The sequence below is a fragment of the Nonomuraea pusilla genome, from assembly GCF_900109355.1.
GTDB classification, from domain to species: domain Bacteria; phylum Actinomycetota; class Actinomycetes; order Streptosporangiales; family Streptosporangiaceae; genus Nonomuraea; species Nonomuraea pusilla.
In genome coordinates this window covers 281,325-387,131 of record NZ_FOBF01000007.1, presented here as the reverse complement: position 1 = coordinate 387,131, position 105,807 = coordinate 281,325, and the positions used below count along the sequence as shown (strand labels likewise).

Here is a 105,807-nt window from a genome sequence, read left to right as displayed (position 1 = left end):
GTGGGCATGGCCGGGCACTCGATCGGCGGCGCGAGCACGTCGTGGACCATGGTGAAGGACCGGCGGGTGCGGGCGGGGGTCAACATGGACGGCACGTCCTTCGTGCCCGTCCCTGAGCAGGGACTGAAGCGGCCGTTCATGCTGATGGGCGCGGGCGACGAGCACGAGCCGGGCGGCAAGGACACCACCTGGGGCCGCGACTGGGCCCGCATGACCGGCTGGAAGCGCTGGATCACGCTGGAGGGCGGCGACCACGGCTCCTTCACCGACTACGCGATGATGACCAAGCAGTCGGCCAGGGAGCTGGAGGTCACCCGGGCCTACGTGGCCGCCTTCATGGACCGGCACCTGCGCGGGGACGACGAGCAGCTGCTGGACGGCCCCTCCGAGACCTACCCCGAGGTGAAGTTCTGGAAGTGACGCCCGCCGGACGCCGAGGCGGGCGGGACGGCTGCCCGCGCTGACGTCCGGGGGCCAGGGCCGCCACGCGCCACGCGGCCCTGGCGCCGCCACCGCACGCATGCCGCGCTTTTGTCCCTTTGTGTATGTTGTGGCGATTCACGGGTGATTGTCGCACCGCGAAGAGGCGGCCTCCGGTGGGCGGTGCATAAAGCCCTTTCGGGGCGCCTGGCGCGCGGTGAATATGGCGATATCGCCCTTTATTTTGTGATGAGCGGTAGAGGTCCGGCACCTGTGTCGCCCACTGGGCCTGAGCTCGGAAGCGGCGCAGAGTCGAGGCTGCGCCTAGCTGGCGGATCATCGTCAATGGCGAAATGTCGGAAATAGAATTTCATGTGTGGCGGTAGCCATCCTTTTACGATGTCTCATTTGTCATATGGGGTGGCTGCTCGCGGAGTTGGGTACCCATTAGCGTATGATCACGAAGGTCCGGCGAATTGTCGCTCTCGTTGCTGGAGCAGGCGCGCCACTTCTCACCGCCCTCCCCGCAGCCGCCAACGCCCCGATCGCCCCCTTGCATCCCGGTGATCGCGGCGAGACGGTGACACGCCTCCAACGATGGCTGAACCACGACGGCTACTACTGGGGGAAGATCAACGGCAGGTACGACGAGCAGACCAGGTTCGCGGTGTGGGCCCTGCAGAAACGGGCGCGCCTGCAGGTGAAGGGCGAGGTGGGGCGCGCCGAGTGGCGGGCGCTCGACCGGCGGCTGAGCGTGCGCCCGCTCGTGCCGGGAGGCCCGCCCGACCGGGTGGAGATCAGCCTCGGCCGCCAGCTCCTCACGCTCTACAGGGACAACCGGCCGGTGCTCGTCTCGCACATCTCGACCGGCGCGGGCGTGCGCTACTGCAAGGACGGCCGCTGCGGCACGGCGATCACGCCCGTGGGCGACTTCCGCGTGGCCAGCCGCGCGCCCGGCTGGACGACGGGCCGCCTCGGGTCGATGTACAACTCGCTGTACTTCGTGGGCGGCATCGCCATGCACGGCTCGACCAAGGTGCCACTGCATCCCGCCTCCCACGGCTGCGTACGGCTGCCGCTGTCGACGTCCGAGCGGCTCTTCCAGCTCGTGCAGGTCGGCGAGCCGGTGTACGTGCGCTCGAAGGGCTGACGGGCCACGAAGGGCCCAGAGCGATTGCTGTGCCAGAAGTGACGGATATTTCACGGAAAGTCGCCACCTCTGGGCGTATTCTGCCCATATGCGTGATTTGGGATGGATGGTGGGCATCCCCGTCCGGGACGAGGCGGTCTGAGCCGTGCCGGGAGAGGTCACTCCCCTGACCGGCGACGTGAACGGCTCGTACCGCCTGGACGAGCTGCTCCTCGAGGCCATCGAGACCACCGGCGCGCACGTCGGCGCCGTGTACCTGCTCGACGAGAGCGGGCAGGTCCTGCAGATGACCACCCAGACGGGGCTCCCCGAGCCCATCGCCAACGGCTGGGCCAGGCTCAGGGTGACCGGTCCCGTCCCCGTGGCGCTGGCCGTCCGCGAGCGGCGGCTGGTGTGGCTCGCCGACCAGGAGGACCTCGCCCGCAGGTTCCCCGCCACGGCGCTCGCCTTCCCGTACCGCTTCGCGGTCGGCGCGGCGCCCCTCCACGACGGCGGCGACTGGGGCGCGCTCATGCTCCTGTGGCCGCCCGGCCACGCGTCGCGCCTGACCGCGCGCAAACTCGACGCCATCCACGGCGTGTGCGGGCGCATGGCGGAGCTGCTGCGCGGCGCCGCCGAGCGCGGCCACCCCGTGCGCCCGGCGCCGCAGCCCCGCACGCTGACGCCCGTCCGGGCGAGGAAGACCGACCCGCGCACGGAGACGGCCGCGCTCGACTGCCTCAGCAGGCTCCCCGAGGGGTACGTCGCGCTGGACGTGGAGGGCCGCGTCACCCTCGTGACGCCGCCCGCGGCGCAGCTGCTCGGCACGACGGGGACGCACCTGCTCGGCACACGCCCGTGGGAGGCGCTGCCCTGGCTGGACGACCCCGCCTTCGAGGACCGCTACCGCGCGGCCGTGATCGGACACCAGGTCACCTTCTTCACGGCCAGGCGGCCCACCGGCCAGTGGCTGGCGTTCCAGCTCTACCCGGGCCTGGCCGGTCTCAGCGTGCGCATCACCCCGAGCACGATGGCCCGCGACCCCGGCCACCTCATGCCCGACCCGCCGGCCGCCGTGGTGCGGCCCGACCGCGTGATCGCGCTGCACGACATGCTGCACCTCGCCACCTCGCTCGCGCGGGCGGTCACCGAGCAGGAGGTCATCGACCTCGTCGCCGACCAGGTGATGCCCGTCTACAACGTGCAGGCCCTCGCGATCCTGACGACCCAGAACGGCCGCATGCGGGTGGCCGCGTCGCGCGGGTACAGCCGCCGGGCCCTGGATGAGTTCGACGGCCTGCCCTTCCAGGCGCCCTCGCCCGCCGGGCATCCGCTCACCGCCGGCAGGCCGGCCTTCTTCTCCACCTGGCACGAGCTGCGCGAGACCTACCCCAACGCCATCCGCTCCGACGGCATGTCGGCGTGGGCGTTCCTGCCGCTCGTCACGACCGGGCGGCCGCTCGGCATGTGCGTGCTCGCCTACGACCGCCCGCACTCCTTCAGCGTGGACGAGCGGGCCACGCTCACCTCGCTCGCCGGGCTGGTCGCCCAGGCGTTCGAACGCGCCCGGCTCTACGACGTCAAGCACCAGCTCGCCCAGTGCCTGCAGTCGAGCCTGCTGCCCCGTACGCTGCCGCGCGTCCCCGGCCTGGACGTGGCCGCGCGCTACCTGCCCGCCACGCCCGGCATGGACATCGGCGGCGACTTCTACGACCTCATCCGCCTCGGCGACAGCATGGCCGCCGCCGTGATCGGCGACGTGCAGGGCCACGACGTGACCGCCGCCGCCCTCATGGGCCAGGTGCGCACCGCCATCCACGCCCAGGCCACGGCGGGCGCGGCCCCCGGCGACGTGCTGGCCCACACCAACCGGCTGCTCATGGACCTGTCGCCCGACCGGTTCACGAGCTGCCTGTACATCAGCCTCGACCTGCGGGGGCGGCTGGCCTGCCTGGCGAGCGCGGGCCACCCGCCGCCGCTGCTGCACGTCCCTGACGCGCCGACGCAGGTCGTGGACACCGCCCCCGGGCTGCTGCTCGGCATCGACCGCGACGCGGAGTACTCGACGCTGGAGGTGCCGATGCCGCCGGGCTCGGTGCTCGCGCTGTACACCGACGGGCTCGTCGAGGCGCCCGGGAGGCCGATCGGTGAGGCGATCAGCGAGCTGGCCCGGCGTTTCTCCCCGTCGCCCGACCAGCCGCTGCACGACCTTGCCGACGCGCTGATCGACCCCGTCGCCGCCGTGGAGCACCGCAAGGACGACACGGCGATGCTCCTGCTGCGCGTCATGGAGGGCGCCGGCCGGCCGTAGCAGGTCACGGGTTCGGCGGCAGGCCGGGGAGGTCGCTCTGGGCGAAGGTGATGACGATGTCCCTGCCGTTGGCGTAGCTGACCACGGGACGCCGCAGCCTCTCGCCCGCCCGGCGGGCCGCCGCCTGGAACAGCTCCACCATCTCCGGCGTGTCGGCCGTCACCCTGAACCGGCCGCCGGTGGCGAGATGGTGGGTGACGAGCTCGGCGAAGCCCGCCTCGGCCCTGGCTCTCTCGTCGGGGTCGAGAGGCGTGCGCCGCACCGCGGGCCGGGTGCCGGAAGTCTGGTTCATCGCTGCTCTCCTCGTGATCGCCGTCGGTCCAGCATGCCACCGCTCGCCGGACCGACGGCGCCGGTACCGCCCGATGCGGGCCGATAACGGGTGGACGCGGAAGGGGCGGCTCGCTAGCCTGGCCGCGTGTCCAGTCCCGAGGCGTCAAGACGCTAGCCACCGGCCGTCCGGTGGCTTCCTCGCGCCGTCGCCTCCGTCCCCGCCGCCCGTCCAGGGCGCGGGCACGGTGTGCTGCCGCCGCTGCCGGATCGCCGTTCCGCGGGCTGTCTTCCGAGCCGCGCGTCGCCCTGCGCTGACGCCGGCGGCTCCCCGCGCGGTGGCCGACCCCGCACGCCTCCCGCCGCATCCGTTCCCGTGCGGTTGTCCTGGTGTGTCCGGGCTGGTGGGTCCTTCCTGGCGTACGCCGGGTCGCCGCCGCGCGTCCTGTTCACGACGCGGTTGCGGAGTTCGCTGTGCCTTTCGCTCTCTACCTCCTCGCCCTGGCGGTCTTCGCCCAGGGCACCTCTGAGTTCATGCTCGCCGGGCTCGGCCCGGACATCGCGTCCGACCTGGGCGTGTCCGTGCCCGCGGCGGGGTCGCTGACCTCGGCGTTCGCGCTCGGAATGATCGTTGGCGCGCCGCTCATGGCGGTGCTCGGCATGCGCTGGCCGGAACGCCGCGCGCTGCTCACGTTCCTGGCCGTCTTCATGGCCGTCCACGTGGCGGGGGCGGTCACCACGGACTTCGCGGTGCTGGTGGCCACCCGGGTCGCCGCCGCGCTGGCCAACGCCGGGTTCCTCGCGGTGGCCCTGACGGCCGCGGCCGGCATGGCGCCCGCCGGCGCCAAGGGGCGCGCCACCTCGGTCCTGCTCGGCGGGGTCACGGCCGCCTGCGTCGCCGGGGTGCCCGCCGGGGCGCAGCTCGGCCAGGTCCTCGGCTGGCGCTCGGCCTTCTGGGCGGTCGCGGCGCTGTGCGTCCCGGCCCTGGCGGCGATCGTCCGCTCCGTTCCGGCGGCGCCCCGGCCGGCCGGCGCGGGCGGCGGGGTCGCCGGCGAGCTGCGCGCGCTGCGTGACAGGCGGCTTCAGGTGACGCTGCTGCTGGGGGCGCTGGTCAACGCCGCCACGTTCTGCGCGTTCACCTACCTCGCGTCGGTCGTCACGCGGGTCGCCGGGATCGGCGCCGGCTGGGTGCCGGTCATGCTGGCGCTGTTCGGCGTGGGCTCGTTCCTCGGCGTGACCATCGGCGGGCGACTGGCCGACGCCGGTCCAGGGCCGCTGCGGGCCGCCGCGGGACTGGCCCTGCTCGGCGGGTGGCTGGCGTTCGCGCTCGCGGCGGGCGACCCGGTGGCGGCGACGGCGCTGGTCCTCGTGCAGGGGACGCTCTCGTTCGCCGTCGGCTCGGCGCTCATCGCGCAGGCCCTGTACGCCGCCACCGCCGCCCCGTCGCTCGGCGGAGCGTTCGCCACGGCCGCGTTCAACGTCGGCGCGGCGGCCGGGCCGTGGCTCGGCGGCCTGGCGATCGGCGCGGGACACGGCTTCCGCGCGCCGCTCTGGGTGAGCGCCGCGCTGGTCGCGCTCGCCCTCGCCACCGCCTGGACGGCGCGGGCGTACGACCGCCGCCGCGTCGGCTGACCCGGCCCGGGGCGCGGGCGCCGGAGCTCCTGGCCAGGTGGTTGGAGGGCACCGGCAGGGGTAGGCGGCGGGGCATGGTGTCCATGAGGAAACTGGTCCTGACGGGCGTCGCGGCGGGCGGCCTGGAGCTGGCCCGCCGCTTCCTGCGCGGGCGCATGAAGGCCCGCCGCGGCCCGTCCGAATGGTTCGCCGTCACCGTCGCCCTCGACTCGGGCGAGCTGAGCGGCCCCGACCGGCCGCCCGAGCTGGCCTGGCTGGCCGAACGGCACGAGGTGCGCGTGCGGCCCGCGCCGGGCGGACGCGGCAGCGAGATCGCCCTGCGCCGCCCCTCGGGGCGCGACCGCGAGCTGCTGCGCGGGCTGAAGCAGCGCCTGGAGACCGGCGAGGCGCTGCGCGGCGAAGGGCAGCCCGAGGGTCGCGCGAGCGGACGGCTGCGTGCGGGCGGTCTTCCGGGCTTGAGGCCGCTCGCCCGCCGGTCAGGGGCGGGGCCCGCCGGTCAGAGGTAGGGGCCGCCGCTCGGGGGCTTGGGGCGCTCCGACGGCGGCACCACCTCGTACCGCAGCCCGAGCTGCTGCTGCCTGGCGGCCGCCTGCTGGAGCTGCAGCCCCACCTGGATGCCCTGGAAGACGCCCTCCAGCCAGCCGACGAGCTGGCTCTGCAGGACGCGGATCTCCATCTCCGTGGGCAGGCCGTCGCCGGGGGCCGGGCGCAGCCGGTCCAGCTCGTCGCGCAGCTCGGGCGCGACGGACTGGGCGATCTCCGCGACCGCCCGCTCGTACATGCCGAGCAGCCGCTCCCTGGCCCCCAGGTCCAGGTGGATCTGCTTGGCCTCCTGGAGCAGGGCACGGGCCATGGAGCTGACCCGCATGAGCCGGGCGGGCTCCTCGACGCGGTCCATGTCCTTCTGCACGGACGCGCGCAGGTCGGCGTCCGAGGGGCGGGGGCGCCGGTCGCCGGGCATCGATGTCATGTCGCCGTCCCTTCCGCTCTCGCCACTGCCCTGCCCGGCCCCCGCGCGTTCACTCCTCACGACGCGGGGACCTGGCACCGGCGGCGCGGGCCGTCAGCGGGCGGGCGTGACGGGCAGCCCGGTGGCGGGATCGACGGTGGAGAGGAACACGTCGCCGCCGCCGAGCGCCTGCCCGCCCTCCGGCGTGCCGTACGTGACGCCGGTGACGGCGACGTGGCCTGACGGGGTGACGGCGGCGTACAGGTTCGGCTCGGAGAACGGGTCGACCGCGTCGTCCCTGGCGGTGCCGTACTGGGCGGCGGCCAGGCGCCTGCCCCTGGCGTCGAAGCGGGCCGTCAGCACGTCGGCGCCGCCGGCGGCCACGCCGACGCGGCCCCGCGTGTAGCCCGCGACCAGCACCTCGCCGCCGGGCAGCGGCGCCACCGCCGCGCCCTCGTCCGCGCCGGGGGTGGCGAGGGACGAGCTCCACCGCCGTGTCCCGGTGCCGGTGTACGCGACGGCCAGCAGGTCGCCCTCGCTCGCCCCCGCGGCGACCGCGAGCCCGGACGTCGTGATGGCGACCGCGTCGAGCCGGTCGTCGCCGGAGCCGCCGGTCATGGCCGCCCAGCCGCGCTCGCCGCCGGGGGAGTAGGCGGCGAGCCAGCCGTCGAGCCCGCCCGGCGAGTCGGTGCCGGGCAGGGCGGCGGGCAGGGCTGCCGTGGCGCTGCCTGCCAGGTAGACGTGCGTGTCGTCGGCGGCCACGCCGTACGCCTTGTCCTCGCCCGCGCCGCCGTACTGGCGGACCCAGGAGAGCGTCCCGTCGGGGGCGAGCCTGGCGAGCAGGGCGTCCTTGTCGCCCGCGTTCCGCCCGTCGAGCGAGCCCTTGGTGTAGCCCGCCACGTACGCGCCGCCGTCGGGAGCGGCGGCCAGCCCGTACACGCGGTCGGCCGTGCCCGGCGCGCCGAACTGGGTGATCCAGCGGATCGTCCCCGTGGCGTCCAGCCTGGCCACGAACGCGTCGTCGGTGGTGTTGCCCGCGTGCCGGCCGTCCAGGTCGCCCTTGGTGTACCCGGCGGCCAGGACGCCGCCGTCGGGCAGCGCGGCCACACCGTACAGCCGCTCGTCGGCCGCGGTGCCGAACTGCCTGGTCCAGCCGTTCTGCCCGGTGCGGGTGAGCACCGCGTCGAGCCGGCCCGCGTGCGGCTGCCCCGCGACGGGACCGCCCGCCGCGAAGCCCACCGTGGACGAGCCGTCGGCGTGCGCGGCGACGCCGCCCGCCCAGTCGGCGGCCTGCGTGCCGTGCAGCGGGGCGGGCAGCCCGGCGGGCGGGGTGACGCTCAGGCCCGGGCCGAGGTCGGCCATGGCCTGCTCGAACGCGGGCGTCCAGACCGACCAGTCGTGCCCGCCGTCGAGCACGCGCAGCTGCGCCGTGACCGCGGGGGAGCGCCTGGCGGCGTTGTACAGCGCGGCCGACTCGAAGTCCAGGTCGTGGCGGGCGTCGGCGGGGTCGGGGTTGGCGTACTCGTCGTCGCCGACGGCCACGAACAGCCGCACGGGCAGGTCGGGGTCGAGCGCGGGCAGCAGGGCGGGGTAGCTGAGCGCCCGGTAGACGTCGTCGGAGAACTTCTGCCCGCCCTCACCGAACGCCCCGTAGTCGCGGGAGGAGGAGTCCGAGGGCGGCAGCGGCGTGTACACGGCGGGGCTGAGCACCGCGGCGGCGCCGAAGAGGTCCTGGTGGGCGAGCGCGAAGCGCAGCGCGCCCGCGCCGCCCATCGAGTAGCCGCCGACGAGCCGCGCCTCGCGGATGGGCGCGGTGCGGTACGTGGCGTCGACGTGCCGCACCAGGTCGCGGGTGAGCGCCGTCTCCACCGGGCGTCCCGGCAGGTCGGAGCCGGTGTAGCGGGAGTCGGTGTACCAGCTTCCGCGGTCGCTCCACGGCGCGTCCGGCATGACGGCGATGACCGGCGGGATCTGCTTGGTCTGGATCATCCGGTCGAGGGAGTCCTTGACCCGCGTCCAGGCGTTCATCGTGTCGCCCCGGCCGTGCAGCAGGTACAGCACGGGGTGGCGGCCGGTGCCCGACGCGTACCCGTAGGGCAGGTAGACGGTGTAGGCGATCGCCTCGCCGAGCGCCGGTGAGGGCGCGGAGGCGGTGGCGAGCGTTCCCGTGCGCACCTTCCCGCCGCCCGCCTCGCCGGGCGCGGACACGAGGAGGAGCGCCGAGAGGACGGCGACCACGCCGGCCCAGCTCCTTCTGGGCATGGGCATGCGACCTCATTTCTGTAAACGTTTACGGAGCGCGCCGGGGGAGCGCGTTCGTTTCGGCAGAGTTTCACGGCGTACGGGACGCGATGTCAACGGCCCGCCGGCTCCGGGGGTGCCGACACCCGCCGTGGCCGTCTATCGTTCGTGTCATGGTCACCGACTGCCGCCCCCCTCGCCGACGGGACTCCTGATGCCGCTGCTCGACCTGTCCTTCGAGCAGCTGCCCGGCGTGACCGTGATCGCGATCACCGGCGAGATGGACGCGACGAACCGCGGCCAGCTGGAGTCGTACCTGGAGGAGCGGGGCCCCGACCTGCGCGAGCAGGTGGTGTTCGACCTGGCGGGCGTCCCGTTCATGGACAGCTCGGGGCTGCACGTCCTGCTGGCCTGCGCCGCCGCGTGCGACGAGCGCGGCGGAGCCGCCCGGCTGGCGGCCGTCCAGTCGCTGCCCGCGCGCCTGCTGGAGATCACCGAGGTGGTCGCGTACGTGCCGGTGCACCCCACGGTGGCCGACGCCGTCGCGGCGGCGTCGGCGGTCGCCAGGAACATGACCGCGCGCGCCCCCGATTGATCACCGGGGACCGGACGCCCGGCCCGCGGCAGGTGCCGTTCCGATCGCTCCGGCACCTTCCGGAAATGCTTGCCGTGTGGCAACTATAGGGTGAGGGCGCCGGAGCCGGGGCGTGGCCTTCCTCTCCGCGGGCGCTCGCCCGCGGGCTCGCCCCCGGACGCGGCGGCCCGGAAGGAGCGGCACCGTGCGCGAACGCCAGCAGCCGTGGCGGGAGGCCGACGCGCAGGCCGTCGTGCGGTCGCTGCTGGAGCACGCCCTGCCCGCGCTCGGCGCCACGGCGGTCGCCCTCTGGGCGACGGGACCTGGAGCCTCCCTCGCGCTGGCCGGGTACGCGGGGTTCAGCGGGGAGGAGGCGGACCGGTGGCGGCACGTCCCGCCCGGCGTCGCCACCCCGGCGGCCCGAGCCCTGGCCGAGCGCCGCCTGATCAGGTACGACACCGCCCCCAAGGCCCGCCTGCCGACCATCGGCGCCCGGCACGTCGGCGGCGGCAGGGTCGTCGCGCCCGCCCTGTGGGGCGGCCGGATCCTGGGCGTGCTGGAGATCGGCTGGCCCCACCGGCTGCCGTCCTGGCCGCCGCAGACGGAACGGCACACCGAGCGGCAGATCGAGGCGCTCGCCGAGCTGTGCGCCCGCACCCTCGACGCCGGGCACGGCGGCCGGGCGGGGCCCGCGCCCGAGGGGGTCGTCCCCGAGCCGGCGCGGGCCGAGCTGGCCGAACTGGCCGACACCCTGCCCGATCCCGCGCTGGTGCTCCTGCCGCGGCTCGGGCCCAGGGGCGGCCTGGAGGGGTTCGTGGTCGAGCACGCCAACCCGCCGTTCGCCGACGCCTCCGGACGTCACCGTGCGGGGCTCGAAGGCGTCTCGCTGGCGGAGGCGTACCCGATGGCGGCGGGGCTGGCGGGCGCGGCCGAGGAGGTGTACGCCACGGGCCGGCCGGCCCGGCTGTCGCACCCGCCGCCAGGCCCGCCCGCGGGGAGGGCCGAGCTGGCCGTCACCCGGCACGGGGTGCGGCTGCTGCTCGTCTGGCGGGCCCGCGACCACGCCGGGCGCCTGCCCGCGCTGCTCGCGCACGCCCAGCGCCTGGCCAGGATCGGCGCGTTCGAGGAGGACCTGCTCGCCGGCGAGGTCACCTGGAACGGCGAGATGTTCGACCTGTACGGCCTCGGCCCCCGCGACCGGCCGTTCCCCCTCGACCGGCTGTCCGACCACGCCCACCCCGACGACGCCCCGGCGGTGGGCGGGTTCCTGCGCACGCTGGTGGGCCGCCGCCGCCCCGCGGCCGTCGCGTTCCGGCTGCGCCGCCCCGACGGCGCCGTCCGTCAGGTGCGCGTCGTGGCCGAACCTGTGCCCGGCGCGGGCGGGGCGGTGGCGGGCGTGCGCGGGGTCTGCCAGGACGTCTCGTCGCAGCACTGGACGGAGGTCGCGCTCGCCGTCACCCGCGACCAGCTCGCCCACACCGAACGGCACGCCGCCGAGCGCGACCGCCTCGCCCTGCGGCTCCAGCGCGCGATCATGCCGCCCTCCGACGACGCCATGGACTCCTACGGACTGCACGTGGCCGTCCGCTACCGCCCGGCGCGGGAGGAGCACCTGGTCGGCGGCGACTGGTACGACGCGTTCGCGCTGCCGTCGCGGCGGATCCTCCTGGTCGTCGGCGACGTCGCGGGCCACGGCCTGCAGGCCGCCACCGGCATGGTGGTGCTGCGCAACGCGCTGCGCGGCCTGGCCGTGACGGGCGCGGGGCCGGCCCGGCTGCTCGCCTGGCTCAACCTCCTGGCCCGCCACCAGGCCGACCGGGTCACCGCCACCGTCGTCTGCGGCCTGTACGACCCGCGTACGAGGGAGCTGCGCTGGGCCAGGGCGGGGCACCTGCCGCCGCTGCTGCTGCGCGGCGGAGGCGGCAGGGAGCTGCCGCTGACGCGGGGCGCGGTGCTCGGCGCGTTCCGCGACCCCCGCTACGAGGAGGGCCGGCTGCGCCTGCGACCGGACGACACGCTGCTGCTCTACACGGACGGCCTGATCGAGCGCAGGAACGGCGACCTGGAGCGCGCGCGGGACCGGCTGCTGGCCACGGCCACGCAGCCGGCGGGCGGCCTCGACCACCGGCTCGACCATCTGCTCACGCACTGCGGCTCGTCGGAGGACGACGACACCTGCCTGGTGGGGGTCCATCTGCGTCCGGAGTGACGGGTGAGGCCGGTTGGCCCTACGATTTTTCCAGCATTGCGGGATAGATCGTTCCAAACCTGGCGAGGTCGTGTGTTCGGAATCATTCGCCCGTGCGGTGAGCACGGGTGCCCCACCCTGCGCGAGGCGTGGCGGGCGCACCTGTGCGGGCTCTGCCTCACCCTGCGCGACGGGCAGGGCCACGGCGCACGCCTGGCCACCAACTACGACACGCTCATCGTGTCGGTGCTGACCGAGGCGCAGAGCACGGCGTCCGCGCCGCGCCGCACCGCGGGGCCGTGCGCGCTGCGCGGCTTCCGCCCGGCCGGCGTCGTGGACGCTCGCTCCCGAGGCGCCAGGCTGGCCGCGGCCGTCTCGCTGGCGCTGGCCGCGGGCCGGCTGCGCGACCAGGTGGCCGACGGCGACACCGCCCCCGCCACCCGGCCCGCCAGGCAGCGGCTGGCCGCCCGGTGGGAGGCGGGCGGCGCCCGGCTCGGCGCCGGCGTCGGGTTCGACACGACCGTGCTCACCGGCGTCGTGGAGCGCCAGCTCGACCTGGAACGCGGGCCCGCCCGCGGCCTGCTCGACCTCACCGCCCCGGCCGAGGACGCGGTGGCGGCGGCGTTCGCGCACACCGCGGTGCTCGCGGGACGGCCGGGCAACGCCGCCGCGCTCGCCGAGGCGGGCCGCTTCTTCGGCAGGATCGCCCACCTCGTGGACGCCGTCGAGGACCTCGCCGAGGACCGCGTGCGCGGCGCGTACAACCCGCTCGACGCCACCGGCACCGGCCTGGACGAGGCGCGGCGGCTGTGCGGCGACGCGGCGCACGGGCTCGCCCTCGCCGTGGCGGACCTGGAGCTGGAGGAGCGGCACCTGGTGGAGCGGCTGCTCGTCACCGAGGTGGACAGGGCGGTGCGGCGCGCCTTCGAGCCGCACGGCGACGACATCGCCGCCTCGTACGAGCGGCCCGGGTGGATCCGCAAGTCGGCGGCGGGCGTGGGCACGTTCCTGACGTGCGGCGTGTGGCGGCCCCGCTGGAGCAAGCGGCGCGGCCGTGACTGCGAGGACCGCTGCTACCTGCGTGACGGCAGCTGCTGCGACTGCTGCAACTGCTGTGACTGCTGCAACGGCTGCAACTGATCACGCCCGCGAGGCCCGGCGGGGGCCGCGTTGCGGCGGCCCGCGCGGGGCGGTTAGGGTGATGATCGTGACTGCCGGGTCGGCCATGGGCCACACACGAGTGGGGCGCCCGGCGAGGGCGTGACCGCCCGGCGGGCCAGGAGCCCGCCTCCCCGTTTTCTCTCACAGTTCCCGGCACGCGTCCCCCGCGTGCCTCCCAGCGATGTCCAGGAGAGAAAACACCTTCATGCCCCATGACTTCCAGCAGCAGATCATCGACGAGTTCCGCGCCGGCAAGGGCAGGGTCGGCGGCCCCTTCGAAGGGGCGCGGCTGCTCCTGCTGACCACCACGGGCGCGCGTACGGGCAGGCCGCACACCACCCCGCTCGGCTACCTGCCCGACGGCGGGGGCCGGATGCTCGTCATCGCCTCGGCGGGCGGTTCCCCCAAGCACCCCGCCTGGTACCACAACCTGGTGGCCAACCCCCGCGTGACCGTGGAGACCGGCGCCTTCACCCTGGAGGCCGACGCCACGGTGCTGCAGGGGGAGGAACGCGACGCGATCTTCGCCCGCGCCGTGGAGTCCGACCCCGGCTGGGCCGAGTACGAGGTGAAGTCGGGCCGGGTCCTGCCGGTCGTCGCGCTCACCCCCGTGGCCTCGCCCGTCGCCGGCATGCGGGGCGGCGACGCGCTCACGGCGATCCACGACGCGTTCCGCAAGGAGCTCGCCCTGGTGCGGGCCGAGGTCGCGCGGTCGGGCCCGGCGATCGGCGCGCAGCTGCGCGTCAACTGCCTCACCCTCTGCGCGGGCCTGCACCACCACCACAGCGGGGAGAGCGGCGGCCTGTTCCCGCGGCTGCGTCTGGACCACCCGGAGCTCGCCCCGGCCCTCGACCGGCTGGAGGAGGAGCACCAGGAGGTCGCCCGCCTGCTCGACGACCTCCAGCGGGCCCTCGACTCCGGCTCGCCCGACCTGGCCGCCGAGGTGGACCGGCTCGCCACCGCGATCGAGGCCCACCTCGACTACGAGGAGCTGCACCTCGTGCCCGTGCTCAACGGCGACGCCGGCCCGCGCTAGAGCCCGTGCGAAGTCGAGGATCAGCGGGATCGCCTGCTGGTGCGGCAGGTGATCCCGGTGGGCCGCCGTGCACGGTGCGTGACGACCTTACGTGGCGACCTCGCCGGCGAGGAACGCGTCGGTCCCGGCTGACGGCGGCCGGGCCAGGGCCGACCCCGGCCCGTGGCGGGCGCTGCGCACGGACATCCGCTAAGCCCGGCTCGTCAAGCGCGCCCGCCGCAGTGGCGCCGTACGCGCGGACGTGTCGGTCGAGGACGTACGCGTGGGCCTGTCGGCGATCTCGTCCTTCCGCTCGCCGCCTCCCGAACGGGCGCTCACGTCGGTGGAAGGTCGAGCCACAGGCCTTTATCGGGGGAGTGCCCTCAGTGTCAACCTCATGTTGGCCTCGACCTCCCCTCCAGGTGGACGGGTGCTTCCTACATTCGTAGGAATGTCGAGATCATCTGCGGTGGGGAGTATCTGGGCCGCGATCCTCCCTAGCGTGGCCGTTATGAAATGCGCACTGCTCAGACGGGGTGCGGCCGCCGCCGTGGCGATCGGCCTTCTGCTCACCGGGCCCGCCGTACAGGCCGAGTCGAAGCCCGTCACCGTGGCCCTGCCCCGGCCGACGGGTCCGAGCGAGATCGGCACTGTCGCGCTGCACCTGCGTGACGGCTCCAGGGCCGACCCGTGGATCAAGGCACATGCCCGGCGTGAGCTGATGATCAGCCTGTGGTACCCCACGCGTCGTCCGGACGGCCACCCCGCTGCGCCCTGGCTGCCGCCTCGCGCCGCCGAGGCCTTCTACCGCAACAGCGGCCTCTCGCCTGCGGCTGTCAGCCTGCCTTCGACCCACGGCCGGGAAGGGGCCCGGGTGGCGGGCCGAGGGCTGCCCGTCGTCCTGTTCTCGCCCGGCAACGGCGCCGACCGTTCCATGAACACCACCACGGTCGAAGAGCTGGCCAGCTGGGGCTACATGGTGGTCACGATCGATCACCCGGGCGATGCCGGCGAGGTGGAGTTCCCCGACGGCACGGTCACCGGCCATGTCCTGAAACCGGTCCCGGTGAGCCGGCTGGACGAGAAGGCCGAAGAGATCAAGGTGCGGGTGGCTGACACGCGCTTCGTGCTGGACCGGCTCAAGGAGCTGAACAAGGGGCAGAACCCCGATGCCGAAGGCCGGAAGCTGCCGGAGGGGCTGCGTGGCGCGTTCGACCTGGGCAGGGTCGGCATGTTCGGCCATTCCGCGGGAGGGGCGACGGCCGCCGCGACGATGCTGCAGGATCGGCGGGTCAAGGCGGTTCTGAACCTGGACGGACCCGCCCTCGGCAAGGTGGCCGCCAAGGGATTGGCCAGGCCGTACATGCTCATGGAGGCCGAGATCTTCGACAAGCCCATCCGCGGGCAGAAGGCCTTCTGGTCCCGGCTGAAGGGCTGGCGGCTGCACGTGAAGACCAAGGGCGTCAAGCACAACTCCTACACCGACCTGCCGCTGGTGTACGAGCAGGCGGCTCCGGTGATCGGCCTGTCGAAGGAGCAGTTGCGAGCGGCGAACGGGACGCTGCCGGCGGCGCGTTCCGTGGCCGTCACCCGCGCCTACGCCATGGCCTTCTTCGATCTGCATCTGCGGCGCAGAGGCGACCTGCTCGACAGGCGTTCCCCGCGGTTTCCCGAGGTGCGGATGATCGCCCGTTAGAGCCGGTACGAGGCTCGGATCTGCAGGCGGCGCTCCGCCTCTTTCGCCTGCCCTCGCTCAGGATCCGGGCCTCACTCACCCAACGGCAAGCGAGGCCGCCGACCGCGCCGGAAGGCGATCCGCTCAGTGGAACGCCGCGATCCCGGTGAGCGCCCGGCCCAGCACCAGGGTGTGGATCTCCGAGGTGCCCTCGTAGGTCAGCACGGACTCCAGGTTCACCGCGTGCCTGATCACCGGGTACTCCAGGGTGATGCCGCTCGCGCCGAGCAGCGTGCGGCAGGTCCTGGCGATGTCGAGGGCCTCGCGCACGTTGTTCAGCTTGCCGGCGCTCACCTGCTCGGGAGTGAGCGTCCCGGCCTCCTTCAAGCGGCCGAGGTGCACGGCCAGCAGCAGGCCCTTGCCCAGCTCCAGCGCCATGTCGGCGAGCTTCTCCTGGGTGAGCTGGTACGACGACAGCGGCCTGGCGAACACCTGGCGCTCGGCCGCGTACGCGATGGCGGTCTCCAGGCAGTCGAGCGCCGCGCCCATCGCGCCGAACACGATGCCGAACCGCGCCTCGTTCAGGCAGCCCAGCGGCCCGGACAGGCCGCGCGCGCCGGGCAGCATGGCGTCGGCGGGCAGGCGCACGCCGTCGAGCACCAGTTCGCTCGTCACGCTGGCGCGCAGCGACACCTTGTGCTTGACGTCGTGCGCGCTGAAGCCCGGCGTGCCCGCGGGGACGAGGAAACCGCGCACGCCCTCGTCGGTGCGGGCCCAGACGACGGCGACGTCCGAGACCGAGCCGTTGGTGATCCACATCTTGGTGCCGTCGAGCACCCAGTCGGAGCCGTCGCGCCTGGCCGTGGTGCGCATGCCGCCCGGGTCGGAGCCGAAGTCGGGCTCGGTCAGGCCGAAGCAGCCGATGCGCTCGCCCGCCGCCATCGCGGGCAGCCACTCCTGCTTCTGCTCCTCGCTGCCGTACTTCCAGATGGCGTACATGGCGAGGGAGCCCTGCACCGAGACCAGGCTGCGCAGGCCGGAGTCGGCCGCCTCCAGCTCCAGGCAGGCGAGGCCGTACGCGACGGCGCCGAGCCCGGCGCAGCCGTAGCCGTCGAGGTGCATGCCGAGCACGCCGATCCCGCCGAGGGCCCTGGCCAGCTCGCGGGCGGGCAGCTCGCCGGACTCGAACCAGCCGGTGACGTGCGGCCTGATCTCCTTGTCGCAGACCCGCCTGACGGTCTGCCTGATCTCGCGTTCCTCGTCGGTGAGCAGGGTGTCGAGGGCGAACAGGGCGGTCGGTGCGATCATCACAGCCTCTTGCTAACTTTGGATGCTGAATATTGGATCCAATATTGCCTTGACTGAGGGTGCGATGTCCATGGACGCTTTCGACGCCGGCGCGCTGTCCGGCCTGCTCGTCGCCGACTTCAGCCGCGTGCTGGCCGGTCCGTACGCCACCATGCTGCTGGCCGACCTCGGCGCCGAGGTGGTGAAGGTCGAGCGGCCCGGCGCCGGCGACGACACCCGCGCCTGGGGCCCGCCGTACGCCGGGGGAGAGGCCACCTACTTCCTCGCCGTCAACAGGAACAAGCGCTCCATCGCCCTCGACCTGCGCGACCCCGCCGGCCTGGAGACCGCGAGGGCGCTCGCCGCCCGCGCCGACGTGCTCGTCGAGAACTTCAGGCCCGGCACCATGGACCGCCTCGGCCTCGGCCACGACGCACTGCGCCCGCTCAACCCCGGGCTCGTCTACTGCTCGATCACCGGGTTCGGCTCGGGCGAGGGCGCCGGGCTGCCCGGCTACGACCTCATCGCCCAGGCCGTCGGCGGGCTCATGAGCGTCACCGGCGAGCCCGGCGGGCCCGGCACGAAGGCGGGCGTCGCGCTCGTGGACGTCGTCACCGGGCTGCACGCGGCGCTCGGCGTGCTCGCCGCGCTGCGCCACCGCGACCGCACCGGCGAAGGGCAGAGGGTCGAGGTGTCACTGCTGTCCTCGCTGCTGTCGGCGCTGACCAACCACGCCTCCGCCTACGCCGCCGCCGGGGTCGTGCCCCGCGCGATGGGCAACAGGCACCCCAGCATCGTCCCGTACGAGGTGTTCGAGGCCGCGGACCGGCCCATCGTCATCGCCGCCGGCAACGACCGCCAGTTCCGCGCGCTGTGCGAGGCGCTGGAGCGGCCCGGCCTGGCCGCCGACCCCAGGTTCGCCACGAACGCCGGACGGGTCGCCGCCCGCGACGTCCTCGTCGCCGAGCTGAACGCCGCGCTCGCCGCCCGCACCGCCGACGAGTGGTTCGGGCTGCTGACCGCCGCGGGCGTGCCCTGCGGCCCGATCAACGACCTGGCCGGCGCGTTCTCCCTCGCCGAGCGGCTCGGCCTCGAACCGGCCGTCGAGGTGGACGGCGTCGGCCAGGTCGCCGACCCGATCCGCCTCGGCGCCACCCCGCCCTCCTACCGCCGCCGGCCGCCCCGCCTGGGCGAGGACGACGCGTGGGTCCGTGAGATATTGGGGCGGTGACTTCGGAGGAGGCGCGTCGCCGGCCGCCCACGGCCCAGCAGTTCGTGCTGGCCGAGCTGCGGCGCGCCATCACCACCGGCCGCCTGCGCCCCGGCGCCCCCATCCGGCAGGACGCCCTGGCCGAGGAGCTGCAGGTCAGCCGGGTCCCGCTGCGCGAGGCGCTGAAGACCCTCCAGGGAGAGGGGCTGGTGAGCTACCAGGCGCACCGCGGCTACTTCGTCGAGACCCTGTCGCTCGCCGACCTGCGCGAGGTCTACCGCATCCGCGAGCTGCTGGAGGAGGAGGCCGTGCGCAAGGCCGTCGCGCGGCTCACCGACGCCGACCTCGACCGGCTGGAGGAGACGCAGCGCGACGTCGAGGACGCCGCCGCCCGCGGCGACGTCCTCGCCATGGCCACGGCCAACCGGCTCTTCCACATGACGCTGTTCGAGTGCGCCGGCATGCCGCGCCTGACCCGGCTCATCAGGACGCTGTGGGACTCCACCGACGCGTACCGGTCGATGTACTACGGCGAGGGCGGCAACCGCGAGCGCGTGGTCAAGGAGCACCGCGCCACCCTGGAGGCGCTGCGCCGCCGCGCCGCCGACGAGGCCGTCGCCACCCTCGACGCGCACCGCGCCCACGCGGTCGCCGAACTGGAGAGCCTGCTCGCCGGAGACTGAGCACCCCGGGGCTCGTGGTGGGCGGGGGCTGGGGGCTCTAGGCTAAGGTGGCGATCGTCCGCTGACATCGTTGTCACCGGCGTCGTACCCGTCCCGCTGTCATCCGGTTAAGGGCCAGAAGTGACCGTCTACCTGCTGACGAACCCCGTCAAGGACTACGCCTGGGGATCCCGCGCCGACATCGCCGGCATCACCGGCAGGCCCGTGCCCGCCCCCGGCCCCGAGGCGGAGATGTGGCTCGGCGCGCACCCGGCGGGGCCGTCCCTGCTTCCCGGCGGCGGCTCGCTGGCCGACGCCATCGCCGCCGACCCCGACGGGCAGCTCGGCGCGGCCACGCTCGGCCGCTTCGGCGCCCGGCTGCCGTACCTGCTGAAGCTCATCGCGGTGGCGCAGCCGCTGTCGCTGCAGGTGCACCCGTCACCCGGGCAGGCGGCCGACGGGCACGCCAGGGGCGTCTACGGCGACCCGTGGGCGAAGCCGGAGCTGATCTGCGCGCTCACCCCGTTCACGGCGCTGGCCGGGTTCCGCGAGCCCGACCAGGCGGCGCTGCTCATCGAGCGGCTGAACCTGCGCGAGCTGAAGGACGTCGTCTCGGCGCTGGCCGCAGACCGCCCGCTGGAGGCGCTGGCCGCCCTGCTCGCCGCCCGCGACTTCACCGAGCAGGCCGTCTGGGCCGCCTCGTGCGTGCACCAGCCCGACTACGAGCTGGTCGTCAAGCTGGCCCGGCTCTACCCGGGCGACCCCGCCTGCCTGGCGCCGCTGCTGCTGCGCCGGCACGAGCTGGCCCCCGGCCAGGCGCTCTACCTCGACGCGGGCGTGCTCCACTGCTACCTCAAGGGCTTCGGCGTCGAGATCATGGGCAGCTCCGACAACGTCATGCGCGCGGGCCTCACGCCCAAGCCGCTGGACATCCCGGAGCTGCTGCGCATCACCGAGCCCGCCCGGGTGCCGTCGGCGCTGGAGGCGGGCCCCGGCGGCGCGTACGCGTCGCCGGCGCCGGAGTTCCGGCTGCGCCGCCTGGAGACGGGCGAGCACCCGCTGGAGGCGGGCCTGCCGCGCATCCTGCTGTGCGCCGAGGGCACGGCGACGGCCGGAGAGGTCACGCTCGGACGCGGCGCCTCGGCCTTCGCGTCCGCACGCGACGGCCTGACCGTCCGCGTGGACGGCGTGACCTTCTGCGCCGAACCGGGCATCCCCTCCTGAGAACCAACGAGCCGCCGGGCGCCCCGACGCCCGCGCCGCCCGTCAGCCCGGCCACCGCGGCTTGCCGCCGCCGTCACAGCGGGGTGGAGCAGGTGCTCCGGTCCACGTAGGCCAGGCCGTCGAACTCCTCGGCGAGCACCGTCGGCGTGAACGCGAGCTTGTAGGTGAGGCGCCTGACCGCCCCGCCGTGGCCGCGCAGGTGCGAGGGTCCGCGCAGCCAGGCCGCCACCGGCTCGGGACGCGGGCCGCCGCGCAGGTCGACGAGGAAGTCACCCGGGTGCGCGGCGGCCAGGCGGGCCTCGACCATGAGGTCGTTCCGCACCGGCGGCACCCGGAACGCCCTGGGCGGGCGGCGCCTGTCGACCCTGCCGAAGCGGATCCGGCGGGCGCGGAAGGCGCCCTGCCCGAACAGCAGGCCGAGCGCGTAGTACGCCTCGCCGTGGCGCTCGGCCAGGTACCGTCCCATCGCCGGGATGGAGCCGCCGCTGTGGGCGCCCTTCGTGACGTGCCCGTTGTGCGCCCACACGGCCACCCTGGCCCCTGGCTCGGACAGCAGCGCGTCCAGGTTGTCGGCCAGGTAGCGGTCGCGGGCCATGCCGATGGTCCTGCCGGGGTCGGCGTGACGGTAGTGGCGGGTCATCAGGTCGGCGTTCTGCCGGACGAGCCTTGCGTGCTCCAGCACGTCGCCGGGCGCGCGCAGGTCGGTGACGTGCTCCTCCAGGCGGCGGGCGGCCGCCTCGACGGCGGGGTCCAGCGGCTCGCCCTCGGCCATCCGGGTGTGCGCCAGGGGCGCCAGCGGCGCGAGGAGTTCCGGCCCCTGCCCCGCCTCCTCCAGGAAGGCGCGCAGCGCCGCCAGCGACGCCGCCGGGTACTGCGGGTCGATCCCGGCGAACCGTACCGGCCGTGCCGCGCCCGCGTTGCGCTCGCGCAGCCACTCCACCACGGCGAGCATCTCCGCCGTGTGCGTGATCCAGAACCCGAGGCCCGCCAGCGCCTCCACCGGGTCGCCCGGCCCGCCCCGCACGTAGGCGTCCACCGCCCGCGCGGCCGACGCGCTCACCTCGAACGCCAGGGTCGTGAACCCCAGCTCCTCCACCAGGAACTCCAGCAGCCGGTGCTTGAGCAGGAAGAACTCGCGGGTGCCGTGCGTGGCCTCGCCGAGGCCCACCACGCGGACGCCGCCGAGGACGCCGCGCAGGGGCTCCAGGTCCGCGGTTCCGGAGCCCGGTTCCAGCGTGGGCAGGGGGACGGCCCGCTCCGACAGCCACCGCGTCACGTCGTCCGTCACGGTTCTCCTCCGATCCGCCGGTCACCGGGAAGGCTACAATGATCTTGATCGGGACGGGCCAAGGTCTGTCTCGCCGTTCTCGCGGGCACCCCGCCACGCACCCGGCAGGAAGGAATCCGCATGCCGCAGGAGGACCAGGGCGGCCCCGGCGAGCGGCCGGACCTCGGCGGCATGGTCGTCGAGCTGCTGGCCTACTGGACGTTCGGCGGCGACCCGCACGCCGCGGGGGAGACGACGGGCCACGGCTACGGGCCGGTCAGGCTCGTCGTCTGGACGGTGGCCGCCATCGGCGTCGCCGCCGCCGTGTCGGCCGTACGGATCGCCCTGTTCGGCGAGCCCACGGCGGGCTGGGGCATCGCGCTGCTCCCGCTGCTGCTGCCGCTGACGGGCGCCGTCGCGCACAGGCCGCCCGGGTACGTCCCCGCGCTCGTCTCCGGCGTGGCGGCCGGGCTGGTCGCCGCGCTGCTGCTGGGCATCGACCTCGGCACGACGCTGAGCTCGTTCTGGGCGGGGTTCGGCGCGGTGTCCGCCGGGTTCCTCGTCTGTTCCGTCGTGTTCGCCGTGGTCACGAGGGCCGCACCCGTGCCGCCGCGATCATGACCGCGGCTCCCAGCGCGGCCAGGGAGAGGTTGGCGAAGACCTCCACGCCCTCGAAGGCGCTGACGCGCTCCACGACGAGGCGGTTGAAGGCGTTGAGCACGAAGCCGAAGAACGGCTGCACGGCGACGTGGTCGAGGGCTCCGCTGATCCCTTCCAGCAGCATCAGCAGTCCCAGGAGCTTCATGGCTTGGCGCATGTCTCGACGGTAGGCGCGGGGCGTCCTCGCCCGAATCGGCCGGAGGCGTCGTCCCGCGCGACCGAAGTCGGACCTCTGGCCGACTTTGGTATGAGCTGCGAAAAATCCAGTATTTGCCCAGGTCAGACCCCATGTAACGGGCTTGTCTGCCTCTATAGGCGGACATAACCTGGAACTGAGAAGTTCATGGCCATCCGAGGAGTAGTGAGGAGGTTGAGATGTTCCTGACGTCGATCGACCCGTTCGTCCAGGAGTTCGAGCGGCAGTTCAACCGCCTGGCCGGCCGGACGCCCGAGGGCACCGCGGTCATGCCGCTGGACGGTGTGCGCCGCGCCGACGACGTCGTCCTGCGCCTCGACCTGCCGGGCGTCGAGCCCGACTCCATCGAGGTCACCGTCGACCGCGGCGTGCTGAGCGTCAGCGCGCGCCGCGAGGAGGAGGTCGGCGAGGACGAGCGGCTGTTCGTCCGTGAGCGCCCGATGGGCACGTTCGTGCGGCGCGTCTACCTGTCCGAGCACCTCGACACCGAGCACATCGACGCCGCTTACCACAACGGCGTGCTGACGCTGCGCGTCCCGGTGCTCGAACGGGCCAAGCCACGCAAGGTGGAGATCCAGAAGGGCCAGACCAAGGCCATCCAGGGCTGACCGGCGGCGCGGGGGGCGCCCCGACGCCCGCCGCGCCGGTCGGAAAGTCGGGACCTTGGTCCCTACCAGGGAGGACCCGCGCTCGGGCAGCGTGAGGGCGTGACGTGCTACACCACTCCGCCCGTGCCCGCGAGCGCGGGCCTTTCCAGGGACGAAGGACTGCGCCTGCTCGGGACCGTCGGTCTCGGCAGGATCGTGTTCATCAGCAGGGCCAGGCCCGCGATCAGGCTCGTGGCCCACACCATGGACGGCGACCACCTGCTGGTCGGCGTCCGGCACGAGCCGGAGATCGCCTCCGCGCTGAGCTCGTCCGGCCTGTCGCTCGTGGTGTACGAGGCCGACGCCGTCGATCCCGCCACGCGGCAGGGCTGGAGCGTGGTGGCCAGCGGGCGGGCCGGGCTGGTGGAGGACGAGGACGAGCTGGCGGCCGCGCTGGAGCGGCTGCGCCCGTGGCCGGGGGAGCGGGTGGACCTGGTGCTGCGCATCAGGCCGGAGCTGATCAGCGGGTTCCACACCGGCGGATGAAGCCGGTCACGCGGAAGAGGGGGCGCCCGGAGGCGCCCCCTCTTCCGCGTGACCGCAGTCGTGCCCGGGTCATTCTCCCCGGACGCCCAGGATGAACCAGCAGTAGACGAACGCCCCGAACGCCATGGTCGCCAGCAGCATCAGCCCGATCGAGTACGAGCCGGTGGCCTGCAGGATCAGGCCCATGACGATGGGCGGGAGGAAGCCGCCCAAGCCGCCCGCCGCGCCGACGACGCCGGTCGCGCTGCCCACCATGGGCGCCGGGATGGCCCGTCCGAGCAGGGCGAACACCGCGCCGTTGCCGAGGCCGAGCGCCAGCGCCATGGTGAGGAACGCGACGGTCGCGACCGGCATGACCGGCGTGAACGACACGATGATCGCGCACGCGGTGACGACGGCCAGCCCGACGCCCAGCACTCGGCGCCCGTCGAGCCGGTCGGCGAGCGCGCCGCCGAGCGGGCGGGCGAGCGTGGCCAGCAGGACGAACCCGGCGGCCCTGGCGGCGGCGTCGGCCGTGCTGAGGTGGTAGCCGGCCTTGAGGTAGAGGGGCAGGTAGACGCCGAAGGCGACGAAGCCGCCGAACGTGAGGGCGTACATGCCGGCCAGTTCCTTGGTGTCGCGGCGGCGGGCGGCGGCGAGGAAGCGGGTCATGAACGGCTCCGACGCGGGCTGCGTGCCGGGCGCGTCGCGGCCCACGGCGAGGAAGGCCAGGCCGATGAGGACGAGCGCGCCCGCGACCACCAGGAACGGCACCGGGCGGCCGAACCGCTCGGCCAGCCACGGCGTGGCGAAACCGGACACCGCGGTGCCGATGTTGCCCATGCCGAAGACGCCCAGCGCGAGGCCGCGCCGCTGCGGGGGGAACCAGGCGTTGACGTACGGCACGCCGATCGCGAAGGTCGCGCCGGTCAGGCCCAGCACCAGGCCGCCCGCCAGCAGCGCCGGGTAGCTCTGCGCGAAGGCGAGGAAGAGCACGGGGAGCACGCCGGCGAGGCTCGCCAGGGCGAACATCAGGCGTCCGCCGTACCTGTCGGTCAGCGCGCCCAGCACGATCCGGCCGAGCGAGCCGACCACGACGGGCACCGCCACGAGCAGCGACACCTCGAAGGGGCTCAGCGCGAGCAGCTCTTTGTAGGTGGGTCCGAGGGGGCTGAGCAGCGCCCAGGCCCAGAAGTTCACCGCGAAGCCCGCGGTGGCGAGCACCAGCGCCGTCACCCGGGCGCGCGGCCCGGCGGCCGGGCCCGTCTCGGGAGCGGCGGGCAGCGCCGTCGTGGTCATGCAGAGCCTCCGTGGAGTGCGAGGAGTTCCGAGTGTCGTGGGACGGCTCCACCTTCACGTCGGGCCGCCGCCGGCCGTCAGGGACCTTGGTCCCGAAGCGCCCGGCTGAAGGACCCGGACCGCGCGGCGCCGCCGGACGCGGGACTTTGGTCCCCCGGACGGCGGACCTTGAGCACGTCACCGGGGACGGGACCCCGCCCTACGCTGCGACCAGGCCCGCGCGTGCCCGCGCCCGGGCCTTACCAGCGGGCGAGTCAGGAGGAAGCGGATATGCCGCCGGTCGAGGTCAAGATCGGGCAGAAGGGGACGGCCGAGCCGCCGCGGCAGTTCCGCGCGTCGTGGCACCTGCGGGCCAACGCGGTGGTCGTGGCCTGGCTGGCGCTGAGCGCCGTGGTCGTGCTGGCGCAACCGCAGCTCCCCGCGCCGCGCTGGCTGGTCGTCCACGTCTTCCTGCTCGGCGCGGTGAGCAGCGCCATCCTCATCTGGAGCGAGCACTTCGCGGCCGCGCTGCTGCGGGTCCCCACGCCCGACCAGCGCTGGAGCATGGCCAGGCTGGGCGGGCTGAACGCCGGGGCCGTGGCCGTGCTGGCCGGTCTCGCCGTCGGCCCCTGGCAGGCGGCCGCCGCCGGGGCCGCCGCCGTGGTGGCCGTGGTCGTCTGGCACGCCGTCGCGCTCGCCCGCATGGTGCGGCGCGCGCTGCCCGGCAGGTTCGGGCACGTCATCGGCTGGTACGCGGCGGCCGCCGGCGCCCTCGCCGTGGGCGGCACGCTCGGCGGCCTCATGGCGGCCGACGTCTGGCACGGCGCCGGGCACGAGCGGCTGCACGCCGCGCACGCCCAGGTCAACCTGCTCGGCTGGGTCGCGCTGACCGTGCTCGGCACCCTGTTCACGCTCTGGCCCACCGTGCTGCGCACCAGGATGTCCGACAGGACGAGACGCTGCTCGCGCCTGGCGCTGCGGCTGACCGTGCCCGGCCTGGCCGTGGCCGTCACCGGGCTGCTGCTGGGGCAGCGCTGGGTGGCCGTGGCCGGTCTGGCCGGGTACGCGGCGGGCGTCGCCGTGGCCGTGGTGCCGCTGGCCGACGCGGCCCGGCGGCGCAGGCCGCACACCGGCGCGGCGTGGACCGTCGCGGCGGGGGCCGCGTGGTTCGCGGTCGTCCTCGCCGCCGACGTCGCGCGGGTCGCCTCCGGCCCCGCCGCCGAGCCGTCCACGGCGCTGGACCCGCTGCTGCCGCTCCTGCTGGCCGGGTTCGCGGGGCAGGTGCTGCTCGGGTCGCTCATGCACCTGCTGCCCGCGGTGCTCGGCGGCGGGCCCGTCCGCTTCAAGGAGCACGCCGCCCTGCTGGAACGCGGGTGGCCGTACCGGCTGGCCGCGGCCAACCTCGGCGTGCCGCTGCTCGCGCTGCCCGTGCCCGAGCCGCTCGCGCTGCTCGGCTGGGCGCTCGTGCTGGGGGCGCTCGCGGCGTTCGTCGTGCTGGCGCTGGCCGCGCTGTGGCGCGCCCGCCACCCGGCGGGCGGGCGCGGCGCCCATCCGGGGCCGGCCGCCGCCGGCGCCGTGCTCGGCTGCCTGCTCACCGCCGCCGCCGTGGCCGTCGCCATGTCGGGGACGTCCGCGCCCGCCCAGGTGGACGTGCGCCCCGGCGCCCGGCAGACGGTGGAGGTGACCCTGTCCGGCATGCGGATCAGGCCCGCCGTGATCACGGCCGCGCGCCGCACCGTGCTGACGCTGCGCGTCACCAACGCCGACGCCCAGCGCCACGACCTGCGCCTGGCCACCGGCGAGCAGACGCCGCTCCTCGGACGCGGCCAGACCGCGGTGCTCACGCTCGCCCCGCTGGGGGAGGCGGTGGACGGCTGGTGCACGGTCGCCGGGCACCGCGCGGCGGGGATGACCATGCGGATCGAGCCGTCGGCGCCGGCCGCCGCCGCGCCGGCCGGTCAGGGCCACGCCGGGCACCAGACGGCCGCGGCGCCGTCGGCGCAGGGCCACGCGGGGCACCAGGCCGCCGCGACCCCGCCCGCGTCCGGCCAGGGCACGGCCCCGCTGGACGTCATGGCCCCCATGTCACCCGGGTGGAAGCCGTACGACCCCGTGCTGCCGCCCGCGCCCTCCGGCACCGAGCACCGGGTGGAGATCAGGGCGAAGGAGACGGACATGGAGGTCGCGCCGGGCGTGCGCCAGCGCGTCTGGACGTTCGGCGGCACCGTCCCCGGGCCCGTGCTGCGCGGCAAGGTGGGCGACGTGTTCGTCGTGACGTTCGTCAACGACGGCACCATGGGGCACGGCATCGACTTCCACGCCGGGGCGCTCGCCCCTGACCAGCCGATGCGCACCATCCAGCCGGGGGAGAGGCTGACGTACCGGTTCCGCGCGGAGCGCGCGGGGGCGTGGCTCTACCATTGCTCGACCATGCCCATGAGCCAGCACATCGCCAACGGCATGTACGGCGCCGTCGTCATCGACCCGCCCGGCCTGCCCGCGGTCGACCGCGAGTTCGTCCTCGTCCAGGGCGAGGTGTACCTCGGGCAGCCGGACGACCCGGCGCGGGCCGCGCGCATCCGCGAGAGCCGCCCCGACGGGTGGGCCTTCAACGGCACGGCCGCCGGCTACGACCACGCCCCGATCAAGGTGAAGACGGGGGAGCGGGCGCGCGTCTGGGTGGTGGCCGCGGGCCCCGGCACCGGCACGGCCTTCCACGTGGTGGGCGGGCAGTTCGACACCGTCTACAAGGAGGGCGCGTACCTGCTGCGCCGCGGCCACCCGGGCGGCGGGAAGGACGGCTCGGGCGGCGGCAAGGACGGCCCGGGAGGCTCGCAGGTGCTCGACCTGGCGCCCGCGCAGGGCGGCTTCGTGGAGCTGGTCTTCCCGGAGGCCGGGCACTACCCGTTCGTCGATCACGCGATGCCGCGCGCCGAGGCGGGCGCGCACGGAGTCTTCGAGGTGAGCGCGCCGTGACCTGGTGGTCGGTGGTCAGGTTCCTGCACGTCCTCGGCGCCGCCCTGTGGGTCGGCGGCCAGCTCACGGTCTCGCTCGTGGTGCTGCCGCTGGCCCGCCGCCTGCTCGACCCCGAGCGGCGGGCCGGCGTGCTGAGCGCCGTCGGGCGGCGGTTCGGCCTGTTCACGGTGGCGGCGTTCCTGCCGGTGCAGCTCGCCACGGGCTTCGCGATCGCCGTGCACAAGGGCGTCACCTGGGCGTCGCTGGCCGAGCCCGGTTACGGCCGCGTCCTCGCCGCGAAGCTGCTGCTGTTCTGCCTCGTCATGGCGGCGGCGGGGCTGCACGGCCTGGCGATCGGGCGCGGCCTGGCGAGGACGGCACGCGCGCTGGCGGTGGCCTCCCTGGTCGGCTCGGTCGGCATCATCCTGCTCGCCGCCGCCCTCCCCGCCACCTGACCCACGCCCCCTCGCCCGTCGAATGGTCCATCGGACGGCCCCGAAGGGACTTTCGTCCCTGCCGGGCGGGCACCGCCAGGCAGAACGCTATGGACATGACCGTCTTGTCCCCCTGGCGAGGAAATATCCCGTGACTGACATCGACAGGATCCCCGGAACGGGCCCGCTGCTCGCCGCAAGGAAGTTCTTCACCAAGGCCGAGATCTCGGCCGACGGCCGTACCCTGCACCAGATCGACCAGGGCGCCTGGGACCGCTTCTACCGCGATCGCTGGGCGCACGACAAGGTGGTCCGCTCCACCCACGGCGTGAACTGCACCGGTTCGTGCTCCTGGCAGGTGTTCGTCAAGGACGGCCTCATCACCTGGGAGCACCAGGCCACCGACTACCCCTCGGTCGGCCCCGACTCGCCCGAGTACGAGCCGCGCGGCTGCCCCCGCGGCGCGTCCTTCTCCTGGTACACCTACTCCCCGTCGCGGGTGCGCTACCCCTACGTGCGCGGCGTGCTGCTGGAGATGTGGCGTGAGGCCAAGGAGCGCCTGGGCGACCCCGTGCTGGCCTGGGCGGAGATCACCGGCGACCCGGAGCGGGCGCGGGCGTACAAGCGGGCCCGCGGCAAGGGCGGCCTGGTGCGGTCGAGCTGGGACGAGGTCCTGGAGCTGATGGCCGCCGCGCACGTCCACACGGTCAAGGAGCACGGCCCCGACCGGGTGGTCGGCTTCTCGCCCATCCCCGCGATGTCGATGGCCTCGTTCGCCGCGGGCACCCGGTTCCTGTCGCTCATCGGCGGCACCCTGCTGTCCTTCTACGACTGGTACGCCGACCTGCCCATCGCCTCGCCCCAGGTGTGGGGCGACCAGACGGACGTGCCCGAGTCGGCCGACTGGTGGAACTCCCGCTACCTCATCATGTGGGGCTCCAACATCCCGGTCACCCGCACGCCCGACGCCCACTTCATGACCGAGTCGCGCTACCGCGGCACCAAGGTGGTCGCGGTCAGCCCCGACTACGCCGACAACGTCAAGTTCGCCGACGACTGGCTGGCCCCCCACCCGGGCACCGACGGCGCGCTCGCCATGGCGATGGGCCACGTCATCCTGAGCGAGTTCTTCCGCGACAGGACGACGCCGTACTTCGCCGGGTACGTCCGCAAGTACACCGACCTGCCGTTCCTGGTGACGCTGGAGCGGCGCGGCGACGCGTACGTGCCCCGCCGCTTCCTCACCGCCGCCGACCTCGGCGACGAGAGCGAGAACGCCGCGTTCAAGACCGTGCTCCTCGACGAGGAGACCGGCCGCCCCGTGGTGCCGAACGGCTCGCTCGGCTTCCGCTGGGGCGCCGAGGGCGAGGGCCGCTGGAACCTCGACCTGGACGGCGCCGAGCCCGCCCTCACCCTGCTGGGCCGCGCCGAGGGCGCCGTCGCCGTGGACCTGCCCCGCTTCGACGAGGGCGAGACCGAGGGCGGCACCGCCGTGCGGCGCGGCGTGCCCGTCACCGAGGTGGGCGGCACGCTCGTCACCACCGTCTTCGACCTGCTCATGGCCCAGTACGGCGTGGGCAGGGACGGCCTGCCCGGCGAGTGGCCGCAGTCGTACGACGACGCGACGAGCCCGTACACGCCGGCCTGGGCGGAGGAGATCACCTCGGTGCCGGCGGCGACCACGGTCAGGATCGCCCGCGAGTTCGCCCGCAACGCCGAGCGCACGAACGGCCGCTCGATGATCGCGATGGGGGCGGGCACCAACCACTGGTTCCACTCCGACCAGATCTACCGCTCGTTCCTGACGCTGGTGCTGCTGACCGGCTGCCAGGGCGTCAACGGCGGGGGCTGGGCCCACTACGTCGGCCAGGAGAAGGTCCGGCCGGTCACCGGCTTCCAGCACCTGGCCTTCGCCTTCGACTGGCAGCGGCCCACCCGGCACATGGCCGGCACCGCCTTCTGGTACCTGGCCACCGACCAGTGGCGCTACGAGCGCTTCGGCGCGGACGAGCTGGCCAGCCCGCTCGGCGAAGGGCTGTTCCAGGGCCGCTCGTTCGCCGACTGCAACGCCCAGGCGGCGCGGCTCGGCTGGCTGCCGTCGCACCCGACGTTCAACCGCAACCCGCTCAAGCTCGCCGACGAGGCCGCCGCGAAGGGCGTGCCGGTCGCCGAGCACGTCGTGGAGGAGCTGACGTCCGGCAGGCTCGGCTTCGCCGCCGAGGACCCGGGCGACCCGGCCAACTACCCGCGCGTCCTGACGGTCTGGCGGGCCAACCTGCTCGGCTCGTCCGGCAAGGGCAACGAGTACTTCCTGCGCCACCTGCTCGGCACCGACGCCGAGACCCGCAACGAGGAGACGCCGGAGGGACAGCGGCCCGCCGAGGTGACCTGGCGGGAGGAGCCGGCCGAGGGCAAGCTCGACCTGCTCACCGCCATCGACTTCCGCATGACGTCCACGGCGCTGTTCGCCGACGTGGTGCTCCCGGCCGCCACCTGGTACGAGAAGCACGACCTGTCCTCGACGGACATGCACCCGTTCGTCCACGCGTTCAACCCGGCCATCGCGCCGCCGTGGCAGGCCCGCAGCGACTACGACGCCTTCCTCTCCCTGGCCGACCGCTTCTCGGAGCTGGCCGCGCTCCACCTCGGCAGGCGTACCGACGTGCTGGCCGTGCCGCTCACCCACGACACGCCCGACGAGCTGGCCCAGCCGGGCGGCCGGGTGCGCGACTGGAGGAAGGGCGAGTGCGCGCCCGTGCCGGGCAGGACGATGCCGAAGCTCGTCACCATCGAGCGCGACTACCCGTCGGTCGGCGAGCGGATGCGCGCCGTCGGGCCGCTCTTCGCCGAGCTGGGGCTGACCACCAAGGCCGTCACCTACCGGGTGGAGCCCGAGCTGGAGTACCTGCGCGGCAAGAACGGCGTCACCGCCGACGGCCGGATCTCGCTGTCGAGCGCCGACCGGATGTGCGAGGCGATCCTCGCCCTCTCGGGCACCACGAACGGCCGCCTGGCCACGCAGGGTTTCGAGACGCTCGAACGCCGCACCGGCACCCGGCTGGCCGACCTGGCGGCCGAGCACGAGGGCAAGCGCATCACGTTCGCCGACACGCAGTCGCGCCCGCAGCCCGTCATCACCTCGCCCGAGTGGTCGGGCTCGGAGACGGGCGGGCGACGCTACTCCGCCTTCGTCATCAACGTCGAACGGGACAAGCCCTGGCACACCCTCACCGGGCGCCAGCAGTTCTTCCTCGACCACGACTGGATGATCGAGCTGGGCGAGCAGCTGCCCGCCTACCGCCCGCCGCTCAACATGCACAGGCACTACGGCGAGCAGGGCGACGGCGAGGGCGCCGAGGTGACCGTGCGCTACCTCACCCCGCACTCGAAGTGGTCGATCCACTCGGAGTACCAGGACAACGCCTACATGCTGGCGCTGTCGCGCGGCGGCCCCGTCATCTGGATGAGCGTGGCCGACGCCGAGGCCATCGGGGTGAAGGACAACGACTGGATCGAGGCGTACAACCGCAACGGCGTGGTGGCGGCGCGGGCGGTCGTGTCGCACCGCATGCCGGCCGGCACCGTGTACATGTACCACGCGAAGGACCGCAACGTGAACGTGCCCCTGACGGAGAAGTCGGGGCGGCGCGGCGGGGTCCACAACTCGCTGACCCGCCTGCTGCTCAAGCCCAGCCACCTCATCGGCGGGTACGCGCAGTTCACATATGCCTTCAACTACTACGGGCCGACCGGCAACCAGCGGGACGAGGTCACCGTCATCCGCCGCCGCGGCCAGGAGGTGAGCTACTGATGCGCGTCCTCGCACAGGTCGCCATGGTGATGAACCTGGACAAGTGCATCGGCTGCCACACCTGCTCGGTCACCTGCAAGCAGACCTGGACCAACCGGGACGGCGTCGAGTACGTCTGGTTCAACAACGTCGAGACCAAGCCCGGCGTCGGCTACCCCAAGCGCTACGAGGACCAGGAGCGCTGGCACGGCGGCTGGGAGCTCGACAAGCGGGGCCGGCTCAGGCTCAGGGCCGGCGGCCGGGTCAAGCGGCTGCTCACCCTGTTCTCCAACCCCGACCTGCCCGACCTCGACGACTACTACGAGCCCGCCACCTACGACTACGACACCCTCATCTCCGCGCCCGCCGGGCCGCACACCCCGGTCATCCGCCCCAAGTCGGCCATCACCGGCGAGGACATGGCCATCACCTGGGGCGCGAACTGGGAGGACGACCTCGGCGGCGCCCCCGAGCACGCCCACGGCGACCCCAACCTGGCGGCGATGGCGGAGAAGGTGCGCATGGAGTTCGACAAGACCTTCATGTTCCACCTGCCGCGCATCTGCGAGCACTGCCTCAACCCCGCCTGCGTCGCCGCCTGCCCGTCCGGCGCGATGTACAAGCGGGAGGAGGACGGCATCGTCCTGGTCGACCAGGACCGCTGCCGCGGCTGGCGCATGTGCGTCTCCTCGTGCCCGTACAAGAAGGTGTACGTCAACCACAAGACCGGCAAGGCCGAGAAGTGCACCTTCTGCTTCCCCCGGATCGAGGCGGGCCAGCCGACCGTGTGCGCGGAGACCTGCGTGGGCCGCCTGCGCTACATCGGCCTCATCCTGTACGACGCCGACGCCGTGCTCGACGCGGCCGGCGTCGAGGACCCGCGCGACCTGCTGGAGGCGCAGCGCCGCGTCTTCCTCGACCCCGACGACCCGCAGGTCGCCGCCGCGGCCCGCGCCTCCGGCATCCCGGAGGACTGGATCGAGGCCGCGAGGAGGTCGCCCGTGTACCGGCTGGCCATGAAGTACCGGGTGGCGCTGCCGCTGCACCCGGAGTACCGCACGATGCCGATGGTCTGGTACATCCCGCCGCTGTCGCCGGTGCTGGACGCCGTCACCGGCGCGGGCGCCGACGCCGACGACCCCGACAACATCTTCCACGCCATCACCGACCTGCGGATCCCCCTGGAGTACCTGGCCGGGCTGTTCTCGGCCGGCGACACCGGGGTGGTGGCGGGGGTGCTGATGAAGCTGTCGGCCATGCGGGCGTACATGCGGGCCCGCACGATCGACGGCAAGGTCTCCCACGACCTGCTGGACTCCACCGGCATGACGGCCGACGAGATGGAGGAGATGTACCGGCTGCTCGCCGTCGCCAAGTACGACGAGCGCTACGTCATCCCCCCTGCCCACAAGGAGGACGCCGCGGCGCTGGCCGCGCAGGCCGACGGCTGCAGCCTCGACGGCGAGGGCGGGCCCGGCATGTCCGGCTTCCACCCGGAGGGCCTGACCGGCCGCCGGTCCGACGGCCGCACCGCGCTCAAGCTCTTCGTCAGCGGGGGAGGGACGGCGTGAAGCTCCTTCCCGCGCGCCCCGCCCTGCGCCCGGCGGGCCGCCCGAAGCGGCCCGCCGCCCCCCGGCCCCCGGGCTTCTCCGAGCGGCCCGAGGACCGGGCGGCGCTGCTGCGGCTCGTCTCGCTGCTGCTGCAGTACCCCGACCCCGAGCTGCTGGCCGCCCGCGACGAGCTGAGCCGCGCCGCCGCGGCGCTGCCCGGCTCGCCGTCGCGGGACGCGCTCGTCGCGTTCACCGCCTGGTACGCGGAGGCCGAGCCGATGCCGCTGGCCCGCGCCTACGTCGAGACGTTCGACCTGCGCCGCAGGTCCAGCCTCTACCTCACCTACTACCTGCACGGCGACACCCGCCGCCGCGGCATGGCGCTGCTGACGCTCAAGCAGCGCTACCGGGTCGCGGGGCTCACCCCGCCCGAGGGGGAGCTGCCCGACTACCTGCCCGTGGTGTGCGAGTTCGCCGCCCTGGCCGGCCCCGGCACCGGGGAGGCACCGCTGCGCCAGCACCGCGCAGGACTGGAGCTCATCAGGGCCGCGCTGCGCACCGCCGGCTCGTCGTACTCCCTCGTCCTGGACGCGCTGTGCGCGGCGCTGCCCGACCTGTCGGCGGCCGGCCAGGCCGAGGTCGCCGATCTGGCCCAGGCGGGCCCGCCCGCCGAGGACGTCGGCCTGGCCCCCTTCGGCCCGCCCCTCAACGGAATGGAGTTCCGCTCGTGAGCGTCGTGCTCTGGGTCGTCGTCCCCTACGTCGCGCTGACGGTGTTCGTCGTCGGCCACGTCTGGCGCTGGCGCACCGACCAGTTCGGCTGGACCACCCGCACCACGCAGGTGCTGGAGAGCCGGCTGCTGCGGCTCGGCTCGCCCCTGTTCCACCTCGGCGTGTTCGCCGCGATCGGCGGGCACGTGCTCGGCCTGCTGATCCCGAAGAGCTGGACCGAGGCCGTCGGGGTGTCCGACCACCTCTACCACGTCGTGTCCGTCACGGCGGGCACCGTCGCCGGGGTGATGGTGGTGGCCGGGCTCGGCCTGCTGCTGGCCCGCCGCTTCGTCACCGGCCGGGTGCGGCGGGCCACCACCCGCATGGACAAGGCCCTGTTCACGGTCATGGCGGTGGTGATCCTGCTCGGCATGGCCGAGACCGTGGCCATCAACCTGTTCGGCGGCGGCTACGACTACCGGGCGACCGTCTCGGTCTGGTTCCGGGGCGTGCTCACCTTCCGTCCCGAGCCGGAGCTCATGACCGGCGCGCCGCTGGTCTTCCAGCTGCACACGCTGGCGGCCTGGGTGTTCATCGCCATGTGGCCGTTCACCAGGCTCGTGCACGTCTGGTCGGCGCCGGTGGCGTACCTGTGGCGGCCGTACGTCGTCTACCGGCGCAGGACGGCCCGGCCCGCGGCTCCCGCCGCGCCGGCCGCCCGCGAGCCCGCCGGCCGCTGAGGCGGCGCGCGGCGCGGCGAGCGGGGCGCGGGGAAGCGCGTCAGGCGGGGACGAGCGGGGCGCGGGGAAGCCCGTCATCAGGCTCTCTCGGGGAAGCGCGTCAGGCCGGGGGGAGCGGCACCTGCCAGCGCAGGCGGGTGCCGGGCCGCTCGCCGCGTCCACCCTCCTGCCCACCCTCCTGCCCACGCTCCTGCCCGCCCGCCGGGCCGTCCCCCGCGGCGCGCAGCGGGGCCACCGAGAAGCGGCCGCCCAGGCGCTCGGCCCGCTCCTGCAGGTTGCGCAGCCCGCTGCGCCGGCCAGACGCGGGGACGCCCACGCCGTCGTCGCGCACCTCCACCACCAGCTCTCCGTCGGCGACGCCGACGAGGACGTCCACGACGGACGCCCTGGCGTGCCTGACCGCGTTCGACAGCGCCTCACGCAGCACCGCCAGCGCCTGCTCGGCCAGTTCGGGCGGCACCGCGTGGTCGAGCGGCCCCTCCATCCGCAGCCCGGGAGCGAAGCCCAGATGCGCCTTCGCCGACTCGGCCAGCTCGGCCACCTGGCCGCGCAGCCCCGGCTCGCCGCCGGAGCCCGGCAGCTGCAGGGCGAAGATGGTCGAGCGGATCTGCCTGATCGTCTCGTCCAGCTCGTCCACGGCGTGGCCCAGCCGCCGCGCCACCGTCGGGTCGTCCACCAGCCTGACCGTGCTCATCAGACCCATCGCGGTCGCGAACAGCCGCTGGATGACGACGTCGTGCAGGTCCTTCGCGATGCGGTCGCGGTCCTCCAGCAGCCCGAGCCGCTCGGCGTCGCGCCGCGCCTCGGCCAGCTCCAGCGCCACCGCGGCCTGGCCCACCAGCGCCTCCACCATGCGCAGGTCCGGCTCGCCGAACGGCAGCCGGGTGCCGCGCCTGGCCAGGCGCAGCACGGCCTGGACGCGTCCCTGCGCGCCCAGCGGCACCACGAGGGCGGGCCCCAGCGGCAGGCCGGCCACGACCCGCGCGTCCTCGGGGCGCGAGCGCAGGTCGAGGACGTTCTGCGGGGCGCCGGTGCGCACCGCGCGGCCCGCCAGCGTGCCCTCCACCGGCTCCACCCGGCCGAGCAGCTCCTTGCCGCCGAGGCCCTGCGCGATCTCCACGTGCAGGTCGCCGCCGTGCAGGAAGCTCACCGTCACCGTGTCGGCGCCCGCCATCTCGCACACCCGCCCGGCCAGCTCCTCCAGCACCTCGTGCGGGTCGGTGCCCGACAGCAGGCTCGTGGTGACATCGGACGAGGCCGCGAGCCACGTCTCGCGCCGCCGCGCCTCCTCGTACAGCCGGGCGTTCTCGATGGCGACGCCCGCGGCGGTGGCCAGCGCGGTGACGATCTCCTCGTCCTCCTCCTCGAACGGCCGCCCGCCGCTCTTCTCCGTCAGGTACAGGTTGCCGAACACGGCGTCGCGGACCCGGATCGGCACCCCGAGGAACGCCTTCATCGGCGGGTGCCCGTCGGGGAAGCCGTACGACTCCGGGTGGCCGGACAGGTCGGCCAGGCGCAGCGGCCTCGGGTCCTTCATGAGCAGCCCCAGCAGGCCCTTGCCGTGCGGCCAGTGCGCGATGCCCTCGATCTCCTCCTCGGTCACGCCGACCGGCACGAACCGCACCAGCACGCCCTCGTCGCCGATGACGCCGAGCGCGCCGTACCGGGCGTCCACCAGGGTCATCGCCGCCTCGACGATCCGGCGCAGCACGGTCTCCAGGTCGAGGTCGGCGCCGATCGAGACGACCGCCTCCAGCAGGGCGTGCACGCGGTCGCGGGTGGCCAGCACGGCCTCCAGCCGGGTCTGCAGTTCGGCCAGCAGCTCGTCCAGCCGCATCCCGGGCAGCAGGAGCCTGTTGTCGTCGTCCGCCATGTCCACTTCCGTCTAGGTGCGTCTACGAGCGTACGAGGTTCCCTGACCGGCTTCCCACCTGGGGGAACGTCACCCGCGCCGGGGACCTTCGCCGAGGCATCGAAGGACTTTGGTCCCTGTCGCCGGGGGAGGCGGACGCGGGACACTGCTCAGATGACTCCCACCACCACGACAGGGGACCTCATGGGGACGGGGCCCCGCAGGCTCGAGGAACTGACCGAGACGGAGGCGCTGCGCCTGCTCGGCGAGGTGCCGCTCGGCCGCGTCGTCTTCACCCGCCACGCGCTCCCCGCCATCCGGCCGGTCAACCACATCGTCGTGGACGGGCACGTCGTCATCCGCACCACCGTCGGCACGGTGCTGAGCACCGAGGTGTCGCCCGCGGGCGCGGTCGTCGCCTTCGAGGCCGACCAGCTCGACATGGACACGCGGCTCGGCTGGAGCGTCATCGTCACCGGCATGGCGAGGCCGGTGGACGACCCCGAGGAGGCGGAGCGGTACAAGGCCCGCCTCCTGCCGTGGGTGGCGGGCGGCATGGACCAGGTCATCCGCATCCGTCCAGAGATCGTCACCGGCTTCACGCTGGTGCCCGCCTAGCCCCCGCACCGCGCCCCCGCCTCCCTATCCTCCCAGGACGAGGTCCACGACGTCCGCCGCGGAATGGTCGGACGGCAGCCCCTCCAGGAAGCCCAGGTCCTGCCCGAGCGTGAGCAGCGGCGGCTCCTCGTAGCCGTCCTGGCGGCGCTGGCCGAGCCCCACGGCCGCCAGCAGGCCGTTGCACAGGCAGCGCCGCCCCTCCGCCTCCTCCGCGGGACGCCCCTTGCGGACGTACGCCTCCACCGGCTCCGCGGGGCACCGGTACCCGACCCGGCCGCCGGGCCGCTCGTACGGCGTGCGCAGGTAGCCGAGGTCGCACAGGCGGGGGCGGGCGTCGTACACGGCGGCGTCGGACAGCGTGCCCGGCACGGACGCCACCTTGAACGGGAACCCCGCGGGGGAGGCGTGCGGGTCGTTGCGCACCTCCAGCCCGCCCGCGGCGGCCTCCCGCAGCAGCCGGCGGCGCAGCCCCGGCTCCAGCCCCGACTCGCGGCACAGCGCGAACGCCGACCCGACCTGCACCCCGGCCGCGCCCGCCGCCCTGGCCCTGGCCAGCCCCTCGGGCGTGCCATAGCCGCCCGCCAGCCAGAACGGCAGGCCGAGCGCGGCCACCTTGGCGGTGTCCACCTCGTCGCGCGGGCCGTACACCGGGTCGCCCGCCTCGTCGAGCCGCATGCGCCCGCGCGGCGGCGCGCTGTGCCCGCCCGCGGACGGCGACTCGACGACGAACCCGTCCGGCCTGGTGGCGGGGGTGCGGGCCAGGTAGGCGGCCAGGACGTGCGAGGAGACGATCGCGAGCAGCCTGGGGCGCGGCAGCGGCCCCATGGCGGCCGGGTCGCCCCAGCCGGCGCCGCGCGGGTCGAACACGGCCTCGTGGCCGCCGTCGGCGCCCGCCACCGTCACCGACACCCGGCCGGGCCGGTGCGCGGCCAGGTCGTCGAGCAGCCGCGGGATCTCCGCGGGGATGCCCGCGCCCATCAGCACGTAGTCCACCCCGGCCAGCATCGCGCCGTACAGCGCGGCGGGCGTCGCCATCTGGATCTTCTCCAGGTAGTTGACGCCGATCGGCCGGTCGTGCCCCTCCTTGGCGAGGAACACCTCGGCGAAGTTGGCCACCACGGTCAGCTCGTCCCGGGCCTGGGCATGCCGCAGCCCGAGGCGCGGCACCGGACGGAACGGCTCGTCCTTCGCGGTGCCGCCGGGCACGAAGTAGCGGCCGAGCACTCTCCCGGCCACCTCGGGCACGGGGAAGCAGGCCAGCGCCCTGCGCAGGTGGCCGCCCGGGTCGCCGCGCTGCAGTCGCCTGGCCAGCACCGCGTCCAGCGCGGTGCCCGAGACCACGCCGAGCTGCCCGGTCCCGGCGACGGCCCGCGCCAGCCGCCAGCCGGACACGGCGACGCCCATGCCGCCCTGGATCAGCACGGGCGGCGCGTCCTCGTCAAGGGACGGGCCCTGGGGGAGAGGCGTCTCAGACATGCCGGCCCCGCACGGTCCCGGCCCAGGTGAGCAGGTCGAGGTTGCTCTCCCTGGCGACGTCCCGGGTGGCGAGTATGTGCACCACGTCGTCCTCCGGCAGCGTCTCCACCATCAGCGACAGGCCGTCGCAGTCGCTCACGTGCGGCAGGATCTCCCTGGTCAGCTCGATGCCCCACGCGGCCTGCGCCTCGTCGGGCTCGTCCGGCCAGTACAGGTCCGCCGGCCGGTACAGCTCCGCCAGTTCGGCCAGCTCGCGGACGTTCCTGATCGTGCCGTCGTGGTCGCTGAGCAGCTTGTCCACGTACTCGCGGCCGAAGACCGAGACGAGCACCGGGTACATGGCTTCCTCCTCGTAACGGAAGTGCGGCCCGGTCGCCGCCGACAGCGCCGACACCAGCGCGGAGATCCTCCTGGGGTCGCCCGCGCGGAACGCGGCGATCAGCGCGAGGAGCAGGTCGCGCACCTGGCGGTGCTCGGCTCTGAACGTCTCGGTGAAGTAGTCGGTGATGGTCAAGGGTGTTTCTCCAGAGATCCGGTTCCCTGGCCAAGCCCACCACCGAGGCGAGGGGCGGCTGTAGTGACGAAAGTCCCGAGCCGCGCGGGACGATCAGGTGACGAACGGCCCTACCGCGGGGAGCCGCTCGGCCCTGCCGCCCGCCCGCGGGCACCGGCATCCTGGCTCCATGTGCAACTACTGCGGGTGCCGCGAGTTCCCCCTGATCGGCCGGCTGACCGAGGAGCACGGCGCCATTGAGGAGGTGGCGGGCTCGCTGCGCCGCGCCGTCCACGAGGGCCGCCACGGCGACGCCCTGCCGCTGCTGGACGAGCTGCTCGCCCTGCTCGCGCCCCACACGGAGCTGGAGGAGACGGGCCTGTTCGCCGAACTGCGCGCCGAGGGCTCGCTGGCCGACGAGGTGGACCGCCTGTGCGCCGAGCACGACGACATCCACGGCGCGCTCGGCCGGGTGGACCGCGCAGCCCCCGACTGGCAGGCCGTGCTGGAGGCGCTGGGCCGGCTGCGCGCCCACATCGACAAGGAGGAGCACGGGCTCTTCCCCGCCGCCGTCATCATGCTGCCCATCACCGCGTTCGACCGCATCACCGTGTGACGGGCCGGGGGGCTCCCGCCAGGGCCGAAAGTCCCCGACGTGAGGGACCTGCGCCGCTGGCCCCCGCCGGCCCGCGGCCCCTAGCGTCTCGGACCGGCCCCGCCAGCAAAGCCCCCCTTCGAGGAGAGTCGCCGTGCCGCGCAAGAAGCTCCCGGCCCCGTACGACGGGATGCTCGCCGCCTACGCCTGCGCCCTGGCCGCCGCGCCGCTCGCGGAGTCCAGCAAGGCCACGTACCTGTCGCGGGTGCGCCGCTTCCTCGCCTGGACCGCGGAGGCGGCGGGCGGCGCGGACCGGCTGGCCGACACCGGCGCCGCCGTCTGCGCGGCCCGCGACTACCGCCGCCACCTGCAGGACGTCCGGTACGCCCCCGCCACCATCGACAACGTGCTCGCCGCGGTGGACGACTTCTGCGCCCGCCGCGGCCTCGGCGTCAGCGGCGCGGTGCGCGCCCGCGCTCAGTCGTCGGAGGCCAGCACCTCCAGGTAGTGCGCGTTGAACATGACGCCCAGCACGTTCCCGAACGGGTCGGCCACCGACGCGGTCACGAACCCGGGGCCGCGGTCCGTCGGCGGCTCGTGCTCCTCGGCCCCGAGCTCCAGCAGCCGCTCGTGGGCGGCCCGCACGTCGTCGACGTGCCAGTACACCACGGCGCCCCCCGGGCCCCGCGCGTGCCCGCCCGGCGCGAACGCGCCGCGCACGATGCCCAGCTCGTGCTGGTAGTCGCCGAGGCGGAACTCGATGTACGCGGGCCGCCCGTCGGGGGCGTCGCGGCGGAAGTACGGCGGCGTGCCGAGCACCTCGGTGTACCAGGCGGCCGCGGCCTCCACGTCGTCGGCCCACAGGTTCACGGTGGCCAGCCCTCGCAGCATGGACCTCTCCTTCGTTCGTCGTGCTTCGCTGGCGACGTTACGGCCCGTCGAGGAAGGGTTCTTTCCTCATTGCCCGGGTACGCGGAAAAGAAATTCGTACCCCATGAATTCATTCCGAGAATTCGCCGATGAATTGCGTCGTGCTAATTTCTGTGCGTACGGAGATCAATAAGCGAATGAATTCATTCTGTGGGAGAGAAACGTGGAGTCGCTGGTCGTCGAGCGGGTGGAGACCTTCGTCGTGGAACTGCCGGTCATCCGGTCGTTCAGCATCTCCGGAGGGAGTGTCACGACGACGGGCAGGCCGACCGAGCGGGTGCTCGTGAAGGTGACGGCCGGAGGCGTCACCGGCTGGGGCGAGGCGACCCCGACGCCCGCGTGGACGTACGAGACGGTGGAGTCGATCTCGACGACCATCCACGGCTACCTCGCGCCCGCCCTGGTCGGCCGGCCCGCCTGGGACCTCGACGGGGCCTGCGCGGCCTACGAGAAGGTGATCAACAGGGGGCTGACGATCGGCTCGCCCATCGCCAAGTCCGCCCTCGACATCGCCCTGCACGACCTGCTGGGACGGGCCGCCGGCGTGCCGCTCGGCGTGCTGTGGGGACAGCGCAGGCTCGACCGCGTCACGCTGGGCTGGATCGTCGCCGGGCAGACGGCCGACGAGGTGCGCAGGGCCGTCGAGGAGGGCCGCGAGCAGGGCTACGGCGCGTACAAGGTGAAGGTGGGCCTGCACGACGAGGCGACGGACCTCTCCGTCGTCGCCGCCGTCAGGGAGGCCGCGCCCGGCGCGCCCATCTGGGTCGACGCCAACCAGGCGTACACCGTGGACGGCGCGCTGCGCATGGCCCGCAGGCTGGTGGACCTGGACGTGACCGCGTTCGAGCAGCCGCTGCCCGCCAACGACGTCACCGGGCTGCGCCGGCTGCGCGACCTCAGCCCCCTGCCCGTGGCCCTGGACGAGAGCCTGCGCCACCCGTCCGACCTGGCCACGTTCGTCAAGCTCGACGCCGTGGACATCGCCATCGCCAAGGTGCAGCGCTCGGGCGGCCTGACCCTCTCCCGCCGGCTGTGCCAGCTCGCCGAGGACGCGGGGCTGCGCGTCATGGGGTCGGGCCTGACCGACACCGACCTCGGCTTCGCCGCCTCGCTGCACCTGTTCGCCGCGTTCGGCGTGGACACGCCGGTCGACCTGAACGGCCGGCAGTTCGTGCGCTCCGCCTACGTCGGGGGCCGCACCGTCGAGGTGAAGGACGGCGTGGCGCTCGTGCCCACGGGCCCCGGGCTGGGCGTCGAGGTGGACGAGGACGCCGTCCGCGCGCTCGCCACCACCCACTGGATCGTCTGACCAGGTCGCGGACGCGGGAAGGGGGCGGGGACCAGGTCCCCGCCCCCTTCCCCGTGTCGCGCGTCAGCGCAGCCAGTCGTCCAGACGAGCGGCGACGAAGTCGTCGTCCATCAGCCACGGGTAGGCGGCGCGGACCCTGGCGATCTCCTCGGCCTGCCCCGGCGACAGGCCCTCGTCCGGGTCGAGGCACCAGATGCCCTCCAGGAGCCCCTGGCCGCGCAGCACCTCGTGGATCCCCGCGACGCAGCCCCGGAAGCCGCCCGCGACGTCGAAGACGGCGGCGTTGGCGTCGGTGAGGTCGGAGGAGCGGGCCAGCAGCGAGCGCAGCGCGTCGTCGTCGCCCGCCCACGCCCGCCGCACCTCCTCCAGCATCAGGACGGCCGTACGCGTCCACACCGCCCACTGGCCGAGCAGCCCGCCGACGACGCGGCGCCCCGCGACCGGCGTGAGCAGGTCGTCCAGGATGTTGTCGTCGTTGCCCGTGTAGAGGGCGACGGCGTCGCCGCGCCCCGACTCGCCCACGGCCCTCGCGACGTCCACCGTGCGGTACCGGTCGAAGGGCGCCATCTTGATCGCCACGAGCGACTCCTGCTCGCTGAGCGACCTCCAGAAGGACGGGCTCAGCCGGCGGCCGCCCACCGCCTCCTGCAGGTAGAAGCCGATGACAGGCAGCACCTCGCCGACGGCTTTCGCCCGCTCCAGCAGCTCCTCCTCCCCGGCGCCGGGGACCTGCGGCGACAGCAGCACCGCGTGGTAGCCGAGCGAGGCGGCCAGCTCGGCCTCGGCGACCGCCTGGGCGGTGTCGCCGCAGGCCCCCGCGACCAGCACGAACGGCCGCCCGGCCTCCTTGGCCGCCACCTCGGCGGCGATCTCCAGCACCGGCTGGAGCAGCCCGGCCTCGCGGATCGCGAACTGCGTGGTGTGGACGCCGACCGCCACCCCGCCCGCGCCCGCGTCGAGGTAGTAGCGGGTCAGGGCGCGCTGGCGGCGCTCGTCGAGCGTGCGCCCCGAGGTCAGCGCCAGCGGGTGGGCGGGGATGACCGTCCCCTCCCTGAGCAGGTCGATCGACATCTCAGAACCTCCCGTCGCGCACGGAGAACTTGGTGGGCTTGCCGGACAGGGGCAGGCCCTCGGCCAGCCAGGCGGCCTGCCAGGCGATGAGGGTGTCCAGGGGGACGTCGGGGTAGCCGAACAGGCCGTGGCAGCGGGAGGCGTCGCTGAGCAGGGCGGTGCCGCTCTCGCCGCCGTCGCAGCGCGCCTCCGTGCCGAGCAGCGCCGCCAGCCGGGCCGCCACCCGCCGCACCGACGCCGTCTCCGGGCCCGTCAGGTTCAGCGTGAACGGCTCGGGGGCGCGCGCGTGCAGCAGCGACCGCAGCGCCACCTCGTTGGCGTAGCCCTGCCAGACCACGTTGACGTGCCCGGTGGTGACGTCCACCGGCTCGCCCGCCGCCACGGACGAGGCGATGTCGGCCAGGACGCCGTAGCGCAGGTCCACGGCGTAGTTGAGGCGCAGGATCGCCACCCGGGCGCCGTACACGGCCGCGGCGTGCTCGAACACGCGCTCCCTGCCCAGGCAGCTCATGGCGTACTCGCCGACTGGGCCCGGCGGGTCCTCCTCGGCGCTGCCGCCGGAGGCGACGTCCACCAGCGGGTAGACGTTGCCGGTGGAGAACGCCGCGATCACCGAGTCGCGGTAGCGCCGGGCGACGGCGGCCGGCAGCGCGGCGTTGACCGCCCACGCCTGGTACGGCGCGGAGGACGTGCCGAACTTGGCGCCCACCATGAAGACGACCGAGGCGGCGTCGGGCAGCCCGGCCAGGTCGGCGTCGCCCAGGTCGTGGCGCACCACGTCCACGCCCTCGTCGCGCAGCGCCTTCGCGGCGGCCTCGTCCGACCAGCGCGAGACGGCGTACACGCGGGCGTCGCCGCGTCCGGCGGCGTCGAGGGCGCGCCTGGCCAGGCGGACCAGGCTCGGCCCCATCTTGCCGCCCGCGCCGAGCACGACGAGGTCGCCGTCGAGGCGGGCCGCGTCCGCGACCAGCGCGGCCGACGGGGTGGCCAGCCGCTCCTCCAGCTCCTGCTCAGAGGTGAACATGGGACACTCCTTCGGGGTCCGGCCGCCGGTAGCCCACGCCGAGCCCGTCGAGCAGCGGCAGGTGGGCGGAGAGCCGGCGGGTGAAGTCGCCGAGGTCGCGCCCGCGGGACCACGCGGCCTCCGCGACGGCGCACAGCCGGGGGAAGGCGTTGTAGTCGAAACGCTCCCTGGTGGGCAGGTACTCGCCCCACAGCTGGGCCTGCATGCCGAGCACGCCGTCGCCGGCGTCGTACCCGTAGACGGTCTCCAGCGGGAGCGGCCCGGCGATGCTGACCGGCTCCCCGGGGCCGTCCGACTCGGCGTAGTCGAGGTAGGTGTGGGTGTGGGGGGCGGCGACCACGTCGTGGCCGGCCCGCAGCGCCGCCTCGACCCGGTCCACGCCGCGCCAGGCCATGATGACCATGTCCCGCGGCGGGTCGTGGTCGAGCATGTCGTCCCAGGCGACCGCGCGGCGGCCGAGCCCGCGCAGGTGGCCGGCGAGGACCCGGCCCCACCAGCCGTGCAGGGCGGCAGGCCCTGGCAGGCCCTCGGCCGCGACCCGCCGCGCCGCCTCCTCGCTGGAGGCCCACTCGTCGCCGCGCACCTCGTCGCCGCCGATGTGGACGTACGGGGAGGGGAACACCTCGCACAGTTCGTCCAGCACGTCCCGGGCGAAGGCCACGGCCCGGTCGCTCACGTTGAGCACGTTCGTCGAGATGCCCCACGAGGCGCGCACCTCGACCGGCGCCGGGCCGGGGTGGCCCAGCCACGGGCAGGCGGCGATCGCGGCCTGCGAGTGGCCGGGGAACTCGATCTCGGGCACCACGGTGACGCCCCGGCGGGCCGCGTACTCCACGAGGTCGCGCAGCTCCCGCTGCGTGTAGAAGCCGCCGTGCGGGGTGTCGTCGAACGCGCCGTCGCGCGCGTGCCCCCGGGGGGAGCGCGGCCGGTGGGCCCCGACCCCGGTGAGGCGCGGGTGGGCGCGCACCTCGAAGCGCCAGCCCTGGTCGTCGGTCAGGTGCAGGTGCAGGACGTTGAACTTGTGCAGCGACAGCAGGTCGACGTAGGCGCGCAGGAAGGACATCGGGCGCCACCAGCGGGCCACGTCGATCATGACGCCGCGCCAGGCGTACCTGGGCACGTCGCGGACGGTCCCGCACGGCACCCCGGCGGGGCCGCGGAGCTGCCGCAGCGTCTGCGCGCCCCACCGCAGCCCGGCCTCCGACGCGGCGGCGACCTCGGCACGGCCGGGCGCGACGGTGAGGACGTAGCCCTCCTCGCCGAGCGACGCGTCGTCCACGAGGCGCAGGACGACCTCGGCCGCACCGTCGCCGCGCGGGGGCAGGCCGAGCACCTCCCGCACCGCGTCCGCGTGCGGGCCGCTCACCCGCGTGCCGCCGTCCAGCGGGAACAGACCCTCGCCCGGCCGCCAGGAGGTGACCTGCGGGATCACCGGCCGAGCACCTCGCGGAACGCGGCCAGCGCGACCTCGACCGGCGGGGCGTCGGGGTACCAGACGCGCTCCCACTCCAGCGCCAGGTAGCCGGAGTAGCCGAGCCGGTCCAGCTCGGCGAGCACGGCGGGCACGCCCACCGCGCCCTCGCCGGGCAGCACGGGCGCGAGGTCCGACGGCGACGCGGCGTCCTTGATCTGGACGTGCCGCAGGTACGGCGCCAGCGCGTCCGCCGTCCCGGCGGGGGACTCCCCGGCGCGCCACGGGTTGACGACGTCCCACAGCGCGCCGACGCGGGGCGAGCCGACCGCGGCGAGGACCCCGGCGACCGCCTCGCCGGTGAGGAACACGTCGTGGGTCTCCAGCAGCACGTCCACGCCGTTGCCCGGCAGCCGGTCGGCGACCTCCGACAGCCTGCGGACGGCGGCCCCCGCCGGGTCGTCCTGGCCCTCGACGCCGCCGAAGACGCGGACGAACGGCGCGCCGAGCGTCTCGGCGATCTCGACGTGGCGCAGCACCTCGGCCACCGGGTCGCCGTCGGGCCTGGCCACCCGGGTGTAGGAGCAGACCGCCACGATCTCGACGCCGGCCGCGGCGAGCGCGCCGGCCACGGCACGCAGCTCCCCTTCGGGCGTGCCGGGCGCGATGAGGTCGCCGTCGGCGCAGCGCAGCTCCACGCCCGCGCAGCCGTACGCGGCGGCTGTCTCGATCACCTCGGCGACGGTGGCGCCCGGCGTGCCGAGCGTGCTGAAGGCTAGCGGGTTCACGACTGTCCCTTCACTGCGACGGTGGAGCCCAGGCGGGCGGACTCGTAGACGGCGAGCGCGACGTCCAGGACGGACAGCGCGTACTCGGGCGTGACCTCGGGGGAGGAGCGCTCCGCGCAGGCGCGGGCGAAGTCGGTGAGCTGCGCGGCGAACGCGGCGGCCATCTCGCCGGGCTCGGGGGCCGCCACCTGGGTGGCGACGCCGCCGCGGAAGGACCAGACGCCCTCGCCGCGGCTGATCCGCACCGCGCCCCCGCCGCAGACGATCTCGGCCTCGTCGGTGAACGGCAGCCCGGTGCCGGTGACGGAGATCGTCGAGCGGGTGCCGTCGGCGTGCCTGGCCAGGGCGACCGCCTCCGTCTCCACGGACAGGTGCTCCGGCACCGAGACGTGCGCGGTGACCTCGACGATCGGCGAGCCGACGAGCATCTGCAGCTTGTCGATGCTGTGGGTGCCGACGTTCAGCACGATGCCGCCGCCCGCCATGCCGGCGTCGAGGAACCAGCGCGGCCGCGCCGGGTCGGCGTAGTCGGCGGTGCGCCGCTCCGAGGCCACCACGACGCCGCCGAGCTCGCCCGAGGCGAGGAAGGAGGCGGCGGCGCGCAGCGTCGGGACGAAGCGCAGGACGTGCCCGACCGCGAGGACGACGCCCGCCGAGCGGCACGCCTCGATCATGCGCAGCGCGTCCTCGCGGGTGGTCGCGACGGGCTTCTCCACCAGGACGTGCAGCCCGGCGGCGGCGGCGTCCAGGGTGATCGGCGCGTGCAGGGCGTGGGGGACGGTGATGACGACGGCGTCGAGCCCGCCGGCGTCGAGCATCGCCCGGTGGTCGGTGTGGACGCGGGCGCCGACCTCGGCGGCCAGCTTCTCCGCCGCCTCGGCCCGCACGTCGCACACGGCCGCGACGGTGACCCGCCCTCCGCTCCGGCGGGCGGCCGCCACGTGGAACTCGGCGATGGTGCCCGCGCCGATGACGCCCAGGCGCAGCCCGGATGTAGGTGTCACGATGTCCTTCCTGAGTTGGGTCGGGCCTTCAGCCCTTGAGCCCCGCGGACATGGTTCCGCGGACGAAGTAGCGCTGGGCCAGGACGAACACGACCAGCATCGGCAGCAGGCTCATCATGGCCGCGGCCGTGACGAGCTGGTCGTTGCCGACGAACTGCCCCTTGAGGCTGAGCACGCCGACGGGCAGCGTGTAGTTCTCCGGCGAGGTGAGGTAGATGACCGGTTCGAGGACGGCCTTCCACGACGTGGTGAACGTGAAGACGGCGAGCGTCGCGAGCGCCGGCTTGGCCAGCGGCACGTGGACGCGCCAGAACACCTGCCACGGGTTGGCGCCGTCGAGGCTCGCGGCCTCCTCGAAGTCCTTCGGGATGGCGAGGAACGTCTGCCGCATGAGGAAGATGCCGATGGGGGTGGCCAGCCAGTACGGCACGATGAGCGGCAGCAGGGTGTCCAGCCAGCCCAGCGAGCGGAACAGCAGGAAGTTCGGGACGATCGTGATGACGGTCGGCAGCATCATCGTCCCGAGCGCCATGGTGAGCAGCGCCTGCTTGCCGGGCAGCCGCATCCTGGCCAGCGCGTGGCCGACCGTCGCGCTGGTGACGACGTTGCCGGCCACCGCCAGCACCGCGATCAGCAGGCTGTTGGCCAGGTAGAGCCCGAACGGGGTGCGCCGCCACACCTCGGCGTAGTTGTCCCACTGCACCGGGTCGGGGAGCCACACCGGCGGCACCTGGATGTACTGCGCGAAGCTCTTCAGCGAGTTGCCGAGCGCCGCCGCGAACGGCAGCAGCATGACCACGGCGCCCGCGAGCACCAGGACGTACGAGATGGACCTACGCATAGTGCACCCACCTGCGCTGGAGCCGGAACTGCACCAGGGTCAGCGCGAGCACCAGCACGAACAGCACCCACGCGACGGCCGAGGCGTAGCCCATCTGGAAGAACTGGAAGCCCTGCCGGTACAGGTAGAGCACGGTCAGCTCGCTCGCGCCGTGCGGGCCGCCGTCGGTCATCACGTAGACCTGCTCGAACGACTGGAGCGTCTCGATCGAGGTGAGGACGAGCACGAGGAACGTCGTGCCGGAGATCCCCGGCAGCGTGACGTAGCGGAACCGGCTCCACGCCGACGCGCCGTCGATCTTGGCCGCCTCGTAGCGCTCCTCCGGGATCGCCTGCAGGCCCGCGAGGAAGAGCACCATCATGTAGCCGACGCCTTTCCACACCGCCACGGCGGCCAGCGTCGGGATCACCAGCACCGGGTCCTGCAGCCAGTTCTCCGCGGGCAGGCCGGCCAGGCCGAGCACCTGGTTGGCGATGCCGGTCTGCGGGTTGAACACGGCGTCGGCGACGTACGCGACGACCACCCAGGACGACACGACCGGGACGAAGTAGGCCGCGCGGAACAGCGCCATGCCGCGCAGCCGCTGGTTGAGCGCGATCGCGAGGAGCAGCGCCAGGGCCGTCTGCGTGGGCACGAACAGCACCGCGAAGTAGGCGGTGTTGCCGAGCGTCCGCCAGAACGTCTCGTCGCCGAACAGCCGGGCGAAGTTGCCGAACCCGACGAACCTCGGCGGGGACATCAGGTCGTACTCGGTCATGCTGAAGAACAGGGAGGCCAGCACCGGCCAGGCGGTCAGCGCGACCAGGTGGAGCAGGTAGGGCGAGGCGAAGGCGACGGCCCAGGCCCGCTCCCTGGCGTTCCGCCGGCGGGCGGACGGCTGCTCCTGCGCGGCCGTCCGCTCCGTCCCCCGGGTGAGCACCGTCACTGGGTCTGCCCCGCGTAGAAGCGGTCGATCACCTGCTGCGCCTCCTGCTGCCCGGTCTTCAGCGCGGTGGCGACGGGCGTCGCGCCCGACAGCGCCTCGTTGACCCGCTTGGCCAGCGCCTCGGTGTACTCCGACCAGACGGCGTTCGTGCCCAGGTCGCCGGCGGCGTCCAGAGCCTCCAGGAAGACCTTCCCCCGGTCGGCGGGCAGCGCCGACGCGGCGGCCTTCTTGTTGATCGGGATGGCCTCGCCGAGCCGCGCCCACCTGCTCTGGGGGCCCTCGCCGGCGAAGTAGGTGATCCACTTCCACGCGGCGTCGGCCTGCGCGGGCGAGGCCGCCTTGCTGACCACCCACGAGTTGACGATCGCGACGTTGCCGCGGCCCTTCGGGCCCTTCGGCAGCGGGGCCACGCCGAAGTCGACCTTCGCGTTCACCGCGGGCAGGGTGCGGGCGTAGATGCCGTACGACATCGCGACGCGGCCGGTGGCGAACAGCGCGTGGACGGCGCCCTTGCCGAGCGCCTCCGTGGTGACGTAGTCGGGGGCGAAGCCGTCCTTGCCCATCGCGGCGAGCATCCAGTCGAGCGCCGCCTTGGCCTCGGGGCTGTCGACGACGACCTTGCGGTTGCCGTCGGTCACGATGTCGCCGCCGAACGCCTTGATGATCGGCCACCAGCTCTCGGTGAAGCCCGGCGAGTAGACGCGCATGCCGTACGTGTCGGGCTTGCCGTCGCCGTTGGTGTCCTTGGTGAGCTTCTTGGCGGCGGCGGCGAGGTCGTCGTACGTCCACTCGGCCGTCGGCTCGGCCACGCCGGCCTCGGCGAACAGCTTCTTGTTGTAGAACAGCACCGGCGTCTGCGCGCCCTGCGGGAAGCCGAAGACGCGGCCCTTCTGGTCGCGGTTCAGCTCGATGCCGGAGTAGTCGGCGGCGTTGACCGTCTTGACGCGGTCGGTGAGGTCGGCGAGGGCGCCCCTGGCGGCGAACTCCTGGACGAGCACGCCGTCCGACAGCCACACCTGCGGCGCCTGCCCGCCGGCGATCTGGGTCCGCAGCCGTTCGAAGAACTTGACGTACGGGGCCACCTCCAGCTGCACCTTGATCGACGGGTTGGCGGCGCTGAACTCCTTGACGAGCTCCCGCATCGTCGTGTCGGCGGGGTCTCCGGCGGCGGCGTAGAAGCCGAGCCGCAGCGTGACCGTTCCGTCGTCGCCGGCTGAGCCGCCGCCGCAGGCGGCCGTGGCGGCCAGGGCGAGCACGGCCGCGGCGGCGGCGAGCATGCGCACTCTCATGGGGGTCCTCCAGGGGGGAAGGGGGGTGGTGGTGACGGCGCGCCACGCATGCGGACGCTGCGGCATGGGGACAGGCGTGGGCGCGGGAAGCGCAACAAGGGTGCGCAATGTGACGTGGCACTACAGGGCGGGCGTCCGCGGTTCGCGCGCGACGCGTCGCCGGGCGCGTCAGGTCGGGACGCGGACCTCGACGAGGCTGCCGGACGCGGCGCCGCACGAGGCGCGCACGGCCAGCCGCGGCTGCAGCACCACCCGGCAGACCGGGGCGGCGGCCCCGAGCTCGATCCGGCGCAGCAGCAGCTCCGTCGCCATGCGGCCGACCTCCGCCTTGGGCGGCGAGACCGCGGTGAGCGGCACCTCCGACAGGTCGGCCACCTCGTCGTCGTAGGCGACCACGGCGATGTCGTCGGGGACGGTCAGGCCGACCCTGCGCAGGTACGGCAGGAGCGCGGTCGCCTCCCGGTCGCCGAGGCAGACCACCGCCCGCACCTTCTCGGTGACCAGCGCGTTGGCGTACGCCAGCATGTCGGGCCCGGTCCAGACCGGCTGCCTCGCCACGGCCTGCGGGATCTCCGGCAGCCCGAGGTCGGCGACCGCCTGGCGGTAGCCCGCGAAGACCTGCTCGGAGGTGGCGGTGCCGATGCGGCCCAGGTAGCCGATGCGGCTCCTGCCGAGCCCGTTCAGGTGCTGGACGGCCGCGTACCCGCCGCCGTGGACGTCGGTGCAGACGTACGAGGTGGGGTCGGCGGGCCTGGGGTCGGCCGGCCGACGCTCGACCAGCACGTACGGCACCGGCAGCTCGCGCAGCCCGGCCAGGTGCGCCTCCGGGTCGGCGGCGAGGTGCAGGTTGGGCACCAGCAGCAGGCCGGCGACGCCGACGTCCACGAGCTGCTGCGTCTGCGCCAGCTCGACGGCGGGGTCGTAGTTGGAGCAGGCGAGCACGAGCTGGACTCCGGCGGCGGTGGCCGCCCGCTCGATGCCCTGCACGACGCGGGGGAAGTAGTAGGTGTTGGACGGGACGAGCGCACCGATGAGCCGCGGCCTGGACCCGGGCGTGGCCGTGACCGAGCTGGTCACGAACGTGCCCGACCCCTGCCTGCGGCGTACGAGCCCCTCCTCGACCAGGAGGTCGACGGCGCGGCGCACGGTGTTGACGCCGACGGCGTAGGTCTGGGCGAGCTCGGACTCGGTCGGCAGCCTGCCGCCGACCGGCCAGCGGCCCTGCGCGATCTCCTGGCGCAGGCGGGCCGCGAGGGTGCGGAATCGCCTTCCCCTTGGGAGGGAATTCATTCCATCGGATGGCTCCATAACCAGATTTTTCTGGATTATTCGGGTGGATGTCAACCCTAAAACCTCCCCTCAACTGGGCATTTACCGGCGTGAATTCATTCCTATGAGGGAAAGCGGGAAGGCCGCCCCGCGCGGGGGACGGCCCCTCGGAAGGCCACACGGGGGACGGCCTTCAAGGCCGCGCGGGGGACGGCCCCCGGAAGGGAACGCCGCCGGGGGCCGGGCCACCGGGACCGCCCGCCGCCTCCGCGCCGCCTCCGCCCCGCGGCCTTGACGGGGGTCGCCCCGCGCCGCCTCCGCCCGCAGGTGAGGTCCATCGGGTCTCCGCCCGCAGGTGAGGCCCGCGCCGTGTCGGCCCGCCTGTGCGGCCCGTCCCGCCGTCTCCGGCGGGGCGGCGCGGGCCGTTTCCCCTCAAGGTCGGGAGGCGGGGGCGCCGGAGGGCCGGTCACCAGCGGGCGGTGGCGTCCCTGTCGTGGTCGTAGGCGCCCGCCCAGTAACGGCCGGGGGACGTCAGGCGGTGGACGGCGAAGCCCACCTCGCCCGTCGGCTGCTTCAGCGCCTCGGACGTCGCCGTGGCCCAGCCGTCAGCCCCGGCCGTCACCGTGACGTACCGGCCGGAGGAGAAGGTGAACCGCCCCCGCACGGTGGCCGCCACCGGCTCGCCGCTCTCCTTGTCCACCACGCGCAGCCGCACCCGCGCGGCGCCGTTCTCCAGCGTGACCGCCATCGATTCGACCACGACGGGACGCAGGTCCGTCGCGCCCGTCGTCACCGTCACCGGATCGGAGGCGGGCCCGCGGTGCCCCGCCACGTCCACCGGCACGACCCGGTAGTGGTAGGTGGTGCCGGGCAGCAGCCCCGCGTCCGTGTGCGTCAGCCCGCGCGCCCGGCCGGCCAGCGTGGCGGGCCCCGGCGTGAAGCCCGGCTCGGCCGACCGGTGCACCTCGTAGAAGGCGACCTCCGTGTCGTCGGACGCCCGCCCGTACGTCAGGTCCACCGTGGCGTGGTCGAACGCCGTCGCCCGCGGCGGGGAGTCCACGCCGGTGGGCGGCGCCGAGTCCGCGGGCGGCGCGGGCCACCGGGCCGACGGGCCCCAGACCGTGGGCAGGTCGCGGTAGGAGTCGTAGTGGTGCAGCGCCACGCCGGCGAACGCCGGGCTGCCCGAGAACGCCGCGTACACCTTGGCGAGCTCCGCCTCCAGCGCGTCCCTGCCCTCCTCACGGAAGGTGATGCTGGACGGGTCGCCGCTGGTCGCGATGTCGAGCGTCTCGACGCCCACCACCACCGACAGCGGCTTGCCCGCCTGCTCGGCGTAGGCCAGCTCGCCCGCGGCCTGCGCGATGATGCCCGCGCCGCCGTCCGCCTGGTCCCGGTAGTCCATGATCGCGATGTAGTCGGCCAGGTCCTGGATGTGCTCCGACAGGGGGCGCGTGACGCCGCCGTACGTGATGCCGGTGCAGCACGCGGAGGTGTCCAGCCAGCGCGGCACCGCCGGGCCGAACAGCAGGGGCTGCCCCGACGCGTCCCTGCGCGCGGTCATCGCCCGCAGCGTGTCCAGCCACTGGACCTGCACCTCGGGCTTGGCGCTGCCGAACCACGGCAGGCTGTACGGCTCGATGTCCACGTTGACGCCGTCGAACCGCTCCGCGGGCGCCGACGACAGGTTGTAGTTCAGCACCCGCTCCATCTCGCGCACCGCGCGGTCGCGGTAGCGCGGCAGCGCCCCGAGGTAGGGCGGCCTGGTGCCGCCCGCCACCGTGGCGTGCACCCGCATCCCCCGGCCGTGCGCCCAGGCCACCAGGTCACGCAGCCCGGGACGCGCGTCCTCCAGCACGTCGCGTCCCGCGTACGTGTCCACCCCCAGGTAGATGGTGGAGCCCGGCGGGAGGACGGTCTCCAGCAGGCGGCGCGAACCCGGGTTGAGCACCAGGTTGTAGGAGGCTTTCTCCCAGATCCACATCGCGCGGTCCTGCCGGTGCGGCGCCGGACGCACGCCCCGCGCCGCGCCGAACGCCACGTACCTGGTGGCCGACCTGGAGACGTGGCCGCGCGCGTCGACCGCCTCCGCCTCGATGCTCGCCATGACGTCGCCGTACCGGGCCGGGTCGATCAGCACGGCGTACCGGCCGGCCGCGCCCGCCGCCGGGAGCCACGCGCCGCCGTTGACGCGCACCCGCACCTTCCGCACGTCGTCGCCGGTGACGTCCAGGCGCACCGGGGTGGGCCTGGTGATCCGCGCGCCGTCGGCGGGCGCCGCGATCGCCACCCCCGGCTTGCCCGCCCGAGCGTTGTCCACGCGTAACGTCAGCGGCTGCGACCAGACGCCGTAGCGCGTCTCCGCCGACGTCGCCTTCGCGTAGACCTCGATCTCGCCGTCCAGGTCACGGGTGTCGAGGTCGTAGGTCCACGTCCCGGCGTCGTCGGCGTCGGGGTCGAGCGCCCTCGCGCGGTCGACGCGCTCGCCGTTCACCACGACCCCGACGTCGTACGCGCCGGTGAAGCGCCCGGCGAGCCGTACGACGCCGGGGGCGGGTTCCGAGGAGTCGATCACCACCGACGGCGGCTCGGCGGCGTCGGCGGGGGGTGGGAGGGCCGTCGCGCCGGTCAGGGCGAGCGCGAGCCCTCCGGCGATCCGCAGGAGCCGTCCAGGCATGGGGAAGCCACCTCCATGGGAAGGAATTGACGCCGGACGAGGAAGGTCCGGGCACCGGAACCGGTGAGATGGCGACACAATAACGGCCCGTGTACGGAAGAAGAATGGCGTGAATTCCCGCCCGTCCCGGCCAGCGCCGCCGTCCCCCGCCGCCCCCGCCAACGCCGCGCCGCTCGCCAACGCCGCCGCACCCGACAGCGCCGCCGCACCTGGGGCGGTGCCGAAGGCGGCGGGGCCGCACCCGGCGGCGGCGGTTCCCGGTGGCGGGGTCAGCCGGTGAGCAGCGACCTGACGGTCTGGACGAGCACCGTCTCGGCCTCGTCGTCCTTCAGCCGTCCCGCCTCGACCTCCTGCGCGGCGCTGCTCAGGATCGCGAAGAACGTCGTCACCAGCCACGGCAGCGGCAGGTCGGTGCGGAAGTCGCCCGCCTCGCGCCCCCGCTCGATGAGCCGGCGCACCCGGCGCAGCGGCCGGTCGTGGTGCTCGCGCATGCGCTCGCCGCCCAGCGCCCTGTCGGCCGCCAGGAACAGGCGGCGGTGCCGGTCGAGGACGCGCCAGGAGCTCCGCAGCAGCCGCGTGATCGCCTCGGGGGCCGGGTCGGTCTCGAACGACTCGTCGCGCAGCGCCGAGTCGGCCACGTCGACGGCGTGGTCGAGCACGGCGTCGATCAGCGCCTCGCGCGACGGGAAGCAGCCGTACAGCGTCACCCGGCTCAGCCCGGCCGCCGCGGCGATGTCGGCCATGGTCGCGCCGGGGTCCTCGCCGAGCAGCCGGACCCCGGCCTCCAGGATCGCGGCGATCTCGCGTCTGGCGTCGGCGCGCCGGTGCGGTACGGGCTCTCGTGCCGCCGTCTCGACCATGACACCCAGCCTATGCCGCCCGCCGCGGCCCGCCGGCGCGGCCCGCCGCGCGGCACCGCGGCAAGGACTGGGGCGGGTGCTCCCGCGCAGGGTGTCAGGTGGTCGCCAGGACGTGGTCGAGCAGCGACTGCAGGGTGACCGCGCCCAGCAGGCGGCCGCCCTCCATCACCGCCACGAGCGGGCTGTGCGTGCGGGCCATCAGCGCGGCCAGCTCCAGCACGGTCGCGTCGGGGTCGGCCATCGGCAGCTCGCGGGGCTGCTCCGGCAGGCACTCCCGCACCGTCCTGCCGCCGAGGCCGCGCAGGAACAGGTCGGCGTGTGCCTCGTCCACCACCCTCGCGAGCGCCGGGTCGTCCTGGCAGTAGCGGGGGACGGCCAGCCGCAGCACCTGCGTGCCCGGCAGGATGGCACAGGGACGGCCGTCGCCGCCGAGCACGATGAGCCCGGGAAGGTCCTGGTCGGCGAGGAGCCTGGCGGCGTCGAGCGCCGGGGTGTCGAGCGTGACGGCCGGGAAACCGGCGACGAGATCGCGTGCGCGCACCCGCCCAGCCTAGCCACCCGGCGGGCGGGATCGCGTGCCGCGCCCGCCCGCTCCTGCCGGGCCGTCGGGTGTGCGTCCGCCCGCTCCTGCCGGGCCGTCGGGTGTGCGCCCGCCCGCTCCTGCCGGGCTACGGCAGCTCCGCGAAGCGCTCCACGTCGGCCGTGCGGCCCGACACCAGGATGACGTCCCCGTACGACAGCTCGGTCTCGGCGGTGGCGTACGTGAACTCCTCGCCGGGGCTCTTGACGGCCACGATCGTGATGCCGTGCTTGCGGCGCAGGTTGGAGCGGCCGAGCGGCGTGCCGACGTACTCCTTCGGCGGCCCCGTCTTGGCGAGGGCGAAGTTCTCGTCCACCTGCATGTAGTCGAGCATCCTGCCGCTGACCAGGTGCGCCACTCGCTCGCCCATGTCGTGCTCGGGGAAGACGACGTGGTGGGCGCCGATGCGGCTGAGGATGCGGCCGTGCTGGTTGCTCACGGCCTTCGCCCAGATGTCGTCGATCTCCAGCTCGACCAGCAGCGACGTGGTGAGGATGCTGGCCTCGATGTCGCTGCCGATGGCGACGACGGCCCGGTAGAAGTCGGGCACGCCGAGCTGGCGCAGCGCCTCCATGTCGGTGGCGTCGGCCGTGGCGATGTGCGTGATGTGCCCGGCCAGCGCCTGCGTGACCTTGGGCCTGGTGTCGATCGCCAGCACCTCGGTGCCGCGCCGGACCAGTTCCAGGGCCAGGGACGTGCCGAAGCGGCCCAGGCCGATGACGACGACGGGATCGGCGTTGGTGTCAGCCAACGATCACACGCTCCTCGGGGAGTTCGTAGTGGCGGGCGCGCCGGTTCAGGGCCAGCGCGGAGCCCAGGGTGAGAGGTCCGGTCCTGCCGATGAACATCAGCAGCACGAGCAGCACCTGCCCGGCCGCGCCGACGTCGGAGGTGATCCCGGTGGACATGCCGGCGGTCGCGAACGCGGCGACGACCTCGAACAGCACCCGGTCGAGGCTGTGCGGCGTGAGCGCGACCAGCGCGTACGTGGAGACGGCGACGATCAGCACGCCGAGCGCGGTGAGGGTGACGGCCTGGCGCTGCGTGGCCTCCGGCAGCCGCCGGTGCCCGATGTTGACCCGGCTCTCGCCGCGCAGCTCGGCCCACACGACGAACGCGAGGATGCCGACCGTCGTCACCTTGATGCCGCCGCCGGTGCCGGAGCTGCCCGCGCCGATGAACATGAGCAGCTCGGTGAGCAGCCAGCTCGTCGGGTACATCGCGCCCACGTCGACGGTGTTGAAGCCGGACGAGCGGGGCGCGACCGCGGCGAAGAAGGCGGCCATCAGCTTGTCGCCGTCGTCGAGCGGACCGAACGTCGCCGGGTTGCGCCACTCGGTGACGAGGAAGGCGACCGTGCCGAGCGCCAGCAGCGACACCGTCACGCCGAGGGTGACCCGGGTCAGCACGCTCCACCGGCGCGGACGCCGCCACGAGCGCGCCAGCTCGAACACGACGGGGAAGCCGAGCCCGCCGACGACGACGGCGGCCGCCACGGTCAGGCAGATCCACGGGTCGCCGGCGAACCGGACGAGGCTGTCGGACCACAGCGCGAACCCGGCGTTGTTGAACGCCGACACCCCGTGGAAGGCCCCCAGGTAGACGGCGCGGCCCAGCGGCTCGCCGTACGCGACGGCGAAACGGGCGGTCAGCGCGGCGGCGGCGGCCGCCTCGCAGACCAGGCTGAACAGCACGACCTTGAGCACGACCCGCCGCACGTCGCTCATGTTCAGCGTCTTCGTCTCCACCTGCGCCGCCATGCGGGCGCGCAGCCCCAGGCGGTGGGAGACGAGCAGAGTGAACAGCGTCGCCATCGTCATGATGCCGAGCCCGCCCACCTGCACCAGCCCGGCGATCACCACCTCGCCGAACACCGACCAGTGCGTCTCGGTGTCGACGACGGCGAGCCCGGTCACGCACACGGCGGACGTCGCCGTGAACAGCGCCACGAGCCAGCCGGCCGGGCGGCCCGACGTGGTGGCCGCGGGGAGGGCGAGCAGGACGGTGCCGACCAGGACGGCCAGGGCGAACCCGGTGACGATGAGCCGGGCGGGATGCCGGAGGCCCTTCACGGGACGCCCCGTCCCGACGCGGCACGGCAGGGGCACGGTTCGACGGCGTACGCCGCCAGGGGGGACATCGGATCTCCTACAGGTAACGCAGCCAGAGGTACGGGGCCGAGATGGCCACCGTAACGGCTGTGACGACCAGACCGTACCTGGTGAACTGCCAGAAGCTGATGGGGACGCGGTTGCGCGCGGCGATGCCGAGCACCACCACGTTGGCCGCGGCGCCCACGGCGGTGGCGTTGCCGCCGAGGTCGGCGCCGAGCGCCAGCGCCCACCACAGCACCTGCGCGGGGCCGTTCCCGCCGTTGGCATGGACCAGGTCGGTGACGATGGGGCTCATGGTGGCGACGTACGGGATGTTGTCGACGATGGCCGACAGGCCGGCGGAGGCCCACAGCAGCAGCATCGCGGCGAAGCCGAGCCTGCCCTCGGTGGCCGACGCGGCGGCCTTGGAGATCTCGCCGATGACGCCGGTGTGGACGAGCGCGCCGACCATGACGAACAGCCCGGCGAAGAACACCAGCGTGGGCCACTCGACCTCGCGCAGCGCGTCCTCCGTGGTCACCCTGGTCGCGGCGACCAGCACGCCCGCGCCCAGCAGCGCCACGACCGACGGGGCGTAGTGCAGCACCGGGTGCAGCACGAACGCGGCCAGCACCACGACGAGCACGGCCAGCGACTGCCACAGCAGCCGCCGGTCGGAGATGGCCTCCCGCTCGTTCAACGCCATGATCTCCGCGGCCCGCTCGGGGTCGTAGGTGAAGGCACGTCTGAACATGATGCGGCACAGCCCGACGAACACCAGCAGCAGCACCACGATCAGCGGCGCCAGGTGGACGAGGAAGTCATTGAACGTCAGCCCGCCCCGGCTGGCGATGATGATGTTCGGGGGGTCGCCGACCAGGGTCGCGGTGCCGCCGATGTTCGACGCCATGGCCTCGGCGATGAGGAACGGCGCGACGGGCAGCGCCAGCCGCTCGCACACGAGGAACGTCACGGGCGCGATGAGCAGCACGGTGGTGACGTTGTCCAGCAGGGCCGACGCCAACGCGGTGATCACGATGAGCAGCGCCATCAGCCGGAACGGGTAGCCCCTGGCCCGCTTGGCCGCCCAGATCGCGAGGTACTCGAAGACGCCGGTCTGCTTCAGCACCCCCACGATCACCATCATGCCGAGCAGCAGGAAGATGACGTTCCAGTCGATGCCGGAGCGTTCGGAGAAGAACGCCGCCTCCGCGTCGGTGGCGTGCACGAGCAGCATGACGCCCGCGCCGCCGAGCGCGGCCGCGACCCGGTGCACCTTCTCGGTGGCGATCAGCGTGTACGCGGCGAGGAAGGCGGCCACGGCCACCCAGGCGACCACGCTCATGCCGTCACCAGCCGGGCGCTCGGCAGCCGGGGGGCGAGCGGGTCGCGTACGCGCATGGGGGGAACTCCAGGGTCGGCGGGACGGACGCCGACCAGACTTCCCGGCACACCTGGCGACAACTTATCAAGAGTCCGACAGAACGGCTTGCGCCGCCCTGCGTCCCGAGACGAGCGCGCCCTGCAGCGAGCCGGTGTCGCGGTGGTCGCCGCACACGTACAGGCCGGGGCCGAGCCGTACCGGCCGGCGCAGCGGGTACGGCGGCGGCATCGCCGGCAGGGCCTCGGCGATCGGGTACGTGGCCAGGTGCCGCCAGCCCCGCGTGCCGCCGTAGATCTCCTCCAGGCGGGCCCGGACCGGCGCCTCGTCCGTGGCCACGCCCAGGACGGACGTCGAGATCAGCGCCCGCCCGTCGGGGGAGTAGCCGGGGGCGGCGTCGGAGAGCACCAGCGTGTCGGCGATCGCGCCGGTCGCGTCGATCACCTGGATCGGCTCGTCCAGCGGCGAACGCGGGGCCACGTGGTAGAACGTCGTCACGGCTCGCATCAGGGGCACCTCGACGCCGAGCAGCCGCCTGGCCGAGCCGGGGTCGGCGGCCACGACCACCGCCCGCGCCTCCACCCGTTCGCCGCCCGACAGCTCCACGGCGCCGTCGGCGACCCGCTCCACGCGGGCGCCCAGCCACACGGAACCGCCGGGGAGCCGCGCCGCGAGCTGCTCGGGGATGCGGCCCATGCCCGCCGCGGGCACGCCGATCGTGCCGCGCGCGAAGCAGCGCCAGATCAGGTGGAAGACGCGGCTGGACGTGCTCAGGTCGCGCTCCAGCAGCACCCCCGACAGGAACGGCCGCAGCAGCGTGTCCACCATCGCCTCCGAGACGCCCCGGTGGCGCAGGTCCTCGGCGATCGTGCGGTCGGGGGCGGCGCGCAACCGCGAGGCGGGCCAGGCCAGGTCGCGCGCCGTCATCAGCGACAGGGCGACCTTGTCGGCGGGGGTGCCGACTCCCGCCAGCAGCGTGCTCAGCGCGTGCCCGGGGTGCCGCCACGGCAGCATCACCCGGGCCCGCCGCCCGTTCCCGAGCTGGACGAGCAGGCCCGACTCGAACGGCCGCACGTCCAGCGCCGCGATGTCCAGCACCCGGCGGGCCTCCGGGTAGGCGGTGTTGAACACCTGGAAGCCGCGGTCGCACAGGAAGCCCTCCACCAGGTCGGTGCGGACCCGTCCGCCGACGCCGTCGGACGCCTCCAGCACCCGCACCGGCATGCCCGCCGCGCTCAGCCGCACCGCGCAGGCCAGCCCGGCGACCCCGGCCCCCACGACCACGCAGGGCGGCCTCCTCATGCTCATGGGGTCCGCGCTACCCGCCCCCGGAAGGCGCTATGCCCGGGCGAACGCATAGATACCGTCAACGCCCCTGGTCCGGGCGGGCCGGACAGGCACCCCCGGCAGGTCAGCGCGGTGTCAGTCCTGCGCAGCGACCAGGGCGTCGCCCGCCGCCGTCCGGTAGTACAGCACCGAGCGGCCGGCGCGGCGGCGGGCGGCCAGGCGGGCGTCCAGGAGGACCTTGAGGTGCCGGCCCACCGAGCCGAGCCCCTGCCCGGTCAGCGCCACGAGCTGACTGGTGCTCTTCGGGTCGGCCAGCAGCACCAGCACCCGCGCTCTCGCCGGGCCGAGCAGCGCGCCCAGCGCGGCCGGCACGTACGGCCCGCCCGCCGCGAGATCGGCCCCGGCGTCCGGCCCCCGCCCCGGCGGCGCGGACCCGGCGGCGTCGGCCAGCGGGCCCGCGCACGGGTAGACGACGGCGTACCGATGCGGGGCCTCCCACGACACCCAGGTCCGGCGCGGCGTCACCGGCACGAACAGCAGCCTCGCGCCCGCCAGGTCACGCGGCGGGTAGTCGTGGGCGTTGACCTGCAGCCTGCTCCCGCCCAGCCACCGCATGCCCGGCCGCATGTCGCCGAGCGCCTCCGCCCAGCCGCCCCGGCCGAGCCGCGCCGTACGCGCCACCACGTCGGCCTCCAGGACCCGCCTGCGGTGCGGCCAGGTGGGCAGCACGGCCCGCGTCCAGATCCAGCGCAGCAGGCCCGCGAGCCTGACGGGCAGGTCGGAGCGGTGCAGCGCGGGCGGCAGCGGGCCGCCGAGCGACACGACGAGCTGCTCGCGCGCCGCTTCCGGTGGGGTCGCCAGGACGGCCTCCAGTTCGTCCTCGAAGCCCGGCTCGCCCTCGCCGGCCGGGGTGGGCGTGAGGAAGTCGGCGTTCCAGGCGGGGCCGAGCGCCGCCCGCACCAGCAGCGCCGTCACCGGGTCACCGGCCAGCCGCTCCCGGTAGGCGGGCAGGTGCGCGTCGAGCCAGGCCCGTTCGCCCGGGTGGCCGGCCGCGCCCGCGTGCAGCGTCTTCAGGCACGCGATGGTCTCGGCCAGCGGCGAGACGACGAACCTGCCGCTCGCCAGCGTGTCCGCGCCGATCTCCCACCAGCCCACGGCCCTCCCGCCCGCTCCGACGTTTCGCGCTGACGCGAAACAGTAACGTGCGCGCCGGGGCGTCCCGGACACTTCTCGCCCATGCGCACCTATGGGGAACTCTTCCGCGCCCCCGAGTTCACGCCGCTGTTCCTGACCTCGGCCGGGCTGGTGGCGGGGCAGACGGTCGGCGGGCTCGCCCTGGCCACGCTGGTCTACGACGCCACGGGGTCGCCGCTGCTGTCGGCGCTGGCCATGTTCGGCCCCGCGCTCGCCCAGGTGGCCGGCGCGGCGACGCTGCTGTCGGCCGCCGACCGGCTGCCGCCGCGCGCCGCGCTGACCGGGGCCGCGCTGCTGTTCGCGCTCGGCACCGCCGTCCTCGCCCTGCCCGGCCTGCCGGTGCAGGCCGCGCTCGCCGTCGTGCTCGCGCTCGGGCCCGTCGCGTCGGTCGCCGGCGGCGTCCGCTACGGGCTGCTCAACGAGCTCCTGACCAGGGACGGCTACCTGCTCGGACGCTCGGTGCTCAACATGTCGACGGGGATCACGCAGATCTGCGGCTACGCGGCCGGAGGCGCGCTCGTCGCCGCGCTGTCGCCGCGCGGCACCCTGCTCGCCGGCGCCGCGCTCTACCTGGCCGCCGCCGTCGCCGCCAGGCTCGGGCTGTCCCGGCGTCCGGCCCGCGCCGGCGGGCGGCCGTCGGCCGCGCGGACCTGGCGGGCCAACGCGCTGCTGTGGTCGGGGCCGCGCCGCCGCGTCTACCTCGCCCTGTGGGTGCCGAACGGCCTCGTCGTCGGCTGCGAGTCGCTGTTCGTCCCGTACGCGCCAGGGCGGGCCGGGACGCTGTTCGCGTGCGCCGCGCTGGGCATGCTCGCCGGGGACGTCCTGGCCGGGCGGTTCCTCGCCCCCGCCTGGCGGGCGCGGCTCGTCACCCCCCTGTACGTGCTGCTGGCGGCGCCGTACCTGGTGTTCGCGGCCGACCCGGCGCCCGCGCTCGCCGTCGCGGCGGTGACCCTCGCCTCCGCCGGGTACGGCGCGGGCCTGCTCATGCAGGAACGCCTCATGGCGCTCACCCCGGAGGAACTGAGCGGGCACGCGCTCGGGCTGCACACGTCGGGCATGCTCGCCATGCAGGGGGTGGGGGCCGCGCTCGCGGGCGCCGTGGCCGAGCGCCTGTCACCCGGAGCGGCGATGGCCGTGATGGCGGCCGCCTCCCTGGCGGCCACCGCCGCCCTCGCCACGACCGCCCCCCGACAGCCGGGGGCGGTCAGGAGGTGAGGGCGGCCTGCAGGCGGCGGGCCAGGCCCGTGTTGCGGGGGCGGCCGACGCGGCGGACCGCCAGTTCCAGCGCCTCGCGCGACCCGACCAGCACCACCCACGCCCTGGCCCGCGTCACCAGCGTGTACAGCAGCTTGCGCCGCAGCATCACCCCGCCGGACTCCGCCACGACCGGCGCCACCACGTACGGGTACTCGCTGCCCTGCGACCGGTGCACGCTGATGGCGTAGGCGTGGGTGAGGTCGTCGAGCTCGTCGAAGGCGTAGCTGACGCTCTCGCCGTCGTCGGTGCGGATCTCGACGGTGCGCTCCTGCGGCACCACCGCCGTCACCGTGCCGATCTCGCCGTTGAAGACGCCCTTGTCGTAGTTGTTGCGTATCGGCATGACCCGGTCGCCGACCCGGTAGACGGACGCGCCCGCCCAGTGCTCGGCCTTGCCGTCGGCGGCCGGGTTGAGGCGTTCCTGGATGAGCCTGCCGAGCGCCGTGGCGCCCGTCTCGCCCTTGCGCATCGGGCACAGCACCTGCACCTGCCCGGGATCGACGCCTTGCTTGCGAGGGATCGCCTCGATCGCGAGGTGCGCCACCCGTTCGGCGACCCGCGTGGGATCGTCCAGCTCCTCGAACCAGAACCCGCTTCCGCCCGGCGTGTCGGGCAGCCGCCCCGCGCGGATGCCGTGGGCGGCCCTGACGATGCCGCTGTCGGACGCCTGCCTGAACACGCGGGTGAGCTGGACGCGCGGGACCGCCTCGACCCGCAGCAGGTCGGCCAGCACGTCGCCGGGCCCGATGCTCGGGAGCTGGTCGCCGTCGCCCACGAGCAGCAGGTGGCTGCCCGAGGGGACGGCCGCGGCGAGCCTGGTGGCCAGGTGGAGGTCGAGCATGGACGCCTCGTCGACCACGACGAGGTCGGCGTGGGCGGGGGCGTCGTCGAACAGCGTCTCGGGGTCGGGCTGGTGGGCGAGCATGCGGTGGACGGTCATCGCGGGCAGCCCGGTCAGCTCGGACAGCCGCTTGGCCGCCTTGCCGGTGGGCGCGGCGAGCGTGACCGTGCCGCCCGAGGCGCGTACGGCCGCCGCCAGGGCCTTGACCGTGTGGCTCTTGCCGCAGCCCGGCCCGCCGGTGAGCACGGACACGGTGCTGGTGAGCGCCATGTTGACGGCCGCCCGCTGGTCGTCGTGCAGGCCGGGGTCGTCGGGGAGCGCCCGCAGCGGCAGCGTGGAGCGCGCCCGGAGCAGCCGGGCGACCTGGGCGGCGAGCCCGCTCTCGCGGGCGTGCGCCTGCTTGGCGTAGACGACGGGCAGGTCGGCGTCGTACGGCGCCGACTCGACGACGACGCGGCGCTCGCCCGCCAGCGCGTCGACCATGGGCCGCACCAGGTCGGTGTCCTGCTCGATCAGCTCGGCCGTCTCCCTGACGAGCTGGGCCAGCGGCACGTAGCAGTGGCCGTCGCGGGCCCCGGCCGCCTCCAGCCGGTCGAGCAGCGCCGCCTTGACCCGCTGCGGGCTGCGCTCGGCCACCCCGCAGCTCAGCGCGATGCGGTCGGCCGTGCGGAAGGCCACCCCGGGCACCTGCCCGATCAGCCGGTACGGGTCCTCGGCCAGCACCCGCCCCGACTCGCCGCCGAACGCCCGGTAGACCTTCGCCGCCAGCAGCGGGCTGACGCCGAACCCCTGCAGCGTGGCCATCAGCTCGGCGACGGCCTTCTGCTCCTGCCACGCCTCGACGATCTGCGCCTGCCGGGCCGGCCCGATGTTGACGACCTCGCGCAGCCGCTCGGGATCGGTGTCGATGACCTTCAGCGTGCGCTCGCCGAAGTGCTCGACGATCGCCTGCGCCAGCCGCGGCCCGATGCCCCTGATCAGGCCGGAGCCGAGGTAGACGCGGATCGCCCTGACCGTGGCCGGCGCCACCCGCTCGCACCCCGCCACCGCGAAGCGCCTGCCGTGGCGCGGATGGTGGCCCCACTCGCCGGCCAGCCGCAGCGTCTCGCCCGGCTGCACCCCCGCCAGGGCCCGGCCGGCGGCGACGAACGACGGCACGTCGTCGGCGCTCATGCGCGCGACGGTGTACTCGTCCTCGCGGACGTACACGAGCTGCTCGACCGACGCCTCCACGGCACAGATCCAACCACCCGCGACCGACAGATCACCCGGGCGGCCCGCCGTCACATGGCGCTCGGGTACGTCTCCGGCTCCTGGTCGCCGCGCGGCTCGCCGTGCAGCGGGTGCAGCGCCCTGGTCTCGTCCAGCCAGACGAACGCGTCGTAGCGGCGGCTCAGCACCGTCGGCACGTAGTTGCCCCACCGCTCACGCTCGGGATCGTAGACGACCCCGATCGCGCGGTGCCCCATCGGCTGGTCGTACCAGGCGGGCCCGTCGTGCGGCGCGCCGCCCGCGCCGCCACCTGCGCCGCCACCGGGCGGCGGCAGGAACAGCGCCGCGCGGAACGGCAGCGCCTCGTGCAGCACCGCCTCCAGCGACGCCGTACGCGCCGGGGGCACCCGCATGACGTGGGCCCTGGCGCCCCACCGGTCGCCCGCCACCACCGTGCCCCGATGGGTGCCGAACCCGACCAGCACCACCCCCTCCTCGCCGTGCCGTTCGCGGACGAGCTGGCCCAGGTTCGTCATGCCCGCGGCGGCCATGTCCGTGGCGCGGGCGTCGCCCACGTGCGTGTTGTGCGCCCACACGACCCCCTTGCCCCCGTGGAAGTCCGCCAGCCTGACCAGCGTGTCGGCCATGTGGACGTCCCTGACGTTCCACGACTCCGGGCCGCCGCGCACCATCGAGCGGTAGTAGTGCTCGGCGCCCGCCACCACGGCCGCGTTCTGCCGGGCCGCGAACCCCGCCGCGTCGGCCGGGGCCGCGCCGGCGAGCTCCGCCAGCAGGTCCACGACCTCCTGCTCGCACGACTCCGGAACCATCCGCGTGGCCAGGCCGTACTGCTGCGGGTCGTGCCCGTACGACTCGAAGCAGCGCATCGCCCGCGTCACCGCCTCCATCTGGCCGGGCAGGCGGTCCGCGGCGTAGACGCGGACCGCGCGCAGCGACTCCCACAGGCTGTAGACGTCCAGGCCGTGGAAGCCCACCCTCGACGCCGGCTCCAGGGCGTCGTTCCAGCCGCGCAGCCACCGGCAGAAGCCCACGACCTCCTCGTTCGCCCACATGAACGTCGGCCAGCGCTCGAAGGCGTACAGCGCGTCGAAGGGGTCGCCGTCGCCCGTGACCGCGCGGTTGACCCGCTCGCAGTCGGGCCAGTCGCCCTCCACGCCGACGAAGCCGAACCCCTTCTCCTCGATCAGCCGCCGGGTGAGCGCGGCCCGCCAGGCGTAGAAGTCGTGCGTGCCGTGACTGGCCTCCCCGATCAGGACGAACCGGGCGTCGGCCACGAGGTCCAGCACCGGGTCGAGCCCGCCCGGGTCGTTCAGCGGCAGCGCCGACCGGCGCACCTCGTCCAGGTCCATGGCGTCCTCCTCCCGGGTCCCGCCCGCCTGACCGGCCGGCCCGTCCGCGCCTGCCCGGCTGTCCCGTCCCCGCCTGTCCGGCCACCTGTCCTCCGCCTGTCCGGCTACCCTGGCGCGCCCCCGCGACACACGGCCCCGCCCGTACCGGCCGCACGGAGGTTTCGCCGTCCCCGGCGGCGGAAGAGACCACCGTCACCCCGGGGCAGGGCTGAGGCGGAGGGACCGTGAAGCAGGAGTCGCACCAGGAACGGGCCGACAGGAACTTCGTCGAACTCCTCCAGGGAGCGCGCGTCGCGGTGACCGGCGTGCAGGTGCTGTTCGCGTTCCTGCTGACGGTGCCCTTCTCGTCCGGGTTCGGGCGCATCGACCTGGCGGACCGGTGGCTGTACTACGTGGCGCTCGTCAGCGCCGCCGTCGCGTCGATCTGCTACATCGCGCCCACCACCCAGCACCGGGTGCTGTTCAGGCAGGGGCTGAAGGAGAAGCTGGTGCGCCGCTCCAACTTCTACGGCATCGCCGGGGCGCTGGCTCTCGCGGTGTCCATGACGGCGGCGACGATGCTGGTGGTCGACTACCTGTTCCACGCCACGGTGGCGTCGGTCACCGCAGCCGCGCTGGCGGTCCTGTCGGCGTGGACGTGGTTCGTCCAGCCCGCGCTGGACCGCTCGGACCAGCCCTCGCCGTCCGGGCGCGGCGCTCACCCCTCCCCGTCGAAGGAGCCGGGGGAGCCCGGTGAGTCGGGGGAGCCGGGGGACTCGGGGGAGGAGGCGTCCTCTGGGGAGCCGCGCAGGTAGGCCGCGCGCGCCACGACGTGGCCCGCCACCGACACGCCGATCACCTGCGAGATCCCGGCCAGCAGCAGCGGTCCCGCGTTCCCCCAGGTGGGACGGTGCAGCCACATCGCGAGCAGCACCAGCAGCACGCCGAGCACCTGCGGCTTGGTCCCTGCGTGCATGCGGTCGAGCGTCGTGGGGAAGCGCACCAGGCCCAGCCCCGCCGACAGGCCCAGCAGCGCCCCGAGCACGAGGCACACCGCCGCCGCCACGTCCCACCCGCTCACCGCGATCTCCGGGAGAAGAACCGCGCCAGCGAGACCGATCCGGCGAAGCCCAGCAGCGACAGCACCAGCAGGACCGGCAGCGCCGCGTAGTCGTCCGCCGCCACCGCCGCCGCGCCGACACCGCACATCGCGAGCGCCGTCAGCACGTCGAGCGCCACCGCCCGGTCCAGCATCGACGGCCCGCGCCCCACCCGGTAGAGCGCCGCCGCGGCGGCGCAGGCGAGCAGCGCGAGCACCACCAGGTAGACATCCTTCACCGCGGCTCCTCTCACCCCAGCTCCTGCCGGTCGGCCCTGGTGCCGAACGCGGCCACGATCCGCGACTCCAGCCCCGCCACCTCGGCCAGCGTCGCCGCCGCGGCGTCGCGCCTGCGGCCGAGCACGTGCAGCAGCAGCTCCCGCTCCGCCAGGTACGCCTCCACCACGACGCTGCCCGGCACGGTGGCCAGCGCGATCATGATGAGCACCGTCATCGACTCCGACGACGTGCGCAACGGCACCCGCACCAGCTCCGACGGCGGGTCACCCGGACGCGCCACCCACCACACCACCCGGGCCGTCGAGCCGACCAGGTCCCAGGCGAACCACAGCAGGAACGCCGCCAGCGCCGCGGGGCGCAGCCTGACGCCCGGGTCCAGCGCGGGCAGCGGCAGCAGCCACACCGTGACCAGCCCGACCGCCAGCCCGCCCAGGACGTTCCCCACCGACGCGTCGCCCCACAGCGTCACCCACACCAGCGCCAGCCAGGCGACCAGCGGCAGCGGCACCCGCCTGCCCAGCACCCGAGGCGCGAGCGGCCCGTTCACGGCGTCCCTCCCAGCACCGCCGCGAGGTACGGCCGCCGGGCCAGCAGTTCCCCGGCCGTCCGCTCCGCGAAGGCCGACATCGGCCCGGCCAGCACCGTGTAGGCCAGGGCGAGCGCCACCAGCGCCGCCGTCGAGCCCACCAGGGCGACCGGCATCGCCGCCGTCGTCACGACCGCCTCCTGCCCGGTGCCCTCCTCGCTCTCCACGACCGCGCCCCCGCGCGTCACCGCCTCACGCGGCTCGCGCCAGAACGCCTTGCCCCACACCTTGGCCACCGCGTACAGCGTCAGCAGGCTCGTGACCAGGCCGCCGGCGACCAGCGTGAGCGCGAGCGGCCCGCCCGCCGCAAGGCCCGCCTGCACCAGCAGCAGCTTGCCCAGGAACCCCGACAGCGGCGGGATGCCCGCCAGGTTCATGGCGGGCACGAAGAACAGCACCGCCACCACCGGCGCGGCCGTCGCCAGCCCGCCCAGCCGGTTCACCGACGTCGTCCCGGTGCGCCGCTCGATCAACCCGGTCACGAGGAACAGGCTGGTCTGCACCGTCATGTGGTGGACGACGTAGAACACCGCCCCCGCCAGGCCCGCCACCGTCGACAGCGCCACCCCGAACACCATGTAGCCGATGTGGCTGACCAGCGTGAACGACAGCATCCGCTTGATGTCGGTCTGCGCCACCGCGCCGAGCACCCCGATCAGCAGGGTGGCCAGCCCCACCAGCATGAGCAGCGTCGCCACCGGCCCTCCGGGGAACAGCAGCGCCTCCAGCCGGATGATCGAGTACACGCCCACCTTGGTGAGCAGCCCGGCGAACACCGCCGTCGCCGGGGCGGGCGCCGTGGGATAGGAGTCGGGCAGCCACATCGCCACCGGGAAGATCGCCGCCTTGATCGCGAACGCCAGCAGCAGGGTCAGCTCCACCAGCAGCGCCACCTGCGGCGGCAGCGCGGGGAACCGCTCGGCGAGCTGCGCCATCGACAGCGTGCCCGTGGCGGCGTACGCGACGGCCAGCGCGACGAGGAACAGCATCGACGACGCCAGCGCCATCAGCGTGTACGTCGCCCCCGCGAGGATCCTCGACTCGGTGCCGCCGAAGGTCAGCAGCACGTACGAGCCGCTCAGCAGCAGCTCGAACGCCACGAACAGGTTGAACAGGTCGCCCGACAGGAACGCGTCGGCCACCCCCGCCATCATGACGAGGAACGCCGGATGGAAGATCGCCATGGGCGCGTCGTGCTCCTGCTCGGCGTACGCGCTGGCCACCGAGTACACCATCACGCAGAACGTCACCGCCGACGACGCCACCAGCACCAGCGTGGACAGCCGGTCGGCCACCAGGCAGATCCCGATCGGCGCGGGCCAGCCGCCCAGTTCCGTCACCAGCGGGCCGCCCCGGTCGGCGGCCACGAGCAGCGCCACCGACACGGCGAGCGACACGCCCAGCGTGACCAGGCTGATCAATGCCTGCAGGTGGCGCAGCCGCCCGCCGATGGCCAGCTTCAGCCCGGCGGCCAGCAACGGCGCCAGCACCGGCACGCACACCAGCCCCTCCACTACCGCCCCCTCACCGGGCGCGCGGACGCCGGTCCGCCGGTCAGGCCGGTCCGGCCGCTCAGGCCGGTCATTCGTCGCCCTCCAGCTCCGGGTCCTCGGCGAGCGCCTGGCGGGCCCGTTCGGCGCGCAGCGCCGCCCGCATCTGCCTGCGGGCCTCCCGCTGGCGGTGCTTGAGCCGCCTGCGGAGCTCCTTCTCCCTGGCCGCCTGCTCGCGCCTGCGGCGCTCGTGCTCCTCGCGCAGCTCCTCGATGCGGCGCAGGTTGTCCAGCTCGGAGTCGCCGGCCCGCTGGGCGGCCACCTCCAGCCGGTCGTGCAGCTCCTCCTCGCTCACGCCGCGTTCCCTCAGGTCGCGCGTCCAGGCGCCCAGCTCGTCGTGGACCCGGGCGATCCGCAGCTCCAGGTCCGCCTCCTCCAGCCGCTCGCGTTCGGCCCGCTCCGCCTGCATGTGGGCGAGCTCGGCCCGCTGCCGCAGGACGAGCCGCCGGTAGTCGTCCCGCTTGGCGCGCACCGCCGCGCCCAGCTCGACGTGCCTGGCCCGCAGCCGGACGTTGCGGTCCTCGGTGTCGTCCTGCACCTCGTCGGTGCCGGTGAGCTGCCACGAGCGGTGCACCATGGCCAGCAGGAACGCGGTCACCCCGAGGGTGATGACGATGGCCGTCAGCACCATGGCCTGCGGCAGCGGATCGGCCATGGCGGCCCGCGGCACGGAGCCGAGCAGCGGGGGCCCGCCCGCGGGCCCTCCCGCGGTCACGATGAGCAGGTTCACGCCGTTGCCGAGCACGATGACCCCGGCCAGCACGCGGACGAGGCTGCGCTCCAGCAGCAGCGTCACCCCGGTCGCGATGAGCAGCCCGCTCGCCAGGAACGGCGCCACCGGCACGGTCACGGCGCCTCCCCGGTCCCGGGGGCGGGCCGCCCGCCGCCGGGCCGTTCCGCGGACGTCCCCTCCGCCGAGATCTGCCGGTCCAGCTCGGCGCCGAGCCCGCGCAGCACGTCCTGCACCATGCCGACCACCGAGAGGTACACGCCCAGGTCGAACACCAGCCCCGTGGACAGGTGCAGGTGGCCGGCGAGCGGCACCGCGACGTCGGCCTCCAGCAGGTCCAGGGCGGCCCGCCCGAACAGCAGGCCCGCGAGCGCCGTCCCCGCCGACAGCGACAGCCCCACCCCCATCAGCACCCCCGCGTGCACAGGGACGGCGGCGGCCAGCTCGTCCCTGCCGCCCGCCAGGTAGCGCACGGTGATGGCCAGCCCGGCCACGATGCCGCCCGCGAAGCCGCCGCCCACCCGGCTGTGCCCGATCACCAGCAGGAACACCGACAGCACCAGCACCGTGTGGAAGGTCAGCCGCGCCGCCACCTCCAGCGCCACCGCCCGCTGCCCCAGCGGCAGCACCGACGCCAGCCACGGCGTCCGCCCGGGAGCCCGGGACCGGCCGGTCCGCTCGATCCGGTACGCCCTGCGCCGCAGGAAGACCATGCTCGTCACGCCCAGGGTCAGCACGACGAGCACGGTGCTCTCGCCCAGGGTGTCCCAGGCGCGGATGTCGACGATCAGCGCGCTGACCACGTTGCGCGCCCCCGCCTGCCGCGCCGGTCCCTCCATGAGCGCGCCCACCGGCTCGGCGGTCCTCGCGCTCATCGCCAGCATGCCCGCGCCCGCCGCCGACGCCCCCACCGCCAGCCCCAGCCCCAGACGGAACGGGAACGGCAGCCTGCCCCTGCCCGCCTCCACCGGCAGCCGCCGCAGCACGAGCGCGAACACCACCAGGCCCAGCGTCTCGGCGAGGAACTGGGTCAGCGCCAGATCCGGCGAGCCGTGGGCGAGGAACAGCAGAGCCGTCCCGTACCCGGCGAGGCCCACCACGACGGCGAGCAGGATGTGGGCGCGCGACGCCAGCGCCAGCACCGCCACGGCGGCCAGCAGCACGGTCACCACCGGCTGCTCCACCCGCTGCCACGCCGTGACCGGCGCCTCCAGGCGCGGCAGGCCGTCCCACAGCAGGGAGAAGGCGGCGACGCCGACCGCGGCCAACAGGGTCAGCACCAGGTAGTCGGGCACCGAGCCGCGCTGCACCAGGCCCGTGAGCTGGGTGGCGAAGCGGTCCAGCCGCCGCATCAGGCCCCAGTAGACGCGCGCCGAGTCCACCAGGTGCAGCGTCGCCCCCGCCCGCGCGACCGGCTCCCTCGCCAGGAACAGCAGCACGCCTCCCGCCAGCGCCACCGCCGACAGCAGCAGCGGCACGGTCGGCCCCGCCCACACCACGAGACGGGTCTCGTGGCCGGGGTCGCGGAAGGTGCCGGCGTAGGCCGCCATCGCCTCGCCGTACGCGGGGGCCAGCGGCACGAGCACCAGGCCCAGCGCCGCGAGCAGCGCGGGCGGGGCGGACAGCGCCACCGCCGCCCGCCGCACCGGCGTCGGCGCCACGCCCGGCTTGACGGCGAAAGCCCCCCACAGGAAACGCAGCGTGTACGCCGCCGTCAGCGCCGACCCCAGCACGACCCCCGACAGCACGACCCCCGAGAGCGCCGGCCCGTCGCCGAGAAGCGACTCCAGCGCCGCCTCCTTCGCCACGAACCCCGCCAGCGGCGGCACCCCCGCCATCGACGCCCCCGCCAGCACCGCCGCCCCGCACAGCCACGGCAGCGACCGGCCCACGCCGCTCAGCTCCCGCAGGTCACGGGTGCCCGCCGCCACGTCCACGGCGCCCACGACGAGGAACAGCGCCGCCTTGAACATGCCGTGCGCGAGGAGCGTCGCCGCGCCCGCCAGCGCCCCGCCGCCCGTCCCCGAGCCGAACAGCACCGTGAGCAGGCCGAGCTGGCTGATCGTGCCGTACGCCAGCAGCCGCTTCAGGTCCGTCTCGCGCAGCGCCCGCCAGCCGCCCAGCAGCACCGTCGCCACGCCCAGCGTCAGCAGCGGCGCCCGCCAGGCCGCCTCGCCGCCGAAGACCGGGCCGAGCCTGGCCAGCAGGTACACGCCCGCCTTCACCATCGCCGCCGCGTGCAGGTACGCCGACACCGGCGTCGGCGCCGCCATCGCCGCCGGCAGCCACGTGCTGAACGGGAACACCGCCGACTTCGCCAGCGCCCCCGCCAGCACCAGCCCCAGCGCCGCCGCCGGCACGCCGCCCGCCGGAGGGTGCGCCACGAGCTCCGAGATCCGGTACGTGCCCGCCGACCTGCCCACCGCCACCAGCCCCGCCAGCATCGCCAGGCCGCCCGCCGTCGTCACCGTCAACGCCTTCATCGCCGCCCGCCTGGACGGCCCGCTCTCCGCGTCGTAACCGATCAGCAGGTACGAGAAGACCGTCGTCAGCTCCCAGAACACGTACAGCAGGAGCAGGTTGTCGGCCGTGACCAGGCCCAGCATCGAGCCGGCGAACGCCGTCATCGCGCCGCCGTAACGGCCGAGCCCGCGCTCGCCCGCCCGGAAGTAACGGGTGCTGTACAGCAGCACGAGCACGCCGACGCCCGTGACCAGCGCCGCCATCGTCAGCGACAGCTCGTCCGCGCGGAACGACAGGTTCAGCCCCAGCGACGGGGCCCACGCCGTCTCCTCCACCGCCGGGGGACCGGCCGCGGCCACCCCCAGCGTGAAGCAGAACCCGGCCGCCGGGGCGACGGCCAGCACCACCAGCGCGGCCCTGCCCGTCCGGGCCGCCAGCCAGGGAGCGCAGACCGCCGCCACCGCGTGCAGCACCAGCAGCGACTCCATGAGCTCCCCGGGCGGAATGGACGGGTACGTCGCCCAATCTCGCCCTCCCTCCCGCCCCCGCCGCGCAGGCGCAGCCGGGGTTGACCGGAACGTCACCCGCCCCTGTGCCGTCTTGGAGCAGCCCGCGCGAGGATCCGCACGAGGCGGGTAGCGGGGGAGGGACGGAAGACACCGGACTCCAGGGAGCAGGTCCATGGCGCAGGAGAAGCGGCCCGTCCAGGGCGAGCACAAGTACGAGCAGGAGATCACCTCGACGGAGGAGCACGAGGAACGGCCGGGCCGCAGCCTCGTCACCACCGACCACGACGTGATCCGCAGGTGGGCCGAGGAACGCGACGCCCGCCCCGCCACCGTGCCGGGCACCGAGCACGAGGGCCGGCCCGGGGTGCTCAGGTTCGACTTCCCCGGCTACGGCGGCGGCGACCTGCAGGAGATCTCCTGGGAGGACTGGTTCAGGACGTTCGACGAGCGCAAACTGAACTTCATCTACCAGGAACACAAGAAGGACGGCCAGCAGAGCAACTTCTTCCGCCTGGAGAACCCGGAACGCGAAGACGCCTGACCCACCCACACCCGCGTCCCCGGGCCACGACGCCTCAGCCCACCTCGGGGGTACGGCCCGCGGAAACCACCCCGCACCACGCAAGAGGAAGACCCGCCACCAGAGCCACCGCCCGGGCCGCCTGCCCGCCTGAGCCACCGCCCGGGCCGCCTGCCCGCCCGAGCCGCTCGCCCCGCCGCTTGCCGCCGCGACGCCCTCCCGGGGCGGTACGCCGCCCGCGTCCGGGATACCTGTCCGGGAGGCCCGCGCGGCCGCGTCGCTTGCTTGCCACGCGCCCGCTGCAACGTCTGCTTGCCCCAAGCCCCGATCGCCGCTCGCCCCTACCGGCGGCCCGCGCGTCGGTGCGCCGAGCGGGACGACAGCACCTCCCAGGACGACGGCGTCAATGCGGGACGACTGCCCCACGGTTGCGCCGTGCGGGACGATTGCTTGCTGCGCCATGCGGGACGACTTGCGATCCCCCGGGACGCCTGCGTCCCCGCCTGGTTGCGCCGCTCACTGCTGGGATGCCCGCTTGCCCGGTCGCGCCGCCGTTGCGGTGCCGCGATGCTCGGTGCGTGCGTCGCGGCGACAGGTGCACCGCCGGGACGTCTGGTCAGTTGATGCTTGATCGGCGAGCGGGGTTGCGGTCGGTCCGTGGGATTGCGGGTCGCTCCGTGGCGGTGTTGCAGGGTGGGTCAGTCAGCCGGCGTCGGAGACGCGGCGGGTGACCTCCTCGGACAGGCGGTCCAGCGACCAGTCGAGCATCTGCTGCATCGACGGCCCTTCCCCGTCCGGCTCCCGGGGCAGCGAGATGTGCACGGTGATCTCGCTCGTCCCGCTCGCGGAGTCGGCCACCTGCAGCCACCCCGCGTACTCGGGGTCGTCCCGTCCGCCCCACTCGACGCGCAACTGCTCCTTCGACACGCGGAACAGCCCCTCGTGGTGGCCTTCGGGCACGAGCTCGCCCTCGGCGTCCAGGACACCGGCGCCCCGCTCGTCCACGTGCAGTCCTCGCGGCAGCCACCGGTCCATCAGGCTCACGTCGGACGCCACCTGGAACACGATCGCGCTGTCCGCCGGCATCCGGCGGGCGGCTTCGAACTCCATCGTCAACCCCCGTTCAGAGACAACAGCCCGCAGTACCCGGCCACCTGGTCAGCAAACGCCACGCCGCCCCCGGCAGCCCGCCTTCACAGACTGGCAAGGGGGGAGGGCAAGCCCTGCGGCCGGAGGACCTGAGCCGGGGGGCCGGAGGCGGGCCCGGTCGCCTCGGGTGCGGGGGCCTGGTCCAGGCCGCGTCACGGGGGCGGCGGGGTCGTCGAGCTGGGCCGTCCAGAGCGGGCCGGCTGAGAGCTCGCGCAGATCGGCGTTGGGCGTGGCTCTTCTCGAGTGAGCCTGTCGGCTGGGCCTTGGGATCTGATCCTTCAGCTGTCGGCCAGCTCTTTCCGGACGATCGCGGCCCGTTCCCCCGCATCCGCGGGCCACGACGAGATCAGTTCCCGTAGCAGGGACCGATGCTCGTCGATCAGATCTCGGAATGTGAGACCGATGGCACCCTCCACCTGGATGGGCAGCTCGTCGGAGCGGGCCGCGCGCGCCAGGACGGCGGTGACACGCGGGACCGGCCCCAGGCCGAACAGGGCGTTGACCGCCCGAGTGCGAAGCTCCATGTCAAGCGAGCCGTCGAAGATCAGGTCCTCCAACGCGGCGACGATCTTCTCGCCCGGCGTCTCCCACCGCTCAAGGCACTCCCACGCCACGTCCACGGCGCGTTCCCGGACCACGGCCGGAGTCTCTCGCGCCCGCAGCGCGGCGACGATTGTCTCCGCGTCCTCGGGCTCGCCAAGGACTTCCAGGATGCCGAGTGCGCTCGCGTGATCGGCGCCGGCCGACGCCGACGGCCGGCTGAGAATGCGCCGCGCGATGGCGAGCACCTCAGCGGCGTATTCACCATCGTCGATGCCGAACCGCGTCAGCCCGTCGGCCAAGTAGTAGTGGTCAAGCGCGATCCCCACCGCCGCCGTCCTCCCGCTGCGTAGCATGGTGCAGAACGCGTTGCGATGGGCGTCCTCACTCGTCGGTGTGCGCAGCTGCCTGTGCGACTCCAGCAACTCGCCGTCCAACTCGGCCTCTTCCCAATGCAAGCTGTGCGGGCCTTCGGCGAGAGCCTCGCGAACCTCGTCGGCCGCGTCGGACCGCTCGCCATCCGGCCAGGTCTCGACCAGGCCCTCCAACAGCGGCCGGTGGGCGTAGAAGCGACGGGCTAACGACAGCGCGGCGGCCGCCTCTTGCCTCACCCGCCACTCGTCATCCTCGATTGCGAGGACGAGCCGCTCGGTCGCCTCGGCATCCTGCGAGTCGCGCAGCGCGCGCACCGCCTCGACGCGTTCGAAGCACGCCTCCACGCGAGCCACGAGCGCGCTCAGACGCGGATCGGGCACCTTGGAGTCTTCGAGCAGAACGCGGGCCGCGTCGAGGGCGCGTTCCCTCAATGACACAGCAGGCATCCGATCGAGAACCTGGATGATGGCGTCGGTGTCCTCCTCTGTCAGCCCGTGCCGCGACAAGGCGGCCAGCGCGCTCGCGTGATTCGCCCCCTCGATTTTCGCCTGCTCGTCTCGCGGCCGGGGAGGCTGCTGGAGCAGTTCGCGAGCGACCTGGAACACTTCCTCGTCGTAGTCCTCGAACGGGTTCCCGCCGACGAACCGCTCCGTCATCTCCGCGCGGTCATAGAAGTCGAGCGCGATCCCCGTGGCAGCGGTGTCGTCGCTGCGCAGCAGCGTCAAGAACCCACGCCCGAACTCCTCCGTGGTCGTCGGCTCGTTCATTGCCTCGTAGGCGCCACGCAGTTCCGGATCGTCAAAGTGACCGCTCCAGTACCAAGACTGGAACTCGAGCAGGAACACCGTCATGAACACGGCATGATCAGATCATTCGACCCTGGGTGAGGCAACCCGATTATCCGCTCACCGAGAGAAGCCACACTCATCGGCGGTTATCGGCGTCGGTGTCGAGGGGCGGGTGTCCCAGCGGTGCGTGGTCCACGCGCGGCGGATCAGGCTTCGGATGGTGATGATGGCGTCGGCGAGGTCGAACAGGGCCTCGACGACGATTTCGGGGCGTTCGTAGCAGCGGACCAGCCGGGCGAAGGCGTTGTGCCAGGCGTCGGTCCGTTCGATGCGCCACCGTTGGGCGGCTTGGACCGGGCCTTTTGTCCTTTACGGGCGATCTTGCTGGCCAGTTCGCGTTCCCGCAGCAACAAGGCCCGGGTCTTGCCGGAGTCATGGCCGGCGTCCAGGTGAACGGTGATGTCGCCGGGCATGGGTCCCAGGTCGTCTAGGGATGCGCCCGCGTTGGCGCAGGTCAGGACCCGACCTAGCGGAATGCCGTACCAGTCGATCAGCAGCGAGCGTTTCCTGCCCTGTTTGCGGCGGTAGACCGGAGACGGCCCGGCCACTTCACCGCCGCCGGGTGCCTTGCTGATGCAGCCGTCGATCGCGATGTCAGTCAGCAGCAGGCCGACGATCCGGTCGTACGCGGCCACTCTGTGCGGCTCTTAGGGACGGTGCAGGGCCGTGCTGCTGTCAAGAGGGGGGCCGGGCTGGGCGTCGAGCTGCGCCATCCAGACGGGGTCACGGCGGGAACTGTGCAGGGTCAGGGGTGGAGCTTGGGATCGGGAACTGTGCAGGTCAATGCTGCCATGCGGGCTGCGAACGTCGCCGCCTCCGCTCGGGGGCCGGGGGTGGGCTGGGTGGTCGAGTTTGGGCTGTGCAGGGTGGGTCGGCTCCGGGAATGTGCAGGTCAGGGCCGGGCGTAGGGGCGGAGGTCCGCGGGTCGCTGTCAGGGGCGGGGGTTGGCCGGATGGTCGAGCTGGGCGGCCCAGGGTGGGTCGGCTCCGGGGACGGTGCAGGTCAACGCTGCTACGCGGGCCGCGAACGTCGCCGCCTCCGCCGCCGTCTCCAGGTCGAGGCGGTCCAGCCGTCCGCCGAGGTGGCCCCGTTCGTCCAGGTGGTGCAGCAGGCCCGCGGTGAACGAGTCGCCCGCCCCCACCGTGTCCGCCACCTCCACGGCAGGCGCGGGGACGCTCGCCCGCCGCCCGTCGAGGGAGACCACCGCCCCGTCGGCGCCCCGGGTGACGATGATCAGGCGGGCGCCCGCCTCGTGCCAGGTGTCGCAGGCCCGCTCCAGCGGCACGCCGGGCATGAGGAAGCCGAGGTCGTCGTCGCTGAGCTTGACGATGTCGGCCCACTCGCACCAGCGCGCCACCGGGTAGTCGGCCGGGCTTGCGAGGCTGGGGCGGACGTTCGGGTCGATCGAGACGGTCGCCCGCGCGGCGGCGGCACGCGCGAACTCCTCGACCAGCCCCCTGCCCGGCTCCCTGACCAGCGCGAGCGAGCCGGTGTGCAGGCAGGACACCGGGCCGAGCCGCTCGTGGTCCAGCTCGGACGGGCGCCACCCCCAGTCGGCGGTGCCGTCGGCGTAGAAGGTGTACGCGGCCCGGCCCTCGCCGTCGAGGGCGGCGACCGCCAGCGTGCTGGCCTCGCCGGCTGTCACGCAGCCGGACACGTCCACGCCGGAGGCGGTGAGGCGGTCGCGGAACAGCGTGCCGAACACGTCTCCCGAGAGCCGTCCGAGGAAGCGGGCCCGCGTGCCGAGCCGGGCGAGCGCGACCGCGGTGTTCGCGGGCCCACCGCCGGGCAGGACGCGCAGCGCCAGTTCGCTGGGGGACGCGCCGGAGCGGGCATCGGCGAAGGCGTCGGCGACGCACTCACCCAGAACAGCGATCATCATGGCCGCCTCTCCGGCGCCGTGGCCCAGGCCCGTACGGGACCGAGGGCGTCTGTCGGAACGCCAGCACATTATGCGTCCTGCCGACCGCCAACGCCTTCGGACCCCTCCGCCTCCCTGACAGAGAGCCCTTCACCTCCCTGGCGGAAAGCCTTCACCTCCCTGGCGGAGAGGCGGAAAGCCGCGCCCCACGTGGAGGCCCGCCCCCGCGCCCTCCGGCCCAGCCGGCCACCCCCACCGCGACCGGTCCCGGCGGCTCAACAGGGTGGGGTGGATGATCTCAGGAGCCCAAGGCGGAGGGGAGAGAGGTGGAGCTCCCGCCCTGCGCCCCCACCACGTCGGGGGTGGGGAGTCGAAGCTTCCGAGCCGCGTCCCTCACCCCGTCGGCAGTGGGGGAGTCCCCTGGCGCCCCCTGTGTCCTGTCGCCGGCGTCAGGGGCGGAGGCCGGTGAAGAGGTCGTCCTCCTGGTCGGGGGCGTCGACCTTGCAGAGCCGGCGCTCGAACGCCTCGTGCGAGAACGCCTGCTGCTGCGTCTCCTCGGGCATGCGCAGCAGGAAGATGTTCTCGCCCTGGCTCTCGTGCGCCCGCAGCGCCTTGAGCTTGCGCTCGACGTACGGGGAGATGTCGACGACCGTGGTGACGCGCTCGTCGGGGGTGCCGAAGTCGTCGGACGGCTGGAAGTCGCCGAGGTCCATGCCGCTGGCGCGCATCATCTCGAACATCCGCCGCATGGCGGCCCGCGGGATGGCGGTGTAGTAGAACTTGTCGGGAATGCCGGTGGCCTCGACGGCCGCCTCGGTGATGCGGTGGGCCTGGACGTGGTCGGGGTGGCCGTAGCCGCCGCCGCCCGTCTCGTCGTACGTGACGACGACCTGGGGACGGTAGCGCTCCATCAGCTCGCCGAGCCTCGCGGCGGCCTTCTCGACCGGCACGTTGGCGAACGCCTCGGTGTGGTGGTTGGTGTGCCAGCCGTCCATGCCGCTGTCCTGGTAGCCGAGCAGCTCGAGGTGGTCGACGGCCAGGTGGCCCGCGGACTCGCGCAGCTCCGCCAGCCGCCGCTCGGCCACCGCGGCCGGGTCGTGCCCGGGATCGCCCGGCTTGACCCCGCCCGGGCCGTCGCCCTGCTCGCCGTTGGTGCAGGTGACCAGGACCGTGCGGATGCCCTCCTCGGCGTAGCGGGCGAGGACGCCGCCGGTGCTCAGGCACTCGTCGTCGGGGTGTGCGTGTACGACCATCAGGGTGAGTTGCCGATCCATGGCTGGAAACCCTACTCGCCGCCGCCGACACTTCCGCCGTCGCCGCCCGCGTGACAGCGGGCCGGTTCTTGGTGGAAAGCCTAGCCCGCCGTTTCCAGGGCAAGGGGAAAGCCTGACCAGAGGAGGAAACGGTGAACACTGCGCAGAAGGCGGGGCAGGAGGCCAAGGGCGCGGCGCGCCGGGCCGCCGACAGCCCGGTTCTGACTGTGCTGGCCCGCGTCGGCCTGGCCTGCCGGGGCGTCCTGTACGGTCTCATCGGCGTGCTGGCGGTGCAGATCGCCCTGGACGGCGGCAAGCGCGAAGCCGACAAGTCGGGCGCCATCTCCACCGTCGCCGCGCTGCCCTTCGGTTTCGCCATTCTGTGGATCATGGTCGTCGGGTTCGCCGCGCTGGCCCTGTGGCAGGCGTCGGAGGCGGTGTTCGGCCACCGCAGGGCCTCCGACCGGGCCTCCTCGGTGGGCCGGGTGGCGGTGTACACGGCGGTGGTCGCCAGCCTGCTCACCATGCTGTTCGCCGGACGGGCGACGTCCGACGACGCCAGGTCGCACGACATCACCGGCAAGCTGCTGGCGCTGCCCGGCGGGCAGTGGATCGTGGGCCTGGTCGGCGTGGCGATCGTGGCGCTCGGGGCGTACTGGGTGCGCGAGGGCGTCAAGAAGAGGTTCGAGAAGGAGCTCGACCTGGGCAGGATGTCGCCCGCGGCCCGTTCGGCGATGGAGCGGCTGGGCGTCGCCGGGTACCTCGCGCGCGGGGCGATCGCCGCGCTGGCCGGGATCTTCGTCGTCCAGGCGGCGATCAGCTTCGACCCCGACAAGGCGGGCGGCATCGACGCGACGCTGCGGCAGTTCGCCGACACGCCGGCGGGGCCGTGGCTGCTCGTGGCGGTGGCGCTGGGGCTGGTGCTCTTCGCCGGGTACTGCTTCGGCGAGTCGCGCTGGCGCCGGACCTGACGGCTCCCACGGGCCCCCCTTACTGCCCAGGCTGCGCGGTCGCCGGCAAGGCTCAGGCTGCGCGGTCGCCGGCAAGGCTCAGGCGGCGCGTCGCCCGTGGGGTTCAGGCGGCGGGTGCCGGCGCCGATGCCGTCGGCGTACCGGGACACCTCGCGCAGCCCGTCCGGCTTCATCATGTCGTCGTACGTACGGGTGTCGCCGCCCGCCATCCAGTCGTACGGCGCGCCGCCCGCGGTGACGAGCTGGATCAGCGGCAGGCGGGTCCTGCCGTGCAGCTCCCGCAGGTTCGCGGTCTCGGACGACTGGATGTACGCCTTGCGCACCTTGTACCGGTTGAGGAGGTCGAGCAGCGGCTCCTCCACGGACAGGCCGATCGCGTCGAAGTACGTGGGGTGCTTGGTCTCCGGGTAGACGCCCACGCCGTGCTCGATCGCCAGCCGCACGACCTCCTCGAACGTCGGGATCTCGGCGAGCCCGTCGAACGCGGTGTTGTCGGGGCGCAGCTCGGGCGCCCGTTCCTCGGCGCGCAGCGTCTTCAGTTCTGCCGGCGTGAAGTCCTCCGTGAACCAGCCGGGCACGGGGCGGCCGTCCACGGTCTTGGTGGTGCGCCGGTCGGCGAACTCGGGGTGGGCGGCGATGTTTGTGGTCCCGGAGATCTCGTTCTCGTGCCTGGCGACCAGCACGTGGTCCTTGGTGGAGACGAGGTGGGGCTCGATGCAGTCGGCGCCGAGGGCGATGGCGGCCTCGTACGACAGGAGGGTGTGCGCGGGCCGGTGCGCGCCGGCGCCCCGGTGGCCGATGACGACGGGGGCGTGGCCGCGGCGGTCGGCGGCGGCGGGAGGGGTCTGGGCCACCACGGCGGCGACCGTCCCGGCGGTCAGGACGGCCAGTACGCCCGCGAGTAAGCTGCGCGTCTTCATGGGGCGGACGGCAGAGCGCGGAGGTGGCCCCGGCGTCAAGGGAGAGCGGACGCACGGAGACGGGCGGGACCAGGCCCGCCCTCGCCTGGGACGGCTCCCCGGGCCTGGTCCGCGTCCGGGTCCGGCGCCGGTCGTGACGCGCGCCGGCGACCGCTGGTCACTCAGCCATATCCCGGCAGAGCGGCGCCCGCAACGGGCGTACGGCCCCGGACCTGGCGGCGGCGAGCACCGCCAGCACGGCCAGCAGCAGCCACGCCGCCACGAGGGCGGTGAGCCAGACCCAACCGGCATGGCCGTAGACGGCGCTGCCCGCCGTGCCGCCCGCGCCGCTGCCCAGGTAGTAGCAGAGCGTGTACGCCCCGGCGGCGGTCCCGCGGGCCTCGGGCGGCGCCTGCGCGGCGACCCAGGCGTTGGCGAGGGCGTGCGCCGCGAAGAACCCGGCCGTCAGCACCGCGAAGCCGGCGACGACGAGGGGGAGCGGCGCGGCCGACGTCAGCAGGGTGCCGGCCAGGGTGGTCAGCAGCGCGGCCACCAGGGCCGGGGTGCGGCCGAGCCGCGACTCGAGGCGTCCGGCGGCGGCGGAGGAGACGGTGCCGAGCGCGTACGAGAGGAACACCAGCGACGCGGCGGCGGGGGCGAGCGAGAGGGGCGGCGAGGTCAGCCGGAACCCGGCCGCGTTGTAGAGGGCGACGAACGACCCCATGGCCAGGCCGCCGACCGCGTAGGCCGGCGCCAGGCCGGGCCCGAGCGCCTGCCGCCACCGGCCGGTCCCGCGCCCGGCGAGAGCCCGGCCCCTGGTCGGCGGGTGGGAAGGGGGCAGGGTGAGGGCGGTGTAGGCGGCGCAGGCCAGGGCCAGGGCGGCGACGACCGCCATGGCCCAGCGCCAGCCGAGCGGCCCCGCCGTGAACCCGGCGCCCAGCCTGCCGAGCATCCCGCCCACCGAGTTGCCCGCGATCATCGCACCCACGGCGGCGGCCAGCCGCGCCTTCCCCACCTGGTCGGCCAGGTACGCCGCCCCCACCCCCGCGAACCCGGCCACCGCCACCCCCTGCAGCGCGCGCAGCACCAGCAGCACGGGGAACGAGGGGGCGAGCGGCAGCAGCAGCCCGGCCGCCGCGGAGGTCAGGACCGACCAGACGATCACCCGCCGCCGCCCGACGGCCTGCGCCAGCGCGGCGAGCGGCAGCACGGCCACGGCGAGCGCGGTCGTGGCCACGCCGATCGCGAGCGACGCGGCGCCGGGGTCGAGCTTGTACGCGGCGGCGAGCTGCGGCAGCACGGGCTGCGGCGCGTACAGCGAGGCGAAGGTCGAGATGCCGGCCGCGGCGACGGCCGCGCCGACCCGCCGCGTGTCCGCTGGAGCTGAGATGGCCACCTCCGCAACGCTAAGCAAGGCTAATAAATACGTCCAATGCGCCAATGAGCGATAATTCATACCGTGATGGATGAAACGGTGGCCGCGCGGCTCGCTCCCTCGCTGGCGCTGCTCGCGGCGGTCGGCGAGACCGGCCACGTCACGCGGGCGGCCGAGCTGCTGGGCATCCCCCAGCCGACCGCCAGCAGGAGGCTCGCCGCGCTGGCCGACCTCCTGGGGACGCCGCTCGTCGTCCCGTACGGACGCGGCATCAGGCTCACCCGCGCGGGCAGGACCCTGGCCGCCGCCTCCGGCCGGGCGCTCGCCACGGTGACGGCGGCGGCCCGCGAGGTCAGGGAGGAGAGCGACCCGGGCAGCGGCCACGTCGTGCTCGGCTTCCTGCACCTGCTCGGCCGCACGCTCGTGCCGTCGCTGATCCGGGGCTTCCGCGAGCGCGGCCCGCGCGTGCGCTTCAGCCTCGCGCAGGGGTCGCGGCAGGAGATGCTGCGCGGGCTGCGCGAGGGCGACATCGACCTGGTGTTCGTCGCGCCGCTTCCCGAGGACGACCCCGAGCTGGTCAGCGTGGCGCTGGCCGAGCAGGAGCTGGTGCTGTCGGTCCCGCAGGGGCACCGCTTCGCCGCGCGCGGCCGGGTGCGGGCCGCCGACCTGGCCGGGGAGGAGCTGGTGACGCTGGAGCACGGCTACGGCCTGCGGCAGATCACCGACGACCTGTGCGCGGCGGCCGGGTTCGAGCCGCGCATCGCGTTCGAGGGCCAGGAGTCGGAGACGGTGCGCGGGCTGGTCGCGGCGGGGCTCGGGGTGGCCCTGCTGCCGCGGTCGGGGCCGCCTCCGTCAGGGGTGGCGGAGGTGCCGCTGTCGCCGCCCGTGTTCAGGACGATCGGCGCCTGCTGGCCCGCGGGGGAGCGGCTCACCCCGGCGGCGCGGGCGTTCCGCGACCACGTCCGCTCGGGCGAGGCCGACGTCGGTCCTGGCCTGCGCCCCGTGAGAGCGGCGACCGCCGCCGTCCCGGATTCCGCTCCGTGACGCCGCCGTCACGGCCTCCCAGGCGCGGACGTTTCCCGCGAGCGGGGCGGGCCGGGCTGGCAGACTGGGCCGGTGACACATGACGGTGACGCGGGCGTGCCGGGCTCGCTGGCGAAGGCGCTCGCGGACGTCGTGGCCGAGCGGGCCGCCCAGGACACGACGTGGGGCATGCAGGCCCTTTCCGACGGCACCGGCGGGCCGGGCACGGTCGCGGCGGCCGACGCCGCGAGGGACGAGACGGGCGCGGCGTCACGCGCGGGCACGCTGACCTGGCGGCACATCCTGATGGAGGAGGTGCTGGAGGCCGTCGCCGAGGACGACCCGGGGCGGCTGCGCGCCGAGCTGGTGCAGGTGGCCGCGGTGGCGGTCAAGTGGATCCAGTCGCTCGACCGCCGGTCCGTCCCGCCGGCCGAGGTCCGTGCCGAACGGTTCCGGCCCATCGCGGACGTCCACGTCCTGCTCGTGCGCGACGGCCGGGTGCTGCTGGGCAGGCGGCGCGGCACCGGGTACGGCGACGGCCTGTGGCACCTGCCGTCCGGTCACCTGGAGGCGGACGAGCCGGTGACGGGCGCGGCGGTGCGCGAGGCGCGCGAGGAGCTGGGCGTCGTCGTCGACCCGGCGGATCTGGCGCTCGTCCACGTCATGCACCGCGCGCCCGAGCGGGTCGGCTTCTTCTTCGCCGCCCGCGCCTGGCGGGGCGAGCCGCGCAACGCCGAGCCGGACAAGTGCTCGGAGCTGGCCTGGTGGCCGCTGGACGGCCTGCCGGGCGACATGGTCGACTACCCGGCGCAGGCCGTCGCGCACGTCCTGGACGGCGTGCCGTTCGCCGAGCGCGGCTGGCCGCCCCCGCTCTCAGGCTGACCGCGCCAGGGCCTGGCCCGGCGTCCCCGGTCCCGGGCCCCGGCTCAGAAGTCCTCGCGCAGGCGGCGCTTGAGCACCTTGCCGGAGGCGTTCTTGGGCAGGGCGTCCACGAACGCCACCCGCTTGGGCGTCTTGAACGGCGCCAGGCGCTCGCGCAGGAAGGCGATCAGCTCCTCGGCCGTCAGCGTGGCGCCGGCGCGCAGCACCACGGCCGCCGTGACCGCCTCGATCCACTTCTCGTCCGGCACGCCGAAGACGGCCGCCTCGGCCACCGCCGGGTGCTGGTAGATGGCCTCCTCCACCTCGCGGCTTGCCACGTTCTCGCCGCCCGACTTGATCATGTCCTTCTTCCTGTCCACGACGGACAGGTAGCCGTCCTCGTCCATGACGCCGAGGTCGCCGCTGTGGAACCAGCCGCCGCGGAACGCCTCGGCGGTCTTGTCGGGGTCGTCCCAGTAGCCGAGCATGGCGTGGGGGCTGCGGTGGACGATCTCGCCGACGACGCCGGGCGGCACCGGGCGGCCGTCCTCGTCGACGACGCGGGTCTCGACGTTGAGCGCGGGACGCCCGGCGGAGCCCGGCCTGGTGAGCTGCTCGTCGGGGCCGAGGATGGTGGCGACGGGGGCCATCTCGGTCTGGCCGTAGAAGTTGAACAGCCGCACGTCCGGCAGCCGGGTGGCGATCTCCTTCAGCACCTCCACCGGCATGATGGACGCCCCGTAGTACCCCTTGCGCAGCGACGACAGGTCGCGGCGGTCGAAGTCGGGGTGGCGCAGCAGGCCGATCCAGACGGTCGGGGGGCAGAACAGCTTGGTGGCGCGCTCGGCCTCGACGGCGGCGAGGATCGCGGCCGGGTCGGCGCCGGGCAGGACGACGTTCGTCGCGCCCAGGTAGATGCCCGGGGTGAGGAAGCAGTGGAGCTGGGCGCAGTGGTAGAGGGGCAGGGAGTGCACCTCGACGTCGTCGCGGCTCATCTCGCCGTCGACGACGCAGGTGACGTACTGGGCGACGAGGCCGCGGCTGGACAGCGTGGCGCCCTTGGGCCGCGACTCGGTGCCGCTCGTGTACATGAGCTGGATGGGGTCGTCGTCGGCGAGGTCCACGTCGGGCTCGGCGGCGTCGGGGTGCTCGGCCCAGGCGGTGAACGGCTCCCAGCCGTCGGCGGCGGCGCCGATCACGCCGCGCACGGCCACCTCGGGCCCGGCCGCGGCGGCGGCCACGGGCAGCAGCGCGTCCTCCACCAGCATGCCGGTGGCGCCGGAGTGCCGCAGGATGTAGGCGACCTCGTCGGGGCCGAGCATGAAGTTGATCGGCACGGAGATCGCCCCGAGCCTGGCCAGGGCGAAGTACGCGACGACGAACGCGTGGTTGTTGTGGCTGAACAGGGCGAACCTGTCGCCCTTGCGCACGCCGCGCGCGGCCAGGGCGTTGGCGGCGCGGTTGACGGTCAGGTCGAGGTCGGCGTAGCTCTGGCGCAGGTCGCCGTGGATCAGGGCGGTCTTGCCCGGGTAGCGGGCGGCGGAGCGTCGCAGCAGGTCACCGATGGCGTTCCGGCGCGTGGTCATGAGCGCGTCCTCCTGTGCACCGAATGATGTTCGGGTGATCCTAGCCGGAAAACGCGGGAGGCGCCCGCCCTCCGGCGGGCGCCTCGTGGTCACGTCAGGTCTGCGAGCCGCCACCCGGCTGGGTGACGCCGTTGACCTTCAGCGTGTACGGCGCGTACTGCTGCACCTGCTCGGTCGGCTCGTCGTACGCCACCACCGCCACGACCTGCGGGAACAGGGCGAACGGGGCGAGCTGCAGCCGGTTCAGCGAGATGGTGCCCTTGCCGTCGAACTGCACCTGCAGGGCCACCTCGTGCTTGTCGTCCAGGCCCACCAGCCGGACGTTCCAGTTGCTCACGGGCGTCGGGGCGATCTCCGTGGGCGAGTCGAACGGGTCGAGGCTCGACCCGTCGCTGACGGCCGTGCCGCCGACGGTGACGTCGTCGACCTTCAGGCCGCCCTCGTTGACCCCGCCGTCGCTCACGTACTGGAAGCCGAGCAGGATCTCCTTGCCCGCGTAGGCGGACAGGTCGTAGCTGCGCGGCTCGAAGCCCGTGGTGGAGCCGTTCAGAGCGGGGCCGAGCGGTCCTGTCACGGTCTTGTCGCCGGCGACCGCCGTGTACGTCTTGCCGCCGTCGGTGGAGACGTTCACGTACGCGTAGTCGAAGCCCTCCTCCGCGCCGTACTTCGCGAGGAAGCGCAGCGTCGGGTCGGCGGCGGGGACCGTCAACTTGGTCACGGCGGCGACGTTGAGGTTGCTGGCGTTGCCGGACCAGAGCACGGGGTTGCCGGCGCGGTCGGGGTCGTCGGAGACGACGGTCCAGGCCAGCGGGATCGGGGGCAGCGTCTTGGCGCCCTCGAAGGACAGGGAGCGCAGGTCGCGGCCCTTGAGCACGGTGCCCTGCGCGTCGCGCAGCGCCACGTAGTCGGCGCCGTTGGGCGCGGCGCCCGGCGTGGCGTGCGAGGCCGGGTTGGCGAGGTTGACGGTGGAGTTGAGGCTCGCGCTCGTCACGCGCTTCTTCGGCACGCCGAGCATGACGCCCTTGGAGGACTGCCCGACGACCTTGTCGACCAGGACCATCGTCTGGTAGTCGTGCAGCACCTTGTACATGTCGGTGACGCCCTCGCCCTCCAGCGCCGCCTTGACACCGGCCAGGCCCTGGTGGTCGCCGTCGCGGTGCAGCTTGGACAGGAAGTCCGCGCCGTACCGGTCGAGCAGGAACAGCATGAACGAGTAGGCGTTGCCGTAGTCGGCGAGCACGGCGCTGCCGCTGCTGCCCTCACCCCAGAGGGTCAGCGCGTTCTCGGGGCCGCCGCAGTCGCGCGGGTTCGGGTTGTACGGCGCCTGGACCGTTCCGAAGCCCTGGAAGCAGTAGATGTGGCTGTCGGCGCCCTTCTCCCAGATGGTCGCCCTGGCGTTGGTGTAGCCGGTGAGGGTCGCGGCGTAGTCGGACAGGCCCTCGTTGACCCAGGTGGTCTCCAGCGGGTCGGTGTAGTAGTGCAGCAGGTGCTGCCACTCGTGCGCGAACGTGGACTCGTACTGGTTCGGCCGGGCGGCGCGCGACGTGCACAGGTCGTTCGTGGGCTCGTCGGGCGGGTTGGCGCCGGTCCTGTGGGCCCAGTCGAACGCGTCAACCGTCATCACGTTGCGGTCGAACAGCTCGTTGAGCTGCGAGGAGAAGAAGCCCGCGATGTAGGTGGGCGCCTGGGGGAAGGTGTAGAAGTTGTCGTCCCTGACGTTGTCGACGAGCGTCACGGTGCGGTTGCCCGCGCCGGTGTAGACGCCGCCGTTGCCGTTCGCGTCGGGGCCGATCCTGGCGTTCGACCCGTCACGGTCGGGCGGGGTGCTGAAGGCCGCCGTCTCCTTCGGGTACATGTTGCCGTCGAACTGCTCGACCAGGTGCTGGACCTGCGCGTCGGTGATCTCGACGGTGCCGGGCACCTGCATGCGGCAGTCGCCCTGGGGGAAGGCCAGGTCGTTGGCGACCCAGACCTCGATGTTGTCGCCCACGCCGCGCAGCGTGTAGTCCTTGCGGTAGTACTGGCCGTTGTAGTCGTCGAGGCCGAGCCACTGGCGGACGGTGCCCACCGGCGGCGTCTCGGCGGCCTGCGCGGTGCGCGCCGTCTTCCTGGCCTCGTACTTGGCCGGCACCTCGACCTTCTTGCCGTCCAGCGTGAAGTCCTTGCGCGTCAGTTCCCTGACGTCGCTGGGCGGGGCCGCCTTGGTGTCGTCGGCCGCCGCGGGCAGCGCCGACAGCAGCGGTAACGCGAGCAGAGCGGCTGCGAATCCGATGATTCGGTTGCGCGCCATGAAACCCCCTTTGTGTGGGTGTTGCTCGGGTGTTGGTTTGGGGTGACATGCCGTGATTACCGAACCTTGATCGAGTGCACAAGGCAAGCATCTGCCAACAAACCGCCCCCGAATTGGTGACCAGGCGGAGGCGGAAGGCGGAAGGTCAGTCCAGGGCGTCCCACGGGACGGCGTCGTACCAGCCGAGCACGCGCGCCGCCAGCGCGGGGTCGGGGCGCAGCGCGACGTCGTCCACCTGGCCCACCGGCACCACGCCGCGCGAGTTGCACACGAACACCAGCCCGAGCCCCGCCAGGTCGGCGACCTTCAGCGGCCGCCGCTCCTGGGGCACGTCCACGCGCTCCAGCAGCCGCATGGTGATGCCGCGCAGCATGGGCGCGTCGGGCCAGACCAGGCGCTCGCCGTCGAAGCAGCCGAGGTTCGTGATCGAGCCCTCGCTGACGATCCCGTGCGCGGACGTCAGCAGCGCCTCGTCGTACCCCTCGCGCCCCACCAGCCGCCCCAGGTGCGCCTGCGCGAAGCCCGCCGCCTTCTTCACGTGGGGGAGGTAACGCTGGAAGACGACCGACCGGAGCCGATAGGGCCCCTGCTCCGCCTCCGCCGGCGGGGCGAGCGTGGCGAGGACGTGCGGCCGGTCGGTCTCCACGACGTACACGCGCACGCTCCCGTCGCGGGCGTCGCCGCCGAGCACGGCACGGACGGCCCCGAGCACCGCGTCGCGGTCCACCGGGGCGCCGAACAGCTCACGGTTGGCCTCGTCCAGGCGGGCCAGGTGCAGGTCCAGGCCGCGCACCCGCCGGTTCCTCACCTGCATGGCGGTGAAGTGCCCGTAGCGGGCGGTCAGCATGAAGCGGGCGTCGGCCCCCACGGGGCGGCCGTCGATCACGGCGCGTTCGATCACGGCGCCTCCTCTCCGTTCCGCCCCATGATCTCCTATTTCCCGTAGACGCCGACGCGCCAGCGGACCGGCCGGTTGGGGGCCTGGCCGATCAGGTCCACCGTCCCGGTGACGGTGACCCGCTCGCCTTCGCGCAACCCGTGGAACTCGGTCATCGCCATGGGGAACGGCCTCGTCCTCCACACCCCGCAGACGACCTTCCCCGGCCGGCCGTCCACCCGGTAGGTGACGCGCAGCCGCCCGGCGAGGTCGCCGGTGCAGATCTGCTCCACGGCGAGGGTCTTCCCGCTCGTCACGGTGAGGGTGAAGCGGCGGTCGCCCGGCCACAGGCCGGTGGCCGAGCCGGCCAGGCGCCAGCGTCCCAGGCGGGCCGGCATCGCCTTGACCGGCTCCGGCTGCACGGCGCGTGCCGGGGGCGTCCACTCGTAGACAGCCAGCCGCCACTCGCGACGAGCATCTGGTCGTTGGGCCGCCCGCCCGGCGCGCCCGCGCACACCGCGGCCACCTCCAGCGGCTTGCCCGAGACCGGCACCTTGACGGCCGCCCGCAGGGTGCCGGTCCTGCCGATCCCGGCCTCCGCCAGCCGCCGGTAGACGGTGCCGTCGGGCGAGGTGAACGTCTCCGGCAGGTCGACCGGCACCTCCACCGGCTCGCGCACGGCTCCGGCCGTCGGGGCGGCCGTCGGGGCGACCGCCGTGGTGCCCTCCGTCGGCGCCGTTCCGGGGAGCAGCGCCGCCCACAGCGTGACGGCGGCGGCCACCGCCGTCACCGCCGTCACCGCCGTCGCCCCCGTCGCGGATCCTTGCGACGGGAGTGACGCGGCGGCGCGTCCGTCAGGTTGCCTCGGCCGGCATCACGGTGAACGGCACCAGCTCGCCGAGGCCGCGTACCGACAGCCGGTCCACGGCCCGCAGCCGGAACGCCCGGTCGCCCTCCAGCTCCCCGGCCAGCTCGGGGTCGGCGAGGATCGTTCCAGGCAGGGCGAGCGCGGTGAGCCTGCTGGCGAGGTTGACGGTGGTGCCGAAGACGTCGCCCATGCGCCAGATCACCGGCCCCGCGGCCAGGCCGACGCGCAGCTCGGGCAGGTCCCTGCCGCGGGCGTGGATCTGCGACAGGCGTACCGCGATCTCGGCGGCGACGCCCGCCTTGTCGGCCACGAACAGCACGGAGTCGCCGAGCGTCTTGACGACCCGCCCGCCCGAGGAGGTGACGACGTCGGCCGAGCGGCCCTCGAAGGTGTCGACCAGCCTGGCGAGCTCCGTCGCGGTGATCTGCCTGCTGAGCCGGGTGAAGGCGACGAGGTCGGCGAACCCGACCGACAGCCGCACGGAGCTCATGTCCTGGTCGGCGATGCGTCCCGCGGCGGCGGCGAGCTGGCGCTGCCAGGCGTACACGAGGAGCCGCGCCAGGTCGGGCACGACCAGCTCGGCCCGCCTGCGCCAGGCGCGCGGCCGCTCGGCCAGCGGCACCCCGGCCTGGTCGAGCGCCTCGGCGCCCAGCTCGGCCTGCGACTCGGCGAGCCGCGCCGTGGCCCGGCCCAGCGAGCGGGCCATGAGCAGGACGTGCTCCTCGTCGTACACGCCTGAGCTGACCATGCCGAGCAGGGTCTTGAGCGCCTCGACGTCGGAGTCGGTGAACTCGACGGCGTCGGAGGCGACGTTCGGGAAGCCGAGGGCGCGCCAGAACCTGCGGGCCCGGTACAGCGGAACGCCCGCCAGGTCCGCGACCTGGCGGCTGGTGTAGCGGCGCGGCTCGCGGAGGAACGCCTCCGCCAGCCCGTCCCCATCCACGCGCGCCACGTGGGCAAGATAACACTCTGTGCCAGGAAAGTGGGAAAAACGGACTTTCATTCCAGTAGCGCGAGCAGCGCCGGTCGTTCCCCCTCCGGCACGTACACCGCGTAGTAGTCGTACATGGTGCGGCGCGCCAGCCGGGCGGCCAGCGGGCCGTCGCCCGCGCGCACCGCGGCCAGCACCTCCTCGTGGTGCCCGATGCTCTCCAGCATCAGCGCCTTCCTGTCGGACGCCCCCGCGATCTTCTCGGAGACCAGGTCGAGCACGATCGACCGGACGACGTCGGTGCAGATCTGGATGAGCTTGTTGCCGCTCGCCCGCGCCACCGCGTCGTGGAAGGCCACGTCGGCGGCGCTGAACGACTCGTAGCTCTCCTCGACCGCCTCGCGCATGCGCGCGATCGCCGCGTCCATCTCGGCGAGCTGCTCCTCGGTGCGCAGGCGGGCGGCGAGGAGGTTCGCCGACGCGTCGAGCACCATCCTGAACTGCACCAGCTCGGCCAGCGACAGCTCGGACACGCGCGCCAGCGTGGACATCGACTTGTGCAGCGTCGCGGGCGAGAACGCCAGCACCTCCGCCCCGTTCGGGTCGCCGGGGCGTGAGCGCACCAGCCCCCGCGCCTGGAGCACCCGCAGCGCCTCGCGGACGGTGGACCTGCTCACCGAGAACTGCACCATCAGGTCGCGCTCGCTCGGAAGGCGCTGGCCCGGCGTCAGGACGCCGCGCTCGATCGCCTCCTCGACCTGCTCGACGACCCGCTCGTACGCCCGCACGGCCTGTACCGGCTCGAACCGCGGACCACCCATCTCAGCCCCCTTGACCAGAGCCGTCGCGGACTGGCAATGTGCAGAGCCTACTGGTCCGACCAGTGCACTAGCCAGGAGGCTGTAAGACATGAGGCGAATCGGAATCTGGATCGCCGTGGGCGGTCTCCTGCTCGGAACGGCCGCCTGCGGCGGCGGCAGCGGGAGCGGCACCGGCGGGTCCGGAGCCCCCAAGTCCGCGTCGCTGTCGGTCGGGTTCGTGGCCGAGCCCGCCAACCTCGACTTCACCTCCACCGAGGGCGCGGCGATCCCCCAGGCCCTGCTCGTCAACGTGTACGAGGGCCTGGTCAAGCTCAGCCAGGACGGCGAGATCCAGCCCCTCCTCGCGGAGAAGTGGGACGTCTCGGACGACCGCACCACCTACACCTTCACCCTGCGCAAGGGCGTCACCTTCTCCGACGGCGCCCCCTTCACCGCCGACGACGTCGTCTTCTCGCTCGGCCGGGTCAAGACCGACTGGAAGCTCAAGATCAAGAGCCAGTTCGACGTCGTCGACAAGGTCGAGAAGAAGGACGACTCCACCGTCGTCGTCACGCTGAAGCAGCCGAGCAACGGCTTCCTGTACGCCATGGCCACCAGGCTCGGCGCGATGTTCAGCCGCACCGGCGTCTCCGACCTGGCCAACAAGCCGGTCGGCACCGGCCCCTACGTGCTGGGCGCGTGGCGGCGCGGCGACTCCATCAGGCTCGAAGCCAACGCCAGGTACTGGGGGACCAAGCCGGCCGTCCCGTCGGTCACCCTGAAGTACTTCAAGGACGCCACGGCGATGAACAACGCGCTGCTGACCGGCGGCATCGACGTCATCTCCGCCGTCCAGGCGCCCGAGTCGCTGCAGCAGTTCTCCGACCCCAACCGCTTCCAGGTGATCGAGGGCACCACGAACGGCGAGGTGGTGCTGTCGATGAACAACGCCCGCCCGCCGTTCAGCGACAAGAAGGCCCGCCAGGCCGTCAGGTACGCCATCGACCACAAGGCGCTGCTCGACACCGCCTGGGCCGGGCGCGGCCAGCTCATCGGCTCGATGGTGCCGCCCACCGACCCCTGGTACGAGGACCGCACCGGCGACTACCCGTACGACCCGGCCAAGGCCAAGGAGCTGCTGGGCGGCAAGACGTACACGGTGAAGATGCGCATCCCCAACCTGCCGTACGCGGTGGCGAGCGCGCAGGTGGTCAAGTCGCAGCTCGCGCAGGTGGGCATCACGGCCGACATCGAGCCACTGGAGTTCCCCGCCCGCTGGCTGGACGTGGTGTTCAAGCAGGGCGACTACGACCTGTCCATCATCAACCACATCGAGCCCCGCGACATGGGGATTTTTGCCGATAAGTCGTACTACTTCCATTACGACAATCCCCAGTTCGGGAAGCTGCTGGCCTCCGCCGACAGCGGCACCGAGCAGCAGCAGACCGACGACCTCAAGCAGGCCGCCAAGCTGCTCTCCGACGACGCCGCCGCCGACTGGCTGTTCCTCTTCCCCAACCTGATCGTGGCGAAGAAGGGCGTCACCGGGCTGCCGAAGAACGCCATCGCGGAGTCCTTCGACTTCACCGGACTCGCCAAGCAGTGATCCTGTACCTGCTCAAGCGGCTGGCGGTGCTCGCCGCGAGCATCGCCGCCGCCGGGGTCGCCGTCTTCGCCTTCATGGCGCTGCTGCCCGGCGACCCCGCCGAGGTCGCCCTCGGCGTCAACGCCACCCCCGAGGCCGTCGCGGCGCTGCGCACCCAGTTCGGCACCGACCGCCCCGCCGCCGCGCAGTTCCTCGACTGGTTCGGCGGGCTCGCCGGCGGCGACTTCGGCGTCTCGTACGTCACGAGCTCGCCCGTCGGCCCGCAGATCGGCGACAGGCTCGGCGTGACCGCCGTGCTCGTGCTCGGCGGCATGGCGGTCGCCCTGCTCATCGCGGTGCCGCTGGGGACGTTCGCGGCCGTCCACCACCGCAACCCGCTCGGCGCCGCCATCAGCGCCGCCAGCCAGGCCGGCATCGCCGTCCCCGCGTTCCTCGCCGGCATCCTGCTCGTCTACGTCTTCGCGGTGAAGGCGCAGGCGCTGCCCTCCGGCGGCTACGTGCCCCTCGCCGACGACCCGGCCGAGTGGCTGCGCGGCCTGGTGCTGCCCTGGCTGTCGCTCGGCCTCGTCCAGGGCGCCGTCCTCACCCGGTACGTGCGCAGCGCCGTCCTCGACGTGATGCGCGAGGACTACCTGCGCACCGCCCGCGCCAAGGGCCGCGGCGCGCTCGGCGCCCTGTGGCGGCACGGCCTGCGCAACGCCTCCGTCCCCGTCGTCACCGTCCTCGGCCTGCAGCTCGCCACGCTGCTCGTCGGCGCGGTCGTCGTCGAACGGGTCTTCGTCATCCCCGGGCTCGGCGACCTGCTGCTCAACGGCGTCGCCGCCCGCGACCTGCTGCTCGTCCAGGGCGTCGTCATGGTGCTGGTGGCCGCCGTGCTCCTGATCAACTTCGTGGTGGACGTGACCTACCACCTGCTCGACCCGAGGCTGCGATGACAGGCCGGATGAACGCCTCCCTGCTGACCGGCGGCGCGCTCGTCGGGGTCGTCGTGCTGGCGGCCCTCGCGTCCTTCGTCTGGACGCCGCACGACCCCACCCTCGTCGACGCCGCGCGCAAGCTCCACGAGCCGGGCGGCGGCTACCTCCTGGGCGCCGACAAGTTCGGCCGCGACACCTTCAGCCAGCTCATGGTCGGCGCCCGCACCACCCTGTACGTCGGCGTGGTCGCCGTCGGCATCGCCGCGCTGCTCGGCACGCCGCTCGGCGTGATCGCCGGGATGACGCCGCGCGGCTGGCTGTCGGAGCTCATCATGCGGGTGAACGACCTGGTGTTCGCCTTCCCCGCGCTGCTGCTCGCCGTCATGCTCGGCGCCGTCTACGGGGCGGACACGCTCACCGCGATGATCGCCATCGGGGTGTCCACCGTCCCCGCCTTCGCCCGCGTCGCCAGGGCCGCCACCCTGCAGGTCATGGTGACCGACTACGTCCTCGCCGCCCGCGCCGCCGGCCGCGGCCCCGGCGCCATCGCGACCCGGCACGTCCTGCCGAACATCGGCTCCGTGCTCATCGTGCAGGCGTCGGTGTCGTTCGCCATCGCGATCCTCGCCGAGGCGGCGCTGTCGTTCCTCGGCTTCGGCACCAGGCCGCCCACCCCCTCCTGGGGCCGGATGCTCCAGGAGTCGCAGGAGCTGCTGTTCTCCACGCCGCGCCTGGCGCTGTGGCCCGGCCTCGCCATCGCGGTGGCCGTGCTCGGGTTCAACCTGCTCGGCGACGGCCTGCGCGACTTCCTCGACCCCAAGCTCAGGAGGATCCGTGCTGAGCGTTGACGGTCTCGACGTCCACGCCGGGCCCGTGCGGCTCGTCCGCGACGTGTCGTTCGGCATCGGGCCGGGCGAGCGCGTCGGGCTGATCGGCGAGTCCGGCTCCGGCAAGTCGCTCACCGCGCTGTCGCTCATGGGGCTGCTCCCCGAGGGCGTCACCGCCTCGGGACGCGCCACCCTGGACGGCGACGACCTCGTCGGCGTGCCGGAACGCCGGCTGAAGCGGCTGCGCGGCCGCGAGGTGTCCATGGTGTTCCAGGAGCCCATGACCGCGCTCAACCCGCTCATGCGCGTCGGCGCCCAGGTGGCCGAGGTGATGACGCTGCACGGCAGGCCGCGCGCCGAGGCCCGCGAGCGGGCCGTCCACCTGCTCGGGCGGGTGCGGCTGCCGCGTCCCGAGCAGATCGCCCGCGCCTACCCGCACCAGCTGTCCGGCGGGCAGCGCCAGCGCGTCATGCTCGCCATCGCCCTGGCGAACGAGCCCCGCCTGCTCATCTGCGACGAGCCCACCACCGCGCTCGACGTCACCGTGCAGAAGCAGATGCTGGAGCTGATCGCCGAGGTCGCGCCCGCGCTGCTGTTCATCACGCACGACCTGGCCGTGGTCGCGTCCGTGTGCGAGCGGGTCGTCGTCATGTACGGCGGGCGCGTCGTCGAGAGCGGCCCCATCCGCGAGGTCTTCACCAACCCGCGCCACCGCTACACCGAGGGGCTGCTGGCGGCCTCCCGGCTGACGCCGCGCGGTACCAGGCTGCCCACGATCAAGGGCAGCGTCCCCGCGGCCGGAGGGTTCCCCGACGGCTGCGTGTTCAGGAACCGCTGCCCCCACGCCACCGAGGCGTGCGAGCAGGAACCGGCGCTGACAGGAGACGGACATGCCTTCGCGTGCTGGCACCCCGCCGGCTGACTCCCCGCGCGACGAGCCGAGCGAGACCCCGCCGAGCGAGACCCCCGTGATCGAGGCCCCCGCGTTGATCGATGCCGCCGCGTTGATCGAGGTCGCCGGGCTCAACCGCGTCTACCGCCGCCCCCGCACGTCCCTGACCCGGCCGGGCGAGGCCGTCCACGCCCTGCGCGACGTGTCACTGACCGTGCGGCGCGGCGAGCGGTTCGGCATCGTCGGCGAGTCCGGGTCGGGCAAGTCCACGCTGCTGCGCCTGCTGTGCGGGCTCGACCGGCCCACCAGCGGCTCCGTCAGGTTCGACGGCCGGGAGATCACCGGCCTGCCCGAACGGGGCCTGCGCTTCCTGCGGGAGAACCTGCAGATCGTCTTCCAGGACCCGATGAGCTCGCTCGACCCCCGCATGCGCGTGCGCGACCTGGTCGCCGAGCCGCTCGTCGCGCTCGGCCTGCCCGTCGGCGGGCGCGTCGCCGAGCTGCTGGAGGAGGTGGGGCTGCCCGCCTCCGCCGCCGACCGCTACCCCCACCAGTTCTCCGGCGGGCAGCGCCAGCGCATCGCCATCGCCCGCGCGCTCGCCCCCAAGCCCAAGGTGCTCGTCGCCGACGAGCCGGTCAGCGCGCTGGACGTCTCCGTGCGCGGCCAGATACTCAACCTGCTCGCCGACCTGGTGGACGAGCTGGGGCTCACCCTGGTGTTCGTCTCGCACGACCTGGCCGTGGTACGGCACGTCTGCGAGACCGTCGCGGTCATGAGCGGCGGCGAGATCGTCGAGACCGGGCCGGTGGACGACGTGTGGGCGCGGCCCGCCCATCCGTACACGCGTGCCCTGCTGGAGGCCGTACCCACGTTGGAGGGATTGCTGTGATCGAGGTCGACGCCAGGGGAGTGGTGGAGTTCACGCAGGCGCTGGTGCGGATCCCCAGCACCAACGACCCGGCGAAGGGCCGCTCCGAGCTGCCCGCCGCCGAACTGGTGGCCGCCAGGATGCGTGAGTGGGGCTGGGAGCCCGTCGTGTACGAGGCCGCGCCCGGCCGGCCCAACGTGGTGGCCGTGGTCGAGGGCGGCGGCGGCGACGGCCCGACGCTGATGTTCGAGGGCCACACCGACGTGGTGACCGAGGGCGACCTGTCCACCTGGACGGTCGATCCGTTCGGCGGGGAGATCCGCGACGGCAGGCTGTGGGGCAGGGGCAGCGCCGACATGAAGTCCGGCCTGGCCGCCGCCCTGTACGCGACCCGCGCGCTCCAGCTCGCCGGACCGTTCCCCGGCCGGATCAAGGTGTGCGCGCTGGCCGACGAGGAGGGCCTGATGATCGGCGCCCACCACTTCGTCGAGCAGGGGCTCGCCGCCGACGTGGACGGCGCCGTCGTGGCCGAGCCCGAGGCGGGCGAGATCTGCGCCGTCGCCAAGGGCGCGCTGCGCCTGCGCGTCGACCTCACCGGCAAGATGGCCCACGGCGCCATGCCGCAGCACGGCCGCAACCCCATCCAGGCCGTCGGAACGCTCCTGGTCGCGCTGCGCGGCCTGCAGGAGGAGCTGCAGGGGCGCCACCCCGCCCACGAGCACCTGGGCGAGGTGTACGTCACCCCCACCGTCGTCACCGCGGGCACCGAGGAGCAGGTGAACGTCATCCCCGCCACCGCCTCCGTCTTCGTGGACGTCCGCACCGTCCCCGGCGTGGACCACAAGGAGGTGACGGACACGGTGACCGACACGGTGGCCGCGCTGGCCGCCGCCGACGGCATCACCGCCGAGGTGACCGTCCTCGTGGACCGGCCCCCCGTGGACGTGCCCCTGGACACCCCCGTCGTCGCCGCGCTGGCCGCCGCCCACCGCGACGTCACCGGCGAGGAGCCGGTGTACGGCGGCGTGCCCGGCTCCACCGACGGCACCGTGCTCACCCACTGGGGCGGCGTCCCGTCCGTCGTGTACGGCCCGGGCGGCAAGTGGATCGCCCACCAGGCGGACGAGTACGTCGAGGTGGACGAGATCGTCCGCTGCACCCGGGTCTTCGCCGAGACCGCCCGCCGCTTCCTGAACGGCGAGCTGTCGTGAAGGCCGGGGCCACCAACTCGCTCGTGGACGTCCCCGGGCTGCGGGTCGGCCACGCCCACCGGGTCGGAGGCGGGTACCGCACCGGCACCACGGTCGTGCTGGCGTCCGAGGAGGGCATGGTCGCCGGGGTGGACGTGCGCGGCGCCGCGCCCGGCACCCGCGAGACCGAGCTGCTCGACCCGCGCAACCTCGTCGAACGCGTCCACGCCGTGGTGCTGAGCGGCGGCAGCGCGTACGGGCTGAGCGCGGCGTGCGGCGTGATGGAGCGGCTGGCGGACGCCGGGGTCGGCTTCCCCGTGGAGGGCGGCGTGGTGCCGATCGTCCCGGCCGCCGTGATCTACGACCTGGGCCGGGGCGGCTCCTTCCGCGCCGTTCCCGACGCCGTCCTCGGGCGCGCCGCCTACGACGCCGCCTACGACGCCGCCTACGACGCCGCCTACGACGCCGCCCACGACGCTGGCGCGGGCGCAGGGGACGGGGCAGGCGACGCGGCAGGGACGGCGGCGCCGTGGGCGAACGGGTCCGTCGGCGCGGGCGCGGGAGCCGTCGCGGGCGGCCTGGCGGGCGGCGTGGGCACCGCGAGCGCCGTCCTGCCAGGCGGCGCCACCGTGGCCGCCCTGGCCGTCGTCAACGCGGCGGGCTCCGTGCTCGACCCGCACGGCGGCGCCCTGGCGGGGACCAGGTACGGCCTGCCCGGCGAGTTCGGCCACCTGCGGGCCCCCGACCCCGGCGAGGCCGCCGCCTGGAACCCCGACCGGGTCACCTCGTTCAACACCACGATCGGCGTCGTCGCCACCGACGTCGCCCTCACCAAGGCGCAGTGCGGCAAGCTGGCCGGCGTCGCCCACGACGGCCTGGCCCGCGCCATCCGCCCCGCCCACACCATGGTCGACGGCGACACCGTCTTCGGCCTGTCCACCTGCCACCGTCCCGCGCCCGGCCCCGACGCCTTCCAGGACGTCCTGGCCGCCGGGGCCGACGTGTTCAGCCGGGCCGTCGCGCACGCCGTGCTCGCCGCCACCGGCCGCGAGGGCGCGCCCGCGTACCTCGACGTGTTCCCGAGCGCTCTGGGGGGAAAGCGATGACGTTCGAGCCCGCGTGGCCGTCCGGCCTGCCGGTCGGCGGCGGCTGGGTCGAGACGGAGGAGACCGCCGAGGTGGTCTTCCCCTACGACGGCACGGTGGTGGCGCGTGCCCCGCTCGGCACGCCGGCGCTCGCCGCGCGGGCCGTCGAGGAGGCGCTGGCCGCGGCCCCCGCGATGGCGGCGCTGCCGTCCCACGCCCGCCGCGCCGCGCTCCTGTCGGCGCACGACGCGCTGGCCGCGCGGCGCGAGGAGGCCGAGCGGCTGCTCGTGCTGGAGACGGGCAAGCCGCTCGCCGACTGCCGGGTGGAGGTCGCGAGGACGCTCGTCACGCTGGCCACCGCCGCCGAGGAGGTGGCCAGGCTGCACGGCGAGACGGTCCCGCTCGACCTGCTGCCGGCGGGGGAGGGGCTGGTCGGGTTCTGGACGCGGCGGCCGATCGGCGTCGTCGTCGGCATCACCGGCTTCAACTACCCGCTGCTCCTGGCCGCCCACAAGGTCGCGCCGGCGATCGCCGCCGGCTGCCCGGTGATCGTCAAGCCGGCGCCGGCGACCCCGCTGGCCACGCTCTGGCTCGTCCACCTGCTGCGCGAGGCCGGCGCGCTGCCGCCCGCCGCGGTGCAGCTCGTCACCGGCGACGTCGAGGTCGGCAGGACGCTCGTCGAGGACCGCCGCATCGGCGCCGTCTCCTTCACCGGCTCCGCAGCGGCAGGGCACGCCATCGCCCGCAACGCCGCCCCCACGAAGGTGCTGCTCGAACTCGGCTCGAACGCGGCGCTCGTCGTCGCCGCGGACGCCGACCTCGACGCCGCCGCCGACGCCGTCGTCCGCGGCGGCTACTACGCCTCCGGCCAGGCGTGCATCTCGGTGCAGCGGGTGCTCGTCGAGGAGCCGGTCAGGGACGCGTTCCTGGCTCTGCTGGCCGAGCGCGTCAAGGACGTCGAGGTGGGCGACCCGCGCCTGCCGCAGACCCGGGTCGCCCCGCTCATCGACCCGGCCGCCACCGGCCGGGTGCTCGACTGGATCGCCGCGTCCGGCGCGGACGTGGTGACGGGCGGCGTCCGCCAGGGCCGCTCGATCGCGCCGACCGTCCTCGCCGACGTGCCCGACGGCGCCGCCGCCTGGGACGAGGAGATCTTCGGCCCCGTCGTGTGCGTCCGCACCGTGCCGGACCTCGACGCCGCCTTCGCCGCCGTCAACCGCTCGCGGTACGGCCTGCACGCCGCCGTGTTCACCCGGTCGCTCGCCACCGCGTTCGCCGCGATCGAGCGCATCGAGGCCGGAGGGGTCGTGGTCAACGAGGTGCCGGGCTTCCGGGCCGACAACATGCCGTACGGCGGCGTGAAGGACTCCGGCGTCGGCCGTGAGGGCCCGAGGTTCGCCATCGAGGAGCTGACCGTCACCAGGATGGCCATCATCCGGCCATCCTGACCTGATGTCTTTACCAGCGGGCGTTCGTCGCGTTTGATGGCGGCCATGGCGGAGATCACGCGCAGGGCGGTGTTCAGGGCGGGCGCGGCGAGCGCCCTCCTCGGGACGGGGACGACGACGGCGGGAGCGACTGCGGCTGCGGGAACGGCGGCGGGAGCGGCGGCGGACGACCTGGAGCAGCGGGCGCTGCGCCTCGACCCGCCGGTGTTCCTGCTGGAGAGCGCCGTGCCGCCGCAGCTCACCGCGAGCCCCGGCTCGACCCTGTCGATCAGCGGGGACGTGGCCGTCTGCGGCGCCCGCTCGCTGCGCTGGGACCACGCGCCCCGCGGCGTCATCACCGTGCGGGCCCCGCTGCGCTGGTCGCCCGACCCGTACCGGCTCGGCGGCGACCAGGCGTGGCAGGGGCTCGTGGACGCCTTCTGCGTGTGGGTGCACACCGCCGAGCCCGTGGACGACGTGCTCAGGTTCGAGTTCGGCAGGGGCGCCCGCACCGACGTGTGGTTCGAGTTCAGGCTCGGATACACGGGCTGGCGCACCGCCTGGGTGCGGTACGCCTACGACATGCGCGGCACGCCGCACCCCGGGATGGACACCCTGCGCATCGTCGCGCCCGCCCGCGCCGGGACCCTGCACCTCGACCAGCTCATGCCGAACGTGCCGCTGCGCCCCGACGCGCCCTGCCGCGACCACCAGCTGCCCGGCATCGCCCCCGAGGGCGACGAGTACGACCACCAGCACTGGCAGGCCCTGCACCTCTTCGACAGGCTGCTCGCCGCGGAACGGCCCGACCCGGCGCCGCCGACCGCGTACGAGCTGGACTCCCTGCGCGCCCTGCGCACCCGCTACGTGGACGAGTACCTGGCCGCCCCCGTCAAGGCCGACGTGCCCGGCCTGACCAGGCAGGTGGACGCCGTGGCCGGGCGGCCCGTCCACGCCTACCAGTCGCAGATCTACCCGGCCGAGATCGCCGCCGAGCTGAAGGCGTTCGTCAACCCGGTCACGCTGCGCGCCTGCACCGACCTGATGAAGGCCATCGCGCAGGCCCACCACGCCAACCCCGCCGACCGGCCCGCGCTGGCCGCGCTCTACCTGCGCATGACCGCCGTCCTGCGCGAACAGGGCTGGACCCGGGGAAGCTGCCAGGGCACCATCCACCACCTCGGCTACGACGTCCGCGGCCTGTACGACTCCGTCTACCTGATGCGCGACGCGCTGCGCGAGGCCGGCGAGCTGCACCGGGTGCGCGCCGACCTGGACTGGCTCACCGGGCTCGGCCGGATGTTCCGCGGCTGGGACTTCCGCATGGCGCACGGCAGCGTCATGGACCTCTTCAACACGACCGTCCGCGGCATGCTCGCCGCCGTGCTGCTGCGCGACGGCGACGACCTCCAGGTGGCCTACCTGCGGCGGCTGCGCGACTGGATCGGCGAGGCGCTGCTGCCCACCGACGGCATCCAGGACGGCGTCAAGGTCGACGGCACCGCCTTCCACCACGTCGGCTTCTTCCCCGACTACGTCCGCGACGGGCTGGCCGGGCTCGCGCCCGTCGTCTACGTCCTGAGCGGCGGCGCGTTCGCCCTGCCCGGGGAGGCGTACGGGTGGCTGAAGAAGACGCTGCTCGCCCAGCGGGTCTACGCCAACAGGACGCACTGGCCCGTCTCCGCCAGCGGCAGGAACCCGAGCGGGCAGACCGGCCTGTCCGTCGTGCCGTTCGAGTGGCTCGCCCCGATCGACGATGAGATCGCCGCCGCGTTCCTGCGGCTGCTGCCCGCCTCGCCGACGCCGGGCCAGAAGGAACTGGCCGCCCGGCTCGCCGCCCGCGGCGTCACCGCCGAGCCGTCGCCCACCGGGTCGTGGGCGTACAACTACGCGGCGCTCGCCGTGCACCGGCGCGGCGACTGGCAGGTCACCGTACGCGGCCACAACCGGTACCTGTGGAGCACCGAGATCTACGTCGGCGCCAACTGGTACGGCCGCTACAACACCTACGGCCAGATCCAGGTCCTGCACCGCGGCGACCCCGTCACCAACCTCGCCAGCGGCTACGCCCAGCCGGGCTGGGACTGGAACCGCAGGCCCGGCACCACCGTCATCCACAAGCCGCTCGACGAGCTGCGCGGCGACCTGACCGGCGCCATCGAGGAGATGCTGCTCACCGACTCCCGATTCGCCGGCGCGCACACCATCGACGACCGGCACGGCATGTTCGCCATGGACCTGCACGGCCACCCCAAGTACGACGGCTCCCACCGGGCCCGCAAGTCCGTCTTCCTGTTCGACGACCGGATCGTCGCCCTGGGCACCGCCATCGCCAACGACGACGCCGCCCGCGAGACGGAGACCACGCTGTTCCAGACCAGGCTGGCCGCCAGGGACGCCCCGACCGTCGTGGACGGCACGGCCGTCACCGCGTTCCCGTACGAGTCGGACGGCTCGCCCCGGTGGCTGCTCGACGACAAGGGCATCGGCTACTACGTCGCGCCGGGCGGGCGGGTCGCGCTCACCCGCTCCACCCAGCTGTCGCGGCACAACGCCACCGAGGAGCCCACCAGCGGGGACTTCGCCACCGCCTGGATCAGGCACGGCGCCGCGCCGCGCGGGGGAGCGTACGAGTACGCCATGGTCGTGGACACCACCGCCGAGCGGATGGCCGCCTTCGCCGCCGCCATGTCCGACCCCGAGCGGGCGCCGTACCGGGTGCTGCGCGCCGACGCCGCCGCGCACGTCGTGCACGACCGGGCCACCGGCATCACCGGGTACGCGCTGTTCGAGCGGGTCCGCCTCGACGGGCCCGGCGTGGTGGAGGTGGACACGCCGTCCATGCTGCTCCTGCGCGAGGAGGGGGACGACGGGCTGGTGCTCGCCGTGTGCGACCCGGACCTGCGCCTGTACGGCGGCATCGACCCCGACCAGTACGAGAGGGGCCGCTACGTCGGCCACTACAGCCCGTGGTCACGCCCGTGGCTGGCCGCCCCCAGCCGTCCGCACCGGCTGCGGGTGACGCTGGAGGGCCGCTGGCACGCGGACCCGGGGCAGCCCTGCCGGGCCAGGATCACGGGGACCCGCACCCTGGTGGAGGTGGAGACCGTCCACGGCCGCCCCGTGCAGTGCGTACTGCACCGCTGACCCGCGCTGCCCGCCGAGGGCGGAGGCGGAGGATCTCGCGGGCCGCTGGCAGGCGCCGCACCGCTCCCGTCGCGGCGCTGTCGTTCCCCCGGCCTGGTCAGTTCTCCGGCGGCCACCAGTTGAACACCGCGTCCGCCTGGCGCAGGGCGGCGGTCGGCCCGGCCAGGCCCGCGAGGGAGACCACCGCGTCGCGCGCGGTGACGGCCAGCGGGTTCGACCACCGGGTCATCCGGTTGATGGACGCGGACCGCTGGACGATCGGCGTGGTCCTGGGCAGCCGGTCGCGGGTGTAGGCGGCCAGGGCGTCCTCGACGGGTCCGCCCTCGCCGACCCGGTGCGCCAGCACCACCGCGTCCTCGATCGCCTGGCAGGCTCCCTGCCCCAGGTTCGGCGTCATCGAGTGGGCGGCGTCGCCGAGCAGCGCGACCCGGCCCCGGTGGAACGCGGGCAGGGGCGTGTCCATGTAGAAGACGTCGCTGCGCACCACCCGCGCCGGGTCGGCGCGGTCCACCAGGGCGGGGATCGGGTCGTGCCAGCCCCTGAACCGCCGGAGCAGCTCGGCCTTCTCCTCCTCGGGTGTCGCGTGGCCCTGCCCGGCGGGAACGGTCGCGGTGGCGTAGCAGTACACCTCGTCACGGGCCAGCGGCATGACGCCGAAGACCTGGCCGCGCCCCCATGACTCCGCGCCGGTGAGCGCCTGCCCGGAGATCCCGCGTGAGGAGGCGACGAACCGCCAGGACGTCACGCCGGAGTACACGGGCTCCGGGTGGCCGGGGAAGAGGGCGCGGCGGGTGGAGGAGCGGATGCCGTCGGCGGCGACGACGAGGTCCGCCCGCAGTTCGCCCGCGTCGGTGGTCACCCGGCCGGAGGCGGCGTCCACGCCCTGGACGGCCGTGTCGAGGCGCAGGGCGCCGGGCGGGAGCAGGTCCGCGAGCAGTTCCACGACCGTCGAGCGCAGCAGCAGCACGATCGGGTCGCCGTAGCGGTCCTGCGCGGCCTTGACGCTGGTCCTGGACAGCCACCCGCCGGACGCGCGGCGCACGCCCGCCACGCCCTGCAGCGCCGCGAGTTCGCGCACCCGGTCCCCGACGCCGATCGTGTCCAGGGCGCGGAGCGCGTTGGGCGCGATCGCCAGGCCGGAGCCGACGGGCTCGATCGAGGGCGCCCGCTCGCAGACCGTCACGCTCCACCCGCGCCGGGCGAGTGCCGCCGCGGCGGTGAGTCCGCCGATGCCCGCGCCGATGACCACTGCTTCCGCCATGATGCCCTCCGTCTGACTACATCTGTAGTCATCAGCGTACTACAGCTGTAGAGCGGGTCACTACCCCTGTAGTATCCGCGGCATGTCGAAGCAGCGGGTGACGGTCATCGCGGACGCGGC

The 105,807-nt window shown here is 74.1% G+C and carries 91 protein-coding genes and 3 pseudogenes (1 of these 94 cut by a window edge); 43 read left to right on the top strand and 51 right to left on the bottom strand.

From position 1 onward, the window contains the following. From BMX74_RS44145 to BMX74_RS18090, 3 genes are all read left to right on the top strand, one after another. Positions 1 to 420: alpha/beta hydrolase (locus tag BMX74_RS44145; protein ID WP_475717160.1), on the top strand; the 420-nt coding region annotated here is incomplete at its 5' end. Positions 421 to 1,000: 580 nt separating this feature from the next. Continuing rightward, entirely contained in the window at positions 1,001 to 1,570 is a 570-nt protein-coding gene (locus BMX74_RS18095; RefSeq protein WP_055502702.1) for a L,D-transpeptidase family protein, read from the top strand. 145 nt (positions 1,571 to 1,715) lie between these two features. Continuing rightward, complete coding sequence (locus BMX74_RS18090) at positions 1,716 to 3,860, top strand: SpoIIE family protein phosphatase (RefSeq protein WP_256257008.1); 2,145 nt, start codon at positions 1,716 to 1,718, stop codon at positions 3,858 to 3,860. Between the two features lie 4 nt (positions 3,861 to 3,864). On the opposite strand, the gene BMX74_RS18085 is transcribed toward BMX74_RS18090, so the two are convergent. Further along, on the bottom strand, positions 3,865 to 4,152 hold the full coding sequence (locus BMX74_RS18085) for a hypothetical protein (RefSeq protein WP_091101606.1): 288 nt from the start codon (positions 4,150 to 4,152) through the stop codon (positions 3,865 to 3,867). A 452-nt stretch (positions 4,153 to 4,604) separates the two neighbouring features. Between BMX74_RS18085 and BMX74_RS18080 the strand changes: the two are divergent. Then, positions 4,605 to 5,826, top strand: a pseudogene (locus BMX74_RS18080) (Cmx/CmrA family chloramphenicol efflux MFS transporter). Positions 5,827 to 5,845: 19 nt separating this feature from the next. Then, positions 5,846 to 6,268, top strand: coding sequence for a hypothetical protein (locus BMX74_RS18075; protein ID WP_143078687.1), 423 nt, complete (start codon positions 5,846 to 5,848; stop codon positions 6,266 to 6,268). Here the strand turns inward: BMX74_RS18075 and BMX74_RS18070 are convergent. Together BMX74_RS18070 and BMX74_RS18065 are read right to left on the bottom strand one after the other, a co-directional pair. After that, positions 6,259 to 6,732: a proteasome activator gene (locus BMX74_RS18070; RefSeq protein WP_082534806.1), complete on the bottom strand. Its 474-nt coding sequence runs from the start codon at positions 6,730 to 6,732 to the stop codon at positions 6,259 to 6,261. The genes BMX74_RS18075 and BMX74_RS18070 overlap by 10 nt on opposite strands. 93 nt (positions 6,733 to 6,825) lie before the next feature. Then, the gene (locus BMX74_RS18065; protein ID WP_091101600.1) at positions 6,826 to 8,979 is read right to left on the bottom strand and encodes an alpha/beta hydrolase-fold protein; all 2,154 of its coding nucleotides are present in this window, start codon (positions 8,977 to 8,979) and stop codon (positions 6,826 to 6,828) included. A 187-nt stretch (positions 8,980 to 9,166) separates the two neighbouring features. Here BMX74_RS18065 and BMX74_RS18060 point away from each other — a divergent pair, with 187 nt between their 5' ends. The 5 genes from BMX74_RS18060 to BMX74_RS18040 all read left to right on the top strand — a co-directional run bounded on the left by BMX74_RS18060 (position 9,167) and on the right by BMX74_RS18040 (position 15,586). Continuing rightward, positions 9,167 to 9,547 (top strand): STAS domain-containing protein, encoded by a 381-nt coding sequence (locus BMX74_RS18060; protein WP_177227399.1) that lies wholly within the window; start codon positions 9,167 to 9,169, stop codon positions 9,545 to 9,547. Positions 9,548 to 9,731: 184 nt separating this feature from the next. Next, on the top strand, positions 9,732 to 11,735 hold the full coding sequence (locus tag BMX74_RS18055; protein ID WP_256257007.1) for a GAF domain-containing SpoIIE family protein phosphatase: 2,004 nt from the start codon (positions 9,732 to 9,734) through the stop codon (positions 11,733 to 11,735). A gap of 72 nt (positions 11,736 to 11,807) precedes the next feature. Next, positions 11,808 to 12,854: a DUF5685 family protein gene (locus BMX74_RS18050; RefSeq protein ID WP_091101596.1), complete on the top strand. Its 1,047-nt coding sequence runs from the start codon at positions 11,808 to 11,810 to the stop codon at positions 12,852 to 12,854. A 226-nt stretch (positions 12,855 to 13,080) separates the two neighbouring features. Further along, positions 13,081 to 13,911 (top strand): nitroreductase/quinone reductase family protein, encoded by an 831-nt coding sequence (locus BMX74_RS18045; RefSeq protein WP_091101594.1) that lies wholly within the window; start codon positions 13,081 to 13,083, stop codon positions 13,909 to 13,911. Positions 13,912 to 14,359: 448 nt separating this feature from the next. Further along, positions 14,360 to 15,586 (top strand): alpha/beta hydrolase family protein, encoded by a 1,227-nt coding sequence (locus tag BMX74_RS18040; RefSeq protein ID WP_218153987.1) that lies wholly within the window; start codon positions 14,360 to 14,362, stop codon positions 15,584 to 15,586. Between the two features lie 123 nt (positions 15,587 to 15,709). On the opposite strand, the gene BMX74_RS18035 is transcribed toward BMX74_RS18040, so the two are convergent. Continuing rightward, positions 15,710 to 16,873, bottom strand: a complete 1,164-nt coding sequence (locus BMX74_RS18035; RefSeq protein WP_055502691.1) for an acyl-CoA dehydrogenase family protein — start codon at positions 16,871 to 16,873, stop codon at positions 15,710 to 15,712. A 70-nt stretch (positions 16,874 to 16,943) separates the two neighbouring features. Here BMX74_RS18035 and BMX74_RS18030 point away from each other — a divergent pair, with 70 nt between their 5' ends. The 3 genes from BMX74_RS18030 (at position 16,944) to manA (ending at position 19,948) form a co-directional block, all read left to right on the top strand. After that, positions 16,944 to 18,083, top strand: a complete 1,140-nt coding sequence (locus BMX74_RS18030) for a CaiB/BaiF CoA transferase family protein (RefSeq protein WP_055503969.1) — start codon at positions 16,944 to 16,946, stop codon at positions 18,081 to 18,083. Then, positions 18,080 to 18,745: a GntR family transcriptional regulator gene (locus BMX74_RS18025; RefSeq protein WP_055502690.1), complete on the top strand. Its 666-nt coding sequence runs from the start codon at positions 18,080 to 18,082 to the stop codon at positions 18,743 to 18,745. Before BMX74_RS18030 ends, BMX74_RS18025 begins: the two co-directional genes overlap by 4 nt. Positions 18,746 to 18,865: 120 nt before the next feature. Next, a complete protein-coding gene (manA, locus tag BMX74_RS18020) occupies positions 18,866 to 19,948 on the top strand; it encodes a mannose-6-phosphate isomerase, class I (RefSeq protein ID WP_091101592.1) in 1,083 nt (360 codons plus the stop codon). A gap of 73 nt (positions 19,949 to 20,021) precedes the next feature. Here manA and BMX74_RS18015 read toward each other — a convergent pair whose 3' ends face one another. Then, positions 20,022 to 21,236, bottom strand: coding sequence for an erythromycin esterase family protein (locus tag BMX74_RS18015; RefSeq protein ID WP_091101589.1), 1,215 nt, complete (start codon positions 21,234 to 21,236; stop codon positions 20,022 to 20,024). Positions 21,237 to 21,356: 120 nt separating this feature from the next. Here BMX74_RS18015 and BMX74_RS18010 point away from each other — a divergent pair, with 120 nt between their 5' ends. Next, complete coding sequence (locus tag BMX74_RS18010; protein ID WP_091101587.1) at positions 21,357 to 21,836, top strand: hypothetical protein; 480 nt, start codon at positions 21,357 to 21,359, stop codon at positions 21,834 to 21,836. Here BMX74_RS18010 and BMX74_RS18005 read toward each other — a convergent pair. Further along, entirely contained in the window at positions 21,802 to 22,032 is a 231-nt protein-coding gene (locus BMX74_RS18005; RefSeq protein ID WP_055502686.1) for a hypothetical protein, read from the bottom strand. The two genes, BMX74_RS18010 and BMX74_RS18005, sit on opposite strands and share 35 nt — an antisense overlap. 218 nt (positions 22,033 to 22,250) lie before the next feature. Here BMX74_RS18005 and BMX74_RS18000 point away from each other — a divergent pair, with 218 nt between their 5' ends. Together BMX74_RS18000 and BMX74_RS17995 are read left to right on the top strand one after the other, a co-directional pair. Further along, positions 22,251 to 22,679, top strand: a complete 429-nt coding sequence (locus BMX74_RS18000; protein ID WP_055502685.1) for an Hsp20/alpha crystallin family protein — start codon at positions 22,251 to 22,253, stop codon at positions 22,677 to 22,679. A gap of 99 nt (positions 22,680 to 22,778) precedes the next feature. Then, positions 22,779 to 23,204, top strand: a complete 426-nt coding sequence (locus BMX74_RS17995) for a pyridoxamine 5'-phosphate oxidase family protein (protein ID WP_055502684.1) — start codon at positions 22,779 to 22,781, stop codon at positions 23,202 to 23,204. A gap of 69 nt (positions 23,205 to 23,273) precedes the next feature. Here BMX74_RS17995 and BMX74_RS17990 read toward each other — a convergent pair whose 3' ends face one another. Further along, entirely contained in the window at positions 23,274 to 24,482 is a 1,209-nt protein-coding gene (locus BMX74_RS17990; RefSeq protein ID WP_082534803.1) for an MFS transporter, read from the bottom strand. Positions 24,483 to 24,752: 270 nt separating this feature from the next. Between BMX74_RS17990 and BMX74_RS17985 the strand changes: the two genes are divergently transcribed. The 6 genes from BMX74_RS17985 (at position 24,753) to narI (ending at position 34,640) form a co-directional block, all read left to right on the top strand. Continuing rightward, on the top strand, positions 24,753 to 27,437 hold the full coding sequence (locus tag BMX74_RS17985; RefSeq protein WP_091101585.1) for a multicopper oxidase domain-containing protein: 2,685 nt from the start codon (positions 24,753 to 24,755) through the stop codon (positions 27,435 to 27,437). After that, positions 27,434 to 27,871, top strand: coding sequence for a hypothetical protein (locus BMX74_RS17980; RefSeq protein WP_055502682.1), 438 nt, complete (start codon positions 27,434 to 27,436; stop codon positions 27,869 to 27,871). Before BMX74_RS17985 ends, BMX74_RS17980 begins: the two co-directional genes overlap by 4 nt. A gap of 130 nt (positions 27,872 to 28,001) precedes the next feature. After that, the gene (locus BMX74_RS17975; RefSeq protein ID WP_236714660.1) at positions 28,002 to 31,661 is read left to right on the top strand and encodes a nitrate reductase subunit alpha; all 3,660 of its coding nucleotides are present in this window, start codon (positions 28,002 to 28,004) and stop codon (positions 31,659 to 31,661) included. Next, positions 31,661 to 33,211 carry a nitrate reductase subunit beta gene (gene narH, locus BMX74_RS17970; protein ID WP_055502681.1) on the top strand — a complete coding sequence of 517 codons (1,551 nt, stop codon included), beginning with the start codon at positions 31,661 to 31,663 and terminating at the stop codon, positions 33,209 to 33,211. The genes BMX74_RS17975 and narH overlap by 1 nt, the downstream gene beginning before the upstream one ends. Next, a complete protein-coding gene (gene narJ, locus BMX74_RS17965) occupies positions 33,208 to 33,921 on the top strand; it encodes a nitrate reductase molybdenum cofactor assembly chaperone (protein WP_201784499.1) in 714 nt (237 codons plus the stop codon). The genes narH and narJ overlap by 4 nt, the downstream gene beginning before the upstream one ends. Then, positions 33,918 to 34,640, top strand: coding sequence for a respiratory nitrate reductase subunit gamma (gene narI / locus BMX74_RS17960; RefSeq protein ID WP_055502680.1), 723 nt, complete (start codon positions 33,918 to 33,920; stop codon positions 34,638 to 34,640). The genes narJ and narI overlap by 4 nt, the downstream gene beginning before the upstream one ends. 100 nt (positions 34,641 to 34,740) lie before the next feature. Here the strand turns inward: narI and BMX74_RS17955 are convergent, their stop codons facing one another. Continuing rightward, the gene (locus BMX74_RS17955) at positions 34,741 to 36,513 is read right to left on the bottom strand and encodes a sensor histidine kinase (protein ID WP_091101583.1); all 1,773 of its coding nucleotides are present in this window, start codon (positions 36,511 to 36,513) and stop codon (positions 34,741 to 34,743) included. Between the two features lie 153 nt (positions 36,514 to 36,666). Between BMX74_RS17955 and BMX74_RS17950 the strand changes: the two genes are divergently transcribed. Beyond that, the gene (locus tag BMX74_RS17950; protein WP_236714659.1) at positions 36,667 to 37,110 is read left to right on the top strand and encodes a pyridoxamine 5'-phosphate oxidase family protein; all 444 of its coding nucleotides are present in this window, start codon (positions 36,667 to 36,669) and stop codon (positions 37,108 to 37,110) included. A 24-nt stretch (positions 37,111 to 37,134) separates the two neighbouring features. On the opposite strand, the gene BMX74_RS17945 is transcribed toward BMX74_RS17950, so the two are convergent. Both BMX74_RS17945 and BMX74_RS17940 read right to left on the bottom strand, forming a co-directional pair. Further along, positions 37,135 to 38,586, bottom strand: a complete 1,452-nt coding sequence (locus tag BMX74_RS17945) for a nitronate monooxygenase (RefSeq protein WP_091101581.1) — start codon at positions 38,584 to 38,586, stop codon at positions 37,135 to 37,137. Next, a complete protein-coding gene (locus BMX74_RS17940; RefSeq protein ID WP_055502677.1) occupies positions 38,579 to 39,100 on the bottom strand; it encodes a hemerythrin domain-containing protein in 522 nt (173 codons plus the stop codon). The genes BMX74_RS17945 and BMX74_RS17940 overlap by 8 nt, the downstream gene beginning before the upstream one ends. Before the next feature lie 169 nt (positions 39,101 to 39,269). Here BMX74_RS17940 and BMX74_RS17935 point away from each other — a divergent pair, with 169 nt between their 5' ends. Continuing rightward, positions 39,270 to 39,695 (top strand): hemerythrin domain-containing protein, encoded by a 426-nt coding sequence (locus BMX74_RS17935; RefSeq protein ID WP_055502676.1) that lies wholly within the window; start codon positions 39,270 to 39,272, stop codon positions 39,693 to 39,695. A 133-nt stretch (positions 39,696 to 39,828) separates the two neighbouring features. Then, positions 39,829 to 40,182: a hypothetical protein gene (locus tag BMX74_RS17930; protein WP_055502675.1), complete on the top strand. Its 354-nt coding sequence runs from the start codon at positions 39,829 to 39,831 to the stop codon at positions 40,180 to 40,182. Here BMX74_RS17930 and BMX74_RS17925 read toward each other — a convergent pair. After that, on the bottom strand, positions 40,152 to 40,565 hold the full coding sequence (locus BMX74_RS17925; RefSeq protein ID WP_055502674.1) for a VOC family protein: 414 nt from the start codon (positions 40,563 to 40,565) through the stop codon (positions 40,152 to 40,154). The two genes, BMX74_RS17930 and BMX74_RS17925, sit on opposite strands and share 31 nt — an antisense overlap. A 202-nt stretch (positions 40,566 to 40,767) precedes the next feature. Here BMX74_RS17925 and BMX74_RS17920 point away from each other — a divergent pair, with 202 nt between their 5' ends. Beyond that, positions 40,768 to 41,913 carry a mandelate racemase/muconate lactonizing enzyme family protein gene (locus BMX74_RS17920; RefSeq protein WP_055502673.1) on the top strand — a complete coding sequence of 382 codons (1,146 nt, stop codon included), beginning with the start codon at positions 40,768 to 40,770 and terminating at the stop codon, positions 41,911 to 41,913. Between the two features lie 63 nt (positions 41,914 to 41,976). Here BMX74_RS17920 and BMX74_RS17915 read toward each other — a convergent pair whose 3' ends face one another. From BMX74_RS17915 to BMX74_RS17870, 10 genes are all read right to left on the bottom strand, one after another. After that, the gene (locus tag BMX74_RS17915) at positions 41,977 to 42,984 is read right to left on the bottom strand and encodes a dihydrodipicolinate synthase family protein (RefSeq protein ID WP_091101577.1); all 1,008 of its coding nucleotides are present in this window, start codon (positions 42,982 to 42,984) and stop codon (positions 41,977 to 41,979) included. A 1-nt stretch (position 42,985) separates the two neighbouring features. Continuing rightward, entirely contained in the window at positions 42,986 to 44,008 is a 1,023-nt protein-coding gene (locus BMX74_RS17910; RefSeq protein WP_091101575.1) for an NAD-dependent epimerase/dehydratase family protein, read from the bottom strand. Then, positions 43,995 to 45,440 carry a beta-N-acetylhexosaminidase gene (locus BMX74_RS17905; protein ID WP_177227398.1) on the bottom strand — a complete coding sequence of 482 codons (1,446 nt, stop codon included), beginning with the start codon at positions 45,438 to 45,440 and terminating at the stop codon, positions 43,995 to 43,997. The genes BMX74_RS17910 and BMX74_RS17905 overlap by 14 nt, the downstream gene beginning before the upstream one ends. Beyond that, positions 45,437 to 46,207: a sugar phosphate isomerase/epimerase family protein gene (locus tag BMX74_RS17900; RefSeq protein WP_091101571.1), complete on the bottom strand. Its 771-nt coding sequence runs from the start codon at positions 46,205 to 46,207 to the stop codon at positions 45,437 to 45,439. Before BMX74_RS17900 ends, BMX74_RS17905 begins: the two co-directional genes overlap by 4 nt. Further along, positions 46,204 to 47,211: a Gfo/Idh/MocA family protein gene (locus BMX74_RS17895; RefSeq protein WP_091101569.1), complete on the bottom strand. Its 1,008-nt coding sequence runs from the start codon at positions 47,209 to 47,211 to the stop codon at positions 46,204 to 46,206. The genes BMX74_RS17900 and BMX74_RS17895 overlap by 4 nt, the downstream gene beginning before the upstream one ends. Before the next feature lie 28 nt (positions 47,212 to 47,239). After that, entirely contained in the window at positions 47,240 to 48,052 is an 813-nt protein-coding gene (locus BMX74_RS17890; protein WP_055502667.1) for a carbohydrate ABC transporter permease, read from the bottom strand. Next, on the bottom strand, positions 48,045 to 48,977 hold the full coding sequence (locus BMX74_RS17885; RefSeq protein WP_091101567.1) for a carbohydrate ABC transporter permease: 933 nt from the start codon (positions 48,975 to 48,977) through the stop codon (positions 48,045 to 48,047). The genes BMX74_RS17890 and BMX74_RS17885 overlap by 8 nt, the downstream gene beginning before the upstream one ends. Beyond that, the gene (locus BMX74_RS17880; protein WP_082534800.1) at positions 48,974 to 50,266 is read right to left on the bottom strand and encodes an extracellular solute-binding protein; all 1,293 of its coding nucleotides are present in this window, start codon (positions 50,264 to 50,266) and stop codon (positions 48,974 to 48,976) included. Before BMX74_RS17880 ends, BMX74_RS17885 begins: the two co-directional genes overlap by 4 nt. A gap of 168 nt (positions 50,267 to 50,434) precedes the next feature. Continuing rightward, positions 50,435 to 51,556 carry a GntR family transcriptional regulator gene (locus BMX74_RS17875; RefSeq protein WP_218153986.1) on the bottom strand — a complete coding sequence of 374 codons (1,122 nt, stop codon included), beginning with the start codon at positions 51,554 to 51,556 and terminating at the stop codon, positions 50,435 to 50,437. Between the two features lie 445 nt (positions 51,557 to 52,001). Beyond that, positions 52,002 to 54,209: a hypothetical protein gene (locus BMX74_RS17870; protein WP_091101562.1), complete on the bottom strand. Its 2,208-nt coding sequence runs from the start codon at positions 54,207 to 54,209 to the stop codon at positions 52,002 to 52,004. A gap of 109 nt (positions 54,210 to 54,318) precedes the next feature. Here BMX74_RS17870 and BMX74_RS44140 point away from each other — a divergent pair, with 109 nt between their 5' ends. Further along, complete coding sequence (locus BMX74_RS44140) at positions 54,319 to 54,489, top strand: hypothetical protein (RefSeq protein ID WP_177227396.1); 171 nt, start codon at positions 54,319 to 54,321, stop codon at positions 54,487 to 54,489. Here BMX74_RS44140 and BMX74_RS17865 read toward each other — a convergent pair. From BMX74_RS17865 to BMX74_RS17835, 7 genes are all read right to left on the bottom strand, one after another. Further along, the gene (locus BMX74_RS17865; RefSeq protein ID WP_091101558.1) at positions 54,479 to 55,069 is read right to left on the bottom strand and encodes a TetR/AcrR family transcriptional regulator; all 591 of its coding nucleotides are present in this window, start codon (positions 55,067 to 55,069) and stop codon (positions 54,479 to 54,481) included. The genes BMX74_RS44140 and BMX74_RS17865 overlap by 11 nt on opposite strands. A gap of 94 nt (positions 55,070 to 55,163) precedes the next feature. Continuing rightward, on the bottom strand, positions 55,164 to 55,610 hold the full coding sequence (locus BMX74_RS17860) for a CBS domain-containing protein (RefSeq protein ID WP_055502662.1): 447 nt from the start codon (positions 55,608 to 55,610) through the stop codon (positions 55,164 to 55,166). 127 nt (positions 55,611 to 55,737) lie between these two features. Further along, entirely contained in the window at positions 55,738 to 56,400 is a 663-nt protein-coding gene (locus BMX74_RS17855; RefSeq protein ID WP_091101556.1) for a potassium channel family protein, read from the bottom strand. Further along, the gene (locus BMX74_RS17850; protein ID WP_091101554.1) at positions 56,393 to 57,721 is read right to left on the bottom strand and encodes a TrkH family potassium uptake protein; all 1,329 of its coding nucleotides are present in this window, start codon (positions 57,719 to 57,721) and stop codon (positions 56,393 to 56,395) included. The genes BMX74_RS17855 and BMX74_RS17850 overlap by 8 nt, the downstream gene beginning before the upstream one ends. Before the next feature lie 76 nt (positions 57,722 to 57,797). After that, the gene (locus tag BMX74_RS17845; RefSeq protein WP_091101552.1) at positions 57,798 to 59,087 is read right to left on the bottom strand and encodes an ArsB/NhaD family transporter; all 1,290 of its coding nucleotides are present in this window, start codon (positions 59,085 to 59,087) and stop codon (positions 57,798 to 57,800) included. A gap of 123 nt (positions 59,088 to 59,210) precedes the next feature. Next, positions 59,211 to 60,431, bottom strand: coding sequence for an NAD(P)/FAD-dependent oxidoreductase (locus BMX74_RS17840; RefSeq protein WP_091101549.1), 1,221 nt, complete (start codon positions 60,429 to 60,431; stop codon positions 59,211 to 59,213). Positions 60,432 to 60,545: 114 nt separating this feature from the next. Further along, the gene (locus BMX74_RS17835; protein WP_055502657.1) at positions 60,546 to 61,565 is read right to left on the bottom strand and encodes an ArsR family transcriptional regulator; all 1,020 of its coding nucleotides are present in this window, start codon (positions 61,563 to 61,565) and stop codon (positions 60,546 to 60,548) included. An 81-nt stretch (positions 61,566 to 61,646) separates the two neighbouring features. Here BMX74_RS17835 and BMX74_RS17830 point away from each other — a divergent pair, with 81 nt between their 5' ends. Further along, positions 61,647 to 62,819, top strand: a complete 1,173-nt coding sequence (locus BMX74_RS17830; RefSeq protein ID WP_055502656.1) for an MFS transporter — start codon at positions 61,647 to 61,649, stop codon at positions 62,817 to 62,819. Here BMX74_RS17830 and recD2 read toward each other — a convergent pair. Next, complete coding sequence (recD2, locus tag BMX74_RS17825) at positions 62,809 to 64,935, bottom strand: SF1B family DNA helicase RecD2 (RefSeq protein WP_218153985.1); 2,127 nt, start codon at positions 64,933 to 64,935, stop codon at positions 62,809 to 62,811. The genes BMX74_RS17830 and recD2 overlap by 11 nt on opposite strands. A gap of 50 nt (positions 64,936 to 64,985) precedes the next feature. Further along, on the bottom strand, positions 64,986 to 66,284 hold the full coding sequence (locus tag BMX74_RS17820) for an erythromycin esterase family protein (protein ID WP_091101548.1): 1,299 nt from the start codon (positions 66,282 to 66,284) through the stop codon (positions 64,986 to 64,988). Positions 66,285 to 66,508: 224 nt separating this feature from the next. Here BMX74_RS17820 and BMX74_RS17815 point away from each other — a divergent pair, with 224 nt between their 5' ends. Then, entirely contained in the window at positions 66,509 to 67,078 is a 570-nt protein-coding gene (locus tag BMX74_RS17815) for a DUF6328 family protein (protein WP_177227394.1), read from the top strand. Here BMX74_RS17815 and mnhG read toward each other — a convergent pair. From mnhG to BMX74_RS17785, 6 genes are all read right to left on the bottom strand, one after another. Continuing rightward, a complete protein-coding gene (mnhG, locus tag BMX74_RS17810; protein WP_091101545.1) occupies positions 66,982 to 67,344 on the bottom strand; it encodes a monovalent cation/H(+) antiporter subunit G in 363 nt (120 codons plus the stop codon). The genes BMX74_RS17815 and mnhG overlap by 97 nt on opposite strands. Further along, positions 67,341 to 67,601, bottom strand: coding sequence for an MrpF/PhaF family protein (locus BMX74_RS17805; protein ID WP_091101544.1), 261 nt, complete (start codon positions 67,599 to 67,601; stop codon positions 67,341 to 67,343). Before BMX74_RS17805 ends, mnhG begins: the two co-directional genes overlap by 4 nt. Before the next feature lie 11 nt (positions 67,602 to 67,612). After that, positions 67,613 to 68,149 carry a Na+/H+ antiporter subunit E gene (locus BMX74_RS17800; protein ID WP_055502651.1) on the bottom strand — a complete coding sequence of 179 codons (537 nt, stop codon included), beginning with the start codon at positions 68,147 to 68,149 and terminating at the stop codon, positions 67,613 to 67,615. Beyond that, entirely contained in the window at positions 68,146 to 69,702 is a 1,557-nt protein-coding gene (locus BMX74_RS17795) for a Na+/H+ antiporter subunit D (protein ID WP_055502650.1), read from the bottom strand. Before BMX74_RS17795 ends, BMX74_RS17800 begins: the two co-directional genes overlap by 4 nt. A gap of 67 nt (positions 69,703 to 69,769) precedes the next feature. Next, on the bottom strand, positions 69,770 to 70,588 hold the full coding sequence (locus BMX74_RS17790) for a Na(+)/H(+) antiporter subunit C (RefSeq protein ID WP_055503964.1): 819 nt from the start codon (positions 70,586 to 70,588) through the stop codon (positions 69,770 to 69,772). Continuing rightward, entirely contained in the window at positions 70,585 to 73,419 is a 2,835-nt protein-coding gene (locus tag BMX74_RS17785; protein WP_091101541.1) for a Na+/H+ antiporter subunit A, read from the bottom strand. The genes BMX74_RS17790 and BMX74_RS17785 overlap by 4 nt, the downstream gene beginning before the upstream one ends. 193 nt (positions 73,420 to 73,612) lie before the next feature. Between BMX74_RS17785 and BMX74_RS17780 the strand changes: the two genes are divergently transcribed. Beyond that, on the top strand, positions 73,613 to 73,981 hold the full coding sequence (locus BMX74_RS17780; RefSeq protein ID WP_091101540.1) for a hypothetical protein: 369 nt from the start codon (positions 73,613 to 73,615) through the stop codon (positions 73,979 to 73,981). Positions 73,982 to 74,662: 681 nt separating this feature from the next. On the opposite strand, the gene BMX74_RS17775 is transcribed toward BMX74_RS17780, so the two are convergent. The 5 genes and pseudogenes from BMX74_RS17775 to BMX74_RS17755 all read right to left on the bottom strand — a co-directional run bounded on the left by BMX74_RS17775 (position 74,663) and on the right by BMX74_RS17755 (position 80,007). Further along, positions 74,663 to 75,070, bottom strand: coding sequence for a hypothetical protein (locus BMX74_RS17775; RefSeq protein WP_091101537.1), 408 nt, complete (start codon positions 75,068 to 75,070; stop codon positions 74,663 to 74,665). Positions 75,071 to 75,387: 317 nt separating this feature from the next. Beyond that, positions 75,388 to 76,881: a hypothetical protein gene (locus BMX74_RS17770; protein WP_091101535.1), complete on the bottom strand. Its 1,494-nt coding sequence runs from the start codon at positions 76,879 to 76,881 to the stop codon at positions 75,388 to 75,390. Positions 76,882 to 76,929: 48 nt separating this feature from the next. Further along, positions 76,930 to 77,501, bottom strand: a pseudogene (locus BMX74_RS17765) (transposase family protein); the annotation flags it as partial. Between the two features lie 302 nt (positions 77,502 to 77,803). Further along, a complete protein-coding gene (locus BMX74_RS17760; RefSeq protein ID WP_236714657.1) occupies positions 77,804 to 78,754 on the bottom strand; it encodes a carbohydrate kinase family protein in 951 nt (316 codons plus the stop codon). A gap of 428 nt (positions 78,755 to 79,182) precedes the next feature. Beyond that, a complete protein-coding gene (locus tag BMX74_RS17755; protein WP_091101533.1) occupies positions 79,183 to 80,007 on the bottom strand; it encodes a PIG-L family deacetylase in 825 nt (274 codons plus the stop codon). Between the two features lie 131 nt (positions 80,008 to 80,138). Here BMX74_RS17755 and BMX74_RS17750 point away from each other — a divergent pair, with 131 nt between their 5' ends. After that, on the top strand, positions 80,139 to 80,957 hold the full coding sequence (locus BMX74_RS17750; protein WP_055502644.1) for a DUF1206 domain-containing protein: 819 nt from the start codon (positions 80,139 to 80,141) through the stop codon (positions 80,955 to 80,957). A 173-nt stretch (positions 80,958 to 81,130) separates the two neighbouring features. On the opposite strand, the pseudogene BMX74_RS17745 reads toward BMX74_RS17750, so the two are convergent. Further along, a pseudogene (locus tag BMX74_RS17745) lies at positions 81,131 to 81,877 on the bottom strand (glycerophosphodiester phosphodiesterase family protein); the annotation flags it as partial. A 157-nt stretch (positions 81,878 to 82,034) separates the two neighbouring features. After that, positions 82,035 to 83,252 carry an MFS transporter gene (locus BMX74_RS17740; protein ID WP_256257006.1) on the bottom strand — a complete coding sequence of 406 codons (1,218 nt, stop codon included), beginning with the start codon at positions 83,250 to 83,252 and terminating at the stop codon, positions 82,035 to 82,037. A 66-nt stretch (positions 83,253 to 83,318) separates the two neighbouring features. Here BMX74_RS17740 and BMX74_RS17735 point away from each other — a divergent pair, with 66 nt between their 5' ends. After that, the gene (locus tag BMX74_RS17735; RefSeq protein WP_055502641.1) at positions 83,319 to 84,275 is read left to right on the top strand and encodes a LysR family transcriptional regulator; all 957 of its coding nucleotides are present in this window, start codon (positions 83,319 to 83,321) and stop codon (positions 84,273 to 84,275) included. A gap of 72 nt (positions 84,276 to 84,347) precedes the next feature. Beyond that, entirely contained in the window at positions 84,348 to 85,136 is a 789-nt protein-coding gene (locus BMX74_RS46495) for an NUDIX hydrolase (RefSeq protein WP_337959853.1), read from the top strand. 44 nt (positions 85,137 to 85,180) lie between these two features. Here BMX74_RS46495 and BMX74_RS17725 read toward each other — a convergent pair whose 3' ends face one another. From BMX74_RS17725 to BMX74_RS17705, 7 genes are all read right to left on the bottom strand, one after another. Beyond that, complete coding sequence (locus tag BMX74_RS17725; protein ID WP_091101529.1) at positions 85,181 to 86,701, bottom strand: acyl-CoA synthetase; 1,521 nt, start codon at positions 86,699 to 86,701, stop codon at positions 85,181 to 85,183. A 94-nt stretch (positions 86,702 to 86,795) separates the two neighbouring features. After that, positions 86,796 to 88,991, bottom strand: coding sequence for a choice-of-anchor J domain-containing protein (locus BMX74_RS17720; RefSeq protein WP_091101526.1), 2,196 nt, complete (start codon positions 88,989 to 88,991; stop codon positions 86,796 to 86,798). 145 nt (positions 88,992 to 89,136) lie between these two features. Next, entirely contained in the window at positions 89,137 to 89,892 is a 756-nt protein-coding gene (locus BMX74_RS44135) for an aminotransferase class IV (RefSeq protein WP_177227391.1), read from the bottom strand. Between the two features lie 32 nt (positions 89,893 to 89,924). Further along, positions 89,925 to 90,185, bottom strand: a complete 261-nt coding sequence (locus BMX74_RS44130) for a hypothetical protein (protein WP_177227389.1) — start codon at positions 90,183 to 90,185, stop codon at positions 89,925 to 89,927. Then, positions 90,182 to 90,667 (bottom strand): hypothetical protein, encoded by a 486-nt coding sequence (locus BMX74_RS44125; RefSeq protein ID WP_177227387.1) that lies wholly within the window; start codon positions 90,665 to 90,667, stop codon positions 90,182 to 90,184. Before BMX74_RS44125 ends, BMX74_RS44130 begins: the two co-directional genes overlap by 4 nt. Before the next feature lie 55 nt (positions 90,668 to 90,722). Beyond that, the gene (locus BMX74_RS17710; RefSeq protein ID WP_055502635.1) at positions 90,723 to 91,688 is read right to left on the bottom strand and encodes an adenylate/guanylate cyclase domain-containing protein; all 966 of its coding nucleotides are present in this window, start codon (positions 91,686 to 91,688) and stop codon (positions 90,723 to 90,725) included. A 47-nt stretch (positions 91,689 to 91,735) separates the two neighbouring features. After that, on the bottom strand, positions 91,736 to 92,488 hold the full coding sequence (locus BMX74_RS17705) for a FadR/GntR family transcriptional regulator (RefSeq protein WP_055502634.1): 753 nt from the start codon (positions 92,486 to 92,488) through the stop codon (positions 91,736 to 91,738). 88 nt (positions 92,489 to 92,576) lie between these two features. Here BMX74_RS17705 and BMX74_RS17700 point away from each other — a divergent pair, with 88 nt between their 5' ends. From BMX74_RS17700 to BMX74_RS17660, 9 genes are read left to right on the top strand one after another with little or no spacing between them, the layout of a single operon-like run. After that, on the top strand, positions 92,577 to 94,073 hold the full coding sequence (locus BMX74_RS17700; RefSeq protein ID WP_091101522.1) for an ABC transporter substrate-binding protein: 1,497 nt from the start codon (positions 92,577 to 92,579) through the stop codon (positions 94,071 to 94,073). Then, a complete protein-coding gene (locus BMX74_RS17695) occupies positions 94,070 to 95,008 on the top strand; it encodes an ABC transporter permease (protein ID WP_055502632.1) in 939 nt (312 codons plus the stop codon). The genes BMX74_RS17700 and BMX74_RS17695 overlap by 4 nt, the downstream gene beginning before the upstream one ends. Positions 95,009 to 95,016: 8 nt before the next feature. Next, the gene (locus BMX74_RS17690; protein WP_236714655.1) at positions 95,017 to 95,838 is read left to right on the top strand and encodes an ABC transporter permease; all 822 of its coding nucleotides are present in this window, start codon (positions 95,017 to 95,019) and stop codon (positions 95,836 to 95,838) included. Beyond that, positions 95,825 to 96,739, top strand: a complete 915-nt coding sequence (locus BMX74_RS17685; protein ID WP_055502630.1) for an ABC transporter ATP-binding protein — start codon at positions 95,825 to 95,827, stop codon at positions 96,737 to 96,739. The genes BMX74_RS17690 and BMX74_RS17685 overlap by 14 nt, the downstream gene beginning before the upstream one ends. Then, entirely contained in the window at positions 96,708 to 97,598 is an 891-nt protein-coding gene (locus BMX74_RS17680; RefSeq protein ID WP_082534797.1) for an ATP-binding cassette domain-containing protein, read from the top strand. The genes BMX74_RS17685 and BMX74_RS17680 overlap by 32 nt, the downstream gene beginning before the upstream one ends. Next, the gene (locus tag BMX74_RS17675) at positions 97,595 to 98,788 is read left to right on the top strand and encodes a M20 family metallopeptidase (RefSeq protein WP_256257005.1); all 1,194 of its coding nucleotides are present in this window, start codon (positions 97,595 to 97,597) and stop codon (positions 98,786 to 98,788) included. The genes BMX74_RS17680 and BMX74_RS17675 overlap by 4 nt, the downstream gene beginning before the upstream one ends. Further along, positions 98,785 to 99,873 carry a P1 family peptidase gene (locus tag BMX74_RS17670; protein ID WP_256257004.1) on the top strand — a complete coding sequence of 363 codons (1,089 nt, stop codon included), beginning with the start codon at positions 98,785 to 98,787 and terminating at the stop codon, positions 99,871 to 99,873. Before BMX74_RS17675 ends, BMX74_RS17670 begins: the two co-directional genes overlap by 4 nt. Continuing rightward, positions 99,870 to 101,300 (top strand): aldehyde dehydrogenase family protein, encoded by a 1,431-nt coding sequence (locus BMX74_RS17665; RefSeq protein ID WP_055502628.1) that lies wholly within the window; start codon positions 99,870 to 99,872, stop codon positions 101,298 to 101,300. Before BMX74_RS17670 ends, BMX74_RS17665 begins: the two co-directional genes overlap by 4 nt. A gap of 45 nt (positions 101,301 to 101,345) precedes the next feature. Next, on the top strand, positions 101,346 to 104,426 hold the full coding sequence (locus BMX74_RS17660; protein ID WP_091101519.1) for a chondroitinase family polysaccharide lyase: 3,081 nt from the start codon (positions 101,346 to 101,348) through the stop codon (positions 104,424 to 104,426). 97 nt (positions 104,427 to 104,523) lie between these two features. On the opposite strand, the gene BMX74_RS17655 is transcribed toward BMX74_RS17660, so the two are convergent. Continuing rightward, the gene (locus tag BMX74_RS17655; protein WP_091101516.1) at positions 104,524 to 105,687 is read right to left on the bottom strand and encodes an FAD-dependent oxidoreductase; all 1,164 of its coding nucleotides are present in this window, start codon (positions 105,685 to 105,687) and stop codon (positions 104,524 to 104,526) included. A gap of 82 nt (positions 105,688 to 105,769) precedes the next feature. Here BMX74_RS17655 and BMX74_RS17650 point away from each other — a divergent pair, with 82 nt between their 5' ends. Next, positions 105,770 to 105,807: the 5' portion of a TetR/AcrR family transcriptional regulator gene (locus BMX74_RS17650; RefSeq protein WP_091101514.1), read on the top strand. Its footprint extends 601 nt past the window's final position; the window shows 38 of its 639 coding nt (coding positions 1-38); its start codon is at positions 105,770 to 105,772; the stop codon falls past the right edge of the window.

Bases quoted from the DNA above. Each gene is read 5' to 3' on its own strand.
- BMX74_RS17880 (WP_082534800.1), bottom strand. From the start codon at position 50,266: ATGAGAGTGCGCATGCTCGCCGCCGCCGCGGCCGTGCTCGCCCTGGCC.
- BMX74_RS18045 (WP_091101594.1), top strand. From the start codon at position 13,081: ATGCCCCATGACTTCCAGCAGCAGATCATCGACGAGTTCCGCGCCGGC.
- BMX74_RS18065 (WP_091101600.1), bottom strand. From the start codon at position 8,979: ATGCCCATGCCCAGAAGGAGCTGGGCCGGCGTGGTCGCCGTCCTCTCG.
- BMX74_RS17680 (WP_082534797.1), top strand. From the start codon at position 96,708: ATGCCTTCGCGTGCTGGCACCCCGCCGGCTGACTCCCCGCGCGACGAG.
- BMX74_RS17985 (WP_091101585.1), top strand. From the start codon at position 24,753: ATGCCGCCGGTCGAGGTCAAGATCGGGCAGAAGGGGACGGCCGAGCCG.
- BMX74_RS17700 (WP_091101522.1), top strand. From the start codon at position 92,577: ATGAGGCGAATCGGAATCTGGATCGCCGTGGGCGGTCTCCTGCTCGGA.
- BMX74_RS17935 (WP_055502676.1), top strand. From the start codon at position 39,270: ATGTGCAACTACTGCGGGTGCCGCGAGTTCCCCCTGATCGGCCGGCTG.
- BMX74_RS18000 (WP_055502685.1), top strand. From the start codon at position 22,251: ATGTTCCTGACGTCGATCGACCCGTTCGTCCAGGAGTTCGAGCGGCAG.
- BMX74_RS17655 (WP_091101516.1), bottom strand. From the start codon at position 105,687: ATGGCGGAAGCAGTGGTCATCGGCGCGGGCATCGGCGGACTCACCGCC.
- BMX74_RS17990 (WP_082534803.1), bottom strand. From the start codon at position 24,482: ATGACCACGACGGCGCTGCCCGCCGCTCCCGAGACGGGCCCGGCCGCC.
- BMX74_RS17915 (WP_091101577.1), bottom strand. From the start codon at position 42,984: ATGTCGATCGACCTGCTCAGGGAGGGGACGGTCATCCCCGCCCACCCG.
- BMX74_RS17845 (WP_091101552.1), bottom strand. From the start codon at position 59,087: ATGAGCGTGGTCGCCTGGGTGGCCGTGGCCGCCTTCCTCGCCGCGTAC.
- BMX74_RS17925 (WP_055502674.1), bottom strand. From the start codon at position 40,565: ATGCTGCGAGGGCTGGCCACCGTGAACCTGTGGGCCGACGACGTGGAG.
- BMX74_RS17950 (WP_236714659.1), top strand. From the start codon at position 36,667: ATGACTCCCACCACCACGACAGGGGACCTCATGGGGACGGGGCCCCGC.
- BMX74_RS18035 (WP_055502691.1), bottom strand. From the start codon at position 16,873: ATGATCGCACCGACCGCCCTGTTCGCCCTCGACACCCTGCTCACCGAC.
- BMX74_RS17820 (WP_091101548.1), bottom strand. From the start codon at position 66,284: ATGGACCTGGACGAGGTGCGCCGGTCGGCGCTGCCGCTGAACGACCCG.
- BMX74_RS17775 (WP_091101537.1), bottom strand. From the start codon at position 75,070: ATGGAGTTCGAAGCCGCCCGCCGGATGCCGGCGGACAGCGCGATCGTG.
- BMX74_RS17785 (WP_091101541.1), bottom strand. From the start codon at position 73,419: ATGGAGTCGCTGCTGGTGCTGCACGCGGTGGCGGCGGTCTGCGCTCCC.
- BMX74_RS17955 (WP_091101583.1), bottom strand. From the start codon at position 36,513: ATGGCGGACGACGACAACAGGCTCCTGCTGCCCGGGATGCGGCTGGAC.
- BMX74_RS18010 (WP_091101587.1), top strand. From the start codon at position 21,357: ATGCCGCAGGAGGACCAGGGCGGCCCCGGCGAGCGGCCGGACCTCGGC.
- BMX74_RS17735 (WP_055502641.1), top strand. From the start codon at position 83,319: ATGGATGAAACGGTGGCCGCGCGGCTCGCTCCCTCGCTGGCGCTGCTC.
- BMX74_RS18085 (WP_091101606.1), bottom strand. From the start codon at position 4,152: ATGAACCAGACTTCCGGCACCCGGCCCGCGGTGCGGCGCACGCCTCTC.
- BMX74_RS17830 (WP_055502656.1), top strand. From the start codon at position 61,647: ATGCGCACCTATGGGGAACTCTTCCGCGCCCCCGAGTTCACGCCGCTG.
- BMX74_RS17720 (WP_091101526.1), bottom strand. From the start codon at position 88,991: ATGGCGCGCAACCGAATCATCGGATTCGCAGCCGCTCTGCTCGCGTTA.
- BMX74_RS17725 (WP_091101529.1), bottom strand. From the start codon at position 86,701: ATGACCACGCGCCGGAACGCCATCGGTGACCTGCTGCGACGCTCCGCC.
- BMX74_RS17945 (WP_091101581.1), bottom strand. From the start codon at position 38,586: ATGTCTGAGACGCCTCTCCCCCAGGGCCCGTCCCTTGACGAGGACGCG.
- BMX74_RS18030 (WP_055503969.1), top strand. From the start codon at position 16,944: ATGGACGCTTTCGACGCCGGCGCGCTGTCCGGCCTGCTCGTCGCCGAC.
- BMX74_RS18070 (WP_082534806.1), bottom strand. From the start codon at position 6,732: ATGACATCGATGCCCGGCGACCGGCGCCCCCGCCCCTCGGACGCCGAC.
- BMX74_RS17890 (WP_055502667.1), bottom strand. From the start codon at position 48,052: ATGCGTAGGTCCATCTCGTACGTCCTGGTGCTCGCGGGCGCCGTGGTC.
- BMX74_RS17705 (WP_055502634.1), bottom strand. From the start codon at position 92,488: ATGGGTGGTCCGCGGTTCGAGCCGGTACAGGCCGTGCGGGCGTACGAG.
- narH (WP_055502681.1), top strand. From the start codon at position 31,661: ATGCGCGTCCTCGCACAGGTCGCCATGGTGATGAACCTGGACAAGTGC.
- BMX74_RS17660 (WP_091101519.1), top strand. From the start codon at position 101,346: ATGGCGGAGATCACGCGCAGGGCGGTGTTCAGGGCGGGCGCGGCGAGC.
- BMX74_RS17875 (WP_218153986.1), bottom strand. From the start codon at position 51,556: ATGAATTCCCTCCCAAGGGGAAGGCGATTCCGCACCCTCGCGGCCCGC.
- BMX74_RS17780 (WP_091101540.1), top strand. From the start codon at position 73,613: ATGGCGCAGGAGAAGCGGCCCGTCCAGGGCGAGCACAAGTACGAGCAG.
- BMX74_RS17910 (WP_091101575.1), bottom strand. From the start codon at position 44,008: ATGTTCACCTCTGAGCAGGAGCTGGAGGAGCGGCTGGCCACCCCGTCG.
- BMX74_RS17760 (WP_236714657.1), bottom strand. From the start codon at position 78,754: ATGATGATCGCTGTTCTGGGTGAGTGCGTCGCCGACGCCTTCGCCGAT.
- BMX74_RS17870 (WP_091101562.1), bottom strand. From the start codon at position 54,209: ATGCCTGGACGGCTCCTGCGGATCGCCGGAGGGCTCGCGCTCGCCCTG.
- BMX74_RS18075 (WP_143078687.1), top strand. From the start codon at position 5,846: ATGAGGAAACTGGTCCTGACGGGCGTCGCGGCGGGCGGCCTGGAGCTG.
- BMX74_RS17865 (WP_091101558.1), bottom strand. From the start codon at position 55,069: ATGGTCGAGACGGCGGCACGAGAGCCCGTACCGCACCGGCGCGCCGAC.
- BMX74_RS18005 (WP_055502686.1), bottom strand. From the start codon at position 22,032: ATGCGCCAAGCCATGAAGCTCCTGGGACTGCTGATGCTGCTGGAAGGG.
- BMX74_RS17755 (WP_091101533.1), bottom strand. From the start codon at position 80,007: ATGGATCGGCAACTCACCCTGATGGTCGTACACGCACACCCCGACGAC.
- BMX74_RS17840 (WP_091101549.1), bottom strand. From the start codon at position 60,431: ATGAGCATGAGGAGGCCGCCCTGCGTGGTCGTGGGGGCCGGGGTCGCC.
- BMX74_RS18060 (WP_177227399.1), top strand. From the start codon at position 9,167: ATGCCGCTGCTCGACCTGTCCTTCGAGCAGCTGCCCGGCGTGACCGTG.
- BMX74_RS17665 (WP_055502628.1), top strand. From the start codon at position 99,870: ATGACGTTCGAGCCCGCGTGGCCGTCCGGCCTGCCGGTCGGCGGCGGC.
- BMX74_RS17690 (WP_236714655.1), top strand. From the start codon at position 95,017: ATGAACGCCTCCCTGCTGACCGGCGGCGCGCTCGTCGGGGTCGTCGTG.